The following is a 115,343-nucleotide window of genomic DNA, read 5'->3' as shown; positions in this document are numbered from 1 at the left end:
ATTAAAGCTGTTCGCCATCTTCACTATCGTGTTATCACAGAAACAGGCATGACAACAGCTGATGAAATGCTTTATCCTGAAAATCTTCCGCTTGTGGATGATTTGATTTCTTACATGGCGGTTGGTGCTCGTTCGGTTGAAGACCAGCAACACCGCTTTGTGGCAAGTGGGGCAGATTTTGCGACTGGTTTTAAAAATCCAACTTCTGGAAATCTCAATGTTATGTTTAATGGGATTTATGCTGCTCAAAACAAACAAAGCTTCCTTTTCCTAGGAAAAGAAGTGGAAACAACTGGTAACCCGCTTTCACATGCCATTCTTCGTGGAGCAATCAATGAGTATGGTAAGAATATTCCTAACTACTACTATGATAATTTGATGGATACCATTGCTCAGTATGAGAAAATGGGCTTGGAAAATCCCTTTATCATTGTGGATACCAATCATGACAATTCTGGTAAGCAACATATGGACCAAATTCGAATTGTCCGCCAGACCTTGATTAACCGTGATTGGAATGAAAAAATCAAGCAGTATGTTCGTGGCTTTATGATTGAGTCTTATCTAGAAGACGGTCGTCAAAACGAACCGGAAGTATTTGGCAAGTCTATAACAGACCCTTGCCTGGGCTGGGAAAATACGGAAGCCCTTGTCAGAGAAATCTACCAAACGCTAGGAGAATAAGATGGCATTTATTGAAAAAGGTCAAGAAATCGATATTGAAGCAATCAAGGCAGAAACCCAATTGTCTGCGGAAGCCTTGCGACTAAAGGAGCGCCGTGATAGAGAATTGGCAGACATCATTTCAGGAGAAGATGACCGGATCCTTTTGGTGATTGGTCCTTGCTCTTCTGATAATGAAGAGGCTGTCTTGGAATATGCCCGCCGTTTATCTACCTTGCAAAAGAAGGTGGCAGACAAGATTTTCATGGTTATGCGTGTTTATACAGCTAAACCTCGTACCAACGGAGACGGTTATAAAGGTTTGGTTCACCAACCAGATACTTCTAAGGCTCCAAGCCTGATTAACGGCTTGCAGGCTGTGCGCCAGTTGCACTACCGCGTGATTACAGAGACAGGTTTGACAACGGCAGATGAGATGCTTTATCCGTCAAATCTGGTCTTGGTAGATGATTTGGTCAGCTACCATGCTGTGGGGGCTCGTTCTGTGGAAGACCAAGAGCACCGTTTTGTGGCCTCAGGAATTGATGCACCAGTGGGGATGAAAAATCCAACTTCTGGAAACCTTGGGGTCATGTTTAACGGTATCTATGCAGCTCAGAACAAACAGACCTTCCTCTTTCATGGCCAAGAAGTTGAGACTTCAGGAAATCCCTTGGCCCACGTCATCCTTCGTGGCGCAGTTAATGAATATGGGAAAAATGAGCCTAACTTTTACTATGAAACCCTGCTAAATGCCATTGAACGCTATGAAACCATGGGACTTGAAAATCCCTTTATCCTCATTGATACCAACCATGATAACTCAGGCAAGCAATATATGGAACAGATTCGAATTGTTCGTCAGACCTTGCAAAATCGTGATTGGAATGAGAAGATTAAAAAGATAGTTCGAGGCTTTATGATTGAATCTTACCTAGCAGATGGTCGTCAAAACCAACCAGAGGTCTTTGGTTGTTCCATTACCGATCCTTGCCTAGGTTGGGAAAATACAGAGGCCTTGGTAGAAGAAATCTATGCTACCTTGACAAAATAAGTGAAAAGGATGGAGTTGGGGAATCTCAACTCCTTTTGATGAGAATGATAGTTGGACACGGAATTGACATAGAAGAATTAGCTTCGATAGAAAGCGCAGTTACACGACATGAAGGATTTGCCAAGCGCGTGCTGACAGCTAAGGAAATGGAGCGCTTCACCAGTCTTAAAGGGCGCAGGCAAATAGAATATTTAGCTGGTCGCTGGTCGGCTAAGGAGGCCTTTTCCAAGGCTATGGGAACGGGCATTGGCAAGCTCGGTTTTCAAGATTTGGAAGTCTTGAACAATGAACGCGGGGCGCCTTATTTTAGTCAGGCGCCATTTTCAGGAAAGATTTGGCTGTCTATCAGCCATACCGATCAGTTTGTGACAGCCAGTGTCATTTTGGAGGAAAATCATGAAAGCTAGTCCACATAGACCAACCAAAGCTCTGATTCATCTGGGAGCTATTCGACAAAATATTCAGCAGATGGGGGCTCATATCCCTCAAGGAACGCTCAAATTTGCAGTAGTCAAGGCTAATGCTTATGGACATGGAGCAGTCGCTGTTGCCAAGGCGATTCAAGATGATGTTGATGGTTTTTGCGTTTCCAATATTGATGAAGCTCTTGAACTCAGACAGGCTGGACTCAGCAAGCGAATCCTCATTTTAGGAGTTTCTGAAATCGAAGCTGTCGCTCTAGCTAAAGAATACGACATCACCTTGACTGTGGCTGGACTGGAGTGGATTCAAGCACTCTTAGATAAGGAAGCGGATCTAACTGGATTGACAGTTCACCTCAAGATTGATTCAGGAATGGGACGGATCGGTTTTCGAGAGGCTCGTGAGGCTGAGCAGGCTCAAGACTTGCTCCAACAACATGGTGCTTGTGTTGAAGGGATTTTTACCCACTTTGCTACTGCAGATGAAGAATCAGATGACTACTTTAATGCCCAGTTAGAACGGTTTAAAACTATTTTGGCTAGTATGAAGGAAGTGCCAGACTTGGTACATGCTAGCAATTCTGCAACGACTATTTGGCATGCAGAGACTATTTTTAACGCCGTTCGTATGGGAGACGCCATGTATGGCTTGAATCCTAGCGGAGAGGTCTTGGACTTGCCTTATGACCTGACTCCAGCCTTGACCTTGGAGTCTGCTCTGGTTCATGTCAAGACAGTTCCAGCTGGAGCTTGCATGGGCTATGGAGCGACCTATCAGGCAGATAGCGAGCAAGTCATTGCGACGGTACCAATCGGCTATGCGGATGGTTGGACGCGAGACATGCAGAATTTCTCTGTCTTGGTAGATGGACAAGCTTGCCCAATCGTAGGCAGGGTTTCGATGGACCAAATCACCATTCGATTGCCTAAGCTTTATCCCTTAGGAACAAAAGTCACCCTCATTGGTTCTAATGGGGGCAAGGAGATCACAGCTACTCAGGTAGCTGCCTACCGTGGGACTATTAACTACGAGGTGGTTTGTCTCCTCAGCGACCGCATTCCGAGAGAATATTATTAGAAAAGAAAGGAGTGGAGCATGAATCTACATCAACCCTTGCATGTCTTACCTGGTGTGGGACCAAAGTCAGCAGAAAAATACGCAAAACTAGGAATTGAAAACTTGCAAGACCTCTTGCTCTACTTTCCTTTCCGTTATGAAGACTTCAAAACCAAGCAAGTATTGGAACTAGAGGACGGGGAGAAGGCAGTCCTATCTGGTCAAGTCGTGACTCCTGCCAGTGTCCAGTATTATGGTTTTAAGCGTAATCGCCTGCGTTTTAGCCTCAAGCAGGGAGAAGTTGTTTTTGCGGTGAATTTCTTTAACCAGCCCTATCTAGCAGATAAGATAGAGTTGGGAGCAACCCTTGCTGTCTTTGGAAAATGGGACCGCGCCAAGGCTAGCCTGACAGGGATGAAGGTCCTGGCTCAGGTAGAGGATGATCTACAGCCTGTCTATCGTCTGGCTCAGGGAATTAGTCAGTCCAGTCTGGTCAAGGTCATCAAGACAGCCTTTGATCAGGGACTGGACCTCTTGATAGAAGAAAATCTTCCCCAGTCTTTACTAGACAAATACAAACTTATGTCCCGTTGTCAGGCCGTTCGTGCCATGCATTTTCCAAAGGATTTGGCGGAATACAAGCAGGCCCTTCGCCGTATCAAGTTTGAGGAACTCTTTTATTTCCAAATGCAGTTGCAGACGCTCAAGTCTGAAAATAGAGTTCAGGGAAGTGGTCTGGTTCTGAATTGGTCTAAGGAAAAAGTGACAGCAGTTAAAGAAAATCTACCTTTTTCCTTGACCCCAGCTCAAGAAAAGAGTTTGCAGGAAATTTTGACAGACATGAAGTCGGACCACCACATGAATCGTCTCTTGCAAGGGGATGTGGGGAGCGGAAAAACGGTGGTCGCTGGCTTGGCTATGTTTGCGGCAGTGACGGCTGGCTACCAATCAGCCCTCATGGTACCAACAGAAATCCTTGCAGAGCAACATTTTGAGAGTTTACAGAACCTTTTTCCAGACTTGAAACTGGCTCTTTTGACAGGTTCCTTGAAAGCTGCAGAAAAGAGAGAAGTCTTGGAGACTATTGCCAAGGGTGAGGCTGATTTGATTATCGGAACCCACGCTCTGATTCAGGATGGGGTAGATTATGCTCGTCTGGGCTTGATTATCATCGATGAGCAGCACCGATTTGGTGTAGGGCAAAGGCGTGTTCTGAGAGAAAAAGGCGACAATCCAGATGTACTCATGATGACAGCGACTCCCATACCACGAACCTTGGCCATCACAGCCTTTGGCGATATGGATGTTTCCATTATCGACCAGATACCAGCAGGTCGAAAACCCATTGTGACACGCTGGATCAAGCATGAGCAACTACCTCAGGTCTTGACTTGGTTAGAGGGGGAAATCCAAAAAGGTTCTCAAGCCTATGTCATCTCTCCCTTGATTGAAGAATCAGAAGCTCTGGATTTGAAAAATGCCATTGCCTTATCAGAGGAGTTGACGGCGCATTTTGCAGGAAAGGCAGAGGTGGCTCTTCTACATGGTAAAATGAAGAGTGATGAAAAAGACCAGATCATGCAGGATTTCAAAGAGCGAAAAACGGATATTCTGGTTTCAACGACGGTTATCGAGGTTGGAGTTAACGTTCCCAATGCGACCGTCATGATTATCATGGATGCCGATCGCTTCGGGCTCAGCCAGCTTCACCAGCTCAGAGGTCGTGTCGGTCGGGGGGACAAGCAGTCCTATGCTGTTCTCGTTGCTAATCCCAAGACTGATTCTGGAAAAGATCGCATGCGCATTATGACAGAAACCACCAATGGCTTTGTCCTTGCGGAGGAAGATTTGAAAATGCGTGGTTCAGGTGAAATTTTTGGAACCAGACAGTCAGGGCTTCCAGAGTTTCAAGTGGCTGATATTATCGAAGATTTTCCGATTTTAGAAGAAGCCAGAAAGGTTGCTAGCTACATTAGTTCGATAGAAGGTTGGCAAGAGGATCCAGAGTGGCGCATGATTGTCCATCATTTGGAAAAGAAAAAACATTTAGATTAAGCTTTCTCTAAGGAAATCTTAAGCTAGCTTTCAGGTTTGGCCCTTATACTAGAGTCATCAAAAAGAAACGAGGACTCTCACATGACAGTAACGATTAAAGTAAATTACCAAACCACTTTCCAAAAGAAAGAAGCAAAAAATTAAGATTGAACAGGAGAAAAAGAGCGGAAATGCTCTTTTTTCGTTTTTAAAAGCACAATTTATTGAATCTAAAATAGCACACTGCGGATTCTAAAAAATTTCTAGAAATTATAGTAGATTGAATCTGGAATAGTCCACAGAGTTTTCTAAAATATTGTTAGAAATTAGTTTAAATTCCGCAATCAATTTGTTCAGTTTTTATTTCATTGACTATAATTTGACTTTCCTAATTTCTTTGTTCATATCTTATTTCAATACACTATATCTTACTATTTCAGAGCCCACATCTAGCATAACTAAAAAAACAGATTCTTCCATCTATTACGGAAAAATCTGTCATTGATTAAATGATTTACAAAAACTCCAACCACGGCTTGCGAACCTTGTCTTTTCTGGTTTCTCTATATTTTTTAGTTCTTATTTATGATGCTCTTTTAATAGTTCTTCAAACTCAGCGACAGTCATACCCAACTGTTGACTGGCAACTTCAGAAGGCAAAAGACCTTGACGGACTAGATTTAGTAGCATAGACAAACTTCCTTCAACTTTTCCACGCTCCAGTCCCTGTTCAATCCCTTCTGCCCTAGCAGTTTCCAAGGCATAATCATGAGCCAATAATGCCTGTTCTTCACGCATACGTAGTTGACTAAACATTTTCCTGTCCTCCTCGGACCAGCTCTTGTAGTCCAGCAGTTGATCTGCCTGACTGATGGCTCGCTCGGGTTGTTGGGTAAAGGGTTTATTCCCGAAAAACTCCAACCACGGCTTGCGAACCTCGTCTTTGCTGGTTTCTCTGTATTTTTTGAGTTCCAAGAATGCCATCTTGACTAGATGGTGTTCCTGTCCATTGTTTGTGATAGTTAAGACTTCACCTGTCGTGTCCTCTCGCATACTAAAGCTATGAAAAGCTAAATCATCTGAGAAGTAATTACTATCCACAATTGCGATAGCGTATACTGGTGCGATGTGTTTGTAACTTTGATGAGTATTGCCTTCTTGTTGGCGAACTTTTTCAAGATTTTGATTGACCTGGCTACACAAATAAGCCCACAAGCGATTGATGAAAAAATTCTGATGATGAACTTGAATCTCAATAATTACTTGCGTTCCATTATCTAGCTCCGCCAAAACGTCTATACTGGTATAGAAATCCTGTGCTGAGTAAGGAACGGAAGGCAAGACGTGAATGTTACTTCCCTCCAAAATGGTCACATTTTTTGCTGGCAAGTCCAACATATCGCGTATAAATTGACAAGTGATTTCTGGATTGCTAAAGATTTTCTTAGCAACCAAATCATTGGTTGGGCTGATGCCCGGATGTCTGAGAATCATCCATTCCCTCCTTCTATTATACCATATTTTAAAATCTAATTTTGCTAGATTCGATGGTTCTATCTATTTATTCGGAAAAAAGAGGATAAATGAAATAGTAAATAAAAAATAAGAACAGCGGATAAGCAATAAATTTTAAGATTATCTGTCTTCTCCGCTTATCTGATAATAAATAAGGTTCGCAATATAGCCTTTTCTCTCTACCCCATTTGCAACAGTCTTTAGATAGGACATTCCAGTCTTATCCATAACATGACCTGAAGCTGGGTTGAGACTGGCATATCGTGCTTTGACTTTTTGAAAATCTGCTTGAGTAAAACAGAAGTCTAAGATAGCTTTTAAGGCCTCTGTCATAAGACCACGACTCCAATAGTTTTTTCCTAAAACATAGCCAATTTCACAACTGGAATCATCCTCATTCATCTCAATGATGCTGATATCTCCTATCACTTGCTCTGGGTTTTCTTTGAGGTAAATGGCTCATTTGTAATAGTTGGGATTGGCATAGGAAGCAACCCAATTACGAATCGAGTTTCGAGTGACCTCAACATCAGGATGGGGATTCCAAGTAACATAGGTCATATTCTCAGCAGACGAAGCCCAATTTTGAAACATGGCTTCCGCATCACTCTCCACAAATCTTCTCAAGATGAAACACTTTGTCTGTAATATTTGCGTACCTATTGCTTTCATGATGTTATCTCGCTTTCTGGTGTGTGATTCTCTATTCAATCTCCATTGAAACTATAGTATATCGAGATAAACTGTAGACAAATCAACTGGGGCATTCACATTAATTTCTAAAAATACTTTAGAAGTTAATTGGTACTATTCTAGATTCAATTTATTAGACTTTCAGTCAGTAGGTTTGAAGAAATAAAATCTAAATTCACTTTCTATATTATACTCAATGAAAATCAAAGAGCAAACTAGGAAACTAGCCGAAGGCTGTACTTGAGTACGACAAGGCGACGTTGACGTGGTTTGAATTTGATTTTCGAAGAGTATTATCCTTCTTTCTTGCATTGATTTCTCAGATATGCTACAGTGGTGGTAGCGATTACAAAACAAAAGGAGCATGTTATGAAAAATCCAGCTTTGTTAGAAGAGATTAAGACTTATCTAGGGAGGGATGAGGTTCCAGAAGATTTTGATGCTTTCTGGGATGAGGAAGTGAAAAAAGTTTCAACGCTTTCAGCCTACCACTTGGAGGAAAGAGATTTTCACATCCCTCAAGTCAAGTGCTATGAATTAACATTTGAAGGAACCAATGAAGCCAATGTCTATGCACGCGTCGTTCTTCCAAAAAGTGAGGATAAAGTTCCAATGATTTTCCATTTCCATGGTTATATGGGACGTGGCTGGGACTGGGCCGACATGCTGGCCTTTACCGTGGCTGGTTACGGTGTTGTTTCCATGGATGTACGGGGCCAGTCGGGCTATTCACAAGACGGTTTACGTTCTCCTTTAGGAAATACGGTTAAGGGACATATTATCCGTGGGGCTGTGGAAGGTCGGGATCATCTCTTTTATAAGGATGTTTACCTGGATATTTACCAGTTGGTCGAAATTGTTGCCAGTCTACCTCAGGTTGATGAGAAGAGTCTTTCTAGCTATGGTGCCTCGCAAGGAGGGGCTCTAGCCTTGGTTGCGGCGGCGCTCAATCCTCGAATTCAGAAAACAGTTGCCATCTATCCCTTCTTGTCAGACTTCAGACGAGTGCTTGAGATTGGGAATACTAGCGAGGCTTACGACGAACTTTTTCGTTATTTCAAGTTTCACGACCCCTTCCATGAAACTGAGGAGGAGATTATGGCGACCCTTGCCTATATCGATGTGAAAAATCTTGCCCATCGTATAAAGGGTGAAGTTAAGATGATTACAGGCTTGGACGACGATGTTTGTTATCCTATTACCCAGTTTGCGATTTACAACCGTCTGACCTGCGATAAGGCCTATCGCATCATGCCTGAGTATGCCCACGAAGCCATGAATGTCTTTGTCAATGACCAAGTCTACAATTGGCTCTGTGGCAGTGAGATTCCTTTTAAGTATGTGGAGTGATGAATGAGAGAGCCCAGGAGCTCTCTTTTTGTACAGAATCTAGTTAGCAAATATTCTAGTTCATATATCCTTTGAAATTCATACTCTTCGAAAATCTCTTCAAACCACGTCAGCTTTATCTGCAATCTCAAAACAGTGTCTTGAGTAGCCTGCGGCTAGCTTCCTAGTTTGCTCTTTGATTTTTATTGGGTATGAGTTTTTTTCTGGGCTGTGGTGTCAAACAATTCATTTTCTATTTAGTTGGGTATAAGCTATTTCAATACATTGGAAAGCGTCTGTGAAATATGTTATAATTTATAAGAAAATATACAGTTTCGCTACAAATGAACATTTATATATAAGTTTATGTATAAGATGGTTTTCTCATTAGGATGATATCTTGTAAAAACGATATTCCTGTAGATACAGTACTTAAATAGCATTTGTAAAGGAACAAAATAATCTATAGCTATTTTTATTGTAAGAATCAAAGTAGAGAGTGTTATGCTAATGGAAACTGTAATATTTTATTTTTTAGAATATACTTGGATAAATTAATTTTGAAAGTTAAAGTGAGGTAATGTATGTTTGTATGTTTAAAGGGTTTAGGGAAATTTCGTAAATCCAAAGCTTATGGTTTGGTTGGTTGTTTGACACTATCTGCAGTGATTGGATTAGCTGCACCAGACTTACCAGTTATTGGTGGTGGGATTGTTTATGCTGATGTCATTCAAGGCGGTAGTGATATTCACGATGTGGACGTTCATAGTAAATCTGCAGAAGGTGTTGCTATGACTTACACCACTTATGATAGCGGAACAAGTGGAAAACAAACGGCTTCTGGTAGTGGTGTCTTTGTAGCGCCAAATGTCATGGTGACAGTAGCTCATAATTACTATGATAAAAATCAAGAAGACAAGTCTGCGGTCTTACGTGGTGGAGAGTCTGCTCGTAGTTATGTTGTGATGAACTCAGAAACAGAGAAGAGTAACAAAGTACCCACATCAGGGGTATCCGAGTCTCTTGAAAAAGACTCTATTCACTTGTATAACGGTAAAGACTTTGGTAAAGACTATAGCAACGACTTAGCAGTAGTGGTAACTAAAAAGCCTGTAGAAGCTATGACAGGTGGTGAGGACTCTCCAAGAGAGTTGAGTGATAAAGAGGTTTCTACTGGTGATAAAATCACTATGGTCGGATATCCCAATGATTTTTCTACTCCAAATTTAAGTAAAGAAAATAAAGCTCGATTGAAAGACGGTAAGGCTTATTCAGTCTCAACAACTGTGAGCAGTATCAATAAAGATAATGGTGCAGTCACTTATCATTCCTCAGCTTTAGGAGGTTTTTCAGGTGCTCCTTTGTTTAATGATAAGGGAGAGGTAGTCGGTATCCACCAGCATGGAACCAATACTTCAAGTGCTCCTGAGAGTGAGCGTATTGGCGGTGGTACTATCTTTACGGAAAAGCACAGAGCTTGGATTCGTTCTATGATTGATAAATATGGTATAAAGGGTTGGTATATAGATGGTGCAAACCGTTACTACTATGATGAAAATCATATAGCTTTAAAAGATGTAGAGTCTGAGATTGATGGTGCTTTGTATAGTTTTGATGAAAAAGGTCGAGCTACTTTAGTAAAAGGTGAAGAAAAAGGTCGTGTTCTACTTCGAGTGGAAGATACTAAAGGAACTCGCTTGATTTCAGATAAGGTTATTCAGGAAGGTCCTGTTGGAAGTGGCTTGAATTTTCATTTAAGACAAAATCCAGATTTCAAACAGTTAATAGCAACTTCCCCAACAGCTAAAGTTGTATCCTATAACGGAGTGCCAATTAACAAACTAGCAAGTGATACAAGTTGGTCTGATGAATATATCAGTAAGTTAGCTTTAGGTAATACAATTATAAGAGCGGTAGTAGATTCAGTAACTCCTCCATCTACCTCTTCTTCGGATTTTGCAAGAACGGAAGTTGGTAAAGTCGATTTAAGTGGTAAATCGAACTTACCTGTGCCTAGTAAAGAGGTGTTACAAGCTCCGAATGGTTCAGAAAATTTCTATGCTACAACGCATATTCAAACGCCAGATGGATCGGGGTCAGGTACTTTAATTGCACCCAATTTGGTGTTAACAGTCGCTCATAATTTCTTAACAGTTAAAGGTTCTGAGGTAGTTACTAAATCTGGTCGCACCAATACAGTGTATAAAGCAACTTTACCGAATGGTAAGTCTGTGAATTTTTCAGATGATGATATTGTTTATTGGAACAAGAAAGACTCTGTATTTGGATTTAAAAATGACTTAGCTTTGGTTCGGTTAAAAGAAGCAGTAAAAGAAGTAACTCCTGTAGAGGTTGTAAAACAATCTTCAAAAGTTGTAGAGGGGGATTCAGTTTCGGTCTATGGTTTTCCAGATAACAAGCTAAGTCCAGTTTTAGATAGTAAAGTAGTAGGAATTACAGACTTCGGTTCTGGAATAGAGGGAATTAGCTATGGAGGTACGAAACCTGGAGCGTCTGGTGGTGGTCTTTATAATGATAAAGGTGCTTTAATTGGAGTTCACCAAAATGGTGTTGTAGGAAGTCGCAGTGGTGGTTTAGTCTTATCAAAAGAGCAACTGGATTGGGTTCGTTCTTATATTGAGGGTCAACCAAAAGATCCTGTCTATGTGGAAGATAAAGAAGTGGAACCTTCTAAGAAGGATTCGGATAAGGATTTAGCTGGGAAATTAGATCCAAAAAAAGATAGTGGAAAAGAAGATTCTGGTATTTTAGGTACATCTGGTGACTTTGCAGCTCCTACAGTAGATAAGCCAGACTTCACAGGCGGAGTGAATGGAAGCGAATCTCTTGTTACAGAAGTTCCAGAGTATAGCGGTGTTCTATCCACATTAGGAGACTTTCCATCTCCTACAGTAGCTAAGCCAGAGTTTAGAGGCGGGGTCAATGGAGCAGATGCTGAGGTTCATCACATTTCAGACTTCACAGGCGGAGTGAATGGAGGCGAATCTCTTGTTACAGAAGTTCCAGAGTATAGTGGTGTTATATCTACATTAGGTGATTCTCCAGCTCCTACCGTAGCTAAGCCAGAGTTTAGAGGCGGGGTTAATGGTGCGGTTGCTGAGATTCATCATCTTTCAGACTATACAGGTGGAGTTCCTTTCACTGAATCTCCTATACTAGAAATGCCAGAATATAAAGGTTCATTAGTAATATCAGAAGAATCGGCCCCAATAGTTGAAAAACAGAACTCCACAGGCTTAGTGAATGTGGTAGCAAGTCCTATGCATGATAACAATAGAGATAGTAAGAATGAAGCAACAATGAAACAAGTTATCACAAGAATTGCTAGTTCACAACGTATTTTCAAAAATGAAGCAGGAAGTGTGCAAATTCAAGCTTCAGAAGAAGTATTGGAAAATGTGATAGGTGTTCAAATTCAAGAAGTTCAAGTTAGTGATCTAAGTTCATTAAACTATAAAGCATTTGATATTCAATTGAAGGATACAGCTGCTAGAACTGTTCAGCCTAACGGAAAAGTCCTAGTTACTTTTGCTATGGATCAGTCTGTTGAGAATGTTTATGCTGTAGATCCAGAAGGAAAACTACACACTATTGAATTCGAACAAAAAGATGGAAAGATTATTTTTGAGACTAATAATCCTAGTATTTATGCGATGATTTTCCGACACTCCATTGACAATCCACCATTTAAAAATTCTACAGAAGATAACAAGGCTGAGGAACTTTCACTGTCGCCTAAATTGTTATCAACAAATGAAAACTCTGAATCTAATCGATTAGAGAATAAAGTAAGTAATAATGAGCAGTCAATGTTACCAAAAACAGGTGAGAATAAATCAATAACAACAGTTTTGCTTGGTTTTGTGGGAATGATCCTTGGAGTAATGATTTTCTATAAACAAAAAGACAGTTAACTTTGTCTTCAGTTGTTCTTTGAATTTTTATGTTCATATAAAATAAGCCAGTCTGGAATCTAATAAGATAGTTAGAATTCTGGACTGGTTTTATTGATATAGAAGTTTATAATAAGATTCGTAATTTTGAGTAATAGGTACGGATATTTATGTTATCTGAAACTACTTTCAGAAACAGCTGTTCTATAAAATACTTTTGAAACTGAAATCTATTCTATGACAAAGTATTGAAAGCGCTTAACAAATGGTATATAATGACCTCATAAGAACAAAGAAAAGGAGGAAAGAGGATGCCACAGATTACTAAAGAAGCCTTGATTGCACAAATCAAAGATGGAATCATCGTTTCTTGTCAGGCCCTTCCTCACGAACCGCTTTATACAGAAGCGGGAGGAGTCATTCCCTTGCTGGTCAAAGCGGCTGAGCAAGGTGGAGCAGTCGGTATCCGAGCAAACAGTGTTCGTGATATCAAGGAAATCAAGGAGGTTACAAAACTTCCGATTATCGGGATTATCAAACGAGATTATCCGCCACAAGAACCCTTCATCACAGCTACTATGAAAGAAGTTGATGAATTGGCAGAACTGGACATCGAGGTGATTGCTCTGGATTGTACCAAGCGTGAACGCTATGATGGTTTGGAGATCCAAGAGTTCATTCGTCAGGTTAAGGAAAAATATCCGAACCAGCTCTTGATGGCTGATACTAGTACTTTTGAAGAAGGACTAGCAGCTGTTGAAGCAGGAATCGACTTTGTCGGAACAACCTTGTCAGGATACACATCTTACAGTCCTAAAGTGGATGGTCCCGATTTTGAATTGATCAAAAAACTATGTGATGCTGGTGTAGATGTCATTGCAGAAGGGAAAATTCATACACCAGAACAAGCCAAACAAATCCTGGGATACGGAGTGCGAGGTATTGTTGTTGGTGGCGCTATTACTAGACCAAAAGAGATTACAGAACGATTCGTTGCTGGTCTAAAATAAGATGTAAGGGGGAATTTTATGTTTAAAGTTTTACAAAAAGTTGGAAAAGCTTTTATGTTACCTATAGCTATACTTCCTGCAGCAGGTCTACTTTTGGGGATTGGTGGTGCACTTTCAAACCCAACCACGATAGCAACTTATCCAATACTAGACAATAGTTTTTTTCAATCAATATTCCAAGTAATGAGCTCTGCAGGAGAGGTTGTATTCAGTAATTTATCACTACTTCTCTGTGTGGGATTATGTATTGGCTTAGCGAAACGAGATAAAGGAACCGCTGCGCTAGCAGGAGTAACTGGTTACTTAGTTATGACTGCAACGATTAAAGCTCTGGTAAAACTTTTTATGGCAGAAGGATCTGCAATTGATACTGGAGTTATTGGAGCATTAGTTGTCGGAATAGTTGCCGTATATTTGCACAATCGATATAACAATATTCAATTACCTTCCGCTTTAGGATTCTTTGGGGGTTCACGCTTCGTTCCTATTGTTACATCGTTCTCTTCTATCTTAATTGGCTTTGTCTTCTTTGTTATTTGGCCACCTTTTCAACAACTTCTTGTTTCTACAGGTGGATATATTTCTCAGGCGGGCCCAATTGGAACTTTTCTATATGGATTTTTAATGAGACTTTCTGGAGCAGTAGGCTTACATCATATGATTTACCCTATGTTTTGGTATACTGAACTTGGTGGTGTTGAAACTGTTGCAGGACAAACAGTGGTTGGAGCTCAAAAAATATTTTTTGCTCAATTAGCCGACCCGACTCATTCTGGATTATTTACAGAAGGAACAAGGTTTTTTGCAGGTCGTTTCTCAACAATGATGTTCGGTTTACCGGCTGCCTGTTTAGCGATGTACCATAGTGTTCCTAAAAATCGTCGTAAAAAATACGCGGGTCTGTTTTTTGGAGTTGCTTTAACATCTTTTATTACCGGTATTACAGAACCAATTGAATTTATGTTTCTATTTGTCAGTCCGGTTCTATATGTTGTACACGCATTCCTTGATGGTGTCAGCTTCTTTATTGCAGACATCTTAAATATTTCAATAGGAAACACATTCTCAGGAGGTGTAATCGATTTTACTTTATTTGGAATTTTGCAGGGGAACGCTAAAACGAATTGGGTTCTTCAGATTCCATTTGGACTTATTTGGAGTGTTCTGTATTATATTGTTTTTAGATGGTTCATTACTCAATTCAACGTTCTAACGCCAGGACGAGGAGAAGAAGTAGATTCTAAAGAAATTTCTGAATCCACAGATTCAACTTCAAATACTGCAGATCATTTAAAACAGGATAGCCTACAAATTATCAGAGCGTTGGGTGGATCAAATAATATAGAAGATGTAGATGCTTGTGTGACACGTTTACGTGTAGCTGTAAAAGAAGTTCATCAAGTTGATAAAGCACTTTTAAAACAAATTGGTGCAGTTGATGTCTTAGAAGTGAAGGGTGGTATTCAAGCAATATATGGAGCAAAAGCAATCTTATATAAAAATAGTATTAATGAAATTTTAGGTGTAGATGATTAATACTCAATGAAAATCAAAGAGCAAACTAGGAAGCTAGGCGCAGGCTATACTTGAGTACGCCAAGGCGAAGCTGGCATGGTTTGAAGAGATTTTCGAAGAGTATAAGTACTTACTGACTTAATAAAAAACAGAGGAGAGTGGTGGATGCATCGGATGAAATGAAAACGTATACAAATGCAATCTTACTCATTATCCAATATGGATACGCTTATTACATAGGAGAATACAGATGAAATTTAGAAAATTAGCTTGTACAGTACTTGCGGGTGCTGCGATTCTTGGTCTTGCTGCATGTGGAAATTCTGGCGGAAGTAAAGATGCTGGAAAATCTGGTGGAGATAGCGGAAAAACAGAAATCACTTGGTGGGCATTCCCAGTCTTCACACAAGAAAAAACTGGTGACGGTGTTGGAACATATGAAAAATCTATCATCGAAGCCTTTGAAAAAGCAAACCCAGATGTAAAAGTGAAATTGGAAACAATCGACTTTAAGTCAGGTCCAGAAAAGATCACTACAGCTATCGAAGCAGGTACAGCTCCAGACGTACTTTTTGACGCACCAGGACGTATCATCCAATATGGTAAAAATGGTAAATTGGCTGACTTGAATGACCTCTTCACAGATGACTTTGTTAAAGATGTCAACAATGAAAACATTGTAAAAGCAAGTAAAGCTGGAGACAAAGCTTATATGTATCCAATCAGTTCAGCACCATTCTACATGGCGATGAACAAGAAAATGTTGGAAGATGCTGGAGTTGCGAACCTTGTAAAAGAAGGTTGGACAACTGATGATTTTGAAAAAGTTTTGAAAGCGCTTAAAGACAAAGGCTACACACCAGGTTCATTGTTCAGTTCTGGTCAAGGGGGAGACCAAGGAACACGTGCCTTCATCTCAAACCTTTACGGCGGTTCTGTAACAGATAAAGATGTAACAAAATATACAACTGATGATCCTAAATTTGTCAAAGGTCTTGAAAAAGCAGCTGGCTGGATCAAAGACGGTTTGTTGAACAATGGTTCACAATTTGATGGTGGAGCAGATATCCAAAACTTTGCCAACGGTCAAACATCTTACACAATCCTTTGGGCACCAGCTCAAAACGGTATCCAAGCTAAACTCTTGGAAGCAAGTAAAGTAGAAGTGGTAGAAGTACCATTCCCATCAGATTCAGGTAAACCAGCTCTTGAATACCTTGTAAACGGATTTGCAGTATTCAACAACAAAGACGACAAGAAAGTTGCAGCATCTAAGAAATTCGTTCAATTCATCGCGGATGACAAAGAATGGGGTCCAAAAGACGTTGTTCGTACAGGTGCCTTCCCAGTTCGTACTTCATTTGGAAAACTTTATGAAGATAAACGTATGGAAACAATCAGTGGTTGGACTAAATACTACTCTCCATACTACAATACAATTGATGGTTTTGCAGAAATGAGAACTCTATGGTTCCCAATGTTGCAATCAGTTTCAAATGGCGATCAAAAACCAGCTGATGCATTGAAAGCATTTACTGAAAAAGCAAACGAAACTATCAAAAAAGCTACTAAACAATAAACCCTAAACTAGATTTTGTAGCCCCTTTTCCCTTTGCACGCTTGTGTAAGAAAAGGGGGCTTTTATTTAAAAGGTAAATCATCATTCTCTTAGGAGATTATCAATAAAAAGAAAAGGAAAGAGAGGTGCCTACAGTGAAAGTTAATAAAATTCGTATGAGAGAAACCGTTATTTCTTATGCTTTCCTAGCGCCAGTTTTATTCTTCTTTGTTGTCTTTGTTTTAGCACCAATGATTATGGGCTTCATCACAAGTTTCTTTAACTACTCTATGACTAGTTTCCAATTTGTGGGCTTAGATAACTATATCCGTATGTTTAAAGATCCTGTCTTCACAAAATCTCTGATTAATACAGTTATTTTGGTTATTGGATCAGTTCCTGTAGTTGTTCTCTTCTCGCTCTTTGTAGCGTCACAGACCTACCATCAAAATGCTATCGCTAGATCCTTCTATCGTTTCGTATTCTTCCTTCCAGTTGTTACAGGTAGTGTTGCCGTAACAGTTGTATGGAAATGGATCTATGATCCACTATCAGGTATCTTGAACTTTGTGCTTAAATCAAGTCATATCATTACTCAAAACATTTCATGGCTTGGTGATAAGCACTGGGCATTGATGGCGATTATGATTATCCTCTTGACAACTTCAGTTGGTCAACCGATTATCCTCTACATCGCTGCTATGGGTAATATTGACAATTCATTGGTTGAAGCTGCCCGCGTTGATGGTGCAACTGAGTTTCAAGTTTTCTGGAAGATTAAATGGCCAAGCCTTCTTCCAACAACTCTTTATATCGCAATCATCACAACAATTAACTCATTCCAATGTTTCGCCTTGATTCAGCTTTTGACATCTGGTGGTCCAAACTACTCTACAAGTACCTTGATGTACTACCTATACGAAAAAGCCTTCCAATTGACAGAGTATGGCTATGCCAACACAATTGGTGTCTTCTTGGCAGTTATGATTGCTATCGTAAGTTTTGTTCAATTTAAAGTACTCGGAAACGACGTAGAATACTAAAGAAAGGAGACAGCTATGCAATCTACAGAAAAAAAACCATTAACAGCCTTTACTGTTATTTCAACAATCATTTTGCTCTTGTTGACTGTGCTGTTCATCTTTCCATTCTACTGGATTTTGACAGGGGCATTCAAATCACAACCTGATACAATCGTTATTCCACCACAATGGTTCCCTAAAATGCCAACCATGGAAAACTTCCAACAACTCATGGTGCAAAACCCTGCTATGCAATGGATGTGGAACTCAGTATTTATCTCATTGGTAACTATGTTCTTAGTCTGTGCAACTTCATCTCTAGCAGGTTATGTATTGGCTAAAAAACGTTTCTATGGTCAACGTATCCTCTTTGCAATCTTTATTGCTGCCATGGCTCTTCCAAAACAAGTTGTCCTTGTACCATTGGTACGTATCGTCAACTTCATGGGAATCCACGATACTCTCTGGGCAGTTATCTTGCCTTTGATTGGATGGCCATTTGGGGTTTTCCTTATGAAACAATTTAGTGAAAATATTCCAACAGAATTGCTTGAATCAGCTAAAATCGATGGTTGTGGTGAGATTCGTACTTTCTGGAGTGTAGCCTTCCCAATTGTAAAACCAGGGTTTGCGGCTCTTGCAATCTTTACCTTCATCAATACTTGGAACGACTACTTTATGCAGTTGGTAATGTTGACTTCACGTAACAATTTGACTATTTCACTTGGGGTTGCGACCATGCAAGCCGAAATGGCAACCAACTATGGTTTAATCATGGCAGGGGCAGCTCTTGCTGCTGTGCCAATCGTAACAGTCTTCTTAGTCTTCCAAAAATCCTTCACACAGGGTATTACTATGGGAGCTGTTAAAGGATAAGAAACGATTTCTTTTACAGTATCAATTTGCTATTGCTAGCACTATCTAAAAGCCTCCGACAGTAAATGACACTGTTGGAGGTGTTAGTTTTAATCGCTTAATGACGATTTTTTAAAGGAGAAAATAATGATTTTTGACGATTTGAAAAATATTAGCTTCTATAAAGGGATTCATCCCAATCTTGACAAGGCAATTGATTATCTTTATGAACATCGTAAAGATTCATTCGAGTTAGGAAAATATGATATTGATGGTGACAAGGTCTTTCTAGTTGTTCAAGAAAATGTCCTAAATAAAGCTGAAAATGACCAGTTTGAACATCACAAGAACTATGCAGACTTGCATTTGTTGGTAGAAGGGCATGAATATTCGAGCTACGGTTCACGTATCAAAGATGAAGCAGTAGCATTTGACGAAACAAGTGATATTGGTTTTGTCCATTGTCATGAACATTACCCACTCTTGTTGGGTTATCACAATTTTGCAATTTTCTTCCCAGGTGAACCACATCAACCAAATGGCTATGCAGGTATGGAAGATCAAGTTCGCAAGTATTTGTTTAAAATTTTGATTGATTAGAATGATCAGCAGAGATAGCTGATGACTATCTTATACTCTTCGAAAATCAAATTCAAACCGCGTCAGCTTCGCCTTGCCGTACTTAAGTACAGCCTGCGGCTAGCTTCCTAGTTTGCTCTTTGATTTTCATTGAGTATTATTGAACACTTTTGAAAATTGAGTTTAAGAGTTGAATCCTATTGCTATCTAAATCGGAATGATTTAGATAGTGGTAGAAATGAAATGATAGGGGGAGTAAAAGATGTCACAAAAAGGAAGAAGTCTCATCAAGGCTGCATTTGATACAGATAATTTTCTAATGCGAATTAGTGAGAAGGTTTTAGATATTGTAACAGTCAATCTTCTCTTTGTAGTAACTTGTTTACCAGTCGTAACGATTGGAGTAGCCAAAATTAGTCTCTATCAGACGATGTTTGAAGTCAAGCAAAGTAGACGTGTTCCAGTTTTTAGAACCTATCTAAGAGTTTTCAGACAAAATCTGAAACTAGGTTTTCAGTTGGGGATGTTAGAATTAGGAATTGTATTTCTTACTCTTTCAGATCTCTATCTTTTCTGGGGTCAAACAGCTCTGCCCTTCCAATTGGTAAAAGCCATTTGTTTAGGGATTCTGATTTTCCTTACCATTGTGATGTTGGCTAGTTACCCGATTGCGGCGCGTTATGCCCTATCTTGGAAAGAAATTCTTCAAAAAGGACTGATGTTGGCTAGCTTTAATGCACCGTGGTTTATCTTGATGATTGTAATTATCTTTTTGATTTTGATGATTCTATATCTATCAGCCTTTACCCTTCTATTGGGAGGATCTGCTTTTATTCTCTTTGGTTTTGGACTTCTTGTTTTTTTACAAGTAGGGGTGATGGAAAAGCTATTTGCTAAGTATGAATAAGGATGGCAATCGTTTCTGAAACTACTTTCAAACGCTCCAAAAGCTATTCTATAAGAGAGAAACTAAAATCTAAGTGCCTACAAAATATTGAAAGCCTTTTCGGCAAAGTGTATACTAAAGAAGTAAAGAAAGAATCTGCTTTAGCAGAAAATAAAAATAACAGGAGAAAATCTATGTCAGATTTAAAAAAATACGAAGGTGTCATTCCAGCCTTCTACGCATGTTACGATGAACAAGGAGAAGTAAGTCCAGAGCGCACACGTGCCTTGGTTCAATACTTCATTGATAAAGGTGTTCAAGGTCTTTATGTCAATGGATCTTCTGGCGAATGTATCTACCAAAGCGTTGAAGATCGCAAGTTAATCTTGGAAGAAGTCATGGCAGTTGCCAAAGGTAAATTAACTATTATTGCCCATGTTGCTTGCAATAATACTAAAGATAGTATGGAATTAGCTCGCCATGCAGAAAGCTTGGGTGTAGATGCCATTGCAACGATTCCACCAATTTACTTCCGCTTGCCAGAATATTCAGTTGCCAAATACTGGAACGATATCAGTTCTGCAGCTCCAAATACAGACTATGTTATCTACAACATTCCTCAATTGGCAGGTGTTGCTCTGACTCCAAGTCTTTATACTGAAATGTTGAAGAATCCCCGTGTTATCGGTGTGAAGAACTCTTCTATGCCAGTTCAAGATATCCAAACTTTTGTGAGCCTTGGTGGAGAAGACCATATCGTCTTTAATGGTCCAGATGAGCAGTTCTTAGGTGGCCGTCTCATGGGTGCTAAGGCTGGTATCGGTGGTACATATGGTGCTATGCCAGAACTCTTCTTGAAACTTAATCAGTTGATTGCTGACAAAGACTTAGAAACAGCGCGTGAATTGCAGTATGCTATCAATGCTATCATTGGTAAACTCACTTCTGCACATGGAAATATGTATGGTGTGATTAAGGAAGTCTTGAAAATCAATGAAGGATTGAATATTGGATCTGTTCGTTCACCATTGACACCAGTAACCGAAGAAGATCGTCCAGTTGTAGAAGCAGCTGCAGCCTTGATTCGTGAAACCAAGGAGCGCTTCCTCTAATTCATAAGGAGGTATTTATGACACACTACGTTGCAATTGATATCGGTGGAACCAACATCAAATATGGTTTGATCGACCAAGAAGGCCAACTTGTTGAATCCCATGAAATGCCAACTGAGGCGCATAAAGGTGGCCCTCATATCTTACAAAAGACAAAAGATATCGTTGCCAGCTATCTAGAAAAAGGCCCAGTAGCAGGTGTTGCTATTTCTTCTGCAGGAATGGTGGATCCTGAAAAGGGTGAGATTTTCTATGCTGGCCCACAGATTCCAAATTATGCAGGAACCCAGTTCAAGAAGGAAATCGAGACGAGTTTTGCGATTCCTTGTGAAATTGAAAATGATGTCAACTGTGCAGGTCTGGCTGAGGCGGTATCTGGTTCAGGTAAGGGAGCGAGTGTTACTCTTTGCTTGACTATTGGAACAGGTATTGGTGGTTGCTTGATTATGGATGGGAAAGTCTTCCATGGTTTTAGTAATTCGGCCTGTGAAGTAGGTTATATGCATATGCAGGATGGAGCTTTTCAGGATCTCGCTTCTACCACAGCTTTAGTTGAGTATGTAGCAGCAGGTCATGGCGATCAAGTCGATCAGTGGAATGGTCGACGCATCTTTAAGGAAGCTACAGAAGGGAATAAGATCTGCATGGCTGGTATTGACCGTATGGTAGATTACCTTGGAAAAGGTCTGGCGAATATTTGCTACGTTGCCAATCCAGAAGTGGTTATTCTCGGCGGTGGTATCATGGGGCAAGAGGCAATCCTCAAGCCTAAAATTCGAAAAGCTTTGAAAGATGCTTTGGTACCAAGTCTGGCTGATGAGACGAGATTAGAATTTGCTCATCATCGAAATACAGCTGGTATGTTGGGAGCTTACTATCACTTTAAAACAAAACAATCCTAGTTTGGTTTAACCAAACTAGGATTTTCTGATCAAATTCCATTGACTTTCTTTATAATTGTGAGATAATAAAGAAAATATATAAAGGAATTATATAAAATGGCTATAGCGAATTCAAGTAAAATAGTAACCTTCCAAGCTAATAGAGAATTAGTAAATGATGCCATGGAAGTGTTAAAAGAAAAAAATCTCTCTCTTTCATCGGCACTTAGATTATTTTTAAAGAATGTTGCCGTAACAAATGAAGTAGATTTACTGAGTGAAGAGGAATTAGAGAAGGAGTATTTGTTTAGACAATTACAAGCAGAAGTTCAAGAAAGTTATGCCAAGATCGAGGCTGGAAATTACTTGACAGATGAGGATGTCGTGACACGCTATGGATTATAAAAAAATATAGGCTTTTGTATTCTCCTAGAGTGATTGATAGTCTGGATAAAATATATCAGTATATAGCGGAGGAAATCGGTTCTGTAGAGGTTGCTAGACGAAAAGTAGCCAATATTAGAAAAGATATTAATCGGCTAGAAATTTTCCCCCAAGCTGGATTTGATGCCGATGAAAAATTTGGTAAGAAATTAGACCCTCACTACCAAACGCGAGGATTGACCTTGAGTAAGGATTACATCGTATTATATACAATTGTTGAGGATACCGTCAGACTTGCTTATTTACTCCCTTCAAAAAGTGATTACATGAAATTATTCAAGACTAAGTCAAGATATGACTAATTCATAATCTTGAAGAGGTATGTTTGGTGATGAATAAAAATCCTAGTTTGGCTGAGCCAAACTAGGATTTTCTGACGCGTTTTTGTCTACGATAGCCGTTGAGTTTTTTATTTTCCCAGTAGCTATTAAAGATTTTTTCCTTGCTTTCGCGATTAATCTCCAAAAAGTAGGCATAAATCAAATCGATAAAGAAGAGCATAGGAAGTTGAGCGGATATTCGTTGGATATAGGAAGGCTGGCTGTGGGTAGCTACAAGAACAGTCTCTGTATAGGTCTGGATATCTTTACTGGGAACACTTGAAAAGAGTACAGTCTTTGCCCCCATCTCCTTGGCATCTAATAGACTATCTAAAATAGAAGGTGTTGTGCCAGAAAGTGAGAAACCAAGTACGAGACAATTTTCATCCATAATACTGGTTGTCCAGGCAAAGCCGTCTTGGTCAGTCAAGGCCTCGCAGACCACACCCAGACGCATGAAGCGCAATTTCATTTCACGGGCGACAAGGCCAGAACTGCCTGTTCCGAAGAAGTAGACACGCTCAGCATCTTCGATTAGTTGGGCGATTCGTTCTAGTTGGATTTCGTCAATCAAGTCTTGTGTTTGTTCCCTCATATTGCTATAGCTTCTGAGGACACGTTTGGTCAGTGGACTGTGTTTGTGAGAATAGGTGTCTTGTTTCTCTGCTTGGTGTTGGTATTGGAAAATGAATTCTCGGTAGCCAGTAAAGCCACACTTTTTAGCAAAGCGAGTTAGTGCAGCCTGAGAGATATGTAATTTTTGAGTGACTTGTTGAGAAGATAAATCATCTGTAATCGTTTCAGCTTGCAAAAAATAGCGAGCGATTTCTTGCTCAAGGTCTGTCATTTCTTCGAAGTGGGAATCAATGACAGTTGCGATATCTGGTTTGTCCATAGGGAAGGCTCCTTTAAATGAGTCGTATTGGAAAAAGGCTAGATTTTTGAACTTTTACATTTATTATAACATATAATATAGGGATGAATAAATAAAAACATATCTTGCTGTAAAAACGAAAAAAAGCTTCTTTCTTTTCCATAATTTTCTGCTCAAATTGTGGTACAATTAAGAGTAAGATTTTAAGTTAGAAATGAGACTGATTTGTATGAGAAAATTTAATAGCCATTCGATTCCGATACGGCTTAATTTATTGTTTTCAATCGTCATTTTACTCTTTATGACCATTATTGGTCGTTTGCTTTATATGCAGGTTTTGAACAAGGATTTTTACGAAAAAAAGCTAGCCTCAGCTAGTCAGACCAAGGTCACAACCAGTTCTGCCCGTGGGGAAATCTATGATGCTAGTGGAAAACCTTTGGTAGAAAATACGTTAAAGCAGGTTGTTTCCTTTACGCGTAGTAATAAAATGACGGCTAAAGATCTGAAAGAAATCGCTAGTCAGTTACTGGGATATGTGAGCATCAGTTCGCCAAATTTGACAGAACGTCAGTTGGCAGATTACTATTTAGCTGATCCTGAAATCTATAAAAAAACAGTGGAGGCTCTCCCAAGTGAGAAACGCTTGGATTCAGATGGCAATCGTTTATCCGAATCAGAACTGTATAACAATGCGGTCGATAGTGTTCAAGCGAGTCAACTAAACTATACAGAGGATGAAAAGAAAGAAATCTATCTTTTTAATCAGTTAAATGCGGTTGGAAACTTTGCGACAGGAACCATTGTGACAGATGCTCTGACAGATACCCAGATTGCTCTGATTGCCTCTGCTTCGAAACAATTACCTGGTGTCAGTATCTCAACTTCGTGGGATCGAAAAGTTCTAGAGACTTCCCTTTCTTCTATAGTAGGTAGTGTATCGAGTGAAAAAGCTGGTCTCCCAGCAGAAGAAGCAGATGCTTATCTTAAAAAAGGTTATTCTCTAAATGACCGTGTTGGGACCTCTTATCTAGAAAAGCAATACGAGGAAACCTTGCAAGGTAAACGCTCGGTGAAGGAAATTCATCTAGACAAGTACGGTAATATGGAAAGTGTCGAAAATATCGAAGATGGTACCAAAGGGAATAATATTAAACTGACCATTGATTTGGCCTTCCAAGATAGCGTGGATGCTTTGCTGAAAAGTTATTTCAATTCAGAGTTGGGGAATGGTGGAGCCAAGTATTCTGAGGGTGTCTATGCAGTCGCCCTTAACCCAAAAACAGGTGCTGTTTTGTCTATGTCAGGAATCAAACACGACCTGAAAACGGGAGAGTTGACGCCTGATTCCTTGGGAACGGTAACTAATGTCTTTGTTCCAGGTTCGGTTGTCAAGGCGGCGACCATCAGCTCTGGTTGGGAAAATGGAGTCTTGTCAGGAAACCAGATCTTGACGGACCAGTCTATTGTCTTCCAAGGTTCACCCCCTATCAATTCTTGGTATACTGCCTTTTCTGGGCCAATGCCGATTACGGCGGTTCAAGCTCTGGAGTATTCATCCAATACTTATATGGTCCAAACGGCTTTAGGAATTATGGGCTTAACTTATCAACCGAATATGGTTGCAGCAATTGGAAACTTAGAATCGGCTATGGGGAAATTACGCTCAACCTTTGGCGAATATGGCTTGGGGTCTGCAACAGGGATTGACCTACCAGATGAATCAACTGGCTTTATCCCTAAAGATTATGATCTTGCTAATTATATTACGAATTCATTCGGGCAGTTTGATAACTATACGCCAATGCAGTTGGCTCAGTATGTAGCAACTATTGCTAACAATGGAGTTCGTGTGGCTCCTCGTATTGTTGAAGGTATTTATGGCAATAATGATAAGGGAGGGTTGGGTGACTTGATTCAGCAACTGAAACCGACAGAGATGAACAAGGTCAATATTTCTGACTCCGATATGAGTATCTTACAACAAGGATTTTATCAGGTTGCCCATGGAACTAGTGGATTGACAACTGGTCGTGCCTTTTCAAATGGTGCCTTGGTATCCATTAGCGGAAAAACGGGTACAGCCGAAAGTTATGTGGCAGATGGTCAGCAAGCAACCAATACTAATGCGGTGGCCTATGCCCCATCTGATAATCCCCAAATCGCTGTTGCAGTGGTCTTTCCTCATAATACCAATCTAACAAATGGTGTAGGACCTTCCATTGCGCGTGACATTATCAATCTGTATCAAAAATACCATCCAATGAACTAGAAAGGAACATATGCTTTATCCAACACCTATTGCCAAGCTAATTGACAGTTATTCTAAGTTACCGGGTATCGGGATTAAGACGGCTACGCGTCTGGCCTTTTATACCATTGGCATGTCTGATGACGACGTCAATGAATTTGCAAAAAATCTCCTTTCTGCTAAGAGAGAATTGACCTACTGTTCCATTTGTGGACGTTTGACAGATGACGATCCCTGCTCCATCTGTACTGATCCAAGTCGTGACCAGACAACTATTTTGGTGCTAGAGGATAGTCGTGATGTGGCAGCCATGGAAAATATCCAAGAATACCATGGGCTCTATCATGTCCTGCATGGTCTCATTTCCCCCATGAATGGCATCAGTCCAGATGATATCAATCTAAAGAGTCTTATGACTCGTCTGATGGATAGTGAGGTTTCAGAAGTGATAGTGGCCACAAATGCTACGGCAGATGGGGAAGCGACGTCCATGTATCTTTCACGCTTGCTCAAGCCAGCTGGGATCAAGGTTACGCGCCTGGCACGAGGCCTTGCTGTGGGAGCAGATATCGAGTATGCGGACGAAGTGACCCTCTTACGGGCTATTGAAAATCGAACAGAGTTGTAAGTGTAGACAAATTTACGAACTCCATTCATTTATAAAAAATTAAGGAGGCTGAAAATCGTTCATATCGGCCTCTTTTTGTATAGTGTGATGAATAGGATCAGGTTCAAGTTTTAAAAAAACAAGCAAATATGATATACTAAAGAGCGAGTATTCTAGTAGAATTAGGACAAATAATATGAAACAAACGATTATTCTTTTATATGGTGGACGTAGTGCAGAGCGTGAAGTCTCTGTCCTTTCAGCTGAGAGTGTCATGCGTGCGGTTAACTACGACCGTTTCACAGTCAAGACTTTCTTCATCAGTCAGTCAGGTGACTTTATCAAAACGCAGGAATTTAGTCAGACTCCAGGTCAAGAGGACCGTCTCATGACCAATGCGACCATTGATTGGGATAAGAAAGTTGTACCAAGTGCCATCTACGAAGAAGGGGCAGTTGTCTTTCCAGTTCTTCACGGTCCGATGGGAGAAGATGGCTCTGTTCAAGGTTTCCTTGAAGTTTTGAAAATGCCTTATGTCGGCTGTAATATCTTGTCATCTAGTCTTGCCATGGATAAAATCACGACCAAGCGTGTTTTAGAATCTGCTGGTATTGCCCAAGTTCCTTATGTGGCTATCGTTGAAGGCGATGATGTGACTGCTAAAATCGCTGAAGTGGAAGAAAAATTGACTTATCCAGTCTTCACTAAGCCGTCAAACATGGGGTCTAGTGTCGGTATTTCTAAGTCTGAAAATCAAGAAGAACTTCGTCAGGCTTTGGAACTTGCCTTCCAATATGACAGCCGTGTCTTGGTAGAGCAAGGGGTAAATGCCCGTGAAATCGAGGTTGGTCTACTAGGCAACTACGATGTCAAAAGCACGCTACCAGGAGAAGTTGTCAAGGATGTTGCCTTTTATGACTACGATGCCAAGTATATTGATAACAAGATTACCATGGATATTCCTGCCAAAATCAGTGATGATGTGGTAGCTGTCATGCGTCAAAATGCAGAAACGGCCTTTCGTGCTATTGGTGGCCTCGGTCTCTCTCGTTGCGATTTCTTCTATACAGATAAGGGAGAGATTTTCCTAAATGAGCTCAATACCATGCCAGGTTTCACCCAGTGGTCAATGTATCCACTACTTTGGGACAATATGGGGATCACCTACCCAGATTTAATCGAGCGACTGGTTGACCTTGCCAAGGAAAGTTTTGACCAGCGCGAAGCGCATTTGCTATAAAATGAAAGAGAGGGTAGAAGCCAGAACCATCACTGTAAGATGATTAGAGTTCTCGGACTTCGACCCTTTTTAAAGGAGTAGAAATGAAATTAACAATCCATGAAGTGGCCCAAGTTGTAGGAGCTAAAAATGATATCAGCATCTTTGAGGACACTCAGTTAGAAAAAGCTGAGTTTGATAGTCGTTTGATTGCGACAGGAGATTTATTTGTGCCCCTCAAGGGTGCGCGTGATGGTCATGACTTTATCGAAAGAGCCTTTGAAAATGGTGCAGCAGTAACCTTGTCTGAGAAAGAGGTCGCAAATCATCCTTATATTCTAGTAGACGATGTTTTGACTGCCTTTCAACAACTAGCTGCCTATTATCTTGAAAAAACGGCTGTTGATGTCTTTGCAGTTACAGGTTCAAATGGCAAGACAACGACTAAGGATATGTTGGCGCACTTGCTTTCAACAACCTACAAAACCTACAAAACACAAGGAAACTACAATAACGAGATTGGCCTTCCTTACACAGTTCTCCATATGCCTGAGGGGACAGAAAAGTTGGTTTTGGAGATGGGGCAGGATCACTTGGGAGATATTCATCTCTTGTCAGAATTGGCTCATCCAAAAACAGCCATCGTGACCTTGGTTGGCGAAGCCCATTTGGCCTTTTTCAAAGACCGTTCGGAAATTGCCAAAGGAAAATTGCAAATTGCAGATGGCATGGCTTCGAATTCCTTGCTCTTGGCGCCAGCTGACCCTATTGTAGAGGACTACTTGCCAACTGATAAAAAGGTGGTCCGTTTTGGGCAAGGAGCAGAGTTGGAAATCACAGACTTGGTTGAGCGCAAGGATAGTCTGACATTTAAGGCTAATTTCTTGGAACAAGCCCTTGATTTGCCGGTAACTGGCAAGTACAATGCCACCAATGCTATGATTGCATCCTATGTTGCCCTGCAAGAAGGAGTTTCAGAGGAGCAAATCCGTTTGGCCTTCCAACATCTTGAATTGACGCGTAACCGTACCGAGTGGAAGAAAGCAGCCAATGGAGCAGACATCCTGTCAGATGTTTACAATGCCAATCCAACTGCTATGAAGCTGATCTTAGAGACTTTCTCTGCCATTCCAGCCAATGAAGGGGGCAAGAAAATCGCTGTCTTAGCAGATATGAAGGAATTAGGTGACCAGTCAGTCCAACTCCATAACCAGATGATTCTGAGCCTCTCGCCAGATGTACTGGATACCGTGATTTTCTATGGAGAAGATATCGCAGAATTGGCCCAATTGGCCAGTCAAATGTTCCCAATTGGCCACGTTTATTACTTCAAGAAAACAGAAGACCAAGACCAATTTGAAGGCCTAGTCAAGCAGGTCAAGGAAAGCCTTGGAGCCCATGACCAAATCTTGCTAAAAGGTTCTAACTCTATGAATCTAGCCAAGTTGGTAGAAAGTTTAGAAAATGAAAACAAGTGATTTTGTCAAACATTTACGTATTTCTAAATCCATTTTTGACAAATAGCATGGTATAATAATATGCAGGAAAATTTTGAATCATGAGGAAGACTAGATGAATTTATGGGATATTTTCTTTACTACCCAAGCAACAGAGCCACCCAAATTTGACATTTTTTGGTATGTTAGCCTATTTACGCTCTTAGCCTTAACTTTTTATACAGCCTATCGTTATCGTGAAAAGAAGTTTTACCAACGATTTTTCCAAATCTTGCAGGCCGTTCAGTTAATCCTACTTTATGTTTGGTATGGGGTCAACCATATGCCACTGTCAGAAAGCCTACCTTTTTACCATTGCCGTATGGCTATGTTTGTGGTGCTCTTGCTTCCTGGTCAGTCCAAATATAGGCAGTATTTTGCATTACTAGGAACATTTGGGACATTAGCAGCCTTTGTTTATCCAGTGCCAGATGCCTATCCTTTCCCCCATATTGCCATTTTGTCCTTTATCTTTGGGCACTTAGCTCTCTTGGGGAACTCTCTAGTTTATCTCTTGAGACAGTATAATGCGCGATTACTGGATGTGAAAGGAATTTTTCTTATGACCTTTGGACTAAATGCCTTGATTTTTGTGGTCAATTTGGTAACAGGTGGAGATTACGGATTCCTGACAAAACCACCATTGGTTGGAGACCATGGCTTAGTAGCTAATTATTTAATCGTTTCTCTGGCCTTGTCAGCGGCGATTACGTTGACAAAGAAAATTTTGGAACTATTTTTAGACCAAGAAGCAGAAAAAATGATTGCAAAGAAAGCTTAGAAATGAGCTTTCTTTTTTGTACAATAGACAGATTGTTGACAAAGTTTACAGTGAATGAATTTCTGAACAGAAAAACTAAAAAATTGGCTGGTAAATTTAGGAAAAAACTGAGCACGATGAGATTTTTTGTGTTATAATATTCTGTGAATAGCTATGCCTACGTTTAGCTATTGAATATTACGAAGTTAGAAACTTGGAAGATAGAGAGGATGCGATGTAATGGCTAGAGAAGGCTTTTTTACAGGTCTAGATATTGGAACAAGCTCTGTCAAGGTGCTTGTAGCCGAGCAGAGAAATGGTGAATTAAATGTAATTGGCGTGAGTAATGCCAAAAGTAAAGGTGTAAAGGATGGAATTATTGTTGATATTGATGCAGCAGCAACTGCTATCAAATCAGCTATTTCCCAAGCAGAAGAAAAGGCAGGTATTTCGATTAAGTCAGTGAATGTCGGCTTGCCTGGTAATCTTTTGCAAGTAGAACCAACTCAAGGGATGATTCCAGTAACATCTGATACCAAGGAAATTACGGATCAAGATGTTGAAAATGTTGTCAAATCAGCTTTGACAAAGAGTATGACACCTGACCGTGAAGTCATTACCTTTATTCCTGAAGAATTTATTGTGGATGGTTTCCAAGGGATTCGTGACCCACGTGGCATGATGGGGGTTCGCCTTGAAATGCGTGGTTTGCTTTATACAGGTCCTCGTACTATCTTGCACAATCTGCGTAAGACAGTTGAACGTACAGGTGTTCAGGTTGAAAATATCATTATTTCACCACTAGCAATGGTTCAATCAGTTTTGAACGAAGGTGAACGTGAATTTGGTGCTACAGTGATTGATATGGGGGCAGGTCAAACGACTGTCGCTACAATCCGTAACCAAGAACTCCAGTTTACCAATATTCTCCAAGAAGGCGGAGATTATGTAACTAAGGATATCTCTAAAGTCTTGAAGACATCACAGAAACTAGCCGAAGGTTTGAAATTAAACTATGGAGAGGCTTATCCTCCTCTCGCAAGTAAAGAAACATTCCAAGTCGAAGTGATCGGGGAAGTAGAACCTGTTGAAGTAACAGAAAATTACTTGTCAGAGATTATTTCTGCACGAATTAAGCATATTTTTGAACAAATCAAACAAGACTTAGACAGAAGACATTTATTGGATCTTCCTGGTGGCATTGTTTTGATTGGTGGAACCGCTATTTTACCGGGTATTGTGGAACTTGCTCAAGAAGTTTTTGGTGTTCGTGTCAAGCTTTATGTTCCAAACCAAGTTGGAATTCGTAATCCAGCCTTTGCGCATGTGATTAGTCTATCAGAATTCGCGGGACAATTGACAGAAGTACATCTCTTGGCTCAACGAGCAGTCAAGGGTGATGAAGGATTATTCCAACAACCGCTTAGTTTTGGTGGAATGATTCAGAAAACAGCTCAGTTTGTACAATCAACGCCTGTTCAACCAGCCCCTACCCCAGAAGTAGAGCCGGTGGCTCCCGCAGAACCAATAGCGGATTTCCAACAAGCTTCACAAAATAAACCGAAATTAGCAGATCGTTTCCGTGGCTTGATCGGAAGCATGTTTGACGAATAAAGAGGAAAAATAAATTATGACATTTTCATTTGATACAGCTGCTGCTCAAGGTGCAGTGATTAAAGTAATTGGTGTCGGTGGAGGTGGTGGCAATGCCATCAACCGTATGGTCGACGAAGGTGTTACAGGCGTAGAATTTATCGCAGCAAACACAGATGTACAAGCATTGAGTAGTACAAAAGCTGAGACTGTTATTCAGTTGGGACCTAAATTGACTCGTGGTTTGGGTGCAGGAGGTCAACCTGAGGTTGGTCGTAAAGCTGCTGAAGAAAGCGAAGAAACACTGACTGAAGCTATCAGTGGTGCAGATATGGTCTTCATCACTGCTGGTATGGGAGGAGGCTCTGGAACTGGAGCTGCTCCTGTAATTGCTCGTATCGCCAAAGATTTAGGTGCTCTTACAGTTGGTGTTGTAACACGTCCGTTTGGTTTTGAAGGAAGCAAACGTGGACAATTTGCTGTAGAAGGAATCAATCAACTGCGTGAGCATGTAGATACTCTATTGATTATCTCAAACAACAACTTGCTTGAAATTGTTGATAAGAAAACTCCACTTCTTGAAGCTCTTAGCGAGGCAGATAACGTTCTTCGTCAAGGTGTTCAAGGAATTACCGATTTGATTACCAATCCAGGATTGATTAACCTTGACTTTGCCGATGTGAAAACAGTTATGGCAAATAAAGGGAATGCTCTTATGGGTATTGGTATCGGTAGTGGAGAAGAACGTGTTGTTGAAGCAGCGCGTAAGGCAATTTACTCTCCACTTCTTGAAACAACAATTGATGGAGCAGAAGATGTGATTGTCAACGTAACTGGTGGTCTTGACTTAACCTTGATTGAGGCAGAAGAGGCTTCACAAATTGTGAACCAAGCAGCAGGACAAGGAGTAAACATCTGGCTCGGTACTTCAATTGATGAAAGTATGCGTGATGAAATTCGTGTAACAGTTGTTGCAACAGGTGTTCGTCAAGACCGCGTAGAAAAGGTTGTGGCTCCACAAGCTAGACCGACTACTAACTACCGTGAGACAGTAAAACCAGCTCATTCACATGGCTTTGATCGTCATTTTGATATGGCAGAAACAGCTGAATTGCCAAAACAAAATCCACGTCGCTCGGAACAAGCTCAAGGATCTGCTTTTGGTGATTGGGATTTACGCCGCGAGACAATTGTTCGTCCGACTGATTCAGTAGTGTCACCGGTAGAACGTTTTGAAATTCCAAATTCACAAGATGAAGATGAGTTGGATACACCTCCATTTTTCAAAAATCGTTAAGTAAATGAATGTAAAAGAAAATACAGAACGTGTTTTTCGAGAAGTCGCAGAAGCAAGTCTGAGTTCTCATCGCGAGAGTGGCTCAGTCTCTGTCATTGCAGTTACCAAGTATGTAGATGTACCGACAGCGGAAGCCTTGCTTCCGCTAGGGGTTCATCATATCGGTGAAAATCGTGTAGATAAGTTTTTAGAGAAATATCAAGCTTTAAAAGATCGAGATGTGACTTGGCATTTGATTGGTACCTTGCAAAGACGTAAGGTGAAAGATGTCATTCAATACGTTGATTATTTCCATGCATTGGATTCAGTAAAGCTAGCAGAGGAAATCCAAAAAAGAAGTGACCGAGTCATCAAGTGTTTCCTTCAAGTAAATATTTCTAAAGAAGAAAGTAAACACGGCTTTTCGAGAGAAGAATTATTGGAAGTCTTGCCGGAGTTAGCCAAACTAGATAAGATTGAATATGTTGGTTTAATGACGATGGCACCTTTTGAGGCTAGCAGTGAGCAGTTGAAAGAAATTTTCAAGGCGACCCAAGATTTACAAAAAGAAATCCAAGAAAAACAAATTCCAAATATCCCTATGACCGACTTAAGCATGGGAATGAGTCGTGATTATAAAGAAGCGATTCAATTCGGTTCCACCTTTGTTCGCATAGGTACAGCATTTTTTAAGTAGGAGAGAACCATGTCTTTAAAAGATAGATTCGATAGATTTATAGATTATTTTACGGAGGATGAGGATTTAAGTCTCCCTAATGAAAAACGAGATGAGCCCATTTTAACTCCAGTAAATTCTACACAGGAAAAGGCTCTCTCAACGAATCAAACACCAAGCACAAGTAGTACAAAAGAAAATAATATTACTAGACTGCATGCACGTCAACAAGAGTTAGCAAAGCAAAATCAGCATTCTACTGAAAAAGTAACAATTGATGTTCGTTATCCTAGAAAATATGAAGATGCGATAGAAATTGTTGATTTATTAGCAGGAAACGAAAGTATTTTGATTGATTTTCAATATATGACTGAAGTGCAAGCTCGTCGTTGTTTAGATTATCTGGATGGAGCTTGCCATGTTCTAGCTGGAAATTTGAAAAAGGTAGCTTCTACCATGTACCTGTTGACACCAGTGAATGTTATTGTAAATGTTGAAGATATTCGTTTACCAGATGAAGATCAACAGGGTGAGTTTGATTTTGATATGAGACGAAATAGAGTACGATGATGATTTTTTTAATTCGTATGATTTATAATGCAGTGGATATTTACTCCCTGATTTTGGTAGCCTTTGCTGTCATGTCTTGGTTTCCAGGTGCCTATGAATCAAGTTTGGGTCGTTGGATTGTAGCATTGGTAAAACCAGTGCTTGCTCCTTTGCAACGCCTGCCTTTACAGATAGCAGGTCTGGATTTATCTATTTGGGTTGCGATTGTTTTGATTCGATTTTTAGGAGAAAACCTAGTCCGTTTTCTGGCGATGATAGGATGAATAAAGGGATTTACCAGCATTTCTCCATAGAAGATCGTCCATTTCTTGATAAGGGAATGGAATGGATAAAAAAGGTAGAAGATAGCTATGCTCCTTTTTTAACTCCTTTTATCAATCCTCATCAGGAGAAGCTATTAAAGATTTTGGCCAAAACCTATGGTCTTGCTTGTAGCAGTAGTGGGGAATTCGTCTCAAGTGAGTATGTTCGAGTTTTATTATACCCAGATTATTTCCAGCCAGAGTTTTCAGATTTTGAAATGTCTCTCCAGGAAATTGTGTATTCCAATAAATTTGAACACTTAACGCATGCTAAGATTTTAGGGACAGTCATCAATCAATTAGGGATTGAACGGAAACTTTTTGGAGATATCCTAGTAGATGAAGAACGGGCGCAGATTATGATTAATCAGCAGTTTCTTCTTCTCTTTCAAGATGGATTAAAGAAAATTGGCCGTATACCCGTTTCGCTGGAGGAACGTCCTTTCACCGAGAAAATAGATAAGCTAGAACAGTATAGAGAGCTGGATTTATGCGTGTCTAGTTTTAGATTAGATGTTCTTTTATCAAATGTTTTAAAATTATCTAGAAATCAAGCAAACCAGTTGATTGAAAAGAAACTTGTCCAAGTAAATTATCATGTGGTAGACAAATCAGATTATACTGTTCAAGTTGGAGACTTGATTAGTGTGAGAAAATTTGGGCGCTTGAGATTGCTTCAAGATAAGGGACAAACAAAAAAAGAGAAGAAAAAAATAACCGTCCAGTTATTATTAAGTAAGTGAGGAAAAATATGCCAATTACATCGTTAGAAATCAAAGATAAAACCTTTAGCACACGTTTTAGAGGTTTTGATCCAGAAGAAGTAGATGAATTTTTAGATATTGTAGTTCGTGATTATGAAGATTTGGTTCGTTCTAATCATGATAAGGATTTACATATTAAAAATTTGGAAGAGCGTTTGTCTTACTTTGATGAGATGAAAGATTCGTTGAGCCAGTCTGTATTGATTGCCCAAGATACAGCTGAGAGAGTGAAACAAACAGCACACGATCGTTCAAATAATATTATTCATCAAGCTGAACAGGATGCACATCGATTATTGGAAGAAGCAAAATACAAGGCAAATGAAATTCTTCGTCAGGCAGCTGATAATGCTAAGAAAGTTGCTGTTGAAACCGAAGAATTGAAGAATAAGAGTCGTGTCTTCCACCAACGTCTTAAATCTACAATTGAGAGTCAGTTGGCTATTGTTGAATCTTCAGATTGGGAAGATATTCTTCGTCCAACAGCTACTTATCTTCAGACAAGTGATGAAGCCTTTAAAGAAGTGGTTAGCGAAGTACTTGGAGAACCGATTCCAGCTCCAATTGAGGAAGAACCAATTGATATGACACGTCAATTTTCTCAAGAAGAAATGACAGAGTTACAGGCTCGTATTGAGGCAGCCAATAAAGAATTGGCTGAATTTGAAGCTCAAGCTAAACAGGAAGTGGAAAATCCAACTCCTGTAGTGAGTCCTCAAATTGAAGAAGAGCCTGCTCATCCAGTTGGTCCAATGTACGAAGAACCAGAAGTAGCTCCAGTGCATCCGTCAGGTCCATCACCAGCTACAGAAACGTTTGATTCAGCACCAGGATTTGAAGCACCGCAAGAATCTGTTACAATTTTATAAGAAATATTCTGAGAACAATATCTTATCCTTATATTTCCAGCGAGCAGGAGATGGTGTGAGTCCTGTAATCCCTATTGATAAGATTATCCTCTCAAAAACTCAAGTCTGAAGCTAGTAAGATTTGACGTTCCCCACGTTACGGGATAAGAGGGAGAAAGACTAAATCTTTTTCCGAATAAAGGTGGTACCACGATTTTCGTCCTTTTTGGCAGTCGTGGTTTTTAATTTGTTATTATTTATAAAGGAGATACCATGAAACTCAAAGATACCCTTAATCTTGGGAAAACAGCTTTCCCAATGCGTGCAGGCCTTCCGACCAAAGAGCCAGTTTGGCAAAAGGAATGGGAAGATGCAAAACTTTATCAACGTCGTCAAGAATTGAACCAAGGAAAACCTCATTTCACCTTGCATGATGGCCCTCCATACGCAAACGGAAATATCCACGTTGGACATGCTATGAACAAGATTTCAAAAGATATCATTGTTCGTTCAAAATCTATGTCAGGATTTTATGCACCCTATATTCCAGGTTGGGATACTCACGGTCTGCCAATCGAGCAAGTTTTGGCAAAACAGGGTGTCAAACGTAAAGAAATGGACTTGGTTGAGTACTTGAAACTTTGCCGTGAATACGCTCTTTCACAAGTAGATAAACAACGTGAAGACTTCAAACGTTTGGGTGTTTCTGGTGACTGGGAAAATCCATATGTGACCTTGACTCCTGACTATGAAGCAGCCCAAATTCGTGTCTTCGGTGAGATGGCTAACAAGGGTTATATCTACCGTGGTGCCAAGCCAGTTTACTGGTCTTGGTCATCTGAGTCTGCCCTTGCTGAAGCAGAGATTGAATACCATGACTTGGTTTCAACTTCCCTTTACTATGCCAACAAGGTAAAAGATGGCAAAGGTGTCCTTGATACAGACACTTATATCGTTGTTTGGACAACGACTCCATTTACTATCACAGCTTCTCGTGGTTTGACTGTCGGAGCGGATATTGATTACGTCGTGGTTCAACCTGCAGGTGAAGCTCGTAAGTTTGTCGTTGCTGCAGAATTATTGAATAGCTTATCTGAGAAATTTGGTTGGGCTGATGTTCAAGTTTTGGCAACTTACCGTGGTCAAGAATTGAACCACATCGTAACAGAACACCCATGGGATACAGCTGTAGATGAACTCGTTATCCTTGGTGACCACGTTACAACTGACTCTGGTACAGGTATTGTCCATACAGCCCCTGGTTTTGGTGAGGACGACTACAATGTCGGTATTGCTAATGGTCTTGAAGTCGCAGTCACTGTTGACGAACGTGGTATCATGATGAAGAATGCTGGTCCTGAGTTTGAAGGTCAATTCTATGAAAAGGTAGTTCCAACTGTTATTGAAAAACTTGGTAACCTCCTTCTTGCCCAAGAAGAAATCTCTCACTCATATCCATTTGACTGGCGTACTAAGAAACCAATCATCTGGCGTGCAGTACCACAATGGTTTGCCTCAGTTTCTAAATTCCGCCAAGAAATCTTGGATGAAATTGAAAAAGTGAAATTCCACTCAGAATGGGGTAAAGTTCGTCTTTACAATATGATCCGTGACCGTGGCGACTGGGTTATCTCTCGTCAACGTGCTTGGGGTGTTCCGCTTCCAATTTTCTACGCTGAAGATGGTACAGCGATCATGACTGCTGAAACGATTGAACATGTGGCTCAACTATTTGAGGAACATGGTTCAAGCATTTGGTGGGAACGTGATGCCAAAGACCTCTTACCAGAAGGATTTACTCATCCAGGTTCACCAAATGGCGAATTCAAGAAAGAAACAGACATCATGGACGTTTGGTTTGACTCAGGTTCATCATGGAATGGAGTGGTAGTAAACCGTCCTGAGTTGACTTACCCAGCAGACCTTTACCTAGAAGGTTCTGACCAGTACCGTGGTTGGTTCAACTCATCACTCATCACATCTGTTGCCAACCATGGCGTAGCACCTTACAAACAAATCTTGTCACAAGGTTTTGCCCTTGACGGTAAAGGTGAGAAGATGTCTAAATCTCTTGGAAATACCATTGCTCCAAGTGATGTTGAAAAACAATTTGGTGCAGAAATCTTGCGTCTCTGGGTAACAAGCGTAGACTCAAGCAACGACGTGCGTATCTCTATGGATATCTTGAGCCAAGTTTCTGAAACTTACCGCAAGATCCGTAACACTCTTCGTTTCTTGATTGCCAATACATCTGACTTTAACCCAGCTGAGGATGCAGTAGCTTACGAAGAACTTCGTTCAGTTGATAAGTACATGACGATTCGCTTTAACCAGCTTGTCAAGACCATTCGTGATGCCTACGCAAACTTTGAATTCTTGACAATCTACAAGGCCTTGGTGAACTTTATCAACGTTGATTTATCAGCCTTTTACCTTGATTTTGCTAAAGATGTTGTTTACATCGAAGGTGCCAAATCATTGGAACGCCGTCAAATGCAGACTGTCTTCTATGACATTCTTGTGAAAATCACCAAACTCTTGACACCAATCCTTCCTCACACAGCAGAGGAAATCTGGTCATATCTTGAGTTTGAAGCTGAAGACTTCGTTCAATTGTCAGAATTGCCAGAAGCGGAAACTTTTGCTAATCAAGAAGAAGTCTTGGATACATGGGCAGCCTTCATGGACTTCCGTGGACAAGCTCAAAAAGCCTTGGAAGAAGCGCGTAATGCCAAAGTTATCGGGAAATCGCTTGAAGCACACTTGACAGTTTATCCAAATGAAGTTGTGAAAACTCTACTCGAAGCAGTAAACAGCAATGTAGCTCAACTTTTGATTGTGTCTGAATTGACCATCGCAGAAGGACCAGCTCCAGAAGCTGCCGTTAGCTTCGAAGATGTAGCCTTCACAGTTGAACGCGCTGCAGGCCAAGTATGTGACCGTTGCCGTCGCATTGACCCAACAACAGCAGAGCGTAGCTACCACGCAGTCATCTGTGACCACTGTGCAAGCATCGTAGAAGAAAACTTTGCGGAAGCAGTTGCAGAAGGATTTGAAGAGAAATAAGGTTGAAAAGTCTAGGGAAAACTCAATTTGAGAAGAAAAGACAACTAATTTTATAGTCTATTAAACGCATTGTATCAAGTTTTTGAATACGTGATACGATGCGTTTTTGATTTATTTTGAAAATTTGCGAGGTGTGACTTTTTATACTCAACAAGAATCAAAGAGAAACTTAGCAAGCTAACAGCAGTAAGATAAAATACGAATTTGATATTACGGATAAGATTGGTAAATTGTGTCACATTTTTACAATAATAAATTTGTATAGTTGCTTTTGATTTCTGAAAAGTATTATATTTTATTTCATATTATACAAATTTTTATTTTATAATATCAGAAAATACTTTTTTTTTTTAGCAAATATGATACAATTTTATTTGAAAAAAAATAAAAAGGAGATTTTATTATGAAATCAAAAACACTTGCTTTAATTAGTGGTATCGTCGGTCTTGTAGGAGGAATTTTACTTCTTATTGGTCCTTTTGTCTTGTTGGGAACAGCGGTAAATACAGCTGCTACAACTCTTAATGGAGGAGCTACTGCAGGGGCTGTTTCAGGTGTTGCTTTACTCTTGAATGCCTTGAAGATTGCAAATCTTGTTCTCGGTATCATTGCTATTGTTTACTATAAAGGAGATAATCGTGTAGGTGCAGCTCCGTCTGTCCTAATGATTGTTTCTGGTGGAGTTAGTCTCATTCCATTCTTAGGATGGGTTGGGGGGATTCTTGCTATTATTGGAGGATCTCTATTCCTTGCAACATTGAAGAAATTCAAATCAGAAGAATAAAAGGTATTTTAGCATGAAAAGAACAAAAAAGTTTATCGGTCTAGGAGTAATTCTATTATCTGTTTCTCTTCTCGCTGCATGTGGAGCACAAAATTCAAAGACTACTTCAACAAGTAATGATGAGAAGACAGTAGCAACATCTAATACCTCAAAAGAAACAATCACTTTTGATACACCGGTTGTAACAGACGATGCGATTGAATCAATGCGTACTTATGCAGATTATATAGATCTTTATAAAAAGATTTTTGATGATTATTTTACTAAAGCTGAGGAAAGTTTCAAAGGAACAGCTATGGAAAATAATGAGTCGTTTACCAAACTAAAAGAGTCAACTCAAAAATTATTCGATGCGCAGAAAAAAATATATGATTTGCTAGGGTCAACTGAGCTCAAGGAAGATGATAAATCAAAATTGTCTCAACAATTGAAAGATTTTAGAGACAATTTGCAAAAACAGTTGAAAACTTTGACATCGCAACTACAATAAGATAGAAATTTTTTGTAGTAACTGAGAATAATTGGTTAAATTACACCCCAAATGTTAGAAATTGGGGTGTTTTTTAAAGATTAAATAATGAAGATAGAATAGAAACAACCAAAAACAATGTGATTGCCAAACAGTCCTTTCCTTTTTGGTTTTGACTAGCTTTTTTGTGAAAAATTGTGTAAAATAGAATAGATAAACGAGGGGAAACCTCGGAAAATTTAAAGGAGAATCCATCTAATGGTAAAATTGGTTTTTGCTCGCCACGGTGAGTCTGAATGGAACAAAGCTAACCTTTTCACTGGTTGGGCTGATGTTGATTTGTCTGAAAAAGGTACACAACAAGCGATTGACGCTGGTAAATTGATCAAAGAAGCTGGTATCGAATTTGACCAAGCTTACACTTCAGTATTGAAACGTGCTATCAAAACAACTAACTTGGCTCTTGAAGCTTCTGACCAATTGTGGGTTCCAGTTGAAAAATCATGGCGCTTGAACGAACGTCACTACGGTGGTTTGACTGGTAAAAACAAAGCTGAAGCTGCTGAACAATTTGGTGATGAGCAAGTTCATATCTGGCGTCGTTCATACGATGTATTGCCTCCAAACATGGATCGTGATGATGAGCACTCAGCTCACACTGACCGTCGTTACGCTTCACTTGACGACTCAGTTATCCCAGATGCTGAAAACTTGAAAGTGACTTTGGAACGTGCCCTTCCATTCTGGGAAGATAAAATCGCTCCAGCTCTTAAAGATGGTAAAAACGTATTCGTAGGAGCTCACGGTAACTCAATCCGTGCCCTTGTAAAACACATCAAAGGTTTGTCAGATGACGAAATCATGGACGTGGAAATCCCTAACTTCCCACCATTGGTATTCGAATTCGACGAAAAATTGAACGTAGTTTCTGAATACTACCTTGGAAAATAAAAAATTGTAAGCCTAGAATTGATTTCTAGGCTTTTTATGTTAGTATGGTAGTATGATAAGGAATAAAAAACAAGATTATGTATTGGCCTATAAGCAACCAGCATCAAGAACATATAAGGGGTGGGAAGAAGAGGCTTTACCGATAGGCAATGGTTCTTTAGGTGCCAAAGTCTTTGGGCTTATAGGGGCTGAACGGATTCAATTTAATGAAAAAAGTCTCTGGTCTGGAGGTCCACTTCCTGATAGTTCAGATTATCAGGGTGGAAATCTTCAGGACCAGTATAGTTTTTTAGCTGAAATTCGGCAGGCTTTGGAAAAGAGAGATTACAATCGGGCTAAGGAATTGGCTGAGCAGCATTTGGTCGGGCCCCAAACGAGTCAATATGGGACCTATCTGTCCTTTGGAGATATTTTCATTGAGTTCAGCCAGCAAGGTAATTCTCTGTCTCAGGTGACGGATTACCAGAGACAGCTGAATATCAGTAAGGCGCTTGCGACGACTTCTTATACCTATAAGGGAACAAGATTTGAACGTGAATCCTTTGCGAGTTTTCCAGATGATCTCTTGATTCAGCACTTTACTAAGGAAGGGGCGGAAACTCTAGATTTTACTATAGAACTGTCGCTAAGTCGTGATTTGGCTTCTGATGGAAAGTATGAGCAGGAAAAATCTGATTACAAGGAGTGCCAGTTGGATATTACTGATTCTCATATCTTGATGAAGGGAAGAGTTAAGGATAATGATCTGCGGTTTGCTAGTTATCTAGCTTGGCAAACGGATGGAGATATTAGAGTTTGGTCAGATAAGGTTCAGATATCAGGAGCCAGTTATGCCAATCTCTTCTTGGCAGCTAAGACAGATTTTGCCCAAAATCCTGCTAGTAATTATCGCAAGAAACTAGATTTAGAGCGACAAGTAAAGGACTTGGTGGAGACAGCTAAAGAAAAGGGCTATGACCAATTGAAATCAAGGCATATTCAGGACTACCAAGCCTTATTTCAGCGTGTTCAATTGGATTTTGGGGCTGAAGTTGACGCATCCACTACAGATGATTTGTTAAAAAATTATAAGCCACAAGAGGGGAGGGCTTTGGAGGAGCTGTTCTTCCAGTATGGACGGTATTTATTGATTAGTTCTTCTAGAGATTGCTCAGATGCTCTACCAGCTAACTTACAGGGAGTCTGGAATGGGGTCGATAATCCTCCTTGGAATTCAGACTATCACCTGAATATCAATCTGCAGATGAATTATTGGCTAGCCTATGTTACTAATCTTCTAGAGACGGCCTTTCCGGTCATCAATTATATAGATGATTTGCGTGTCTATGGTCGTCTAGCGGCTGCAAGGTATGCAGGAATCGTCTCTCAGGAAGGGGAGGAGAATGGTTGGTTGGTTCATACTCAAGCGACTCCCTTTGGCTGGACGGCACCTGGTTGGGATTACTATTGGGGTTGGTCACCAGCTGCCAATGCGTGGATGATGCAAACTGTTTATGAGGCCTATACATTTTATAGGGACCAAGACTATCTCAGGGAGAAAATTTATCCCATGTTGAGGGAAACGGTTCGTTTTTGGAATGATTTTTTACATGAGGATCAGCAGGCGCAGCGTTGGGTGTCTTCTCCGTCTTATTCTCCAGAACATGGGCCGATTTCGATTGGCAATACCTATGACCAATCTCTGATTTGGCAGTTATTTCATGATTTTATCCAGGCTGCTCAAGAATTGGGGCTGGATGAGGCTTTGTTGACTGAGGTCAGGGAGAAATTTGACTTGCTTAATCCTCTACAAATCACTCAATCTGGTCGAATCAGGGAGTGGTATGAGGAGGAAGAGCAACATTTTCAAAATGAGAAAGTGGAGGCCCAGCATCGGCACGTTTCCCATCTAGTGGGACTTTATCCTGGCAATCTCTTTAGCTATAAGGGGCAGGAGTATCTTGAAGCCGCGCGTGCTAGTCTCAATGATCGTGGAGATGGTGGCACAGGCTGGTCCAAGGCTAATAAGATCAATCTTTGGGCGCGTCTAGGAGATGGCAATCGATCCCATAAATTATTAGCAGAGCAGTTAAAGTCATCCACCTTACAAAATCTTTGGTGTAGTCATCCTCCTTTTCAGATAGATGGTAATTTTGGTGCGACTAGTGGCATGGCGGAAATGTTACTCCAGTCTCATGCAGCTTATCTGGTACCTCTCGCTGCCCTATCTGATGCTTGGTCAACAGGTTTCGTTTCAGGCATAATGGCACGTGGACATTTTGAAGTTAGCATGAGTTGGGAGGATAAAAAACTCTTACAGATGACTATTTTATCAAGAAGTGGGGGAGATTTGCGAGTCTCTTATCCAGGTATTGAGAAGAGTGTGATTGAAATGAATCAAGAAAAAGCAAAAGTGAAATGCATAGAGAAAGATTGTATTTCGGTAGCAACAGCAGAAGGCGATCTGGTTCAATTTTATTTTTAAGAAGATGTTATACTCTTCTAAAATCTCTTCAAACCACGTCAGCGTCGCCTTACCGTATATATGTGACTGACTTTGTCAGTCTTATCTACAACCTCAAAGCGGTGCTTTGAGCAACCTGCGGCTAGCTTCCTAGTTTGCTCTTTGGTTTTCATTGAGTATTAGAAGGCAGTAATTTGATACTGCCTTTTAATAAGGATTTGAGAATGTAAGCAGTTTCCAACTAGTTGAAAAAGCGTTATAATGATAGTAAAGAGTGACTTAATTGTAAGAAAGAGAGAAGGACGATGGCTTATATTGAGATGAAACATTGTTACAAGCGTTATCAGGTTGGGGACACGGAGATTGTGGCCAATCGTGATGTGAATTTTGAGATTGAAAAGGGTGAATTGGTTATTATTCTAGGTGCGTCAGGTGCAGGCAAGTCAACGGTTCTTAATCTTCTTGGGGGAATGGATACCAATGATGAAGGGGAAATCTGGATTGATGGTGCCAATATTGCAGATTATAGTTCCCACCAGAGAACCAATTACCGCCGCAATGATGTTGGTTTTGTTTTTCAGTTTTACAATCTAGTTTCCAATCTAACCGCTAAGGAAAATGTGGAGTTGGCTTCAGAAATCGTGACAGATGCCTTGAATCCTGAAAAGGTCTTGACAGATGTAGGTCTGGCTCATCGTCTCAATAACTTTCCAGCTCAGCTTTCTGGAGGGGAGCAACAGCGAGTCTCAATTGCACGCGCGGTAGCTAAAAATCCTAAAATTCTCCTTTGTGACGAACCGACTGGAGCCTTGGATTATCAGACGGGTAAGCAGGTTTTGAAAATTCTCCAAGATATGTCCCGTCAAAAGGGAGCGACGGTGATTATCGTGACTCACAATGGAGCTTTGGCGCCCATTGCTGATCGCGTGATTCATATGCACGATGCCAGTGTCAAGGATGTGGTGATGAACCAGCATCCTCAGGATATCGACAGTTTGGAGTACTAGTATGATCAAGCGAAAAACCTATTGGAAGGACTTAATTCAGTCCTTCACAGGCTCCAAGGGACGTTTTTTATCTATCTTGACCTTGATGATGTTGGGCTCTCTAGCCCTAGTAGGTCTCAAAGTGACTAGCCCCAACATGGAGGCGACAGCTAATGCTTATTTAACAACTGCTCAAACCTTGGATTTGGCAGTTATGTCTAATTATGGTTTGGATCAAACAGATCAAGAAGAACTAGAACAGATAGAGGGAGCAGAGGTTGAGTTTGGCTATTTAACAGATGTGACTATGGAGAATGGGCAGGATGCCATTCGGCTGTACTCCAAACCAGAGCGAATTTCAAACTTTCAGCCAAGAGAGGGACGACTTCCTCAGTCAGACAAGGAAATCGCCTTGGCCACTCATTTGCAAGGCCAATACAGCGTGGGACAGGAGATTAGTTTTAAAGAAAAAGAAGAGGGGCATTCATCTTTAAAAGACCATACTTATACCATTACTGGTTTTGTGGATTCAACTGAAATCCTCTCTCAAAGAGATATGGGCTACGCAGGAAGTGGAAGTGGGACTCTGACAGCCTATGGGGTTATTTTACCTAGTCAGTTTGATCAGAAAGTCTACAATATAGCTCGTTTGAAATATCAAGATTTAGCAGGCTTAAATGCTTTTTCAGAAGCTTATGAAGAAAAATCCAAGCAACATCAGGAAGACCTTGAACAAGCTTTGTCAGATAATGGCAAGGCACGTCTGCAACTCTTGAAAAAAGAAGGCCAAGAGTCTTTAGACAAAGGCCAAGAAACCCTTGATAAGGCTGAGACTAATCTGCAGGAAGGCAAGCGCCGTTTAGCAGCTGCTCAAGCTCGTATACAGGCTCAAGAAAGTCAACTAGCCTTGCTTCCTCAGGCTCAAAGAGAGCAGGCCAGTGCTCAACTTACCCAAGCCAAGCAGGAATTGAGTAAGGAAGAGGACAAACTAAAGCAGGCTGAACAAAATCTCGCCCAAGAAAAGGAAAAATTAGAAAAACATCAGAAAGTTTTGGATGATTTGGCGGAGCCAAGGTATCAAGTCTATAATCGGCAAACCATGCCAGGTGGTCAAGGCTACCTCATGTACAGTAATGCTTCAGCCAGTATTCGGGCAGTGGGCAATATCTTTCCTGTAGTGCTTTATGCCGTAGCAGCTATGGTGACCTTTACAACCATGACTCGCTTTGTGGATGAAGAGCGAACACATGCAGGGATTTTTAAGGCCTTGGGCTATCGTATCAAGGATATTATCGCCAAGTTTCTCCTCTACGGTCTAGTAGCTGGGACTGTCGGAACAGCTCTAGGTAGTATACTTGGTCATTATTTACTAGCCAGTGTGATTTCAAGTGTCATTACAAAAGGCATGGTGGTGGGAGAAACCCAGATTCAGTTCTATTGGACCTATAGCTTACTGGCTCTTGTCTTGAGTTGGTTGGCGAGTGTGCTACCAGCCTACTTGGTAGCTCGTAGGGAACTTCATGACGAAGCAGCTCAGCTTTTACTGCCTAAACCTCCTGTTAAAGGGGCTAAAATCTTACTGGAGCGCATCGGTTTTATCTGGCGCCGTCTCAGTTTTACTCATAAGGTAACAGCCCGCAATATCTTCCGTTATAAGCAGCGGATGTTGATGACGATCTTTGGTGTGGCAGGTTCAGTCGCTCTGCTCTTTGCAGGTTTGGGCATCCAATCCTCTGTAGCAGGAGTTCCGTCTAGACAGTTTCAACAAATCCAACAGTATCAGATGATTGTCTCTGAAAATCCTAGTGCTACCAATCAGGACAAGGCAGAGCTAGAAGAAGTATTGAAAGGGAAGGATATCCAAGCCTACCAGAAAATTTATTCTAAGACGCTAGACAAGGATTTCAAAGGTAAGACTGGTCTTCAAACTATTACTCTTATGATGACAGATAAGGAAGATTTGACACCCTTTATCCATCTTCAACATCATCAGCAGGAACTGACATTAAAAGATGGCGTCGTTATTACAGCTAAACTTGCCCAGCTGGCAGGTGTCAAGGTTGGGCAGACTCTAGAAATTGAAGGTAAGGAACTAACGGTCGCTGCCATTACTGAGAATTACGTTGGTCACTTTATTTATATGAGTCAGGATAGCTATGAGCAAATTTATGGACAGCTACCCCAAGCCAACACTTATCTGGTCTCGCTAAGGGATACCAGTGCTCCTAGTATCGAAAGACAGGCCGGCTTACTTATGAATCAATCTGCGGTGTCCAGCGTTGTCCAAAATGCTTCAGCCATTCGACTCTTCGACTCCGTCGCCAGCTCACTCAATCAGACCATGACCATCTTGGTCATCGTATCGGTTCTATTGGCTATTGTTATCCTCTACAATTTGACCAATATCAACGTGGCTGAGAGAATCCGTGAACTCTCCACTATCAAGGTTCTCGGTTTTCATAACAATGAAGTCACTCTCTACATTTACCGTGAGACGATTTTGCTGTCCCTTGTGGGAATTGTACTTGGTCTGCTCTCAGGTTTTTATTTACACCAATTTTTGATTCAAATGATTTCTCCTGCGACTATTCTCTTTTATCCGCAGGTAGGCTGGGAGGTCTATGTAATCCCAGTGGCAGCAGTAAGCATCATTTTGACCCTGCTTGGTTTCTTTGTTAATCATCATCTGAGAAAGGTTGATATGCTTGAAGCACTGAAATCTGTAGAGTAATTTAGTTGTTTTTATCAGATCGAACTTGAATTTACTCGTAAACAAAAATCCTCCGTTTCAAAGAGTAGGGAACTCTTTGTGACAGAGGATTTTTTCTATAGGGATTTAGCGGCTGCAATTGCAGCTTCGAAGTTTGGTTCAGAGTTGATATTGTCCACGTATTCAACGTAGCGAATAGTATTGTCGGTATCGAGGACAAAGACTGCGCGTGCCAATAGGTGCCACTCATTGATTAAGAGAGCATAATCACGTCCAAAGGAATGGTCGAAATAGTCTGAGAGCATGATGGCATTTTCAATACCTTCAGCACCGCACCAACGTTTTTGGGCAAAAGGGAGGTCCATTGAAACAGTCAAGACAACTGTATTATCCAGTCCAGCCAGTTCTTCATTAAAACGACGCGTTTGAGTTGAGCAGATGCCTGTATCGATAGAAGGCACGACACTCAAGACTTTTTTCTTGCCATCAAAATCAGCCAGAGATTTTTTAGAAAGGTCTGTTGTAGTGAGTGAAAAATCAAGCGCCTTGTCGCCGACTTGTAGTTGTTTACCTGTAAAGCTCACAGGATTTCCGAGAAAAGTTACCATAGGATACTCCAATCTTTTTTCTTCCATTTTAGCTGAAACAGTCGGAATTTTCCAATGATTTGACCGGAAATATGGGCATAGAAAAAACGCCAGCTCATGAGAGAATGACGTTTTTCAGAGGCTTATACTCAATGAAAATCAAAGAGCAAACTAGGAAGCTAGCCACAGGCTGTACTTGAGTACGGCAAGGCGACGCTGACGTGGTTTGAATTTGATTTTCGAAGAGTATTATTTTGCCAATCCTTCAGCAATCTTATCAAGGTTGTATTTCATCATGTTGTAGTAGCTGTCGCCTTCTTTACCTTGTTCTGCGATAGAGTCAGTAAAGATTTGTGCGTAGATTGGGATGTTTGTGTCTTGTGAAACAGTCTTCATAGGACGGTCATCCACACTTGATTCTACAAAGAGTGAAGGAGTTTTTGTTTGGCGAAGTTTTTCAACCAAGGTCTTGATTTGGTCAGGAGTTCCTTCTTCTTCAGTGTTGATTTCCCAGATATAGGCACTTGGGACACCGTAGGCTTTAGAGAAGTATTTGAAGCATCCTTCGCTGGTTACGATGAGTTTTTTCTCAGCAGGGATGTTGTTAAATTTCTCCTTAGCTTCCTTGTCAAGTTTGTCTAGCTTATCAGTATATTCTTTGAGATTTTTTTCGTAGAATTCCTTGTTGCTAGGGTCTTTAGCACTCAATTGTTTTGCGATATTTTTAGCAAAGATCATACCATTTTCAAGGTTAAGCCAAGCGTGTGGGTCTTCTTTGCCTTTTTCGTTTTGACCTTCAAGGTAGATAACATCAACGCCTTCGCTGACTGCAAAGTAGTCTTTGTTTTCAGTTTTCTTGGCATTTTCTACCAATTTTGTAAACCAAGCATTGCCACCTGTTTCAAGGTTGATACCGTTATAGAAAATCAAATCAGCTTGAGATGTTTTCTTAACGTCTTCAGGAAGTGGTTCGTATTCGTGTGGGTCTTGACCAACAGGAACGATACTGTGAAGATCAATCTTGTCACCAGCAATATTTTTAGTAATATCAGCGATGATTGAGTTTGTAGCAACAACTTTTAGTTTTTGACCAGAAGCTGCATCTTTTTTTCCGCTAGCACATGCTACAAGAGCAATGACAGAAAGAAAGAGAACGAGTAATGTACCTAATTTTTTCATTAGATCCTCCAATTTATTGGGGTTTTGCCCCTTATTTTAACAAATGTTTATTTTTCAGTTTCAAATATCGTTGTTTTGGAGCGATAAAGAAGCTAATGAGAAAGAAACTAGCAGCTGTGAGCACGATACTAGAACCTGCCGCAACGTTAAAGCTATAGCCGATAAAGAGCCCCAAAACTGAAGCTATCGCTCCAAAGGTTGAGGAAAGGAAAATCATGCTTTTCAGGCTATTAGCATACAGATAAGCAGTTGCAGCTGGGGTAATCAGCATGGCTACAATCAGGATAGTTCCGACACTTTGCATGGCTGTCACAGACACGAGAGTCAGGAGTACCATGAGAAGGTAGTGATAGAAATTGACAGGCATTCCCATGGCTTTAGCCAAGAGTTCATCAAAGGAAGTTATCAAGAGTTGCTTGAAGAAAATCCAGATTAACAAGAGAATGACTGTCCCAACACCCATAGTAATAAACATATCCGTATCTTGGACGGCTAGGATATTACCAAAAAGGATATGGAAAAGGTCAGTTGAACTTTTAGCGACACTAATCAAGATGATACCGAGGGCTAAGAAAGAAGAAAAGGTAATGCCGATGGCGGTATCGCTTTTGATAATCGAGTTCCCCTTGATGTAGGTAATGATGATGGCAGCTAGCAATCCAAAGACAATGGCTCCGATAAAGAAGTCAACGCCCAAGATGAAGGAGAGAGCTACACCTGGCAAGACAGCATGTGAAATGGCATCTCCCATGAGTGACATCCCGCGTAGAATGATGAAACATCCTACAGCTCCAGCTACGACCCCGACGACAATGGCTGTTATCAAGGCATTTTGTAAGAAATGGAATTTTTGCAATCCATCGATAAATTCTGCAATCATAGGTCACCTCCATTGAAAAAGAGTCGATTACCGTAAGCTTCTTTGAGATTGGCTTCGGTAAAGGTTTCTTTGGTTGGACCAAAGGTAATCACTTCTCGATTGACAAGCAAGACTTGATCGAAGTAGTGGGGAACCTTGCTGAGATCGTGGTGGACGATGAGAACCGTCTTACCAGCTTTTTTCAAATCTCTCAGCGTATTCATGATGATTTCCTCACTGACAGAGTCAATCCCAACAAAGGGTTCATCCAAGAGGATATAATCGGCTTCCTGCACCAAACATCTGGCAATCAAGACCCGCTGGAATTGACCTCCAGACAGTTGACTGATTTGCCGTTCAGCGTAGTCAGCTAGGCCGACGATTTCAAGGGCTTCTTGAACTTTCTTCCAATGTTTAGCCTTTAAACTTCGAAAGAGAGGGATAGAGGGAAAGAGTCCTAGCGAGACGCATTCCTTGACCTTGATGGGAAAGTTGTAGTCGATATTGATTTTTTGTTCGACATAGGCAATTCGGTGTAAGGATTTTTTAACTTCCTTGTCATCGAGAAATGCCTGACCTTGATGTGGGATAATTCCCAGCATACCTTTTAGTAATGTTGATTTTCCAGCGCCGTTCGGACCAATGATTCCGGTAATCGTTGGTCCTTGGAGCACCAGTGAAATATCCTTAAGTGCCAACGTTTCTTTATAGGAGACACTGAGGTTTTCGATACGTATCATAAACTTGTATTCCTCCTAACTCTTAATATACCTTAAAAAAAAAATTAAGTCAAGTTAATTTTTGAAAAAATTAAAATAATAACTGAAAAACAATGGGAAACATCCGTTCATTTTTAATTGCATTCCCAGTTAATTTTTGTTAAGCTAAAAACAAGTACAAATGAAAGCGAGAACACGATGACACGTTATCAAGATGATTTTTATGATGCAATCAATGGAGAATGGCAACAGACAGCTGAAATCCCAGCAGATAAGTCTCAAACAGGAGGTTTTGTTGATTTAGATCAGGAAATTGAAGACCTGATGTTAGCGACAACAGACAAGTGGTTGGCAGGTGAAGAGGTTCCTGAGGATGCTATCTTGGCAAACTTTGTCAAATACCATCACCTAGTCCGTGATTTTGACAAGAGAGAAGCTGACGGTATCACACCTGTCTTACCACTCCTTAAAGAATTCCAAGAATTAGAGACTTTTGCGGATTTTACAGCTAAACTAGCAGAGTTTGAGCTTGCTGGTAAACCAAACTTCCTTCCTTTTGGTGTATCGCCAGACTTTATGGATGCTAGAATCAATGTTCTATGGGCTAGCGCTCCAAGCACGATCCTTCCAGATACGACCTACTATGCTGAAGACCATCCTCAGCGTGAAGAGCTTTTGACTCTTTGGAAAGAAAGCAGCGTAAATCTTCTCAAGGCTTATGATTTCTCTGATGAAGAAATTGAAGACTTGCTAGAAAAAAGACTAGAATTGGACCGTCGCGTTGCAGCAGTGGTGCTTTCTAATGAAGAAAGTTCAGAATATGCTAAACTCTACCATCCATATGCTTATGAAGATTTCAAGAAATTTGCGCCTGCCCTACCTTTGGATGACTTCTTCCAAGCCGTTCTTGGACAAGTACCAGACAAGGTTATCGTAGACGAGGAACGTTTTTGGCAAGCAGCAGAGCAATTCTATAGTGAAGAAGCTTGGCCTCTCCTCAAGGCAACCTTGATTTTGAGTGTTGTGAATCTCTCAACCAGCTATTTAACAGAAGAAATCCGTGTCTTGTCAGGTGCCTATAGCCGTGCGCTTTCAGGAGTTCCAGAAGCCAAAGACAAGGTCAAGGCAGCCTACCAGCTAGCACAAGGTCCTTTCAAACAAGCCTTGGGTCTCTGGTATGCCCATGAAAAATTCTCTCCAGAAGCCAAGGCAGACGTGGAGAAAAAAGTGGCAACCATGATCGATGTCTATAAGGAACGCTTGGCTAAAAATGACTGGCTGACTCCTGAAACTCGTGACAAGGCCATCGTCAAACTCAATGTTATCAAGCCTTATATCGGTTATCCAGAAGAATTGCCAGAACGCTACAAGGACAAGGTAGTGGATGAAAATGCTAGTCTTTTTGACAATGCTCTAGCCTTTGCGCGTGTGGAAATCAAGCACAGTTGGAGCAAGTGGAACCAACCTGTAGACTACAAGGAATGGGGTATGCCTGCTCATATGGTCAATGCCTACTACAATCCACAGAAGAACTTAATTGTCTTTCCAGCGGCCATTTTACAGGCACCTTTCTATGACTTGCATCAGTCATCTTCTGCTAACTACGGGGGTATTGGGGCGGTTATTGCCCATGAAATTTCTCACGCCTTTGATACCAATGGAGCTTCCTTTGATGAAAATGGTAGCCTCAAGGATTGGTGGACAGAGAGCGACTATGCTGCCTTCAAGGAGAAAACACAAAAAGTTATTGACCAATTTGATGGACAAGATTCTTATGGAGCAACCATCAACGGTAAATTGACTGTATCAGAAAACGTGGCTGACTTGGGAGGAATCGCTGCAGCGCTTGAAGCAGCTAAGAGAGAACCAGACTTCTCAGCAGAAGAGTTCTTCTACAACTTCGGTCGCATCTGGCGCATGAAAGGTCGTCCAGAATTTATGAAACTTTTGGCTAGCGTCGATGTGCACGCACCAGCCAAACTCCGTGTCAATGTGCAAGTACCAAACTTCGATGATTTCTTTACAACCTATGATGTCAAAGAAGGAGACGGTATGTGGCGTTCACCAGAAGAGCGCGTGATTATTTGGTAATACAAAGAAGCAAGTAAAACTCCTATAATTATACCTTCCCTATCTATGTACACCCCAAAAGTTAGATAGAACAATCTAGCTTTTAGGGTGTAGTTCATAGGGATTATGAAATTGAGGTCTTTTCTTATTTTAAAATTCATAGTAAAATATCCCTCTGTATCAAGATAACAGGAGGATTTTTATGTCTCAAAAGACTATCAACATAGGCTACGCCCGTGTATCTACTCATAAGCAAGACCTAGGATTGAAAGTGCAAATCGAAGCTCTAAAACATTGCGATAAACTTTTTATAGAAAAGGAATCTGGTGCAAATAACACTCGTCCTGAACTTACAAAAGCCTTAAAACTGGCTTCTGACTTTTCGAAAGATGGCAAGCAGGTTACTTTCACTATCTATAAGTTAGATAGACTGACTCGATCTATGTTTAAGCTGCTAGAACTTATTGAACTATTTAATGAATCTAATATCCACCTAGTCAGTTTGCATGAAAAACTAGAAACAGGCTCTCTTATTGGCAGATTACTTTGCATCATTTTAGGCTTTGTGGCAGAAAATGAGCTGGAAAATCTGAGGTTTCGCACAAAAGAGGGACTTCGAAAAGCTAAGGAAAATGGTGTTAGATTAGGAGCAAAACGGATTTCAAAAGAAAAGGAGGAGCGGATACTTAACAAATATCTACATTCAGATATAAGCATACGTAATATTGCAAAAACTGAACAAATTTCTACATCAACCCTATATAAAGTGTTAGAACGTAATGAAGTGGCGAACAATCGTCAAAAAAAACGGAAAATCATTGCTAAAAATAGGGAAAAATGGTAGAATGAAGCCGTAAATTTGTTTCGATTAACGACCGTTTGATAAAACAGTCAAAACAACAATATGAATATTTTAAAAAATGCGAGTTTAACAGTGTTTTTAACCTGTATTAGACTGGTATTTTTTGTGTATCGTTTAACGGTCGTTACGCGATACACTTAGTTCCCTATCTCTAAAGGAGGTAGCTAGCTTTTGGTAACAAAAAACTTAAAAATCATCAATATATGTAATAGTGTAATAGCTGTATTGTTCAGTTAATGGATAAACGTTCATTTAAGGCTTCTATCAAGGACATTAAATGTATAGATAATGAGTTGGCTCAAAATTTTGCTTTTGTGGTCTTGAAAGGAAGTTGCTTCTGTCATTTTATAAGCCTAAAAAGGCAATTTTATATTCCTGAGGAGGAAAAATTATGAATAAACTCACTAAACTAGGTATTGTTACCTTCTCTACTGTCACTCTTAGTGCTGCCGTGCCAACTTGGGTGCGTGCCGAGGAAAACGTTGCGCCGCAGCCAAATGCTGCCGCGAGACCAACTATTCAACCAACACTCACACCAAAACCCAATAATAACTGGGTTGATTACAGTATGCTCGACCCAATTGCTAAACCAAAACCAAAGCCAGGCAAAGAAATTTCGAAACCTGCTGAAAAGCCAGTAGAAGAGCCCGCGCCCGTCGAAAAACCTTCGACCGAGGGCAACATTCTTGCAAACGGAACAGATGAGGCTATCGCAGAGGAAAAGAAAAATGCTGAGATCGAGAAAAAATACAACGTCGATCCAACCAATCAGCTACCTGAGCCAGGCCTACCAATCATAACGCCTGAACCAGAACAACCTATAACAGATCCTGAAGAGATGAAGAAGATGGTGGCGGAAGATTTGGCGTACAAAGCTGGCGCAGTCATGTCTATGACTAAAGAAGAGAACAACAAGATTGTATCTGAAGCAAATCAAAAGCTTTACGCTCTTTCTGGAATAGATGCTGATAAACTTCTAAACACGCCAATTCCCGGAACAAATGGGCAAGGCTTTCCTACTTTAGCAGACTGGACTTATCGAGAATACGAAGTCCAAGCAGATTTCTTGGATGCTGATCGTGTCCAAAAATATGGATACACTACTGAATCCAGGATTGATAGTCCAGAACACGCAACAGTTAGATCATTACGGTTCGATACCGATAAAGATGATGCAGATGGAATACTAACAGCAAAAAAATTCTCCGACTATACTTTTAGCCACGTCGTAAAAGCAACCACAGATCATCCAGATATTGACCCAGATCCAAAAGTTGTCAGAGTTAGTTATGATGCAGCCTATGCTTTGCGTGGTTCTGGCTACAAAAATGGTAAAGGAGACAATCTTTTTCGCTACTATTTTATTTACACTAAAAATAAACCAGTAGAAGAAAAACTGAAAGATTCGCAACCAGCGGAAACTGAAAAAACTACTGAAATTTCGAAACCAGTGGAAACAGTTAAGCCAACTGAGCAGCCGAAACCAGTTGAGAACAAGCTGGTTGAAAATAAACTAGCTGAAACACCCGTTTCAACTCCAAAACCAACAGAAAATCCTCAACCAGAGGTTAAACCTGCAGAGCAACCACAGCCTACTAAACCAGTGGAACCATCTGAGAATCCTGTAAATAATGATAACCCAGAAGTTAAACCTGCTGAAAACGTTGGATTGCCAAAGATTCCTTATCGAAAAGACCAGCCAAAACGTTGGTTTAACGGAGCAGGTCGCCCTACTCTAACAGTAAACGACCTTGCTATTCCACTCCCTGCTGAAAATGTAGAAAAAACATCTTACGGTTGGTGGACAGCTGAACCAGACTTGCTTCATGCAGGCTCTCATATAAAAACAAGTACTTTCAGTTCGAATTTCAATGTACCGATGTTCGAAAACGGTAAAGAGATAAACTTTAAAGATGGATTTAAAGACATGGATAGTAGGTTTAGACCTGCTCTTGTTCGAGTAAAAGTTCCAGAGTTGGAAGGAACAAACTATGAAGCTTATACAATCTTCTATGAAGTTCCTAATAAAAATGGAAATCCAACTTACGGAACAAATCAAACTCTCCAAAGTGGTAATGTCGCTTTAACTTTCAAATCAAAAGAGAAGAAAGAAGATATCCAGGTTTATACATTAACCAAGGATAGAAAACTGGAAGAGCTTTACTATCCAAGATTCCCAAAAGAAGAAATAAATCGCTATGACGAGAAAACTAAAACTCATTCGTACTTTCTACCTGGTGAAACCTATCAAACTTACGTTTTCTTATTTAAGAACCCTGCTGAAAAACCAGCCGAGCAAGTGAAACCTGAAGTTAAGCCAAGCGAGCAGCCGAAACCAGTTGAGAACAAGCCGGTTGAAAATAAACCAGCTGAAACACCCGTTCCAGCTCCAAAACCAGCAGAAAACCCTCAACCAGAGGTTAAACCTGAAGAGCAACCACAACCAGCTAAGCCAGTGCAACCAGCAGAGAAGCCAAGTGAACAACCTAAGCCAGACAAGCAACCAAGTGTTCCTCCTGTTCCAGCTGATCAATCACAACCTGCTAAGCCAGAGAAACCAGCAGAGAAGCCAAGTGAAAAACCTGTAAATCCAGTTACACCAGTTGCTCCAATAACACCGACAACTCCCGTAACGCCTACGCTTAATCCAGCCATCCAAAACAATACTCGTGTTCTTTCGAACAAAGCTGGAAGCGTTCAAGTGCATGGTTCAGAAGCAACACTCAAAAATGTCAGCTATATCAAGGTAGAAGAAACCAAGTCGACTTCACTTGAATCAAAAGACTACAAGGCCTTCGACATTCATCTGTATGACGCGAATGGTAAAGCTATCCAGCCAAACGGCATGGTTCTAGTAAGTCTTTCTGCCGATAAGCCAGTTGAAAATGTCTATTATGTTGCTCCAGACGGTACTTTACAAGCATTGAAGTTCAAACAAGACACAGATAAGGTGACTTTTGAAACCAATCACTTTAGTATCTATGCTATAACTTTTAAAGTTGCCGCAAGCCGTGATAACGGAGGTAGTACAACTCCTGTTCCAGTTGTAAATAGTAGTAATACTCCAACAACCACAGAACAAAAAGGAAATGACGTAAATAGTACAAAAACTCAAGCTGAGCCGTTAGCAACTAAGACTGAAACTATTTCGAAACAAGTAGCTAAGACTTTGCCAAATACTGGAGAAAATAACTCAATTCTCGCCCCCCTATTTGGAATGTTAACTCTAACTGCTGGATTATTTAGCTTTCGTAAGAAGTCAGAATAACCCAAATTCATAGTTTATCTATCAATTATTTTAGACTGTGAAAAAATCAATTTGAGGAGATAATTTAGAAAATCTTTTCATGATAAAACGCATAATATCAAATTTTCTACATCTGATATTATGCGTTTTTATAATTCTACAATAGTATAAATATAGTGAGATGAAATAAAATCTGAACAAATCGATTGGAAAATTGAAAGTAATTTAGAAAAATGAATTAGAAGTCATGTTGTACTATTCCAATTTCAAACTGCTATAGTTTACTTAAATTGCGATATATATCATCATCTTGCTAGAAAAAAGGATTGAAAGTTTTTTCGTGAGCGATAGTAGTAGCTGGACCATGTCCTGGATAGACGTCGTAGTTTGGTAGGGTGAAGAGTTGGGTCTGGATACTATGGAGGAGTTGCTCTGTACTACCAGTCGGAAGATCCGTCCGTCCAATTGTTTCGCGGAACAGAGCATCTCCTGTCAAGACTAGGTGTGCATCAGGAAAGACGATAGAAACGCCACCGATAGAGTGACCTGGTGTTGGCAAGACAGTGAAACGAAATTCTTCCAGCTGATATTCCTCATGAAATACAAAGGTGTGTTCTGCAGGTTTTGCGACAACATCTGCCATATCATCATGACGAGGGAGCCCAGAGAGATTATCAACAGGAGTGTAGAGCCAGCTGGCTTCACTCTCTGCGATATAGACAGGAGGATTGCCAAAAGTCTCACGAACCAAGTCCAGACTCATGATATGGTCATAATGGGCATGGGTCAAGAGAATAGCGCAGATTGGTTTGTTGATATTCTCAATTGTCTGACGAATAGCTTCCCAATGGCTGCCAGGATCTACAAGGATGAGATATTGGTCTCCTTCTAAATAATAGGTATTTTCATAGGCAACAGGATTCACGGTTTTATGGATTTTCATGTTAGCTCCAATCTCAAAGAATGCACTAATACTCTTCGAAAATCAAATCCAAACCGCGTCAACGTCGCCTTGCCGTATATATGTTACTGACTTCATCAGTTCTATCTACAACCTCAAAGCGGTGCTTTGAGCAACCTGTGGCTAGTTTCCTAGTTTGCTCTTTGATTTTCATTGAGTATACATTAAGTATAGCACAGTTAGGGTGAATAGGTAAGTATTTAGAATGAACTTAAAAACCAGCATGACTAGATGAAGACAGGCTGGTTATCAATTTATCAATATTGGAGAGGTGTCAATTGCCCTTCATAGGTTGCATAAACTCCGTCATTAGCTTGTTTGATAGACGTGATGTTTAGAGTGCCACCGTAGTTGGCTTCTCGTTTATCGCTATATTCACTATAAGTTATCCTATTGGGCAGGTTCTGGTCGTTAGCATAGTATTGAACGACTGTTTTTTTATAGCTTTGCTGACTGAATAGGAACAGGCAGCTAACTCCTAACACTAGGAGAGCAAAGATAGAAATAGCAGTTTTTTTCATAGGTGTTCTCCTTATAAACTAAAGGATAAAAGAAAGTATTTTGAGGATTTTTAATTCCAAAATCCAGTCAAGGTACCAGTGTATGTGACACGAGTTCCATCGTTTATCTTTCTTATCTTCAATGGAATTGGGGAAGTCAGAAAGTCTTTCGGTTACAATATAGTTTCCGTTCTTCTATCTCTCCTTCTATCACCTAAGTTTAAAATCTAACTTCGTAATATATTATAGAGCAATAATTCAGAATTGTCAATCAATTCTGAATTATTTTTTTCTTATTCTGTTCCAATCTAGTTTTCATATTCTTAAAAAAGTGATAAAATGGTAGGAAGAATTGGAGAGTAGAAATGCCAAAAGAAGTGAATTTAACAGGCGAAGAAGTTGTCGCTTTAACAAAAGAATATTTAACAGAAGAGGATGTCCATTTTGTCCATAAGGCCTTGGTCTATGCGGTGGATTGCCATAGTGGTCAATACCGCAAATCAGGTGAGCCTTATATCATTCACCCTATCCAAGTGGCAGGTATTTTAGCCAAACTCAAGCTAGATGCTGTAACGGTAGCTTGTGGTTTCTTACATGATGTGGTAGAAGATACAGATGCGACCTTGGATGATTTGGAAAGAGAGTTTGGTCCTGATGTGCGCGTGATTGTCGATGGGGTTACCAAGCTCGGTAAGGTCAAGTACAAGTCTCACGAGGAGCAATTAGCTGAAAATCATCGTAAGATGCTCATGGCCATGTCTGAGGACATCCGTGTTATCTTGGTCAAACTGTCTGACCGCTTGCACAATATGCGGACGCTAAAACACCTTCGTAAAGACAAGCAGGAGCGTATTTCCAAAGAAACTATGGAAATCTATGCCCCGCTTGCCCATCGTTTGGGGATTTCCAGTGTCAAATGGGAATTGGAAGACCTGTCTTTCCGTTATCTCAATCCTACGGAGTTTTATAAGATTACCCATATGATGAAGGAAAAACGCAGAGAGCGTGAAGCCTTGGTGGATGAGGTAGTCACAAAATTAGAGGAATATACGACAGATCATCACTTGAGAGGGAAGATTTATGGTCGTCCCAAGCATATTTACTCTATTTTCCGCAAAATGCAGGATAAGAGAAAACGGTTTGAGGAAATCTATGACCTGATTGCTATTCGCTGTATTTTAGATACCCAAAGTGATGTTTATGCCATGTTGGGTTATGTGCATGAACTTTGGAAACCCATGCCTGGTCGTTTCAAAGACTATATCGCCAACCGAAAGGCCAATGGTTACCAGTCTATCCATACGACAGTTTATGGGCCAAAAGGGCCGATCGAATTCCAGATTCGAACTAAAGCCATGCACGAGGTGGCTGAGTACGGGGTTGCGGCTCACTGGGCTTATAAGAAAGGCATTAAGGGGCAAGTCAACAGCAAGGAATCAGCTATTGGGATGAACTGGATCAAGGAGATGATGGAGCTCCAAGACCAGGCTGATGATGCCAAGGAATTTGTGGACTCTGTCAAGGAAAACTATCTGGCTGAGGAGATTTACGTCTTTACTCCAGATGGGGCTGTCCGCTCTCTTCCAAAAGATTCAGGACCTATTGATTTTGCCTACGAAATTCATACTAAAGTAGGGGAAAAAGCAACTGGTGCCAAGGTCAATGGCCGTATGGTTCCACTGACAACCAAGCTCAAGACAGGGGATCAGGTTGAAATTGTCACCAATCCGAACTCCTTTGGACCAAGTCGTGACTGGCTCAATATGGTCAAGACCAGCAAGGCGCGTAACAAGATTCGTCAGTTCTTTAAAAACCAAGATAAGGAATTGTCTGTCAACAAGGGGCGTGAAATGTTGATGGCCCAGTTCCAAGAAAATGGCTATGTAGCCAATAAATTTATGGACAAGCGCCACATGGACCAAGTTCTGCAAAAGACTAGCTATAAAACAGAAGAATCCCTCTTTGCGGCCATTGGTTTTGGAGAAATCGGTGCGATTACCGTCTTTAACCGTCTGACTGAAAAAGAACGCCGTGAAGAAGAACGTGCCAAGGCCAAGGCGGAGGCAGAGGAACTTGTCAAAGGGGGCGAGGTAAAGGTTGAAAACAAAGAAACCCTCAAGGTCAAGCATGAGGGTGGAGTGGTCATTGAAGGTGCCTCAGGTCTCCTAGTGCGGATTGCCAAGTGTTGTAACCCCGTACCTGGTGACGATATTGTCGGCTACATTACCAAGGGTCGTGGTGTGGCTATTCACCGTGTGGACTGTATGAATCTGCGTGCACAAGAAAACTACGAGCAACGTCTCCTTGATGTGGAATGGGAAGACCAGTATTCAAACTCAAATAAGGAGTATATGGCTCATATCGATATCTATGGTCTCAACCGTACAGGACTATTGAACGATGTACTGCAAGTTCTTTCAAACACAACCAAGAATATCTCAACAGTCAACGCCCAACCAACCAAGGATATGAAATTTGCTAATATCCATGTATCCTTTGGAATTGCCAACCTCTCGACGCTAACCACGGTTGTGGACAAGATTAAGAGTGTGCCAGAAGTTTACTCTGTTAAACGGACCAATGGCTAATTGTCCTAGCTCTTACTAGAAAGGCTATTATGAAAATCATTATCCAACGGGTTAAAAAAGCCCAAGTGAGTATCGAAGGTCAGGTTCAGGGAAAAATCAATCAGGGACTCTTATTGCTGGTTGGTGTTGGACCAGAGGACCAAGAGGAAGATTTGGACTATGCTGTGAGAAAGCTTGTCAACATGCGGATTTTTTCAGACGCAGAAGGCAAGATGAATCTGTCTGTCAAAGATATTGAAGGAGAAATCCTCTCTATTTCTCAGTTTACCCTCTTTGCGGATACTAAGAAAGGCAATCGTCCAGCCTTTACAGGGGCAGCCAAGCCTGATATGGCATCAGACTTCTATGATGCTTTCAATCAAAAATTAGCGCAAGAAATACCCGTTCAGACAGGCATTTTTGGAGCGGATATGCAGGTTGAGCTGGTCAATGATGGGCCAGTTACCATTATCCTAGATACTAAAAATAGATAAGAAAGACCAAGCCCAGCCGGCTTGGTTTTTCTCATCTATCATAAAATACTCCAAAAAGAAATCGGTTCCTGATAGGCCTTAGGAAAATCTCTTTTCAGGCTTTGGCTTATGCGATAGGAAGGGATGAGATGTCCTAGGATGAGGAGAGTGCCCTGAAGGAAAAGTGGAATACCCCTTAAAAACAGCAAGGAGAGAATCATTAGACTATCCCATAGGAGGATTTGCAAGGAAAAACGCCAGAATCGCGGTCTAATCTGGGAATAGAGTTGACTAAAGTGGTCACAAAGCTGATTAGACAGATAGGTCAATAGCACAGGATGAAAGAAAATGAGCCAACCGCTATAAATTAAAATCCAATCCCAAGTGAGCCCCTCTTTAAATGTCAAAAATGCCAGCATGATTCCATCGATGATAAGGAGTTGAATGGTTTTGATGTAGATGATGTTTTTCATGATAAAACCTCCTTTTCACTAGAGACACTCCCACAAAGAGATGTGTTTATCGTAAAAGTCTGGATAGTTTTCTCTCAGGTGGCTAGCCGTTATATAATAAAAAGTAGAATGACAGGAAGTAAAGACTGGAGTAAGAGAGTAAAAATGTTGAGGGCCAGTGATGGCTAAAAAGACAAATAATAGTAGGTCGGCGGAGAGAATCTCTAAGTAGTAAAGGAGAATTTTTTTGTTCATCTGAAGATAAATCTCAGAGAAATGTTTTTTGAGTCGATTGACCAAGCGAAATAGCAGGAGTCCTTGAGCAAGGATGAAAATGAAGCAAAAAATCAGGCCTCTCTCCAAAGAAAGTTCGTATCGGGGTCTGAAAGTTACTAACAGTAGCAAATCGCTGACTACGATGGCTGCAAAATGGATTCTAAAGAGATTTTTCATAAGATGACCTCCCTCTTTTATCTAGCTTCATTCTACTCCAAAAGAATGGGAGTTACAAGTAAAATGATAAAAAATTTTAGTAAGGAGATTCTATTAGATTTCTTTATTTGAGTTTCCTTCTATTATTTTACTTCTTCATCATTCCATACAAATAAAGCTCCGATTGCATTGAGGATATAAAAGATGTATTTTCCGATATTGGCAAAGTTTCCTTGAATGCCAGCCTTTGTCAGCTGAACGAAATTGTAAATCAACCAAAAACCCCACTGAGTTGTTAGTTTCAATGCATTCAAAGCATTGGCAATGAGAGACAGTGCGAAGGCAATAGTTGTTACGTAGGCAAGGAGATTCATCTTGCCCCCATATCCGATATAGTTGGTCACAAAGGCAAAGAGGAAGGCGATGATTGAAATGATGATGGCCGCCACTTTTACCTGTTTTTGGCTCATTTGGTTGGGTCTGCCTTCTTGCGAAGCTTCCCATTTCTTAATAGCAAAGGTATAAATGAGGAAGGTGACGGGATAGGTGATAATAGCCGCCTTATTTCCAAGGATATAATCAATAGCACCGGACAAAATGGTATTAACAATACCAAAATAATTTCCCCATTTGCTTAATTTTCCCGTGAAACGAGTGGACAACATGGAAATCCCAACATTGGTTACGGAAATCAATCCAAAGGGAACAAGAGCTATCCATGGTCCCCAGTCTACAAATTTATCGAGGCGGGAGTTGAGGTAACCAGATGCAATCGCAATCCCAACGACCAAAGCAACTCCAAAGAGGTCAAACCATTTAGATGTCGCAAAAATTTTTAGTGATTTTTTCATAGGTTAAACTATCTTTCTTTTTTTTTTAACAAATATTCTACAACTAAATGAAAGCAAAATCAAATGATAAAAATAAAACCCTGAAAATCAAATTTTCAGGGTTGGTAGGGGACTTGAGAAATTAGTTGATTTTTTCGACATAGAGTTGTTTGGCAATGTCCATATTCACTTGTAAATCCTCGTCTTTACTAAGGATAGTGAAGGTGTTGCTGAAGCCATCAAACTGCTTGACTTGGAGCGAATCACCGATGTGAAGTGAGTGCTTGTCCAGATAACTGAGAATGTCAAAACTATCGTGCACCCGAGTCAGGCGATAGGAGCCAGCTTCCTTGATGTCAGCTAGTGGCAGGTTATTGATTTCAACTAGGAGTTCTCCCTTGGCAGGAATGGTTCCTCCGTGGGGGCAGGTTTTAGGGAAACCTAGCAATTTATCCAGTCTTTCCACGAACAGGTCAGATACAGTGTGTTCCAAGACCTCAGCTTCCTCATGAATCTGGTCACTCGTATAGTCTAAATGATGAACTAGAAAAACTTCAATCAAGCGGTGTTTACGATAGAGCTCAGAGACCAGTTTGAGTCCGAGATCAGTCAGTAGATAGCCACATTCCTTGTCCTTGAGGATGAGATTTTCACTTTTCATCCGTTTAATCATTTCAGTTACGGCAGGGGGAGAGACTTGCATGCGAGCCGCAATTTCCTTGTTGGTGATTTTATGCAGGTCTATGCCAATTTCGTAAATACACTTTAGATAATCTTCTTTATTCGGGGTCATTCGTTTCCTCTTGTCTAATATCTCTATCTAGTATATCAAAAAAAGCTAGATTTCTCTAGCTATGACTTTTTATGTTATACTTATTGCAAGAGAAAAAACGAGGAGATGGATATGACGAAAATAGCTCTTCTTTCAGATATTCATGGAAATACCACCGCCTTGGAGGCTGTTTTGGCAGATGCTCGGCAGCTAGGAGTGGATGAATACTGGCTTTTGGGAGATATTCTCATGCCAGGGACAGGGCGTAGAAGGATTTTGGACTTGTTGGTTCAACTACCGATTACGGCTAGAGTTTTGGGAAACTGGGAAGACAGTCTGTGGCATGGTGTCCGTAAGGAATTGGATAGTACTCGTCCCAGTCAACGCTATCTCTTGCGCCAGTGCCAGTATGTTTTAGAGGAAATTTCCCTAGAAGAAATCGAACTGCTCCACAATCAACCCCTCCAGCTTCATCGTCAGTTTGGGGATTTGACGGTGGGAATTAGCCATCATCTGCCTGATAAGAACTGGGGGCGTGAGTTGATTCATACTGGGTCGCAAGAGGATTTTGACCGCTTGGTGACCAATCCGCCTTGTGATATTGCTGTTTATGGTCATATTCACCAGCAGTTGCTTCGTTACGGGACTGGTGGGCAATTGATTGTCAATCCGGGTTCAATTGGCCAGCCTTTCTTTCTAGATGCCCAGTTGCGGAAGGACTTGCGAGCCCAGTATATGATTTTAGAGTTTGATGACAAGGGCTTGGTAGATATGGACTTCCGACGGGTAGACTACGATGTGGCAGCTGAATTGCAGCTAGCTAAAGACCTCAAACTTCCCTATTTTGAGGTTTACTATGAAAGTCTGGTCAATGGTATCCACCATACTCATCATCAGGAATTTCTGAGAGAATTAGCCCAGAAAGAGGGTTATGATAGGGAATTAGATGCTTGGTTGAAAAGTGGTAACGATTGACATTACAACTAAAAAAGGTATAATAAAAGAAAAAGAAGAGTAGAGGCAGGCTAGCCTCGTAAAAAGGAGAAGAGGATGCAAATTCCGAGTAGATTTACCATTGCGACTCATATGCTGATAATTATTGCCCTCGAGGGGAAGGAAAGCAAGGTGACCAGTGATTTTTTAGCTGCTAGTGTCGGGGTCAATCCTGTCATTATCAGAAAGACCTTGTCTCAGTTGAAGAAGGCAGAGCTGATTTCAGTAGCGCGTGGAACAGGTGGGACAGAGATTGTTAAGGATCTCAAGGACATTAGTCTTTTAGATGTTTATCAAGCGGTTGAGTGTCTTGGTAAGACAGGTCAACTCTTTAGTTTCCATGACAATCCAAATCCAAATTGCCCAGTTGGAGCTCATATTCATGATGTTTTGGATCAAAAATTGGAGAGAATTCAGCTGGCTATGGAGGCTGAACTTGGTCAGACCAGTCTAGAACAAGTCGTGGCTGATGCGGAGAGTCAAATGAAGGATTAGAGGGAGAGATGCCCTCTTTTTTCCTTCGGATAATTATGATAAAATGTAGTTATTAAAGGAGGAAGAAATGTATCTCGTTATAGGAATTATATTAGCCTTTATAGTGTCATTTTGGAAAGATAACAGAAGTTTGTGGAATCCAGTATTATTTTTATTATCCCTCATTTCAAGTTATTTTTATCTAGGCTACCTTTTTTATCAAAATGGGTATGAGAAGATTCATTTCGCTTTTTTTATATTTCCCTTTATTTTACTTCCGATACTGATTTTTCTAAGTGGCATCTTTTTAATCTATAATGGGGTCATTTTGTTGAAGCGAGAGGGACGTTCAAAGGCCAATTATCTCTCCATGCTCCTTGGAATAGTCATTTTGGTATTTTTTGCTTTGATGTTATTTCGCTTTGGAGATAGAGACGCTTTATTTGCCACCAATCACTTTCTAAACATTTTATTTGTATTCATTTTCTACTCTTATTTTATTTTTGGCTTTGCTTTTACGGGTTTTATGCTGTACTCTATCTTGTATCTCTTTATTCCTAAGAAGAAGCATTATGATTTTATTATCATTCACGGTGCTGGTTTATTAGGCGGAGAAAAGGTAACACCTTTGCTAAAGAGGAGAATTGATAAGGCGGTAGAAGCTTACCACAAGTCTAAGAATTCTAACATAAAAATTATTGCCAGTGGTGGTCAAGGAGGAGATGAAAAGATTTCTGAAGCGCAGGCCATTACAAACTATCTGCTTACGGAGACAGATGTTCCCCAAGATGCGATTATTCTGGAGGATCAATCAAGGACTACCTACGAGAACCTTCTCTTTTCTAAGGAACTTGGCGAGAAACTGGTAGCCAAACCTCAATTCCTCTTTGTAACAAATGATTATCATGTCTTTAGAACAAGTACCTATGCTCGTAAGTTAAAAATGAAGGGAGATGGCCTCGGATGTAGGACGGCAGGCTACTACATACCATCTGCTTTTATTCGGGAGTACGTAGCGCTCTGTGTCAAGATGAAATGGCTTTTCCTTGCTTTTTATGTCCTGCTATCAGTCCTCATTTTGATAGCCTATAAAGGGGTTATTTGGTAGTTAGATTTTATTTAAAAAGACTTAGAATGCACATGAAAGTATGTATTCTAGGTCTTTTGTTTTATATACATTTGATTTTTGAAAGGTACTATCTATTCTTCCATGCTTGGTAACGGGTATCAATCAATAATTGAGTGAGGCGTCCCATGGTTTCTCTTTCTTCTGGAGTGAGGGATTGAGCTTGGACGAAGAGATGACGAATGTGTTCAAGCGCCTTTAAGGAAGACAGGTCATTGATGGAGCTAATCCCAGCATCTAGAATGGTGCCAAAGAAGAGGTCGAAGTAGAGCTGGAGTTCTTCGTCAGGGACTGTGGCAACCCACTCCTTGAAGGTTGTGTCGACTTGTTGGCTATCACTGTTGGTCTTATCCAGTTGGACGAAGCGCTTGTCCTCAATCTGCCAACTAAAGGTATCGTGCTGGGCGATACCACCCAAGGCAGTACTGTGCACGATGATTTGGTGGTTAGGGATTTCCATCATCATACCGATAATGGAGCCTTGTGGAATGAAGACCTTGGTTTTATCCATTATCCTTTGATAGCCCTCGGTTTGTGTCAGTTCTTTGTGGAGACCAGGCGCATCAAAGGTATAAACTGCTGTGATTTGATCCTGCAAGCTTTGCTCAATTTGGCTAGCACCATAGATGGCTAGATTTCCTCCCTTGGAATGCCCAGTCAGAATGACCTTTTGCTTAGGATGTTGGGCAAAAAAGTTCTTTAAATAGCGGAGGGCATGCTTTTGAGCAGGAATTTCCTTCATATAGGTCAGGTGGAAATCTTCCTTCCAGCCAATGATGCTGTCATCAGTCCCACGAAAGACAATCAGATAGGTGTCGAGAGTGAGGCGGTAGGTCATAGCCGCAAATTGCTTTTGCAGCTCAGGGTCGATGTCGTTGATAAAATGGGAGAGTTTGCAATTTTTGAAGCGCTTGTGTTGAGCTAGTTCATCTAATAGCTGGAGGCGATTTTTGCTGGTCAACATGTTTGGCTCCCTTGGAACCTGAGGTGCCAGGTCTAAAAGTCGCTGAGGAGCTGTGGAGACCAGATTATCAAATGAGAGATAGGTGATTTCTGTTAAGGCTAAAACATCTAATTCATTCAAAGGAAGGTCGTAATAAGAATCGTGTGCGACATCTTTCAGATAATCAAAAATATTGGTCATAAGAGCTCCTTTCTTTTTATTTATCTTATCACAAACACATAGAATTTACTAGTTGGTTTGTACGATCTCTCTACATACTGACCTATAATGGTATGATTCAGACACATAGAAGACAGTTTGCTTTTATTTCAAACCTCTAAACATACTTGTTTGTATCTGTTTGGCGTCAATCCCATTCTCTTTTAAGAAATTTTTCATCTCATTTATATCATCAGGTTGGCCGGTCAAGAGATAAATAGCTTGGTTGCCGTATTTCTCAACCGCATTTTTTAGAAATGCTTGGCTTTGAGAAAAGGTTTCGCTAGTTTTATAAGTCAGATTCGGATTGTTCTGACTAAGTTCTCTTAACTCATTATCAAAAATTCTTACTCCTTTGTCTAAATGATTAAGAATTATGGAGCGCTTACCAGCCCACTCTTTCACAACTGGACGTAGAGTAGAAATACCGACATCAGAGGCAAAACAAATCAGTGCTTGGTCATTGTCTTTAACAGATAAAGATGACTCCAGCCAACTCATCTCAATTTTACTACCAGCTGGTAAATGTGTTAAGGTTTCCTTAAACACGCTACCACTATTATGGGTTACAATAAGAATTTCATCCTCATCAGGAGTGGAAGCAAGGGTTAGCCATCGACTAGTCTGTTCCTCCTTTACTGGATTTTTGTCTGGATCAAACGAGCTGTCAGGAAGCTTAAACTGAGCATAGGAGCCAGCTTTCCATATTTGATTTTTTGGTTTTGTGATGTGAACTAAATACAAATCTCCGCTGGGATTTTCAATGGATTTTATCGATAAAGTTTGACTTCGTCCAAGATAGGTAATGATTCCCCAAGATATAAAGCCAAGCACTCCAAGTGTAGTTAGAATAATTATGAACATTTTTTTCCCTCGTTTCATTTTTAAGCTCCTATAGTGTAATAATTTTTATGAATGAATAATATTTTTCTTCATTCAAGAATTTTCAAAAAATAAAGAAAAGATTTCTTTATTTCAGGATTCCTTTAATGAAGTTGGTTGCTAGTATTTCTACAGTTTTGCTAATATCTGGAAAATCATTTTCTGTGATATGCATATCCATGTAGTAAAATAGGTTGTAAACTTGTAAAATATTTTGAATTTTTTCTGGAGAATAACCTTCAGTCTGCAAACGATGAGTAAAGGTTTTCACGAGAAATTGATGAAATGGATTCGTGACTTTCCCTTCTTCTGAGGAATAGTAGCTATGCAACTCATCTGCTATGGCAGGATTGTACCATTCTGCAAGGATTTTATTGGAAGAAACGAGTGCTCTGGATTGAGCAAAGAGTTGACTAATAAGATCAATCATATCAATTTCCCAATCCAGTTCTTCAATCATAGTTTGGCGAACACGGTTGTTTTCATCAATATAGATATCTAAAAAAATAGCCTCTTTACTTTCGTAATAGTTATAAAAAGATCCGACTGCCATATGAGCTTGTCTAGCAATTTCTGAAATTCCTGTCGCCTTGTATCCTTTTTTTGAAAAAACTTCATAAGCTGCGGATTTCAAAGCCTGTTTTTTGTCCAATTTGATTCACCTCTTTTCTGAATGAATATTAAATATTGTTCATTCATATCTTAACAAATCTTTTTCAGATTGTCAATTTGAAAGCTAGAACTTTTTACGGATACCACTTGATAAGGAGCTTTTCAATGTTAGAAGAGTATAGAGTGTCGTTTTAACTACACTCAAGGTTTGGAAGAATAGATATAAATTTTGGTTAAGGGGATGTATAAAAGAACTGAAATGAGGGTTGAAAAAATTAAAAATAAATGGGTAGTGCTGGCACTATGTCTGAAAATAAGGTATGATATCAATGGGGTTATTCACTATCTGTCTTTGAGCTGTTGTGACAAGGAAATGTCAAAAAAGTATTAGATACTAAGCCCTCTATTTATACTAAAGGATTTAAGACTCCTAAAATTAGCAAAGGAGAATCAGATGCACAAGATTTTATTAGTAGAAGATGATCAGGTCATTCGTCAACAGGTCGGGAAAATGCTCTCTGAATGGGGATTTGAAGTGGTTCTGGTAGAAGACTTTATGGAAGTTTTGAGTCTTTTTGTCCAGTCGGAGCCTCATCTGGTCCTCATGGATATTGGTTTGCCCTTGTTTAATGGCTATCACTGGTGTCAGGAAATTCGCAAGATTTCCAAGGTGCCTATCATGTTTCTGTCTTCGAGAGACCAGGCTATGGATATTGTCATGGCAATTAATATGGGGGCGGATGACTTTGTGACCAAGCCTTTTGACCAGCAGGTTCTTTTAGCCAAGGTTCAGGGCTTGCTACGCCGTTCCTATGAGTTTGGGCGTGACGAGAGTTTACTGGAATACGCCGGTGTGATCCTTAATACCAAATCCATGGATTTACATTATCAAGGCCAAGTCTTGAATTTGACCAAGAACGAATTCCAGATTTTACGAGTTTTGTTTGAGCATGCGGGCAATATTGTAGCGCGTGACGACCTCATGCGGGAACTTTGGAATAGTGACTTTTTCATTGATGACAATACCCTATCTGTCAATGTGGCTCGTTTGCGTAAAAAGTTGGAAGAGCAGGGTTTGGTAGGATTTATCGAGACCAAGAAAGGGATAGGGTACGGACTGAAGCATGCTTGATTGGAAACAATTTTTTCTAGCCTATCTGCGCTCCCGTAGTCGTCTGTTTGTCTATCTACTTTCTTTGACGTTTCTGGTCTTACTCTTTCAGTTTTTATTTGCCAGTTTAGGAATTTACTTTCTCTATTTTTTCCTCTTGTGTTGCTTTGTAACCATTTTATTTTTTGCTTGGGACATATTGGTAGAAATGCAGGTATATCGTCAGGAACTTCTCTATGGGGAGAGGGAAGCTCAGTCTCCTTTGGAAAGAGCCTTGGCTGAAAAATTAGAAGCGCGTGAGATGGAACTTTATCAGCAGAGGTCAGATTCAGAAAGAAAACTGACGGATTTGCTGGATTACTACACCTTGTGGGTCCATCAGATAAAGACCCCCATTGCAGCCAGTCAACTCTTAGTTGCAGAAGTGGTCGACCGCCAACTGAAGCAGCAATTAGAACAGGAAATTTTCAAGATTGACTCCTATACCAATCTAGTCTTACAGTACCTGCGTTTAGAAAGTTTTCATGATGATTTGGTCTTAAAGCAGGTTCAAATCGAGGACTTGGTTAAGGAAATAATTCGTAAATATGCTCTTTTCTTTATTCAAAAAGGCCTAAATGTCAATCTACATGACCTTGATAAAGAAATCGTGACGGATAAAAAGTGGCTGCTAGTGGTTATTGAGCAAATCATCTCAAACAGTCTCAAGTACACCAAGGAAGGTGGTCTGGAGATTTATATGGAGGGGCAAGAGCTTTGTATCAAGGATACGGGAATCGGGATAAAAAACAGTGATGTCCTCCGAGTCTTTGAACGTGGTTTCTCAGGATACAATGGCCGTTTGACCCAACAGTCCTCTGGCCTTGGCCTCTACCTCTCTAAGAAAATTTCTGAAGAACTGGGTCACCAGATTCGTATTGAGTCTGAGGTTGGAAAAGGAACGATAGTGCGGATTCAGTTTACTCAAGTGAACTTAGTCCTTGAGTGAGAAGAGACAATGAGTTTTTACCCAATCTCTTTTTGCTATATTTCAGGATATTTGAAGACTGTTTTTTACAAAACCAATAATAGAATTTTTAATACGGAATATAGTATAAATACTGGTTCAAAGTGAAGTTTTGTATGCTTTATACTTTTGTTGAGTATAAAATCTATAAACTAAGGGTGAATTACAAAAATTAATTTGAGATGAAGTGAATTGTAGACTTGGGAAATGTCTCCTATTCGATTTCAGAATGAATTGTTGATACAGGATTAAAAGAACTGCAGCTTTCTTTTTATTTTGAATGAGATAGGTGTATATAGATTTGTGTAACTGGTGTAGAACTGTTTCCAAGAATTTATTGAATGTATCGAATACACACATTCTATTGATTTTGAACCAGTTTTTAATTTCTAAATGTTATAATAGTTTTATCAAGTAAAAGGAGACTGCCATGATTGGAGACAATATAAAATTCTTACGAAAATCACATAATCTGATATAACCAGAATTTTCACGGATTGTGGGTGTGTCACGAAATAGCCTAAATCGTTAGAAAAACTGAAAAAGCTTACTTTCAATAGAAGTGTTGGAAATATTCATTTTACATCTATCAAAGAAACATGGGATAGACCTATATTTTACAAAATAGCAAATTATATTTTGAATGATAGTAAAAACTGCAGAACTTGTGTGATTTACAATTATTGCACTCAATGTCTGAGTATCGCACTATCTGAAATAAGGAATAGTAGAGATTGTTCTGAGATATGTAAAAAAACGCATTAGCAAGGAGTATCGTATATGCTACCATATCTTAAAACTATTAGATGGTATCTCTTCTTTAATTTTCTTTTTGGTGTAGTATCGAATATCTGCACAGCTTTGTTACCGTATTTCACGCAGGCATTAATCAAAGGGGATTATCAAGTAGCTCTATATGGTTACTCTATGTCAGTGGCAGGCTATTTGAGTTGTAACTATATCCAAATGATACTTGATTGGAAGCAGGGGACTATCTTTTCGACTACTTTGAAAAATGAGTGGTTTCGTTCACTTCTGGGACTCAGTCACCACGATTTCAAGCAGAAAACAGTAGCAGAGTATATTTCCTATCAATCTAATGACCTAGATTCGTTGGAAAAGGATTACCTTCCTCCATTGATGAGTTTTATCAAACAAATTTTACGTATCATCATTTACGCTTTCATTATTAGCAGAACAATTAATCCTATTGTATCACTGATTTTAATCTTTTCCACTGGAATTAGTATTCAAATTCCTAAAATCGTTGGGAAGTTGACCGCTAATCGTAGACAGGTTTACTTGAAAAAACAAGGAGATTACTATCGAACTTTGGAGGATTTGCTTATGGGACATCATTTGGTAAATAAACTAACTATGTCGCATTTTTTGAATCAACAAAAGAGTTCTCTAAAGAATTTGCAGGATAAGTATTTTAAGTATGGTTTGACAAAAATTACAGGCATCTTATTGACAGGTGTTTCTTTTGAATTCATTAGTCTTGTTCTGTTTATTTATTTAGCCTACTCTCTATCTCACCAGCAACTCGGTATTCCTGAGGTGGTGGCGAGTTTCGGATATATTAATGCTTTTTCTGAACCAATACAGGAAATCCTTTATGATTTACAAATGTTAGAGTCCGTAAAGCCTGTAATCAAGAGTTTTCAAAACATTGTTGGGAGACCCGTTTCAGTTCAAGCACCTCAACATTCTTTTGATACGATTACTTTGAAAAACATTTCCAAACAACTGGGAGAATCAAAATTGATAATTACTTCCGCTACGATTCAAAAAGGGGATAAAATTGCGCTTATTGGTAAGAATGGGTCTGGAAAAAGTAGTCTTCTCAATATTTTAAATGGAACAGATGAAGATTTTGAAGGACAAATTGTGCTAGATGGGCTTGTTTTGGACCATCTTTGGGGAAGATTCGGTATGATTCTGCAACAAGAACATACATTTATTTCAAGTTATGAAAATAATGTAACGCTATTCAATAGTTTCAATGAAAAATTCAGAGAAGAAGATTTTGAAAAAATTCCACCACAATCCCTGTCAGGTGGTCAGCAACAACGAATGTATTTAAATCGTGAGAAAAATCGTAAAAATCCATTGCTTATCCTAGACGAACCTTTCTCTGCCTTGGATACTAATCAGTTTAAAATGGAATTGGAAAGAGTTCTGGAACTACCAAGTGCCGTCATTGTTACTTTACATCGCCAAAACGAATTATTAAGTAAGTTTGACCAAGTTTGGGAAATTAAGAATGGAGAACTTGTAATTTTGAAATAGCTAAATTATAAAGAATAAAACGCATAGTATCAAGGTTCTTCTGATATCGTTTTTCTTCTTCGGATAAGGATACAAAAATTTCTTCCTTTCTCTATCTTTTAAATTAATTGATTTCTTCAGAGAAAGACTGTAAAATTTTTGATATAATGTTAAGAAGGGACTGATTCAAGACAGTCATATCTGGTCTTTCTTCCAGTCATTTTTCAAACAATATCAGTTGATAATCAGCTTAAATCAGATCTATCAGTTTGTCTATCTTTCTCTGATGGAGATCATGTCCTATCTTCACTTTGATTATTGGAAAAAACGGCTCGGTCAGGAGCTAGTATGAATAAGGAGAACAAATGAGACGTTTAAAAATGTTATGGCATATTATACAGGTTACGGGTTTTACTCGGTTTGCTCTGAGTTTTGTGACCTTTGTTTTTGGGTCAGGAGGCGTGCTTTTCCTAGTTGAACCTGCTATCACAAATTACGGAGACGGTCTTTGGTATGCTTTTGTGACTTCGACGACTGTCGGCTACGGGGATCTCCTAGCTGTGACCTTGATTGGAAGGATTACCAGTGTCTTCTTGACGATTTATGGGCTCATATTTTTTGGCTGTTTATCAGCTGTTATTATTAATTATTATACCGATTTAAATAAGGAAAGAGGAGAGGACAAATGACTGCCAATTATTCAACACGGGAATACCGTGAGAAATTATACGATGACCTTCATGTTCGATTAAGAGATACAGTGATTTTGATGTGTGCGATTTTTATTGCCTCTATCGGCCTAAATATGAATTCAACAGCTGTCATTATTGGAGCCATGCTGATTTCCCCTCTTATGACACCGATTGTTGGACTGGGGTTCGGTTTAGCTATTTTTGATACGCGTTTAATCAAGCAATCTCTAGAGGTTTTATTTACTCAAGTATTGGTTAGCTTGCTTGTCTCGGCTCTGTATTTCTGGATTTCTCCCTTATCTTATGAAAGTAGCGAATTGATTGCACGAACCTCTCCAACCATTTGGGATGTTCTTATTGCTATTGCTGGTGGGATAGCAGGTGTAATTGGGTCAAGGAAAAAAGAAGCAAACAATATCGTGCCAGGAGTAGCCATTGCAACAGCTCTGATGCCACCTATCTGTACTGCAGGATATGGTTTAGCTAATGGAAATGTACGATTTTTATTTGGAGCTCTTTATCTTTTCTTGATCAACTGTGTCTTTATCATGCTAATCAACATTGTTGGAACAAGAATTATGATGAGAAAATCTCCCTTAAGTTCATTTAAAGAGCTAAATATTAAAATGAGAATTGGATTGATATCCTTGATTGTATTATTGATTCTTCCAGCCAGCTATTCAGCAGTCACTCTGACGATAGACCAAGCGCGAAAAGAAGGAATCAAGCAGTTTGTAGGAAAAGAGTTTGCCAATCATACGGTCATTAATCAAGTCTACAAGTCAAGGGACAATGAATTGGTCTTGACGGTTGTTGGAGATCCGATTTCAGAAGAAGAATTAGAAACGCTCCACCAAAAACAAGCCTCATACGGTATTCAATCTGTTCAATTGAAAGTCAATCAAGTTCATAATTCGACAAAACTAGACAGTGATTCGACCAAGGAATTTTATGAAACCATTAACAAGTATATCGATCAAAAACTCTCTGAAAAGGATTCACAAAAAGATCTCGTAAAAGAAAATGAAGCAGACAAGGATTGAGGATATTGACCTTATCTAACTCATGAAAGCAAATCTTGTGTGGTGGTTTGGTCAATCACTACTAGCTCGGATTAAATAATACTCTTCGAAAATCAAATTCAAACCACGTCAGCGTCGCCTTACCGTACTCAAGTACAGCTTGCGGCTAGCTTCCTAGTTTGCTTTTTGATTTTCATTGAGTAAAAATATAAAAAGCAACAGCTGAAATAGTTGTTGCTTTTTAGGTATCTAGGATTTTATCCCAGGTTTTATCTCTTATTTCTCAACGCGTGATTTGTTGGCGATATCAGCAAGGATAGCTTGAACAAAGTCATCAACTGAGACAGTTTGTGTTTCTTTTTGGCCATAACGACGAACGTTGACTGTTCCGTCTTCCATTTCCTTGTCTCCAACAATCAATTGGTAAGGAATCTTGCTTGTTTGTGAAGCACGGATCTTGAACTGCATTTTTTCATTGCGCTCATCTACATCTGCACGGACACCACGGTCACGGAGTTTCTTAGCCACTTCCCAAGCGTAGTCCACGTGTTTTTCGTTAGATACTGGGATGAGGGTTACTTGGTGTGGCGCAAGCCATGTTGGGAAGGCACCCTTGTAGTTCTCAATCAAGATAGCTGTGAAGCGTTCCATAGTTGAGATAACTCCACGGTGGATCATAACTGGACGGTGCTCTTCGCCATCAGCTCCGATGTATTTAAGGTCGAAGCGTTCTGGAAGCAAGAAGTCAAGTTGGATAGTAGAAAGAGTTTCTTCTTTTCCAAGGGCTGTCTTAACTTGAATATCCAATTTTGGTCCGTAGAAGGCTGCTTCACCTTCGGCTTCAAAGTAGTCCACGCCCATTTCATCAAGAGCTGCACGAAGCATAGTTTGGGCATTTTCCCACATCTCATCGTTATCAAAGTACTTATGAGTATCTTGAGGGTCACGAAGAGAGAGGCGGAAGCGGTATTCAGTCAAGTTGAAATCTTCATAAACATCGATAATCAACTGAAGGGCACGCTGGAATTCTTCTTGGATTTGTTCTGGAGTCACAAAGAGGTGACCGTCGTTAAGAGACATTTCACGTACACGTTGAAGACCAGTAAGGGAACCAGATTTTTCGTAGCGGTGCATCATACCGATTTCAGCGATACGGATTGGCAACTCACGGTAAGAGTGAACATGATGTTTGAAGACTTGGATGTGGTGTGGGCAGTTCATTGGACGAAGGACAAATTCTTCCCCGTCACCCATGTCCATAGTTGGGAACATGTCTTCTTGGTAATGATCCCAGTGACCAGAAGTCTTGTAAAGCTCAACTGAAGCAAGTGGTGGAGTGTAAACGTGTTGGTAGCCAGAAGCCAACTCTTTGTCTACGATGTAGCGTTCCAACTCACGACGAATAGTCGCACCATTTGGCAACCAGAATGGAAGTCCTTGACCAACCTCTTGGGAAATCATGAAGAGGTCAAGCTCTTTACCAAGTTTACGGTGGTCACGTTCCTTGGCTTCTTCACGCATTTGAAGGTAGTTTTTCAAGTCTTTTTTGTCAAACCAAGCTGTACCATAGATACGTTGCATCATAGCGTTATCACTATTTCCACGCCAGTAAGCACCTGCTACATGGAGAAGGTGGAAGATTTGGATACGACCTGTTGAAGGGACGTGAGGGCCACGGCAAAGGTCTACATATTCACCCTGACGATAGATAGTCAAACCGCCTTCGTCTTCTGAGTGTTCTTCAATCAATTCCAACTTGTAAGGGTCATTTTTGAAGATTTCACGTGCCTCGTCTTTAGTAACTTCTTCACGGATTGATGGGAAGTTTTCTTTGACGATTTTTTGCATTTCTTCTTCGATACGAGGAAGGTCTTCGTTAGAGATTTGACCAGCTGTGTTGTCAGTATCGTAGTAGAAACCATCTTCGATGGCTGGACCAACTCCCAAGTGAATGTCTGGGAACAGACGACGAGCTGCTTGGGCGAACAAGTGAGCAGCTGAGTGACGCAAGATTGGAAGGGCATCTTCGTGATCAGGTGTCACGATTTCGATACTTCCATCTTCAGTGATAGCACGAGTAGTGTCGATGAGTTTGCCGTTGAATTTACCAGCCAAGGCCTTTTTAGCTAGGGAATTGCTGATAGATTGGGCAATTTCAAAAGTTGTAACGCCAGATTCGAATTCACGAACAGCGCCATCTGGGAAAGTAATGTTAATCATGATGTTCTCCTTACTTATATTATTGACGAATGTGTTAACCCTATTCTGAAAACAGGGACAGAGGATTGTGAAAGCCAGAAAAACAAAAAGCGACATCCTCGAAAGGACGTCGCAACGTGGTTCCACCTTCATTTATGTACCTCAAAAGAGAGGGACACCTCTGATTGGCTCTAACGTGGCCACCGTTTTATGTTTTCATAAAAACTCAAGAGTAGTATCAGTTTAGGCTTTCTATGCGTTCTCAGCAACCACGCACTCTCTAGTAGAAAGGGACTAAGTGACTTGTCTCTATGGATTATTATAGCATGATTGTGAGATTTTTCAAGGATTTTGTGAAAGTTTTTTGTTTTTCATCTTTTGTAGAATATGCTTGATACCAATACCGGAAGCCATGCCCACCAGAGCCAAGGTTTCATAGATTAGCAAGTAAATTAGTATAAACTCACCAAAAGTTATGATAGTAAAGCAAAAGAGCAGTCCGTTACCAATTAACCACCAAAGTGAGAAACGGAAACGGTAGCTATAAAGTAGCGATACAATCAAGATTACCAGAGGTGTAAAGAAGAGAATATTATTTACGTAGAGACTCTTGAGAAAAAGGGGGTCAGAAACAACTAGCAAGAACAACTCATAAAGTGGCCAATAAAAGAAAAATATGACCAGATAGTAGGGGAGATGGGAATAGAATCTAGGCATGATAATCACCTCGTTTTAAAAACAGATAACTTAGATCTCTTGCTATGATTATTATAGCATGTTTAAAACAAGAAAGTAAATCTGTTGACAAAGAAGTTAGTTATTGGTAGAATAGGGATTGTCGTAAAGACAAATAACTTCTTCTTGGTTGCAGGCATGCCAACCTGTCACTCGGATGAAGCCAAATAAAAAGGAGAAACATCATGGCAATCTCAAAAGAGAAAAAAAATGAAATCATTGCACAATATGCACGTCACGAAGGTGATACAGGTTCAGTAGAGGTTCAAGTTGCTGTCCTTACTTGGGAAATTAACCACCTTAACGAACACATCAAACAACACAAAAAAGACCACGCTACTTACCGTGGATTGATGAAAAAAATCGGTCGCCGTCGTAACTTGCTTGCATACTTGCGTAAAAACGACGTTAACCGTTACCGTGAGTTGATCAACTCTCTAGGACTTCGTCGCTAATCTTGCGTCTAAACCGTTTCTATACTTCGTTGGCTTCGGCTCGATGTACCATTAGTACAATCTTCGCCTCGTCGCCTAGTCTATAAACGGTTTATCCAGCAAGACTGGAGCTCTCTGATTTTCAGAGGGCTTTTTACGTTGTCACCTTACCTCGATATACTCAAGTATTATCTTCGGTTACGGTTCCTAGCACTGTAAGGTAAAATAAACCAGATCTTCTCCCTTCGGGGAGATTTTTTTTTGTTTCACTGAACGTTTCGTACGATCTTCGCCTCGTCGCTAGTCTATAAACGGTTTATCCAGCAAGAATCATGATGCTAAGGGCGTAAGAAATCCGTATGAAAATAGGGAAAGGACACCGTGTTCGATGAACACAAGGAGTTCCATCTTTTTCATTAGGATTTTAGCCTGAGCTCAAATCAGCTCTCTGACTTCAGAGGGCTTTTTTATTGAGGTTTTATCGGTCACAATTTTGGAGACTACAAAAAACTTAAATGGCATCAGCTAATTACACCATAAAGGTGCGCAGCTACTCGGAGAGCCCACACTTTACGAAGTAAAGTATAGTATGTTATACTTTACATGGAAGTAGTCACCGAATTCCAGTTAGAAATTACTTTGTAACTACGTTTTGAGGAGGAGTAAAATGCTTTCCTATGTTCGAAATTACCCACTAGCGATAGCTAAATTAATGTGTCTGTGCTCTCCTAAAATCTGCTGATTTATTACTGACTAATATAGGAGGGTTTTTTATGGGACAGACAATCATATCTGCTATTGGTGTTTATATTTCCACCAGTATCGATTATTTAATTATTTTATTTATTTTATTTGCACAGCTATCACAGAATAAACAAAAATGGCATATTTATGCGGGGCAATATCTAGGCACAGGCTTACTTGTAGGGGCGAGTTTAGTTGCTGCTTATGTCGTTAATTTCGTGCCTGAAGAATGGATGGTTGGATTGCTTGGTTTAATCCCTATCTATTTAGGGATTCGCTTTGCAATTGTTGGAGAAGGTGAGGAAGAAGAGGAAGAAATTATTGAAAGATTAGAACAAAGCAAGGCAAATCAACTGTTTTGGACAGTTACATTGCTGACAATTGCATCTGGCGGAGATAATTTAGGTATTTATATACCTTATTTTGCTTCGTTAGATTGGTCACAGACCCTCGTGGCGTTGCTTGTGTTTGTAATCGGCATAATTATCTTATGCGAGATTAGTCGGGTGTTATCCTCTATTCCCTTAATATTCGAGACAATTGAAAAATACGAGCGAATCATTGTGCCCTTAGTATTCATTCTACTTGGACTATATATCATGTATGAAAATGGCACGATAGAGACTTTTCTGATCGTGTAGATTTTTTTGTTTCACTAGGATTTTAGCCCGGGCTCAAATCAGCTCTCTGATTTTCAGAGGGCTTTTTACGTTGGCACCTTACCTCGATATATTCAAGTATAATCTTCGGTTACGGTTGCTAGCACAATAAAACCAACTATATTCATTTGTTCTCATCTTGTTCCATTGTTGAAAATATGGTATACTTTTCATGAGAATTTTCTAAATTTTTAAGATTCTATCAAAGGAGGTTTGCATGCTTTCCAAATTTTCTGGAAGCCGACAAGACCAGCAATTTGTGTTACTTTTAGTTATTTTGCTAGCTATTTTAGGGATTTCTCTCTTTCTAGCAGTTTCAATGGGATCTGTTGCGATTGATCTAGGAGATACCTATCGGATTATTTTGAGCAGGTTGGGATTTCCTCTTGAGATAGGAGAGGTTTCCAAGTCTACTCTTGCCATTGTATGGAACATGAGATTTCCCCGAGTATTGTTAGGTCTGATAGTAGGAGCAGGTCTTTCTATGTGTGGTAGCGTGATGCAGTCTACAGTGAACAACCCCATCGCAGAGCCTTATGTCTTAGGAATATCTGCGGGTGCAACTCTAGGGGCAACCTTGAGCATCATTCTTGGTTTAAAAGTGATGATTAGTCTTGGAGCTTTTCTTGGAGCTATTTTGGCAACCATTGCTGTCCTCATCATTGCCTCTATGCAGGGAAGGATGACGACTGCTAGTCTGATTTTATCAGGAACGGTGGTCAACGCTCTCTTTCTGGCTTTTTCAAACTTTATTATCTCAGTTGGCGCTAATGCGGATAGTGTGATGACCATTAAGTTTTGGACCATGGGCTCGCTTGCAGGGACTACCTGGTCTGACTTATTCTTGCCAACTATGGTAGTAGGAATAGCCTTTCTATTTTTCTCTACTCAGTATCGTGTTTTCAATGCGATGATGATGGGAGATGAGGCTGCTTTAACTTTGGGGATTCCCTTACACTTTTATTGGTATCTTTATGTGACCATGGTGGCTGTGCTAACAGCAGTATTAGTGGCAACCTGTGGGATTATTGGATTTGTCGGTCTGATTACTCCACATTTAGCTCGAGGGTTAGTAGGAACGAATTACAAGAGGCTTTTTCCTGTTGCAACCTTGCTGGGTGCTCTCTTTGTCATCTGGGCAGATGTACTCTCTCGTATCATCATTAAAAATGCTGAGTTGCCTATTGGTATTTTCACAGCCTTAGTAGGTGCTCCCTTCTTTATCTACATTGTTGGAGGTAGGCGAAGGGAGGTGAGGGTCTGATATGGACTTGATTTGTCAAGATGTCCATTTTGGACTAGGAGAGAAAAAAATCCTCAAAGGAGTCTCTCTTAAGGTTGAAGGGAATCAATTTCACACGATATTAGGGCCAAATGGAAGTGGAAAAACCAGCCTGCTTAAACTCCTCTATCGTCAGGAAAAGGCGGACAAAGGCTTGATAAGCCTAGATGGAAAGCCTCTGGAACAATGGAGGCTCAAAGAAACAGCCAAGCAAATGGCAGTTGTGACCCAGTTTAATCAATTGCAGTTTGATTGTACAGTTGAGGAAATCGTCTTGCTGGGAAGAACTCCCCACCTCTCTTTTCTACAAAAGGAAAGGGAAAGGGATTATGCGCTCGTTCAAGATGCCCTCGTTAAGGTGGATATGCTCGAGAAGAAAACTCGTCTCTATTCGTCCCTGTCAGGAGGAGAGAAACAGCGAGTCTTGTTAGCTCGCGCCTTGGCGCAAGAACCGACTCTCTTGCTCCTAGACGAGCCAACCAACCATCTGGATATCAAGTATCAGCTAGACTTGTTAGCCATTGTAAAGGAACTCAAGATCAATGTTCTAGCTGTCCTGCATGATATTCAACTTGCTTGTCGCTATTCGGATTATCTCTATCTGATGAAAGAGGGAGAAATCCTTTACCAAGGGACTCCAAAGGAGACCATCACCCCGGAGTCATTGCAAACTGTATACGGAGTTCAAAGTCAGGTTACTTGGACCGAGGACCAGCAAGCCATGATTCACTATTTATAAGAATGAAAAGGAAAACAAGATGAAAAAAACACTCAGTATTTTACTCATAACAGTAGCTACTCTAACCATGGCAGCTTGTGGTAATACTACTACAGAAAAAACTACCACACAGTCTAGCACAGAGACAAGTCAAAAGGTTAAAGCAGAGACGACTTATCCGTTAACGGTTAAGACCTATGATGCTAAAGGAAATGAAGTCGAACAAGTCTTTGACAAGGCACCTGAAAAAGTTATCACCAACAATCTTTCAACCACTGAAATCTTATTGGAGTTGGGGTTGAAGGATAAAATTGTTGGCATGCTCAATCCAGACAATGCTGTGACGGACAAATACAAGGACGCGATTGCGACTATTCCTCAAATTGGGGATAAAAAAACAGTCTCACAAGAGACAGTCCTTTCTTATGAGCCAGACGCTGTGATGGGTCGAAACATGATGTTTTCTGAAAAATCCTTGGGGACAGTTAGCACTTGGAATGAAAACAAAATCCCAGTTTATACGCAAAAAGCTTCTCTCTCAACAATTCAGCAAGATTTGGGGAATATCGTAGAAGATGTCAAAAATCTTGGAATGATTTTTAATGTGCAGGACAAGTCCAATGAATACGCAGCCCAATTACAAACTAAAATTGACGCTGTTAAGAAAGCAAACACAGTAAGTCAAGGTGAAAAGAAAAAGGCTTTGATTATGGTTGCTTATAATGATGAAACCTTCGGTGCCTACAAGTCTGCTTTGCAAGAAAGTTTGCTGAACCAACTTGGTTATACAAACGTTGCTACGGGGACATCAGGCTTGACCTTGGAAAATCTCGTGTCAATGGATCCTGAATTGATTATCTATGTAACCAGCGATCGCAATAAAAAATTGGATGAAAAAGCAGTAGAGTTGATGAAGGCAAATGCTGTTTTGGAAAGCGTTCCTGCTATTAAGAATCAAAAAATCATGACCATCTCTTACGATGAGTTGATGGATTATGGTCCAGCAGTGATTGATTCCCTTGAGAAAATCAATGACTTTATCAATAAATAATGAGTTTGATTGGGAAGGAATTCAAGTCAAAATCAGCCTTCCTTCTAACTACGATCCCAATCAAACCTATCCGGCTATTTTATTGAATGATGGAAACTTGGATTTCCTATCGTCCCTTTCCGAATCTGCGATTTTAGTGGGCTTGACCTCTAAAAATCGCCTAGATGACTACACTCCCTGGGCGACATCGGCTCTGAGAGATGGAGCTCCAGATTTTGGAGGTCAGGCCAAGGTCTATCATGATCATTTGTTTGGAGGTTTTTTGGACAAGTTGCAGTCGCTTTATCGCCTGGACGAAACTCGCCTTGCTTATGGAGGTTATTCACTAGGTGGTTTGGCGGCAGTCTACAGTCTTTTCGGCTTTGACAAGATTTCCTGTGTCTTTTCCATCTGCGGTTCCTTTTGGTATCCTGATTTTGTGACTTACTGCAAGGCAGAGACAGTGAAAAATCTAGACTGTTTGCTGTATTTACAGAACGGTCAAACAGAAGGAACCTATCATACTAATCGCTTGGCTCAAGCACCAGTCTATGCTGAGCAGATTCATATCAGTCTTCAGAAATGCTATCCGAACGGCCAGTTTGTCTTTGATCCTTATGGACACCATGAACAAGTAGCTGAGCGATTTCTAGCTTTTTCCAGTTGGTTGGCCCAAAAATGGAAAATCGAATAAAAGATTTATCCCTTGGCAAAAGCCAAGGGATTGTTGTATTTGTTTAACCAAGGTTTTCTCTCTTTTTATCTGGATTCCATACGAAGCTTGCGATAAAGCTAAAGATGATGGTTAGGATAGCGAGGATAATCGCAAGGATAAGGGCAGGGATACGGATAAACCACCAGAGTGGGTTTGGTTTTTTATCATTGTGCCATTGTTTCGTTTCTTCGTCCAAACGTTGAAATTCTACTTGGATGCGATTGGCGACTGTTTCAATGCCTTCATCATTCATTTTCTTGATATCTGAGATATCGATTGGATTTCCAAAGTTCATATCGACACGCTCACGGCTAACCAAGCCTTTCAAGGTCATAGGACCTGTGTAGGTAACCGGCATAATACGGACCTTGGCCATTTTGGCAATCAGGGCAACTCCACCCTTGACATCGTTTGAGTGACGGCTCCCACTTGGAAACATGATGAGAGAGCGATCACTTTTTTTGAGAACATTGATAGGGTATTTGATGGCTGAGGCGCTAGGATTTTCCCGGTCGATAGGAAAGGCACCACACATACGAATCCACCAACCAAAGATACGGTTAGTAAAGAGTTCTTTTTTGGCCATAAAGATAAACTGTTTTGGCTTGGTTGCAAAGGCCATGTAAACAGGATCCCACCAAGTGCGGTGAGGCGCAACCAAAATATAATTTTCATCTTGATTAGGAATTTTATCAGTATTATGATAGTGGGCATTGCCATTGATGGACCATAGGAGCAAGACAACCAATCCACGTAAATAAGTATAAAACATGCGATCTCCTTCGATTATTTTCTTGTTATTATTATACCTTATCAAAGGAGGGCTGGCAAACTTTTTCCATTTGTAATAAGTATATTTAGGATGAGATTAGTATTCTATCATAAAAAATGATATGATAGAATTTATGGATAAAAATAAGATTATGGGATTAACCCAAAGAGAAGTCAAGGAAAGACAGGCTAAGGGCTTGGTCAATGATTTTACTGCATCGGCCAGTACTAGCACTTGGCAAATCGTTAAACGAAATGTCTTTACCCTTTTTAACGCTTTGAACTTTGCCATTGCTTTGTCCCTTGCCTTTGTGCATGCTTGGAGTAATTTGGTCTTTTTTGCCGTTATCTGCTTTAACGCTTTTTCTGGGATTGTGACCGAGCTGCGGGCTAAACACATGGTGGACAAGCTCAATCTCATGACCAAGGAAAAGGTCAAGACTATTCGTGATGGTCAGGAAGTTGCTCTTAATCCGGAAGAATTGGTGCTAGGAGATATCATTCGTCTGTCTGCAGGAGAGCAGATTCCCAGTGATGCCTTGGTTTTGGAAGGCTTTGCGGAAGTCAATGAAGCCATGTTGACGGGGGAAAGTGATTTGGTGCAAAAGGAAGTTGATACCTTGCTTTTGTCAGGAAGTTTCCTAGCTAGTGGGTCAGTTTTAGCTCAAGTTCACCATGTCGGTGCAGACAACTATGCTGCCAAGCTCATGCTGGAAGCCAAGACCGTGAAACCAATCAACTCTCGTATCATGAAATCGCTGGACAAGTTGGCTGGTTTTACTGGGAAAATTATCATTCCTTTTGGTCTAGCTCTCTTGCTAGAAGCCTTGATTTTAAAAGGCCTGCCTCTCAAGTCATCCGTTGTAAACTCGTCGACAGCCCTTCTAGGAATGTTGCCCAAAGGAATCGCCCTTTTGACCATTACTTCGCTCTTGACAGCGGTGATTAAGTTGGGCTTGAAAAAGGTCTTGGTGCAGGAGATGTACTCTGTTGAGACCTTGGCGCGCGTGGATATGCTCTGTCTGGACAAGACGGGCACCATCACCCAAGGAAAGATGCAGGTGGAGGCTGTTCTTCCACTGACGGAAACTTACGGTGAAGAGGCTATTGCCAGCATCCTGACAAGCTATATGGCCCATAGTGAGGATAAGAATCCAACTGCCCAAGCTATTCGCCAGCGATTCCAAGGCCAAGTAGCCTATCCTATGCTCTCTAATCTTCCCTTCTCCAGCGACCGCAAGTGGGGAGCTATGGAATTGGAAGGTTTGGGGACAGTTTTCTTAGGGGCGCCTGAGATGTTGCTGGACTCAGAAGTCCCTGAAGCCAGAGAGGCCTTGGAGAGAGGTTCACGTGTCTTGGTCTTAGCTCTCAGTCAGGAGAAATTAGACCATCACAAACCACAAAAACCATCTGATATTCAGGCTCTAGCCTTGCTGGAAATCTTGGACCCTATTCGAGAAGGAGCAGCTGAGACGCTGGACTATCTCCGTTCTCAGGAAGTGGGCCTCAAGATTATCTCTGGTGACAATCCAGTTACGGTGTCCAGTATTGCCCAGAAGGCTGGTTTTGCGGACTACTACAGCTATGTAGATTGCTCGAAAATTACGGATGAGGAATTGATTGCTATGGCGGAGGAGACTGCGATTTTCGGACGTGTTTCCCCTCATCAAAAGAAACTCATCATCCAAACGCTGAAAAAAGCGGGTCATACAACGGCTATGACAGGGGATGGAGTTAATGATATCCTGGCCCTTCGTGAGGCGGATTGTTCTATCGTGATGGCTGAGGGAGATCCTGCGACTCGTCAGATTGCTAATCTGGTTCTTTTGAACTCTGACTTTAATGATGTTCCTGAGATTCTATTTGAAGGTCGTCGCGTGGTCAATAACATTGCTCATATCGCTCCGATTTTCTTGATAAAGACCATCTATTCCTTCCTGTTAGCAGTCATCTGTATTGCCAGTGCTTTACTAGGTCGGTCTGAGTGGATTTTGATTTTCCCCTTCATTCCAATCCAGATTACCATGATTGACCAGTTCGTGGAAGGTTTCCCACCATTCGTTCTGACTTTTGAACGAAATATCAAACCTGTTGAGCCAAACTTCCTCAGAAAATCTATGCTTCGTGCCCTACCAAGTGCACTCATGGTCGTCTTCAGCGTCCTGTTTGTAAAAATATTTGGAAGTAGCCAAGGTTGGTCTGAGTTAGAAATCTCAACCCTCCTCTATTATCTACTTGGATCTATTGGTTTCTTATCCGTATTTAGAGCCTGCATACCATTCACCCTCTGGCGTGTCCTCTTGATTGTCTGGTCAGTAGGAGGCTTCCTAGCCACAGCTCTCTTCCCAAGAATCCAAAAACTGCTTGAAATTTCGACATTAACAGGACAAACATTGCCTGTCTATGGTGTCATGATGTTGGTCTTTACCGTGATTTTCATCCTGACTAGTCGCTATCAAGCCAGAAAATAAAGAAAGACTGCAATCTGTGGATTGTGGTCTTTTTTGGGTGCAAGATAGCTAGCTGAAATGTGGTATAATAAGAGGGAATAGAGTTTGGAAAGTGAGAGAAGATGATTTCAAAGAGATTAGAATTAGTGGCTTCCTTTGTGCCACAGGGAGCCATTTTACTAGATGTGGGAAGTGACCATGCTTATCTGCCTATCGAGTTGGTCGAAAGAGGCCAAATCAAAAGTGCCATTGCGGGTGAGGTGGTGGAAGGCCCCTATCAGTCTGCGGTCAAAAATGTTGAGGCGCACGGTCTAAAAGAGAAAATCCAAGTCCGTTTAGCAAATGGCTTGGCAGCCTTTGAAGAGGCAGATCAGGTATCTGTCATCACCATTGCTGGCATGGGAGGTCGTTTGATTGCTAGGATTTTAGAAGAAGGCTTGGACAAGCTAGCTAATGTAGAGCGTTTAATCCTCCAACCCAATAATCGTGAAGATGATTTGCGTATCTGGCTACAAGAGAACGGATTTCAGATTGTAGCTGAAAGCATCTTAGAAGAAGCTGGCAAGTTTTACGAGATTTTGGTAGTGGAAGCAGGACAAATGAAGTTATCAGCCAGTGATGTCCGCTTTGGTCCTTTTTTGTTTAAAGAGGTCAGTCCAGTCTTTGTCCAAAAATGGCAAAAAGAAGCTGTTAAACTAGAGTTTGCCCTCGGACAAATCCCAGAAAAAAATTTGGAGGAACGTCAAGTTCTAGTAGATAAAATTCAAGCCATCAAGGAGATGCTCCATGTTAGCAAGTGAAGTAATTAACGCATATGAAGCCTTTTGCCCTCAGGAATTTTCAATGGAGGGAGACAGTCGTGGTCTGCAAATTGGCACTTTAGACAAGGATATCCAAAGGGTCATGGTGGCTCTGGATATCCGTGAAGAAACGGTGGCTGAAGCCATTGAAAAGGGTGTGGACTTGATTATTGTCAAGCACGCGCCGATTTTCCGTCCTATCAAGGATTTGGTCGCCAGCCGTCCACAAAATCAGATTTACATTGATCTCATCAAGCATGACATTGCAGTTTATGTCAGCCATACCAATATTGACATCGTTGAAAATGGTCTCAATGATTGGTTTTGCCAGATGCTAGGAATCGAGGAGACAACTTATCTTCAGGAGACGGGTCCTGAACGTGGAATTGGACGTATTGGGAATGTTCAGCCTCAGACTTTTGGGGAATTGGCCCAGAATGTCAAGCAAGTCTTTGGTTTAGATAGTCTTCGATTGGTGCATTATCAAGAGACTGATTTACAGAAGCCTATTTCAAGAGTGGCCATCTGTGGTGGCAGCGGGCAGTCTTTCTATAAGGATGCTTTGGCAAAGGGGGCAGATGTTTATATCACTGGTGATATTTACTACCACACTGCCCAGGATATGCTGTCTGATGGGTTACTGGCATTGGACCCAGGTCACTATATTGAAGTGCTTTTTGTGGAAAAAATTGCAGCACTCCTTAGTCAATGGAAAGAGGAAAAAGGCTGGACAATCGATATTGTACCTAGTCAAGCATCGACCAATCCTTTCCACCATATCTAGTTAGAAAGTGAAAACAATGAAAAAAGTTGCCATTATCGGAGCAGGGATTGTAGGTGCAACAGCTGCCTACTACCTCTCTAAAGAAAGTGACCTAGAAGTAACCGTCTTTGACCATGGACAAGGTCAGGCTACCAAGGCCGCAGCAGGAATTATCAGCCCTTGGTTTTCCAAACGCCGCAATAAGGCCTGGTACAAAATGGCGCGCTTGGGGGCTGACTTTTATGTGGATTTGTTGGCTGATTTAGAAAAGTCAGGACAAGAAATCGACTTTTATCAGCGTTCGGGGGTTTTTCTCTTGAAAAAGGATGAATCCAAGCTAGAAGAACTCTATCAACTAGCCCTCCAGCGTAGAGAAGAATCTCCCTTGATAGGGCAATTAGCTATTCTGGACCAAGCATCAGCTAACGAATTATTCCCTGGCTTGCAGGGATTTGACCACCTGCTCTACGCTTCTGGTGGAGCGAGAGTAGATGGCCAACTTTTAGTGACTCGTTTGCTAGAAGCCAGTCAGGTCAAGCTGGTCAAAGAAAAAGTAACTCTGACACCTTTAGCATCAGGTTACCAGATTGACGAAGAGGTGTTTGATCAGGTTATTTTGGCGACGGGAGTTTGGTTGGGGGATATGTTAGAACCCTTGGGTTATGCTGTGGATGTACGTCCTCAAAAAGGACAACTCCGAGATTATCAACTTGCCCAAGACATGGAAGCTTACCCTGTTGTTATGCCAGAAGGGGAGTGGGATTTGATTCCTTTTGCAGGTGGGAAATTGTCCTTAGGTGCTACTCATGAAAATGACATGGGGTTTGATTTGACGGTAGATGAAACCTTACTCCAACAAATGGAGGAGGCAGCCTTGCCTCACTATCCTAGTTTAGTAGAAGCTACCAGAGCTGGTGAGCGTGTGGGAATCCGTGCCTACACTAGTGATTTCTCACCTTTCTTTGGGCAGGTGCCAGAATTGTCAGGTGTCTATGCAGCCAGTGGACTAGGTTCATCAGGTCTCACAACGGGCCCTATCATTGGTTACCACCTAGCTCAACTGGTCCAAAGTAGGGAAATGACCTTAGACCCAGCAAACTACCCAATTGAAAACTATGTCAAACGACTAAAAATCGAATAAATATTTTACTGAAATTTTAGCTTAGCTTCTAGGATGGCAAATGACATTCCCTATCAAAAATGGTAAAATAAGAAAAAATAATCCGAGAATCGAGGAAAACAGATGCAAGAAAAGATTTTGGTAACGGGTGGAGCAGGTTTTATCGGAACCCACACTGTTATTGAGTTAATCCAAGCAGGTCATCAGGTTGTTGTGGTGGATAACCTTGTGAATAGTAACAGAAAAAGTTTAGAAGTTGTTGAGAGAATTACAGGAGTTGAAGTTCCGTTCTATGAGGCAGATATCCGTGATACCGATACCCTCAGAGATATTTTCAAGCAAGAAGAACCAACTGGTGTCATTCACTTTGCTGGTTTAAAGGCTGTTGGCGAATCAACACGTATCCCTCTTGCCTACTATGACAACAATATCGCTGGAACTGTTAGTCTTTTGAAGGTCATGGAAGAAAACAACTGTAAAAACATCATTTTCAGTTCTTCTGCGACAGTTTACGGAGATCCTCATACAGTGCCAATCTTGGAAGATTTCCCACTTTCAGTGACCAATCCATACGGTCGTACCAAACTTATGCTAGAGGAAATTTTGACAGATATCTACAAGGCAGACTCAGAATGGAATGTGGTCTTACTTCGTTACTTTAACCCAATAGGAGCCCATGAGAGTGGTGATTTGGGAGAAAATCCAAACGGTATTCCAAACAACCTCTTGCCGTATGTGACTCAAGTAGCTGTTGGAAAATTAGAGCAAGTACAAGTCTTCGGAGACGATTACGATACAGAAGATGGAACAGGTGTTCGTGACTATATCCACGTTGTTGACTTGGCTAAAGGTCACGTTGCAGCTCTGAAAAAAATCCAAAAAGGCTCAGGTCTAAACGTTTATAATCTTGGAACAGGTAAAGGCTACTCAGTTCTTGAAATCATCCAAAATATGGAAAAAGCAGTGGGACGTCCAATTCCTTATCGTATCGTAGACCGTCGCCCAGGGGACATCGCAGCCTGCTATTCAGATCCTGCAAAAGCCAAAGCAGAACTCGGCTGGGAAGCAGAACTCGGCATCACCCAAATGTGCGAAGACGCATGGCGTTGGCAAAGCAAGCATCCAAATGGATTTGAAGACTAAGATGGTGATGTCAATCATTGTCCCCTGTTTAAACGAAGAGGAAGTACTTCCTCTTTTTTATCAGGCTCTGGAAGCTTTACTTCCAGATTTGGAAACAGAAATCGAGTATGTCTTTGTCGACGATGGATCAAGTGATGGGACTTTGGAACTCTTAAAGACCTATCGGGAGCAAAATTCGGCAGTGCATTATCTTTCTTTCTCACGAAATTTTGGCAAAGAAGCAGCTCTGTATGCAGGCTTACAATATGCGATAGGAGATCTGGTGGTGGTAATGGATGCAGACCTCCAGGATCCTCCTAGTATGTTGCTTGAGATGAAAAACTTACTAGACCAAAATGCAGATTTGGACTGCGTAGGAACACGGAGAACCAGTCGGGAGGGAGAACCCTTCTTTCGTAGTTTCTGTGCTAATCTCTTTTACCGCCTTATGCAAAAAATCAGTCCAGTAGCCTTGCCCTCAGGTGTCCGTGATTTTCGCATGATGAGACGGTCTGTGGTCGATGCCATTTTAGCTTTGACCGAGTCCAATCGTTTTTCTAAGGGACTCTTCGCATGGGTCGGTTTCAAAACCTACTATTTGGACTATCCAAATGTCGAAAGGCAGGCTGGCAAGACCAGTTGGAGTTTTAGGCAACTCTTTTTCTACTCCATTGAAGGGATTGTTAATTTTTCAGATTTTCCCTTGATTATAGCCTTTGCGGCTGGTCTACTATCTTGTTTTATTTCTCTGCTTATGACCTTTTTTGTTGTGGTTCGGACCCTCATTTTGGGCAATCCGACATCAGGTTGGACCTCTCTGATGGCTGTTATTCTCTTTCTTGGGGGAATCCAACTCTTGACAATTGGGATTCTGGGCAAGTACATCAGTAAGATTTATCTAGAGACTAAAAAAAGACCACTTTATCTTATCAAAGAAAAAAGCGACCTTCCTGATTTTACAGAAAAAAATAAAGTGAAAAGACTATAATTTTACATGGAAATGTGCTAAACTGGAGGGAGTGGATTATCGCCATTGATTTAGGCTTCCTGGTTTCCAATCAGGGCGCGAGTTGGGCAATTTTTAACAGCCTCTAAGACATCCTGACTAGGAGAAATTTCTTTTTCCAGTTGGTCAGGGTCATCGTAAAAACGCACGATTCCATTATCGTGGTAATCAAATAAATCAGAATAAGTTTGGCAAAGCCCACAGGCGATACATCGTTCAGGTATAAGTGTGATTTTCATATTTATATTGTAATAAGAAAAGTAAAAAAAAACAAGGAGTAAGGTATGGCAAAAGAACCGTGGCAAGAAGATATTTATGAAAATCAAGAAGAAACAAGAGCAGGCCGTCGTTCGCGATCACAGGGTGGTGGAGTTATAGCGAATCGTATCTTGACTATTTTAGCAAGTATTTTCTTTGTGATTGTAGTCGTGATGATTATTGTTCTCATCTATCTTTCATCAGGTGGGAGTAATCGCACGGCAGCCTTGAAAGATTTTCACGATTCTGATGCAAATGTAGTACAGATTTCATCTTCTAGTAGTTCAGAGCAGGCATCTTCTAGTTCGGAGGAAAAGGTAGAAGAGTCATCTAGTAGTTCAGAACATCCAACTGATCCAGAAGGGACGACAAAAGTCTTAGCTGGAGAAGGAGAAGCAGCCATTGCCGCTCGCGCTGGGATTTCGATTGCGCAGTTAGAGGCTTTGAATCCTGGGCACATGGCTACAGGATCTTGGTTTGCTAATCCAGGTGATGTTGTTAAAATCAAATAGGAGTTGATATGAAAACAATTCAAATTGCTATTGACGGCCCTGCTTCAAGTGGTAAGAGTACGGTCGCAAAGATTATTGCTAAAGACTTTGGATACACCTACCTAGATACAGGTGCTATGTATCGTGCTGCGACTTATATGGCTCTTAAGAACCAATTAGGAGTTGAACAAGTCGAAGCACTTTTAGCCTTGTTGGACCAGCATCCAATCAGTTTTGGGCGCTCAGAAACTGGAGAACAGCTTGTCTTTGTAGGAGATGTGGATATTACCCATCCTATCCGTGAAAATGAAGTGACCAATCATGTTTCTGCCATTGCGGCAATTCCTGAAGTACGTGAGAAACTAGTTTCTCTCCAACAAGAAATCGCCCAGCAAGGTGGTATTGTCATGGATGGTCGCGATATTGGAACGGTTGTATTGCCACAAGCAGAATTAAAAATTTTCCTAGTGGCTTCAGTCGATGAGAGAGCAGAGCGCCGTTACAAGGAAAATATTGCCAAGGGAATTGAAACAGACCTTGAAACCCTAAAAGAGGAAATTGCTGCGCGTGACTACAAGGATAGTCATCGTGAGACTTCACCTCTCAAACAAGCAGAGGATGCTGTCTACCTTGATACAACTGGTTTGAACATTCAAGAAGTAGTTGCAAAAATCAAAGCAGAAGCTGAAAAAAGAATGTAAATGTGGAAAAGCCGATAGATTGATATCGGTTTTTTCTAAATTTGTCAAAATGCTGATTTTAGGGTATAATAGTTGCTGTTCGAGAAATTTTGATTTTCAAAGAATAGTGAATGATGATAAGGAGAAACCATGAATAACTTACCAAATTGCCCAAAATGTAACTCAGAGTATGTCTACGAAGACGGTGCCCTACTGGTTTGCCCAGAGTGTGCTCATGAGTGGAATCCTGCTGAAGTTGCAGAAGTAGAAGAGGGCATTGTCGCTATCGATGCCAACGGAAATAAATTGGCTGATGGTGATACAGTAACCCTCATCAAGGACTTGAAAGTAAAAGGTGCGCCAAAAGATTTGAAACAAGGGACGCGCGTGAAGAATATCCGCATCGTAGAAGGCGACCACAATATCGACTGTAAAATTGATGGCTTTGGTGCCATGAAACTCAAATCAGAGTTTGTGAAGAAAATTTAAGCATGTCAAAACACTATAAACTTGTATTTTATAGCCGTATCTTCTTGTTTCTAGCGGCTTTTACGGGAGTTTATCTTGAAATCGCCAAGCATGGTGGATTTGGGATGCTGCTCTATTATACGGTTCTGTCCAACCTCTTAGTCGCGATTTTTACGCTCTATCTCCTAAAGGTTATGAGCCGTTTAGGTGAAAACTGGCAAAGATCAAGTCTCTTGCGCTTAAAAGGTGGGGTCACCATGAGTATCATGATTACCTGTGTGATTTACCATTTCCTCTTAGCGCCCATTGCGACTAATTTCTATACTCTAGAAAATTTCCTTTGCCACTATATCGTTCCCCTTTGGTTTTTAGCAGATACCCTCTTTTTTGACAAACAGGGTCAATATAAGATTTGGGATCCAGTTGTGTGGACGATTTTACCCTTGCTGTATATGATTTTTGCTCTTTTTAATGGCTTGGTATTGAGACTTGATGTTCCTAATTCTAAGGTCAGTCCCTTCCCTTACTTCTTTTTGAATGTAAACAAGGGTTGGGATGTCGTGTTCAAGTGGTGTCTGATTATTTTTGTTGCCTATATGGTGGCAGGATTTATCTTCTACTTTATCAAGCAAATCAAGAGAAAGTCATCCTAAGATACAAGGGATTCATTTTCGAGTTTAAGAAGGAGTCTATACACTAAAGAGGCTTCTTCTTTTCTTGCTTGTTTGATGACTATCAAAAAAGTAGAAGATTAAGAGAAATATAGAAAGAGATTTCATGAAACAATTTTTAGAACGGGCCAGTATTTTGGCTCTCTCCCTCGTTTTGATTACGTCCTTTTCCATCTCGAGTGCCCTGCCAGCTATGTTTGACTATTATCAAGGTTATCCTAAGGAACAAATTGAGCTCTTGGCGAGCTTGCCATCCTTTGGAATCATGATGATGTTACTACTAAATGGTTTCTTAGAAAAGATATTTCCTGAGCGCTTACAGATTAGTTTGGGATTGCTGATTTTATCACTGAGTGGAACAGCACCATTTTGGTATCAAGCCTATCCCTTTGTCTTTGGAACACGGATTCTTTTCGGTTTGGGTGTTGGGATGATTAATGCCAAGGCCATTTCCATTATCAGTGAACGCTATCAAGGAAAAACGCGAATTCAGATGTTAGGGTTACGCGGTTCTGCAGAGGTCGTTGGGGCCTCTCTCATCACCTTGGCAGTCGGCCAGTTATTGGTCTTTGGTTGGACAGCTACCTTCTTAGCCTATAGTGCTGGATTTTTGGTGCTGATCCTTTATCTGTTCTTTGTCCCTTATGGAAAATCAAAGAAAGAAGTTAAGAAAAAAGCGAAGGAAGCAAGTCGTTTAACTCGAGAAATGAAAGGCTTGATTTTTATCCTAGCTATTGAAGCAGCGGTTGTAGTTTGTACCAATACGGCTATTACTATCCGTATTCCAAGTTTGATGGTGGAAAGAGGACTTGGGGATGCCCAGTTATCTAGTTTTGTTCTTAGTGTCATGCAGTTAATCGGGATTGTGGCTGGGGTGAGTTTTTCTTTCTTGATTTCTATCTTTAAAGAAAAGCTGCTTCTATGGTCGGGTATTACCTTTGGCTTAGGGCAAATCGTGATTGCCCTGTCTCCATCCTTGTGGGTAGTAGTAGCAGGAAGTATTCTTGCTGGTTTTGCCTACAGTGTGGCCTTGACGACAGTCTTTCAACTTGTCTCTGAACGAATTCCAGCTAAACTCCTCAATCAAGCAACTTCCTTTGCTGTATTAGGCTGTAGTTTTGGAGCCTTTACGACCCCATTTGTTCTAGGTGCAATCGGCTTACTAACACAAAATGGGATGTTGGTCTTTGCTATCTTAGGATTTTGGTTGATTGCAATCTCTATCTTTGTCATGTACCTACTTCAAAAGAGAGCTTAGGATTGGTTTCCTAAGTTTTTCTTTTGAGATTTTTGTACCCATACAATTTTAAATTTTGTACCTTGTCTACAGACTAATTTCTTGATAGAATAAAAATTATGACAAGATACAAAGCAACTATTTCCTATGATGGTTACGCCTTCGCTGGTTTTCAGCGCCAGCCTCATGCGCGTAGCGTTCAGGAGGAAATTGAAAAAACCTTGACTAGATTGAATAAGGGGCAAGCTATTACTGTTCACGGTGCTGGTAGGACAGATAGTGGGGTTCATGCCCTGGGACAGGTGATTCATTTTGACTTGCCCTATCAGATGGATGAGGAGAAGCTCCGTTTTGCTCTGGACACCCAGTCCCCTGAAGATATTGATGTGATTTCGATTGAGCTTGTGGCAGATGATTTTCATTGCCGTTATGCCAAACATAGCAAGACCTATGAGTTTATCGTAGATAGGGGCCGTCCTAAAAATCCTATGCGACGTCACTATGCCACTCACTTTCCTTATCCGCTTGATGTGGAACGGATGCAGGAGGCTGTCAAAAAGCTAGAGGGGACCCATGATTTTACCGGTTTTACAGCCTCTGGGACTAGTGTAGAAGATAAGGTTCGCACCATTACAGAAGCTAGTTTAACAGTCGATGAGACAGGTCAGTTTTTGATTTTTACCTTTTCAGGAAATGGTTTCTTGTATAAGCAGATTCGTAATATGGTGGGGACACTGCTCAAAATCGGAAATAATCGAATGCCAGTAGAGCAGATTGACCTGATCTTGGAGAAAAAGGACAGGCAACTTGCAGGTCCCACTGCAGCACCAAATGGTTTATATTTAAAGGAGATTCGTTATGAAGAATAATCGTATTTTAGCACTTTCAGGAAATGATATTTTTAGTGGTGGTGGTTTGTCCGCTGATTTGGCTACCTATACCTTGAACGGCTTGCATGGCTTTGTAGCAGTGACTTGTTTGACAGCCTTGACAGAAAAAGGATTTGAAGTCTTTCCAACTGACGATACCATTTTTCAACATGAATTAGATAGCTTGCGTGATGTGGAATTTGCAGGTATTAAGATTGGTCTTCTACCAACTGTCAGTGTAGCTGAGAAGGCATTGGACTTTATCAAACAACGCCCAGGAGTGCCTGTGGTTCTGGACCCTGTCTTGGTCTGCAAGGAAACACACGACGTAGCAGTTAGTGAACTCTGCCAAGAGTTGATTCGCTTTTTCCCTCATGTCAGTGTGATTACGCCTAATCTTCCTGAAGCAGAATTACTAGCAGATCAAGAGATTAAAACCCTTGAAGATATGAAAACTGCAGCACAGAAATTGCATGACTTAGGAGCGCCAGCAGTCATTATCAAGGGAGGCAATCGTCTTAGTCAGGACAAGGCTGTAGATGTCTTTTATGATGGACAGACCTTTACAGTGTTGGAAAATCCTGTTATCCAAGGGCAAAATGCTGGCGCAGGTTGTACTTTTGCCTCAAGCATTGCCAGTCACTTGGTTAAAGGTGATGAACTTTTACCAGCAGTAGAAAGCTCTAAGGCTTTCGTTTATCGTGCTATTGCACAAGCAGATCAGTATGGAGTAAGACAATATGAAGCAAACCAAAACAACTAAAATCGCCCTTGTATCCCTATTAACCGCCCTCTCTGTGGTTCTAGGTTATTTCTTAAAAATTCCAACACCGACAGGCATTCTAACTCTTTTAGATGCGGGTGTCTTCTTCGCGGCCTTCTACTTTGGTAGTCGTGAAGGGGCTGTAGTCGGAGGACTAGCAGGTTTCTTGATTGACCTCTTATCAGGCTATCCTCAGTGGATGTTATTTAGCTTGGTCAATCATGGCTTGCAGGGATTTTTCGCAGGATTTAAAGGAAAAACTCAGTGGTTAGGCCTTATCTTAGCAACGATTGCCATGGTAGGGGGTTACGCCTTGGGTTCTACTTTGATGAATGGCTGGGCATCAGCCCTACCAGAAATTCTACCAAATTTCATGCAAAATATAGTAGGGATGATTGTAGGATTTATTATTAGTCAAAGTATCAAGAAGATTAAGTAATGAGGCTGAGTCAAAAGTCTTTCAAATAAGAAAAACGCATAGTATCAGGTGTTGAAAACCTTGATACTATGCGTTTTATTGTGGGAAGATTTTATACTCTTCGAAAATATCTTCAAACCGCGTCAGCGTCGCCTTACCGTATATATGTGACTGACTTCGTCAGTCTTATCTACAACCTCAAAACAGTGTTTTGAGCAACCTGCGGCTAGCTTCCTAGTTTGCTCTTTGATTTTCATTGAGTATTAGATGAATTTTAATCAAAATAAAGCAAGTCTTTGCTGGTGCTTGTAAAGAGGTCGAAGCCATCCTTGGTAACAACACCGCAGTCTTCAATACGAACACCGACTTTACCAGGGATATAGATACCTGGTTCAACAGAGAAGCACATGCCTTCTTCGATGACCATGTCGTTTCCTTCCATGATAGATGGGAATTCGTGGACATCCATACCGATACCGTGACCAAGACGGTGGTTGAAGTACTCGCCGTAACCAGCTTTTCCGATGACCTCACGGGCAGCACGGTCCACTTCATGGGCAGTCACACCTGGTTTGATAAAGTCAAGAGCAGCTTGTTGGGCTTCAAGAGTCAAGTTATAAATGTCTTTCTTGAATTGGTCAGGTTTGCCGACTGCGACTGTACGAGTCATATCTGACGCATAGCCGTTGACTAGAACACCAAGGTCAAAGAGTAGAAGAGCATCATTTTCAACCTTATTAGCTGCTGGAATACCGTGTGGATTTGCAGCATTATCACCTGTCAAGACCATGGTGTCAAAGCTCATTTCATAGCCTTCACGTTTCATAGCAAAGTCAATTTGAGCGATAATATCTGTCTCTGTCTTATCAAGAGAAATATTATCAAAACCAACCTTAACAGCCTTGTCCGCATAGAGACCTGCAACCATCATTTTTTGCACTTCATCAGCTGATTTGATGAGGCGCATGCGTTGGATACGAGGAGTGAGGTTTTCAAATTCAGCAGTTTCAAAGACTATTTTCAAGCCATGATATTTGGTCAAGATGAGATTGTCAAACTCAACAGCGACACGTTTGAAATCAAGCTGTGGAAGAGCATGTTTCATTTTTTGCCATGGATTTTCAGAATCCACATAGCCCACAACTGGGAAGGAAACAGTGCTAGTAGCACGCTCAACTTCAAGGGCTGGGACAAAGAGGAGGGGTTCTTGATCCGCTAGGACAAAAAGGAACATTTGACGTTCATGGGGATCACTGTAAAAGCCAGTGAGGTAATTGATTGTGACGGGGTCAGATACGACAGCGACGTCTAGTTTTTCTGATTCAAGATATGTTACGATTTGTTGTAATTTAGACATATGCTACCTTCTTTCTACCCCTCTATTTTGGCAAAAAATGAGAGAAAATGCAAGGGAGAAGGGCAAAATAACAGACAAAAAGAACTCCGACAAGATAACAGAGTTCTTTGATATAATTTCCTTTTGTTTAAGAAAAGTCAGCCTTGCTTTTGACGTCGCTGTATTCTTCAGCGATTTCTTGGCTGAGAATGTCCTCATAAGCAGGGAGTTGAATGTCCTGACCATATTTCTTCTTGAGGGCGGTAGTGACTAGGCGATAAGCCAGATTGGCATTACGAGAGAGGATAGGTCCGTGGAAGTAGGAACCAAAGACATTCTTGTAATGAACCCCTTCGCCGACTTTTTCTTCGTTGTTTCCATTTCCATAGACAACCTGTCCCAGCGGTTTTTGGTCATCTGAGAGGAAGGTACGGCCCTGATGATTTTCAAAACCATAGTAGGTTTCATCGAAATCTTCATTGTGAATCTTGATGTCACCGATAAAACGGTTATTAGTCTGGTTGAGGGTGTAGTGGCCCATAACCCCTAGCCCTTCGATGCGTTTGCCTGAAGCTTCAATATAATATTGCCCCAATAGTTGGAAACCACCACAGATAGCCAGAACCACACCGTCGTTTTGGATGTAGTTGTCAATGCTCTTTTTTTTAGCAGGTAGGTCGTCTGCAATGATACTTTGTTCAAAGTCTTGACCGCCACCGAAAAAGGCAATGTCGTAGTGATTTTCATCAAAGTTATCATGGAGAGAAACGATGTCAACCGTCACATGGGCTCCCAGTTTTTCAGCCACATACTTGAGCATGAGGATGTTTCCATTGTCCCCGTAGGTATTCATGAGATTTCCGTAGAGGTGGGCAATGTTGAGCTGATAGGGGTAATTGCCATCTTTTGAGGAAAGTGAAGTATAAACCATTAGTTCATCTCCTTTCTAACAATCTGACGACTAGCCAGCAGTTCGCGGAATTCAAGCATAGCAGTATAGGTAGCCAGAATATAAGCATGCTTGCAGTCTTGGTTCTCAATTGTCTTAAGAACTTGCTCCAGACTACTTGTTTCAGTGATTTTATCAGCTGGATAACCTGTCACTCGGAGACGACGTGCAATTTCAGAATGGCGAACACCGCCAGCGTTGATTTCAGGAATGTCCATGTCAGTGATTTGTTCAAAATCAGCATCCCAGATCCAGCTGGTATCAATTCCATCTGCATAGTTGGCATTTAGGAGAACAGATAGACTAAATGGATAAGGTGCTAGTTTAATCATTTCGATAGCTTGGGTTGCACCGACTGGATTTTTAATTAAGACGAGGGTGCATTCCTTGTCACCGATATGGAAGGTTTCCTGGCGTCCAAAGACTGCACGGCTCTTATCAAATCCCTGCTTGATGAGTTGTGAATCTGCACCAAGGAAACGGGCGATGGCAACCGCAGCTAGGGCGTTGTAGATATTGTAGAGACCACCGATTTGAATACCGTATTCTTGGCCGTCTATGACAAAGCGAGAGCGATTGTTGGTCAACTCAACTAGTTCTGTCAAGCGATAGTTGAGATCAGGACGTTTACATCCACAACCTTCACAGATATAGGCACCCAAGTTTGCATAGGTATTATGTTCATATTTGAGGATGCCTTGGCAGTCAGGACAGAGAATCCCTTCGGTATTATAGTGAGCCAGTTGAGCTGGACCTTTCTCCAAGTCAAAACCAAAATACTCTACAGGATTTGGAATAGCTGGCTTGTAGAAAAGAGGACTGTCACCATTTAGGAGAACAGTAGCCGTAGGTACCTTACGAATAGCATCCAAAATCATCTTGTAAGTTGTGTAAATCTCACCATAGCGGTCCATCTGGTCACGGAAGATATTAGTGATAACAAATAAGCTTGGCTGGATATAGTCACAGATACGAGATAGACTGGCTTCGTCGATTTCTAGAACGGCAATATTTTTCCCAGTTTTAGAAGATTTGGCTGTTAAGAAGGTTGTCGCAATCCCTGTAATCATGTTGGCACCGCTTGGGTTAGTAAGAACCTGACCATAAACCTCTTTTAAAATGCCGACAGTGAGGGCAGTTGTCAGGGTTTTTCCGTTGGTTCCAGTGACCACGACAATCTCGTAGTTCTTAGCTAGGTTTTGTAAAATATCTTTATCAAATTGAAGGGCGACTTTTCCTGGAAGCGTACTTCCACGGCCAAGACGGCTTAAAATGAAGTGGGAAGAACGCCCAGCAAGAAGGCCCAAAGTAGTTTTTAATTTCATGTTTCTATTATATCATAAAAGAGGGAAAAGACAGATTTGATACTCAATGAAAATCAAAGAGCAAACTAGGAAGCTAGCCGCAGGCTGTACTTGAGTACGGCAAGGTGAAGCTGACGTGGTTTGAATTTGATTTTCGAAGAGTATGAGATTTCGCAGAAATGAAAACAGCCCTCTGAGGGCTGTTCAATACGATTGAATCTTAACTTAAATCGCAAACAAGTCATTCAAGTTCTCAGCCAAGGTTGGGTGAGTGAAGATTTGTTTTGTGAAGTAAGTGTAAGGAATCTTGTTGTCCATAGCAACAGTGATGATGTTGATGATTTCTTGAGAACCTTCTGAGAAGATGCTTGCTCCAAGAATTTCTTTTGTTTCAGTATTAACCACAGCTTTGAAAGCTCCACGAAGGTCTCCGTTTACGTGACCACGAGGCATTGCTGCAACTGGAATTTCCTTCACAGCGTATGGAAGTTTCAAATCAGCTGCTTGGCTTTCAGTCAAACCAACTTGTGAAAGTGCAGGTGTGATAAACATGGTGTTTGGTACATTGAGACGGTCTTCAAGTGTGTAGCTGCCATCTCCAGCAAGGTAGCTGTAAACAACACGGAAGTCATCAAGTGAAATGTAAGTAAATTGAAGGCCACCGTTGACATCTCCAACTGCAAAGACACCAGGAACGTTTGTTTGACAATGTTTGTCTACTTTAATAGCGCCACGTTCAGTTAGTTCAATATCTGTATTTTCAAGTTGAAGTGGTTCTACATTTGGTTTGCGTCCAGTTGCGTAAAGAAGGGCGTCGAAACGGTAAGTTTCATTTTCAGTTACGACAAGCACTTGGTCACCGTCATTTTTAATTTCAGTAGTACGGATATTTTGAAGCAATTCAATACCGTCTTCTTCCATGTATTGTTTAGCAAGAGCTGCGATGGAAGGTTCTGCACGAGGAAGGAAAGTATCCAAGGCATCTAGAACTGTGACCTTGCTTCCAAGTTTGTTGTAAAGGCCAGCAAATTCAAGACCGATATTTCCACCACCAAGGACTCCAAGGTTTTCAGGCAATTTGTCCAAGTTTTGGATACCTGTTGAGTCAAAGACGTTTTTGCTTGTAGCAAGTCCAGGGATTGGCAAGACGTTTGAAACAGCACCAGTGTTGATGACGATTGTTTCAGCAGTCAGTTCTTTCTTTTCATCACCAGCTTGGATTTCGATGACTTTATTTGAAAGGAAGTGAGCTTCCGCATCAAAGATATCTACGCCTGTACCAGCAACAGTCGCATAGTTTTTACCGTTAAGGCGACCAGTGATAGTGTTTTTGGTAGCAATGACTTCTTCAAAAGACATGTCTTTCTCAGCAGCAACTAGCAAAGTTTTAGTTGGGATACAACCGATGTTGATACAAGTTCCACCGTACATAGCTTTGCTACGTTCAACGAGAGCAACTTTTTTGCCAGCTGAAGCCAATTTACCTGCTAGTGTTTTACCAGCTTTACCAAATCCGATAACGATTAAATCATAAGTTAACATTTAGAGTTCCTCCTATTCGAATTTCATTCTAGCACAAGAAAAAAACTTTTGCACAATTCTGCTACGCTTTAAAAAAGTTTATGAAATAGTGGAAATTATAGCCTTACTTTCTCAGAAAAATCGTTTACATGATATTATCGATGGATTGGGCTATCTTTTGCTCTGGTCTTGTGTTATACTAGATAGGTTGCAAAGAAAACAGTACTTTTCTTTTGTGGAAAAGAAGCAACACGATTTTATATCCAGTATATGAAAATACGTCATAAAAAGAAAAGTATAAACTAAGCCCTATAGGGTGGCTTCGCACCACCTTTAGAAAGAAGAAGAACGTGAAATTTAATGAATTAAACTTGTCTGCTGATTTGCTAGCAGAGATTGAAAAAGCTGGTTTTGTAGAAGCCAGTCCTATCCAAGAACAAACTATTCCCTTGGCCCTTGAAGGCAAGGATGTTATCGGTCAAGCTCAGACTGGTACAGGAAAAACTGCAGCCTTTGGATTGCCTACTCTTGAAAAAATTCGTACAGAAGAAGCGACTATTCAAGCCTTGGTCATCGCTCCAACTCGTGAACTCGCTGTCCAAAGTCAAGAAGAACTCTTCCGCTTTGGTCGCAGTAAGGGAGTCAAGGTTCGCTCAGTATATGGTGGATCAAGCATTGAAAAACAAATTAAGGCTCTTAAATCTGGTGCCCATATCGTGGTGGGAACACCTGGTCGCCTTTTGGACTTGATTAAACGCAAGGCCTTGAAATTACAAGATATTGAAACTCTTATCCTTGACGAAGCAGATGAAATGCTCAATATGGGCTTCCTTGAAGACATCGAAGCGATCATTTCTCGTGTCCCTGAAAACCGTCAAACCCTACTCTTCTCAGCAACTATGCCAGATGCTATCAAACGTATCGGTGTTCAGTTTATGAAGGAACCTGAGCATGTGAAGATTGCTGCCAAGGAATTGACAACAGAATTGGTTGACCAATACTATATCCGAGTTAAAGAACAAGAAAAATTTGATACCATGACCCGTCTCATGGACGTGGAACAACCTGAGCTTGCTATCGTATTTGGTCGTACTAAACGCCGTGTAGATGAATTGACTCGTGGTCTTAAAATCCGTGGCTTCCGTGCAGAAGGAATTCATGGCGACCTAGACCAAAACAAACGTCTTCGTGTCCTTCGTGACTTTAAAAATGGGAATCTTGATGTTTTGGTTGCGACAGACGTTGCAGCGCGTGGGTTGGATATTTCAGGTGTGACCCATGTCTATAACTACGATATTCCACAAGATCCTGAAAGTTACGTTCACCGTATCGGTCGTACAGGTCGTGCTGGTAAGTCAGGTCAGTCTATTACTTTCGTTTCACCAAATGAAATGGGCTACCTCCAAATCATTGAAAACTTGACTAAGAAACGCATGAAAGGTCTCAAACCTGCAAGCGCAGAAGAAGCCTTCCAAGCAAAAAAACACGTAGCTCTCAAGAAAATTGAACGTGATTTTGCAGATGAGACTATCCGTGCCAACTTTGAGAAATTTGGCAAGGATGCTCGCAAGCTAGCAGCCGAATTTACTCCAGAAGAATTGGCAATGTATATTTTGAGTCTGACAGTCCAAGACCCAGATAGCCTTCCAGAAGTGGAGATTGCGCGTGAAAAACCACTGCCATTTAAACCATCAGGTAATGGCTTCGGTGGTAAAGCTAAGGGAGGTCGTGGAGGCCGTCGTGGGGACGACCGTCGAGACCGTGATCGCCGTGGCAATGGTCGTCGTGATGATTTCAAAAAAGGAAGTCGTGGCAATGATCGTTTTGATAAGGAAAAACGTTACCGTAAGGATAATAAAAAACCACGCAATACTTCAAGTGAAAAGCAAACAGGCTTTGTTATTCGTAACAAGGGCGATAAATAAGAAAAAGCGGTTCAAAATGAATCGCTTTTTTATATAAGGAGACCGAATGGAAAAGAAAGATAAATAAAATACATATATTATCTTATTGTAATGTTATAATACACAAACATAGGGAGCTTGTCAATAGAAAAGAAGCAATTTAATTAAAAATATTCTTGTTTTTTCAAATTGCAATTAAATAAGCAATTTTCAGATAATAATTGAAAATTTAAGCTGTTTATGTTATAATGATAGCGATTAAATTCGAGGTGAAAAATGGCACATTTATTAGAAAAAACTAGAAAAATTACTTCTATCCTGAAGCGCTCAGAGGAGCAGTTGCAGGAAGAACTTCCATACAATGCGATTACTCGTCAATTGGCAGATATTATTGACTGTAACGCCTGTATCGTCAATAGCAAGGGACGTCTCCTTGGTTATTTCATGCGTTACAAAACCAATACAGATCGTGTAGAGCAGTTCTTCCAAACTAAGATTTTCCCAGATGACTACATTCAAGGTGCGAACATGATCTACGATACAGAAGCCAATCTGACAGTTGATCATGATTTAAGTATTTTCCCTGTGGAAAGTCGTTCCGACTTTCCAGATGGTTTGACGACTATTGCACCGATTCATGTATCAGGGATTCGCCTTGGTTCTTTGATTATTTGGCGCAATGATAAGAAATTCGAAGATGAGGACTTGATTCTTGTTGAGATTGCCAGTACCGTTGTTGGGATTCAGCTTCTTAACTTCCAACGTGAAGAAGATGAGAAAAATATCCGTCGCCGTACTGCTGTTACCATGGCGGTTAATACCCTTTCTTACTCTGAACTCCGTGCTGTTTCAGCAATTTTAGGGGAATTAAATGGAAATGAAGGGCAGTTGACTGCGTCAGTGATTGCAGACCGTATCGGGATTACCCGTTCTGTGATTGTCAATGCCCTTCGTAAACTTGAGTCTGCGGGGATTATTGAAAGTCGCTCACTTGGAATGAAGGGAACCTATCTTAAGGTCTTGATTTCAGATATTTTTGAAGAAGTGAAGAAAAGAGATTACTAATGACTAAGGCTTTAATTTCGATTGATTATACAGAAGATTTTGTTGCTGATAGTGGGAAGCTGACAGCAGGCGCCCCAGCTCAAGCAATTTCAGATGCCATTAGCAAGGTGACTCGGTTAGCTTTTGAACGCGGAGATTACATCTTTTTTACCATTGATGCTCACGAAGAAAACGATTGTTTTCATCCAGAAAGCAAGCTGTTTCCTCCTCACAATTTGATTGGAACTAGTGGGCGGAATTTATACGGAGATTTGGGGACCTTTTATCAAGAACATGGTTCAGACAGTCGTGTCTTTTGGATGGATAAACGCCATTACTCAGCTTTTTCAGGGACTGACCTGGATATCCGCTTGAGAGAGCGGAGAGTGTCTACCGTTATCTTAACAGGTGTCTTGACGGATATCTGTGTCCTACATACAGCTATAGATGCCTATAATCTAGGATATGACATCGAGATTGTTAAACCAGCTGTTGCTTCCATCTGGCCTGAAAATCACCAATTTGCCCTAGGTCATTTCAAAAATACACTTGGAGCTAAGTTGGTAGATGAAAATCTAAATGAAATTTCAGAGTAATTTGGTTGATGAAATGAAAAAATTTGAAAAAAAGTGTTGACAAGAATCCCAAAAGTTGATATACTAGTAAAGTAATCGACGCGGGGATGGCGGAATTGGCAGACGCGCAGGACTAAGGATCCTGTGACCGCTTTAGGTCGTGAGGGTTCAAGTCCCTCTCTCCGCATAGGATAAGAGTTAGCTTAGGCTAGCTCTTTTGTTTTCATCTAATTCAAGTAGAGCAAAAAAATTTTTGCTCTTTTTTTGCATTTCATAAACATTTCATATTTGGATTTTATAATAGTCTTACAAATATGGAGGTGACAAATGAATCCAATCCAAAGAGCTTGGGCTTATGTCAGCAGAAAACGACTGAGAAGTTTTATTTTATTTCTAATTTTATTGGTCCTATTGGCTGGAATTTCAGCCTGTTTGACTCTGATGAAGTCCAACAAAACAGTTGAAACCAATCTTTACAAATCACTCAACACATCTTTTTCGATTAAGAAGATAGAAAATGGTCAGACTTTCAAGCTGTCGGACCTAGTATCTGTAAGCAAGATTAAGGGACTGGAAAATGTCTCTCCTGAACTCGAGACGGTCGCAAAATTAAAAGACAAGGAAGCGGTGAGTGGCGAGCAGAGCGTGGAGCGTGATGATTTATCAGCTGCAGACAAAAACTTGGTTAGTTTAACAGCTCTTGAGGATTCATCTAAGGATGTGATCTTTACCAGCTCGGCTTTCAATCTAAAAGAAGGGCGACACCTTCAAAAAGGGGATTCCAAGAAAATCTTGATCCACGAAGAGTTGGCCAAGAAGAACGGTCTTACGCTTCATGATAAGATTAGCTTGGATGCTGGACAGTCAGAATCTGGCAAAGGACAAACAGTAGAGTTTGAGATTGTCGGCATCTTTTCTGGTAAAAAACAGGAGAAATTCACAGGCTTATCTTCCGACTTCAGTGAAAACCAAGTCTTTACAGACTATGAAAGTAGCCAAATCCTTTTGGAAAATGGTGAACCTCAAGTCAGTTCAGCTCGCTTCTATGTAGAAAATCCTAAGGAAATGGATGGACTTATGAAGCAGGTGGAAAACTTAGTCTTGGAAAGTCAAGGCTACCAAGTCGAGAAGGAAAGCAAGGCTTTTGAACAAATCAAAGACTCAGTTGCTACCTTCCAAACCTTCCTGACCATCTTCCTTTATGGGATGTTGATAGCTGGAGCTGGAGCCTTAATTTTGGTCTTGTCTCTTTGGTTGAGAGAAAGGGTTTACGAAGTGGGAATCCTTCTGGCACTTGGAAAAGGCAAGAGCTCGATCTTCCTACAGTTCTGTTTAGAGGTAGTTTTGGTATCTCTTGGTGCTTTGCTTCCAGCATTTATTGCAGGAAATACAATCACATCTTACCTACTCCAAACCCTACTAGCAAGTGGAGATCAGGCAGCTCTACAAGATACACTAGCCAAAGCAAGCAGTTTATCAACCTACATCCTATCTTTTGCAGAATCCTATGTTTTTCTAGTTCTGCTTAGTTGCTTATCTGTAGCCCTTTGTTTCCTATTTTTATTTAGAAAATCGCCTAAGGAAATTTTATCATCTATTAGTTAATACTCTTCGAAAATCTCTTTAAACCGTGTCAGCTTCGCCTTGCCGTACTCAAGTACAGCCTGCGGCTAGCTTCCTAGTTTAATCTTTGACTTTCATTGAGTATAATAAGAAGGAGAAATCATGACTTTATTACAATTGCAAGATGTTACCTACCGTTATAAGAACACTGCTGAGGCAGTTTTATATCAGATCAATTATAATTTTGAACCCGGGAAATTTTACAGTATCATTGGTGAGTCAGGAGCAGGAAAATCTACTCTCTTGTCCCTACTTGCTGGTCTAGATAGTCCTGTTGAAGGTTCTATCCTTTTCCAAGGAGAGGACATTCGTAAGAAGGGGGATTCCTACCATCGTATGCACCATATTTCCCTGGTCTTTCAAAATTATAACTTGATAGATTATCTTTCTCCACTGGAAAATATCCGCTTGGTCAACAAAAAGGCAAGTAAGGATACACTTCTTGAGCTTGGTTTGGATGAAAGTCAGATCAAGCGGAATGTTCTCCAGTTATCAGGTGGTCAACAACAACGTGTTGCCATTGCTCGCAGTTTGGTCTCAGAAGCTCCAGTTATTCTAGCAGATGAGCCAACAGGAAATCTAGACCCTAAAACTGCTGGAGATATTGTCGAACTGCTCAAATCACTTGCCCAGAAAACAGGTAAATGTGTCATCGTCGTAACTCACAGCAAAGAAGTGGCACAAGCGTCAGATATTACACTTGAGTTGAAGGACAAGAAACTGACTGAAACTCGTAATACTAGTAAATAATTTGAGCTTGTTTTGATAGAATTATAAAACAAAATCTAGAAAGGGAACCTATGTTACACAACGCATTTGCCTATGTTACAAGGAAGTTTTTCAAATCGATTGTCATCTTCCTGATTATTCTCCTCATGGCGAGCTTGAGTTTGGTCGGCTTGTCGATCAAGGGAGCTACTGCCAAGGCTTCTCAGGAGACCTTTAAAAATATCACCAATAGCTTCTCCATGCAAATCAATCGTCGCGTTAATCAAGGGACGCCACGTGGTGCTGGGAATATCAAGGGTGAAGATATCAAAAAAATCACCGAAAACAAGGCCATCGAGTCTTATGTTAAACGCATCAACGCTATAGGAGATTTGACTGGATATGAACTCATCGAAACGCCAGATACCAAGAAAAATCTGACACCTGACCGTGCTAAACATTTTGGAAGTAGCTTGATGATTACAGGTGTCAATGACTCCTCTAAAGAAGACAAGTTTGTCTCTGGTTCTTATAAATTGGTTGAAGGAGAGCACTTAACAAACGACGACAAGGACAAGATCCTCCTGCACAAGGACTTGGCAGTCAAACACGGCTGGAAAGTAGGGGATAAGGTCAAACTAGACTCTAATATCTACGATGCAGACAATGAAAAAGGTGCCAAGGAAACAGTTGAAGTGACAATCAAGGGACTCTTTGATGGTCACAATAAGTCGGCAGTAACCTACTCACAAGAACTCTACGAAAATACAGCTATCACAGACATTCACACTGCTGCAAAGCTTTATGGATACACAGAAGACACAGCTATTTATGGGGACGCAACCTTCTTTGTAACAGCGGACAAGAACTTGGATGATGTTATGAAAGAGTTGAATGACATCAGTGGTATCAACTGGAAGAGCTATACTTTAGTTAAGAGCTCCTCTAACTACCCAGCTCTTGAGCAATCCATCTCTGGTATGTACAAGATGGCCAATCTCCTCTTCTGGGGCAGCTTGAGTTTCTCAGTTCTTCTCCTTGCCCTCTTGCTCAGCCTTTGGATCAATGCCCGTCGCAAGGAAGTGGGTATTCTCCTCTCTATTGGTCTCAAGCAGGCAAGTATCTTGGGTCAATTCATCACTGAATCCATCTTGATTGCCATCCCTGCTCTCGTTTCTGCTTACTTCCTAGCCAACTACACATCTCGTGCGATTGGAAATACTGTTCTTGCCAATGTCACTTCAGGTGTTGCCAAACAGGCTAGCAAGGCGGCTCAAGCTTCTAACCTTGGTGGTGGTGCAGAAGTAGATGGCTTTAGCAAGACCTTGTCGAGCCTAGATATTTCCATTCAGACATCAGACTTTATCATCGTCTTTGTCCTTGCTTTAGTTCTAGTCGTTCTCGTTATGGCGCTTGCTTCAAGCAATCTCCTTAGAAAACAACCAAAAGAGCTTTTGCTGGATAGCGAATAAGTTTGAAAAAATTAGTCTAAAATAGAGACTGCATCTTGTTTTTATATTCCAGAATGGTGGATAGAGAATGATTATTTAACAATTCAAAATAGAGCCGAAAGCAGTGGTGAAAATCATTGCTTTTAGTTGCTTTCTTTGTACTTTAGTCTTAAATATGATATACTAAGGTTATGGAATTTATTAGAAAGGAATTTCACATTTTATATATGGAATTGTGCATAAAAATCTATAGAAATTTTATCTTGAAAATAGATAGATAAATCTGTAGAAGCCTATCCATATTGCAAACATAGGCTAGTAGACTTAGGTAGGGTCTACTTTGGAAAATATAGAATAGTGAGGAAAAATAAACATTATGAGACAAACAAATGTTAGAGGGACATTATCCCTACGTGGCTTTAGAAAATTGAGAACTGGTGCAATTGTTGCAACAGGTGTGATTTTATTGGGGCTGGGCTTTTTAGCTCCAACTGTTTCCGCTAACGAACAAGATGGTGTTTGGGTAGCTAGAACAGTTGCAGAAGTAAAAGCTGATATTCAAAATATAGACAATTTATCACACTACACAATTAAATGGGGAGATACACTAAGTGCTATTAGTGGAGCAACGGGGCTATCTGTTGATAGTTTGGTTGAGATAAATCGTATTGCAAATAGAGATTTGATTTTTGCTAATAATAAATTGTATTTTAGCGAAGAAGCTTTTCTAAAAGATGGAAATACAGAAGTCAAAAGACAGCGAGTGTCGATTGATAATTCTGGTAGCTGTCAAAGTTATGAAGTTGAAACAAAGACAAATACTGTAACTGGAGAGCAAACTACTACAGTTAAACAAACGACACCAGTAGTTGTGGAAACACCAGCAGTATCGCCAGCACTGAAAGCAGAAACACCAGTCACAGTTGCGCCAAAATCAGACGAGTCAGCGACACCAGCGTTGAAAACTGAAGAACCATCAGCGCCAGCACCGAAAACAGACGAGCCAGCGACCCCAGCGCCGAAAGCAGACGAGCCAGCGGCATCAGCACCGAAAGCAGATGAGCCAGCGACACCGGCACCGAAAGCAGATGAGTCAGCGACCCCAGCGCCGAAAGCAGACGAGCCAGCGGCATCAGCACCGAAAGCAGATGAGCCAGCGACCCCAGCGCCAAAAGCAGAAGAACCAGTATCTCCAGCGCCAAAAGCAGAAGAACCAGCGACTCCAGCACCGAAAGCAGAGGAACCAACGACATCCGCACCGAAAGCAGAGGAACCAACGACATCCGCACCGAAAGCAGAAGAACCATCGACACCTGCACCAAAAGTGGAAGAACCAGTGACACCTGCGCCAAAAGAAGAGACTCCAGCAACTCCAGCGCCGAAAGCAGAGCCAGCAACTCCAACACCGAAAGTGGAAGAGCCAGCGACTCCAGCGCCGAAAGAAGAGACTCCAGCAACTCCAACACCGAAAGCAGAAGAGCCAGTGACTCCAGCGCCGAAAGCAGAAGAGCCAGTGACTCCAACACCGAAAGTGGAAGAGCCAGCGACTCCAGCGCCGAAAGAAGAGACTCCAGCAACTCCAGCACCGAAAGCAGAAGAGCCAGTAACTCCATCGCAACCGGCGGAAGGAACACCAGCAGGTTCAGGAGTGACAGAAACCCCAGTGCCAGCGCAACCGGCGGAATACCAACCAGCAGCGCCAGGAACAACAGAAACCCCAGTGCCAGCGCAACCGGTGGAAGACCAACCAGCAGCGCCAGGAGCGACAGAACAACCAACTCCATCGAAACCGGCGGAAGGAACACCAGCAGGTTCAGGAGCAACAGAAACCCCAGCGCCAGCGCAACCGGCGGAAGACCAACCAGCAGGTTCAGGAGCAACAGAAACCCCAGCGCCATCGAAACCAACTGAAGACCAACCAGCAGCGCCAGGAGCAACAGAAACCCCAGTGCCAGCGCAACCGGTGGAAGACCAACCAGCAGCGCCAGGAGCAACAGAAACCCCAGCGCCAGCGCAACCGGCTGAAGACCAACCAGCAGGTTCAGGAGCAACAGAAACCCCAGTGCCAGCGCAACCGGTGGAAGACCAACCAGCAGCGCCAGGAGCAACAGAAACCCCAGCGCCAGCGCAACCGGCTGAAGACCAACCAGCAGGTTCAGGAGCAACAGAAACCCCAGCGCCAGCGCAACCGGCGGACGACCAACCAGCAGGTTCAGGAGCAACAGAAACCCCAGCGCCAGCGCAACCGGCGGACGACCAACCAGCAGGTTCAGGAGCAACAGAAACCCCAGCGCCAGCGCAACCGGCGGACGACCAACCAGCAGCGCCAGGAGCAACAGAAACCCCAGTGCCAACGCAACCGGTGGAAGACCAACCAGCAGCGCCAGGAGCGACAAAAACCCCAGTGCCAACGCAACCGGTGGAAGACCAACCAGCAGCGCCAGGAGCGACAGAACAACCAACTCCATCGAAACCGGCGGAAGAAACACCAGCAGGTTCAGGAGTGACAGAAACACCAACTCCAGCGCAACCGGCGGAAGGAATACCAGCAGGTTCAGGAGCAACAGAAACCCCAGCGCCATCGAAACCAACTGAAGACCAACCAGCAGCGCCAGGAGCGACAGAACAACCAACTCCAGCGCAACCGGCGGAAGGAATACCAGCAGGTTCAGGAGCAACAGAAACCCCAGTGCCAACGAAACCGGCTGAAGAAACACCATCAGGTTCAGGAGCAACAGAAACCCCAGCGCCAGCGCAACCGGTGGAAGACCAACCAGCAGCGCCAGGAGCAACAGAAACCCCAGCGCCAGCGCAACCGGCTGAAGACCAACCAGCAGGTTCAGGAGCAACAGAAACCCCAGCGCCAGCGCAACCGGCGGACGACCAACCAGCAGCGCCAGGAGCGACAGAACAACCAACTCCATCGAAACCGGCTGAAGAAACACCAGCAGGTTCAGGAGTGACAGAAACACCAACTCCAGCGCAACCGGCGGAAGGAATACCAGCAGGTTCAGGAGCAACAGAAACCCCAGCGCCATCGAAACCAACTGAAGACCAACCAGCAGCGCCAGGAGCGACAGAACAACCAACTCCAGCGCAACCGGCGGAAGGAATACCAGCAGGTTCAGGAGCAACAGAAACCCCAGTGCCAACGAAACCGGCTGAAGAAACACCATCAGGTTCAGGAGCAACAGAAACCCCAGCGCCAGCGCAACCGGCGGACGACCAACCATCAGGTTCAGGAGCAACAGAAACCCCAGTGCCAACGCAACCGGTGGAAGACCAACCAGCAGCGCCAGGAGCGACAGAACAACCAACTCCATCGAAACCGGCTGAAGAAACACCAGCAGGTTCAGGAGTGACAGAAACACCAACTCCATCGAAACCGGCGGAAGGAATACCAGCAGGTTCAGGAGCAACAGAAACCCCAGCGCCAGCGCAACCGGCGGACGACCAACCAGCAGCGCCAGGAGCAACAGAAACCCCAGCGCCATCGAAACCAACTGAAGACCAACCAGCAGCGCCAGGAACAACAGAACAACCAACTCCAGCGCAACCAGCGGAAAACCAACCAGCAGGTTCAGGCACAACAGAAGACACTCCAGCGGATTCAAATAATCAGAACAATCCAACTGAACCAAAAGATGATGTTGAAAAAGGTCTAGAGGAAAATGACTCCGAGTTAGAGTCACGTAAAAATATTAAATTAGAAGAAATTGAGTCGAGTAGTCTATCATCTAGTGAAAAAGAAGCTGCTAAATTAAATGTAGAAGAATATACAAAAAAAGCTAAAGAAGCAATGAAACAAGCAAAAACTACGGAAGATCAAGCGGCTGTAGTGGACAATTATTCAGATGACTTAGCTAAGATTAATACTCCTGGAGTTGACCAAGGTAAACCAGATTACACAAATTCAGGATTATCTGGAAACGGACCAGCAGGAACACATATTGGAGATAACAATGTTATTGGGTATGGAAATAGTACACCAGAAAATACAGCTTTTAGAAATGCACCAGTGTATCAACCACGTGTAACACGTCGTGCAAGAAGTGTAGATGAACCTCAAAATAAAGTTTCTATTTATTATAATTTTGATGGTATGAAAGATATTCCTGGATTCTTTGATGATTTAGGTGGTAAAAATGAAGTTGACATACCAAAAGATGTCTCTGGTGATGCTTTGAAATCTATTTTAAAAGCAAGAATAGATAAGAAGAAAGCAGAACTTGAAAGAAAAGGATACAAGGTTGCTGATGAATATTTTGTAGGTATTGATCAAGCAGACGCAACTCATTATGACTACGTAGTAACTTTCACTAAAGAGAAAACAGGAACTACAGGTTTCAGAATTGCACCAGAAGTTCAAGTAAGAGCTAAAAAAGTTGTGAAAAGAGATTTATCAAATAAAACTAAACAAATAAATATCTACTATAATTTAACAGCCCTTAAAGATATAGCTGGAGCATTAGGAAATGTGAGAGAGAATAATCTTTTAACTTTACCAGGTGATGCAACTAAAGAAGACATTAAAAAGGCTGTTGAAGAAAAAACAAAAGCCCAAATTGAGAAACTGAAAACACAAGGCTTTACAGTTACGTCAAAAACAGATTTAGATAAAATCGTTGAGGGTGGAGATAGCTATGATTATGTTATAGAATTCACAAAAGAAGCCAAAACGCAACCGGTAGGAACTTCAGGTTTCAGAATGGCTCCAGCAGTTCAACCACGCGCTAGCAGAAATCGTAGAAGTCTAGAACAGCCAGCTCCTCAAAAGGTCAAAGTAAATGTATTTTATAACTTTGATAAAATGAAAGATATTGCAGGTTTCCTAGGAGATATCGATGGAACTTCTCTTGAAATCGCGGAAGGTTCAACAAATGAACAAGTGAAAGCAGTGGCAAAGAGCCAAGTTGAAGCTAAGAAAGAAGAGTTGAGAAAACGTGGCTACACTTTCAAAGAGGACTATGTCTATCAAGCTAATGGGAAAGATTATAACTACGTTGTAACATTTTCAAAAGCAAGCAAATAACCTTCATTCCACAGGGAGTGAAATGTGAGCAGAGAGAGCGATAGCTCTCTTTGTTTTATCTAGTGGCAGTTGCTTAAAGACAAAAGGCCAGCAAGAGACTATAATAGAAAATAGAGTAGGTATT

At 41.0% G+C, this 115,343-nt stretch carries 100 protein-coding genes, 1 tRNA gene and 1 pseudogene (1 of these 102 cut by a window edge); 78 read left to right on the top strand and 24 right to left on the bottom strand.

The window, feature by feature from the left end; all coding sequences use genetic code 11:
• The 5 genes in view from ACAM22_RS07180 to recG are tightly spaced (at most 44 nt apart) and all read left to right on the top strand, a layout consistent with a single transcriptional unit that may run on beyond the window.
• On the top strand, positions 1-684 hold the 3' portion of the coding sequence (locus tag ACAM22_RS07180; RefSeq protein ID WP_369606604.1) for a 3-deoxy-7-phosphoheptulonate synthase. Its footprint begins 348 nt before the window's first position; 684 of the gene's 1,032 nt are visible here — the last part of the coding sequence; its start codon lies beyond the left edge, outside the window; the stop codon is at positions 682-684.
• Position 685: 1 nt separating this feature from the next.
• Entirely contained in the window at positions 686-1,717 is a 1,032-nt protein-coding gene (locus tag ACAM22_RS07175) for a 3-deoxy-7-phosphoheptulonate synthase (protein WP_369606603.1), read from the top strand.
• Positions 1,718-1,761: 44 nt separating this feature from the next.
• Entirely contained in the window at positions 1,762-2,124 is a 363-nt protein-coding gene (acpS, locus tag ACAM22_RS07170) for a holo-ACP synthase (protein ID WP_000635005.1), read from the top strand.
• Positions 2,114-3,217, top strand: a complete 1,104-nt coding sequence (gene alr, locus ACAM22_RS07165) for an alanine racemase (RefSeq protein ID WP_265472093.1) — start codon at positions 2,114-2,116, stop codon at positions 3,215-3,217. Before acpS ends, alr begins: the two co-directional genes overlap by 11 nt.
• An 18-nt stretch (positions 3,218-3,235) precedes the next feature.
• Positions 3,236-5,251, top strand: a complete 2,016-nt coding sequence (gene recG, locus ACAM22_RS07160) for an ATP-dependent DNA helicase RecG (RefSeq protein WP_265472094.1) — start codon at positions 3,236-3,238, stop codon at positions 5,249-5,251.
• A 558-nt stretch (positions 5,252-5,809) separates the two neighbouring features.
• Here the strand turns inward: recG and ACAM22_RS07155 are convergent.
• Positions 5,810-6,724 carry an Rpn family recombination-promoting nuclease/putative transposase gene (locus tag ACAM22_RS07155; RefSeq protein ID WP_265472095.1) on the bottom strand — a complete coding sequence of 305 codons (915 nt, stop codon included), beginning with the start codon at positions 6,722-6,724 and terminating at the stop codon, positions 5,810-5,812.
• A gap of 141 nt (positions 6,725-6,865) precedes the next feature.
• Positions 6,866-7,417, bottom strand: a pseudogene (locus ACAM22_RS07150) (GNAT family N-acetyltransferase).
• A gap of 390 nt (positions 7,418-7,807) precedes the next feature.
• Between ACAM22_RS07150 and ACAM22_RS07145 the strand changes: the two are divergent.
• The 13 genes from ACAM22_RS07145 (at position 7,808) to ACAM22_RS07085 (ending at position 22,845) form a co-directional block, all read left to right on the top strand.
• On the top strand, positions 7,808-8,788 hold the full coding sequence (locus tag ACAM22_RS07145; RefSeq protein WP_369606602.1) for an acetylxylan esterase: 981 nt from the start codon (positions 7,808-7,810) through the stop codon (positions 8,786-8,788).
• Between the two features lie 563 nt (positions 8,789-9,351).
• Complete coding sequence (locus ACAM22_RS07140) at positions 9,352-12,702, top strand: SIALI-17 repeat-containing surface protein (protein ID WP_369606601.1); 3,351 nt, start codon at positions 9,352-9,354, stop codon at positions 12,700-12,702.
• 290 nt (positions 12,703-12,992) lie between these two features.
• Positions 12,993-13,691, top strand: a complete 699-nt coding sequence (locus ACAM22_RS07135; RefSeq protein ID WP_001135675.1) for an N-acetylmannosamine-6-phosphate 2-epimerase — start codon at positions 12,993-12,995, stop codon at positions 13,689-13,691.
• 18 nt (positions 13,692-13,709) lie between these two features.
• Positions 13,710-15,227, top strand: coding sequence for a PTS transporter subunit EIIC (locus tag ACAM22_RS07130; protein WP_369606600.1), 1,518 nt, complete (start codon positions 13,710-13,712; stop codon positions 15,225-15,227).
• A gap of 229 nt (positions 15,228-15,456) precedes the next feature.
• Positions 15,457-16,785, top strand: a complete 1,329-nt coding sequence (locus tag ACAM22_RS07125) for an ABC transporter substrate-binding protein (protein ID WP_369606599.1) — start codon at positions 15,457-15,459, stop codon at positions 16,783-16,785.
• 155 nt (positions 16,786-16,940) lie between these two features.
• Positions 16,941-17,807 (top strand): carbohydrate ABC transporter permease, encoded by an 867-nt coding sequence (locus tag ACAM22_RS07120; protein WP_162492370.1) that lies wholly within the window; start codon positions 16,941-16,943, stop codon positions 17,805-17,807.
• A gap of 15 nt (positions 17,808-17,822) precedes the next feature.
• Positions 17,823-18,662 (top strand): carbohydrate ABC transporter permease, encoded by an 840-nt coding sequence (locus ACAM22_RS07115; protein ID WP_001192009.1) that lies wholly within the window; start codon positions 17,823-17,825, stop codon positions 18,660-18,662.
• 126 nt (positions 18,663-18,788) lie between these two features.
• A complete protein-coding gene (locus ACAM22_RS07110; RefSeq protein WP_061087699.1) occupies positions 18,789-19,241 on the top strand; it encodes a YhcH/YjgK/YiaL family protein in 453 nt (150 codons plus the stop codon).
• A gap of 241 nt (positions 19,242-19,482) precedes the next feature.
• A complete protein-coding gene (locus ACAM22_RS07105) occupies positions 19,483-20,127 on the top strand; it encodes a YesL family protein (RefSeq protein WP_369606598.1) in 645 nt (214 codons plus the stop codon).
• Positions 20,128-20,300: 173 nt separating this feature from the next.
• Complete coding sequence (locus ACAM22_RS07100; protein WP_001281525.1) at positions 20,301-21,218, top strand: dihydrodipicolinate synthase family protein; 918 nt, start codon at positions 20,301-20,303, stop codon at positions 21,216-21,218.
• A 17-nt stretch (positions 21,219-21,235) separates the two neighbouring features.
• Entirely contained in the window at positions 21,236-22,120 is an 885-nt protein-coding gene (locus ACAM22_RS07095; RefSeq protein ID WP_369606597.1) for an ROK family protein, read from the top strand.
• A 96-nt stretch (positions 22,121-22,216) separates the two neighbouring features.
• Positions 22,217-22,504 (top strand): hypothetical protein, encoded by a 288-nt coding sequence (locus ACAM22_RS07090; RefSeq protein ID WP_000951986.1) that lies wholly within the window; start codon positions 22,217-22,219, stop codon positions 22,502-22,504.
• Positions 22,498-22,845 (top strand): type II toxin-antitoxin system RelE/ParE family toxin, encoded by a 348-nt coding sequence (locus ACAM22_RS07085; protein WP_261043635.1) that lies wholly within the window; start codon positions 22,498-22,500, stop codon positions 22,843-22,845. The genes ACAM22_RS07090 and ACAM22_RS07085 overlap by 7 nt, the downstream gene beginning before the upstream one ends.
• A 61-nt stretch (positions 22,846-22,906) precedes the next feature.
• Here the strand turns inward: ACAM22_RS07085 and ACAM22_RS07080 are convergent, their stop codons facing one another.
• Positions 22,907-23,758, bottom strand: coding sequence for a MurR/RpiR family transcriptional regulator (locus ACAM22_RS07080; RefSeq protein WP_261029667.1), 852 nt, complete (start codon positions 23,756-23,758; stop codon positions 22,907-22,909).
• A gap of 193 nt (positions 23,759-23,951) precedes the next feature.
• Here ACAM22_RS07080 and pbp2b point away from each other — a divergent pair, with 193 nt between their 5' ends.
• The 19 genes from pbp2b to ACAM22_RS06985 all read left to right on the top strand — a co-directional run bounded on the left by pbp2b (position 23,952) and on the right by ACAM22_RS06985 (position 47,529).
• Entirely contained in the window at positions 23,952-26,009 is a 2,058-nt protein-coding gene (pbp2b, locus tag ACAM22_RS07075) for a penicillin-binding protein PBP2B (protein ID WP_369606596.1), read from the top strand.
• Positions 26,010-26,019: 10 nt separating this feature from the next.
• Positions 26,020-26,616 (top strand): recombination mediator RecR, encoded by a 597-nt coding sequence (recR, locus tag ACAM22_RS07070; protein WP_000966748.1) that lies wholly within the window; start codon positions 26,020-26,022, stop codon positions 26,614-26,616.
• Positions 26,617-26,791: 175 nt separating this feature from the next.
• Positions 26,792-27,835, top strand: coding sequence for a D-alanine--D-alanine ligase (locus ACAM22_RS07065; protein WP_369606595.1), 1,044 nt, complete (start codon positions 26,792-26,794; stop codon positions 27,833-27,835).
• An 83-nt stretch (positions 27,836-27,918) separates the two neighbouring features.
• Positions 27,919-29,292, top strand: a complete 1,374-nt coding sequence (murF, locus tag ACAM22_RS07060) for a UDP-N-acetylmuramoyl-tripeptide--D-alanyl-D-alanine ligase (protein WP_369606594.1) — start codon at positions 27,919-27,921, stop codon at positions 29,290-29,292.
• 94 nt (positions 29,293-29,386) lie between these two features.
• Positions 29,387-30,091 (top strand): TIGR02206 family membrane protein, encoded by a 705-nt coding sequence (locus ACAM22_RS07055; protein WP_369606593.1) that lies wholly within the window; start codon positions 29,387-29,389, stop codon positions 30,089-30,091.
• Between the two features lie 219 nt (positions 30,092-30,310).
• Positions 30,311-31,684, top strand: coding sequence for a cell division protein FtsA (gene ftsA / locus ACAM22_RS07050; RefSeq protein WP_369606592.1), 1,374 nt, complete (start codon positions 30,311-30,313; stop codon positions 31,682-31,684).
• Positions 31,685-31,700: 16 nt separating this feature from the next.
• Positions 31,701-32,960: a cell division protein FtsZ gene (gene ftsZ, locus ACAM22_RS07045; RefSeq protein ID WP_016398629.1), complete on the top strand. Its 1,260-nt coding sequence runs from the start codon at positions 31,701-31,703 to the stop codon at positions 32,958-32,960.
• A 4-nt stretch (positions 32,961-32,964) separates the two neighbouring features.
• Positions 32,965-33,636 (top strand): YggS family pyridoxal phosphate-dependent enzyme, encoded by a 672-nt coding sequence (locus ACAM22_RS07040; protein WP_369606591.1) that lies wholly within the window; start codon positions 32,965-32,967, stop codon positions 33,634-33,636.
• A gap of 9 nt (positions 33,637-33,645) precedes the next feature.
• On the top strand, positions 33,646-34,185 hold the full coding sequence (locus tag ACAM22_RS07035; protein WP_000053379.1) for a cell division protein SepF: 540 nt from the start codon (positions 33,646-33,648) through the stop codon (positions 34,183-34,185).
• Positions 34,185-34,448 carry a YggT family protein gene (locus ACAM22_RS07030; protein ID WP_261013211.1) on the top strand — a complete coding sequence of 88 codons (264 nt, stop codon included), beginning with the start codon at positions 34,185-34,187 and terminating at the stop codon, positions 34,446-34,448. Before ACAM22_RS07035 ends, ACAM22_RS07030 begins: the two co-directional genes overlap by 1 nt.
• A complete protein-coding gene (locus ACAM22_RS07025) occupies positions 34,445-35,230 on the top strand; it encodes an RNA-binding protein (RefSeq protein WP_261039877.1) in 786 nt (261 codons plus the stop codon). The genes ACAM22_RS07030 and ACAM22_RS07025 overlap by 4 nt, the downstream gene beginning before the upstream one ends.
• 8 nt (positions 35,231-35,238) lie before the next feature.
• Complete coding sequence (locus ACAM22_RS07020) at positions 35,239-36,120, top strand: DivIVA domain-containing protein (protein WP_369606590.1); 882 nt, start codon at positions 35,239-35,241, stop codon at positions 36,118-36,120.
• Between the two features lie 252 nt (positions 36,121-36,372).
• Entirely contained in the window at positions 36,373-39,165 is a 2,793-nt protein-coding gene (ileS, locus tag ACAM22_RS07015; protein ID WP_369606589.1) for an isoleucine--tRNA ligase, read from the top strand.
• 403 nt (positions 39,166-39,568) lie between these two features.
• Positions 39,569-39,949, top strand: a complete 381-nt coding sequence (locus ACAM22_RS07010) for a hypothetical protein (protein ID WP_000837844.1) — start codon at positions 39,569-39,571, stop codon at positions 39,947-39,949.
• Positions 39,950-39,962: 13 nt separating this feature from the next.
• Positions 39,963-40,439 (top strand): hypothetical protein, encoded by a 477-nt coding sequence (locus ACAM22_RS07005; protein ID WP_265471956.1) that lies wholly within the window; start codon positions 39,963-39,965, stop codon positions 40,437-40,439.
• Positions 40,440-40,676: 237 nt separating this feature from the next.
• Positions 40,677-41,369: a phosphoglycerate mutase gene (locus ACAM22_RS07000; protein ID WP_000240129.1), complete on the top strand. Its 693-nt coding sequence runs from the start codon at positions 40,677-40,679 to the stop codon at positions 41,367-41,369.
• A 52-nt stretch (positions 41,370-41,421) separates the two neighbouring features.
• Complete coding sequence (locus tag ACAM22_RS06995; protein ID WP_369606588.1) at positions 41,422-43,833, top strand: glycoside hydrolase N-terminal domain-containing protein; 2,412 nt, start codon at positions 41,422-41,424, stop codon at positions 43,831-43,833.
• Positions 43,834-44,117: 284 nt separating this feature from the next.
• A complete protein-coding gene (locus ACAM22_RS06990) occupies positions 44,118-44,819 on the top strand; it encodes an ABC transporter ATP-binding protein (RefSeq protein WP_369606587.1) in 702 nt (233 codons plus the stop codon).
• A 1-nt stretch (position 44,820) separates the two neighbouring features.
• Entirely contained in the window at positions 44,821-47,529 is a 2,709-nt protein-coding gene (locus ACAM22_RS06985) for an FtsX-like permease family protein (protein ID WP_369606586.1), read from the top strand.
• Positions 47,530-47,624: 95 nt separating this feature from the next.
• Here ACAM22_RS06985 and tpx read toward each other — a convergent pair whose 3' ends face one another.
• The 4 genes from tpx to ACAM22_RS06965 all read right to left on the bottom strand — a co-directional run bounded on the left by tpx (position 47,625) and on the right by ACAM22_RS06965 (position 50,873).
• Entirely contained in the window at positions 47,625-48,116 is a 492-nt protein-coding gene (gene tpx / locus ACAM22_RS06980; RefSeq protein ID WP_369606585.1) for a thiol peroxidase, read from the bottom strand.
• Between the two features lie 228 nt (positions 48,117-48,344).
• Positions 48,345-49,274 (bottom strand): metal ABC transporter substrate-binding lipoprotein/adhesin PsaA, encoded by a 930-nt coding sequence (psaA, locus tag ACAM22_RS06975; protein ID WP_000733076.1) that lies wholly within the window; start codon positions 49,272-49,274, stop codon positions 48,345-48,347.
• 31 nt (positions 49,275-49,305) lie between these two features.
• On the bottom strand, positions 49,306-50,154 hold the full coding sequence (locus ACAM22_RS06970) for a metal ABC transporter permease subunit (protein WP_369606584.1): 849 nt from the start codon (positions 50,152-50,154) through the stop codon (positions 49,306-49,308).
• Positions 50,151-50,873 carry a metal ABC transporter ATP-binding protein gene (locus ACAM22_RS06965; RefSeq protein ID WP_369606583.1) on the bottom strand — a complete coding sequence of 241 codons (723 nt, stop codon included), beginning with the start codon at positions 50,871-50,873 and terminating at the stop codon, positions 50,151-50,153. The genes ACAM22_RS06970 and ACAM22_RS06965 overlap by 4 nt, the downstream gene beginning before the upstream one ends.
• Before the next feature lie 177 nt (positions 50,874-51,050).
• Here ACAM22_RS06965 and pepO point away from each other — a divergent pair, with 177 nt between their 5' ends.
• From pepO to ACAM22_RS06950, 3 genes are all read left to right on the top strand, one after another.
• Positions 51,051-52,943, top strand: coding sequence for an endopeptidase PepO (pepO, locus tag ACAM22_RS06960; RefSeq protein ID WP_369606582.1), 1,893 nt, complete (start codon positions 51,051-51,053; stop codon positions 52,941-52,943).
• Positions 52,944-53,124: 181 nt separating this feature from the next.
• The gene (locus ACAM22_RS06955) at positions 53,125-53,766 is read left to right on the top strand and encodes a recombinase family protein (RefSeq protein ID WP_369606581.1); all 642 of its coding nucleotides are present in this window, start codon (positions 53,125-53,127) and stop codon (positions 53,764-53,766) included.
• Between the two features lie 409 nt (positions 53,767-54,175).
• Positions 54,176-57,052 (top strand): LPXTG cell wall anchor domain-containing protein, encoded by a 2,877-nt coding sequence (locus tag ACAM22_RS06950; RefSeq protein ID WP_369606580.1) that lies wholly within the window; start codon positions 54,176-54,178, stop codon positions 57,050-57,052.
• Positions 57,053-57,344: 292 nt separating this feature from the next.
• On the opposite strand, the gene ACAM22_RS06945 is transcribed toward ACAM22_RS06950, so the two are convergent.
• Positions 57,345-57,974 (bottom strand): MBL fold metallo-hydrolase, encoded by a 630-nt coding sequence (locus ACAM22_RS06945; RefSeq protein ID WP_369606579.1) that lies wholly within the window; start codon positions 57,972-57,974, stop codon positions 57,345-57,347.
• Between the two features lie 275 nt (positions 57,975-58,249).
• On the bottom strand, positions 58,250-58,513 hold the full coding sequence (locus ACAM22_RS06940; protein ID WP_000750447.1) for a hypothetical protein: 264 nt from the start codon (positions 58,511-58,513) through the stop codon (positions 58,250-58,252).
• A gap of 344 nt (positions 58,514-58,857) precedes the next feature.
• On the opposite strand from ACAM22_RS06940, the gene ACAM22_RS06935 reads away from it, so the two are divergent.
• Both ACAM22_RS06935 and dtd read left to right on the top strand, forming a co-directional pair.
• Complete coding sequence (locus tag ACAM22_RS06935) at positions 58,858-61,080, top strand: bifunctional (p)ppGpp synthetase/guanosine-3',5'-bis(diphosphate) 3'-pyrophosphohydrolase (protein WP_261063306.1); 2,223 nt, start codon at positions 58,858-58,860, stop codon at positions 61,078-61,080.
• Positions 61,081-61,109: 29 nt separating this feature from the next.
• The gene (gene dtd, locus ACAM22_RS06930; RefSeq protein WP_295528030.1) at positions 61,110-61,553 is read left to right on the top strand and encodes a D-aminoacyl-tRNA deacylase; all 444 of its coding nucleotides are present in this window, start codon (positions 61,110-61,112) and stop codon (positions 61,551-61,553) included.
• A 38-nt stretch (positions 61,554-61,591) separates the two neighbouring features.
• Here dtd and ACAM22_RS06925 read toward each other — a convergent pair whose 3' ends face one another.
• From ACAM22_RS06925 to ACAM22_RS06910, 4 genes are all read right to left on the bottom strand, one after another.
• On the bottom strand, positions 61,592-62,005 hold the full coding sequence (locus ACAM22_RS06925) for a hypothetical protein (RefSeq protein WP_369606578.1): 414 nt from the start codon (positions 62,003-62,005) through the stop codon (positions 61,592-61,594).
• A gap of 18 nt (positions 62,006-62,023) precedes the next feature.
• Complete coding sequence (locus ACAM22_RS06920; protein WP_369606577.1) at positions 62,024-62,437, bottom strand: hypothetical protein; 414 nt, start codon at positions 62,435-62,437, stop codon at positions 62,024-62,026.
• Positions 62,438-62,559: 122 nt separating this feature from the next.
• Entirely contained in the window at positions 62,560-63,267 is a 708-nt protein-coding gene (locus tag ACAM22_RS06915; protein ID WP_369606576.1) for a nicotinamide mononucleotide transporter, read from the bottom strand.
• Between the two features lie 121 nt (positions 63,268-63,388).
• A complete protein-coding gene (locus tag ACAM22_RS06910; RefSeq protein ID WP_000188510.1) occupies positions 63,389-64,039 on the bottom strand; it encodes a metal-dependent transcriptional regulator in 651 nt (216 codons plus the stop codon).
• A gap of 111 nt (positions 64,040-64,150) precedes the next feature.
• Between ACAM22_RS06910 and ACAM22_RS06905 the strand changes: the two genes are divergently transcribed.
• The 3 genes from ACAM22_RS06905 to ACAM22_RS06895 all read left to right on the top strand — a co-directional run bounded on the left by ACAM22_RS06905 (position 64,151) and on the right by ACAM22_RS06895 (position 66,593).
• Positions 64,151-64,993, top strand: coding sequence for a metallophosphoesterase (locus tag ACAM22_RS06905; RefSeq protein ID WP_000160960.1), 843 nt, complete (start codon positions 64,151-64,153; stop codon positions 64,991-64,993).
• A 75-nt stretch (positions 64,994-65,068) separates the two neighbouring features.
• Positions 65,069-65,506 carry an Rrf2 family transcriptional regulator gene (locus ACAM22_RS06900; RefSeq protein ID WP_001166787.1) on the top strand — a complete coding sequence of 146 codons (438 nt, stop codon included), beginning with the start codon at positions 65,069-65,071 and terminating at the stop codon, positions 65,504-65,506.
• 67 nt (positions 65,507-65,573) lie between these two features.
• Positions 65,574-66,593 (top strand): YdcF family protein, encoded by a 1,020-nt coding sequence (locus ACAM22_RS06895; protein WP_369606575.1) that lies wholly within the window; start codon positions 65,574-65,576, stop codon positions 66,591-66,593.
• Between the two features lie 88 nt (positions 66,594-66,681).
• Here ACAM22_RS06895 and ACAM22_RS06890 read toward each other — a convergent pair whose 3' ends face one another.
• The 3 genes from ACAM22_RS06890 to ACAM22_RS06880 all read right to left on the bottom strand — a co-directional run bounded on the left by ACAM22_RS06890 (position 66,682) and on the right by ACAM22_RS06880 (position 69,313).
• Positions 66,682-67,755, bottom strand: a complete 1,074-nt coding sequence (locus ACAM22_RS06890) for a DUF2974 domain-containing protein (RefSeq protein WP_369606574.1) — start codon at positions 67,753-67,755, stop codon at positions 66,682-66,684.
• Between the two features lie 123 nt (positions 67,756-67,878).
• The gene (locus ACAM22_RS06885; RefSeq protein WP_369606573.1) at positions 67,879-68,655 is read right to left on the bottom strand and encodes a ferredoxin reductase; all 777 of its coding nucleotides are present in this window, start codon (positions 68,653-68,655) and stop codon (positions 67,879-67,881) included.
• Between the two features lie 88 nt (positions 68,656-68,743).
• Positions 68,744-69,313, bottom strand: a complete 570-nt coding sequence (locus tag ACAM22_RS06880) for a TetR/AcrR family transcriptional regulator (protein ID WP_369607020.1) — start codon at positions 69,311-69,313, stop codon at positions 68,744-68,746.
• Positions 69,314-69,721: 408 nt separating this feature from the next.
• Here ACAM22_RS06880 and ACAM22_RS06875 point away from each other — a divergent pair, with 408 nt between their 5' ends.
• From ACAM22_RS06875 to ACAM22_RS06855, 5 genes are all read left to right on the top strand, one after another.
• Positions 69,722-70,399, top strand: coding sequence for a response regulator transcription factor (locus ACAM22_RS06875; protein WP_000548991.1), 678 nt, complete (start codon positions 69,722-69,724; stop codon positions 70,397-70,399).
• On the top strand, positions 70,392-71,366 hold the full coding sequence (locus ACAM22_RS06870; RefSeq protein WP_369606572.1) for a sensor histidine kinase: 975 nt from the start codon (positions 70,392-70,394) through the stop codon (positions 71,364-71,366). Before ACAM22_RS06875 ends, ACAM22_RS06870 begins: the two co-directional genes overlap by 8 nt.
• A 798-nt stretch (positions 71,367-72,164) precedes the next feature.
• Positions 72,165-73,676: an ATP-binding cassette domain-containing protein gene (locus ACAM22_RS06865; protein ID WP_369606571.1), complete on the top strand. Its 1,512-nt coding sequence runs from the start codon at positions 72,165-72,167 to the stop codon at positions 73,674-73,676.
• A gap of 344 nt (positions 73,677-74,020) precedes the next feature.
• Positions 74,021-74,344 (top strand): potassium channel family protein, encoded by a 324-nt coding sequence (locus ACAM22_RS06860; RefSeq protein WP_001253404.1) that lies wholly within the window; start codon positions 74,021-74,023, stop codon positions 74,342-74,344.
• Positions 74,341-75,390 carry a DUF389 domain-containing protein gene (locus ACAM22_RS06855; protein WP_261074505.1) on the top strand — a complete coding sequence of 350 codons (1,050 nt, stop codon included), beginning with the start codon at positions 74,341-74,343 and terminating at the stop codon, positions 75,388-75,390. Before ACAM22_RS06860 ends, ACAM22_RS06855 begins: the two co-directional genes overlap by 4 nt.
• Positions 75,391-75,645: 255 nt before the next feature.
• Here the strand turns inward: ACAM22_RS06855 and thrS are convergent, their stop codons facing one another.
• Both thrS and ACAM22_RS06845 read right to left on the bottom strand, forming a co-directional pair.
• Positions 75,646-77,589 (bottom strand): threonine--tRNA ligase, encoded by a 1,944-nt coding sequence (thrS, locus tag ACAM22_RS06850; RefSeq protein ID WP_023945494.1) that lies wholly within the window; start codon positions 77,587-77,589, stop codon positions 75,646-75,648.
• A 321-nt stretch (positions 77,590-77,910) separates the two neighbouring features.
• Positions 77,911-78,285: a hypothetical protein gene (locus ACAM22_RS06845; RefSeq protein WP_369606570.1), complete on the bottom strand. Its 375-nt coding sequence runs from the start codon at positions 78,283-78,285 to the stop codon at positions 77,911-77,913.
• 203 nt (positions 78,286-78,488) lie between these two features.
• Between ACAM22_RS06845 and rpsO the strand changes: the two genes are divergently transcribed.
• The 6 genes from rpsO to ACAM22_RS06815 all read left to right on the top strand — a co-directional run bounded on the left by rpsO (position 78,489) and on the right by ACAM22_RS06815 (position 83,864).
• Positions 78,489-78,758, top strand: coding sequence for a 30S ribosomal protein S15 (gene rpsO, locus ACAM22_RS06840; protein ID WP_001018251.1), 270 nt, complete (start codon positions 78,489-78,491; stop codon positions 78,756-78,758).
• Between the two features lie 752 nt (positions 78,759-79,510).
• Positions 79,511-80,122, top strand: coding sequence for a CadD family cadmium resistance transporter (locus tag ACAM22_RS06835; protein WP_000531716.1), 612 nt, complete (start codon positions 79,511-79,513; stop codon positions 80,120-80,122).
• Positions 80,123-80,357: 235 nt separating this feature from the next.
• Positions 80,358-81,404: a FecCD family ABC transporter permease gene (locus ACAM22_RS06830; protein ID WP_369606569.1), complete on the top strand. Its 1,047-nt coding sequence runs from the start codon at positions 80,358-80,360 to the stop codon at positions 81,402-81,404.
• A 1-nt stretch (position 81,405) separates the two neighbouring features.
• Complete coding sequence (locus ACAM22_RS06825) at positions 81,406-82,161, top strand: ABC transporter ATP-binding protein (RefSeq protein ID WP_369606568.1); 756 nt, start codon at positions 81,406-81,408, stop codon at positions 82,159-82,161.
• Between the two features lie 19 nt (positions 82,162-82,180).
• The gene (locus ACAM22_RS06820; RefSeq protein ID WP_369606567.1) at positions 82,181-83,191 is read left to right on the top strand and encodes an ABC transporter substrate-binding protein; all 1,011 of its coding nucleotides are present in this window, start codon (positions 82,181-82,183) and stop codon (positions 83,189-83,191) included.
• Positions 83,172-83,864: an alpha/beta hydrolase-fold protein gene (locus ACAM22_RS06815; protein ID WP_369606566.1), complete on the top strand. Its 693-nt coding sequence runs from the start codon at positions 83,172-83,174 to the stop codon at positions 83,862-83,864. Before ACAM22_RS06820 ends, ACAM22_RS06815 begins: the two co-directional genes overlap by 20 nt.
• A gap of 43 nt (positions 83,865-83,907) precedes the next feature.
• On the opposite strand, the gene ACAM22_RS06810 is transcribed toward ACAM22_RS06815, so the two are convergent.
• Positions 83,908-84,657 (bottom strand): lysophospholipid acyltransferase family protein, encoded by a 750-nt coding sequence (locus tag ACAM22_RS06810; RefSeq protein WP_369606565.1) that lies wholly within the window; start codon positions 84,655-84,657, stop codon positions 83,908-83,910.
• A gap of 133 nt (positions 84,658-84,790) precedes the next feature.
• On the opposite strand from ACAM22_RS06810, the gene ACAM22_RS06805 reads away from it, so the two are divergent.
• From ACAM22_RS06805 to ACAM22_RS06780, 6 genes are all read left to right on the top strand, one after another.
• A complete protein-coding gene (locus ACAM22_RS06805; RefSeq protein WP_369606564.1) occupies positions 84,791-87,127 on the top strand; it encodes a cation-translocating P-type ATPase in 2,337 nt (778 codons plus the stop codon).
• A 101-nt stretch (positions 87,128-87,228) separates the two neighbouring features.
• Positions 87,229-87,906, top strand: a complete 678-nt coding sequence (locus ACAM22_RS06800; RefSeq protein WP_369606563.1) for a tRNA (adenine(22)-N(1))-methyltransferase TrmK — start codon at positions 87,229-87,231, stop codon at positions 87,904-87,906.
• Positions 87,893-88,690, top strand: a complete 798-nt coding sequence (locus tag ACAM22_RS06795; protein ID WP_369606562.1) for a Nif3-like dinuclear metal center hexameric protein — start codon at positions 87,893-87,895, stop codon at positions 88,688-88,690. Before ACAM22_RS06800 ends, ACAM22_RS06795 begins: the two co-directional genes overlap by 14 nt.
• A 16-nt stretch (positions 88,691-88,706) precedes the next feature.
• Positions 88,707-89,810, top strand: coding sequence for an NAD(P)/FAD-dependent oxidoreductase (locus ACAM22_RS06790; RefSeq protein WP_369606561.1), 1,104 nt, complete (start codon positions 88,707-88,709; stop codon positions 89,808-89,810).
• A gap of 102 nt (positions 89,811-89,912) precedes the next feature.
• Positions 89,913-90,932 carry a UDP-glucose 4-epimerase GalE gene (galE, locus tag ACAM22_RS06785; RefSeq protein ID WP_024057477.1) on the top strand — a complete coding sequence of 340 codons (1,020 nt, stop codon included), beginning with the start codon at positions 89,913-89,915 and terminating at the stop codon, positions 90,930-90,932.
• A gap of 1 nt (position 90,933) precedes the next feature.
• Positions 90,934-91,899, top strand: coding sequence for a glycosyltransferase family 2 protein (locus tag ACAM22_RS06780; protein WP_369606560.1), 966 nt, complete (start codon positions 90,934-90,936; stop codon positions 91,897-91,899).
• 50 nt (positions 91,900-91,949) lie between these two features.
• On the opposite strand, the gene ACAM22_RS06775 is transcribed toward ACAM22_RS06780, so the two are convergent.
• Positions 91,950-92,156: a ferredoxin gene (locus ACAM22_RS06775; protein WP_000705155.1), complete on the bottom strand. Its 207-nt coding sequence runs from the start codon at positions 92,154-92,156 to the stop codon at positions 91,950-91,952.
• Between the two features lie 45 nt (positions 92,157-92,201).
• On the opposite strand from ACAM22_RS06775, the gene ACAM22_RS06770 reads away from it, so the two are divergent.
• The 8 genes from ACAM22_RS06770 (at position 92,202) to ACAM22_RS06735 (ending at position 97,793) form a co-directional block, all read left to right on the top strand.
• Positions 92,202-92,687, top strand: a complete 486-nt coding sequence (locus ACAM22_RS06770; protein ID WP_261050896.1) for an SAG1386/EF1546 family surface-associated protein — start codon at positions 92,202-92,204, stop codon at positions 92,685-92,687.
• A gap of 8 nt (positions 92,688-92,695) precedes the next feature.
• Positions 92,696-93,367: a (d)CMP kinase gene (gene cmk / locus ACAM22_RS06765; protein ID WP_261050902.1), complete on the top strand. Its 672-nt coding sequence runs from the start codon at positions 92,696-92,698 to the stop codon at positions 93,365-93,367.
• A 129-nt stretch (positions 93,368-93,496) separates the two neighbouring features.
• Complete coding sequence (locus tag ACAM22_RS06760; protein WP_141230732.1) at positions 93,497-93,835, top strand: zinc ribbon domain-containing protein YjdM; 339 nt, start codon at positions 93,497-93,499, stop codon at positions 93,833-93,835.
• Between the two features lie 2 nt (positions 93,836-93,837).
• Positions 93,838-94,467 (top strand): Pr6Pr family membrane protein, encoded by a 630-nt coding sequence (locus ACAM22_RS06755; RefSeq protein WP_261055016.1) that lies wholly within the window; start codon positions 93,838-93,840, stop codon positions 94,465-94,467.
• Positions 94,468-94,591: 124 nt separating this feature from the next.
• On the top strand, positions 94,592-95,743 hold the full coding sequence (locus ACAM22_RS06750) for an MFS transporter (RefSeq protein WP_369606559.1): 1,152 nt from the start codon (positions 94,592-94,594) through the stop codon (positions 95,741-95,743).
• A gap of 98 nt (positions 95,744-95,841) precedes the next feature.
• A complete protein-coding gene (truA, locus tag ACAM22_RS06745) occupies positions 95,842-96,591 on the top strand; it encodes a tRNA pseudouridine(38-40) synthase TruA (protein WP_369606558.1) in 750 nt (249 codons plus the stop codon).
• On the top strand, positions 96,581-97,354 hold the full coding sequence (locus ACAM22_RS06740; RefSeq protein ID WP_369606557.1) for a bifunctional hydroxymethylpyrimidine kinase/phosphomethylpyrimidine kinase: 774 nt from the start codon (positions 96,581-96,583) through the stop codon (positions 97,352-97,354). Before truA ends, ACAM22_RS06740 begins: the two co-directional genes overlap by 11 nt.
• Positions 97,332-97,793 carry an ECF transporter S component gene (locus tag ACAM22_RS06735; RefSeq protein WP_369606556.1) on the top strand — a complete coding sequence of 154 codons (462 nt, stop codon included), beginning with the start codon at positions 97,332-97,334 and terminating at the stop codon, positions 97,791-97,793. The genes ACAM22_RS06740 and ACAM22_RS06735 overlap by 23 nt, the downstream gene beginning before the upstream one ends.
• Before the next feature lie 253 nt (positions 97,794-98,046).
• Here the strand turns inward: ACAM22_RS06735 and ACAM22_RS06730 are convergent, their stop codons facing one another.
• The 4 genes from ACAM22_RS06730 to ACAM22_RS06715 form a co-directional block, all read right to left on the bottom strand.
• Positions 98,047-99,129: a M24 family metallopeptidase gene (locus ACAM22_RS06730; protein ID WP_369606555.1), complete on the bottom strand. Its 1,083-nt coding sequence runs from the start codon at positions 99,127-99,129 to the stop codon at positions 98,047-98,049.
• 127 nt (positions 99,130-99,256) lie between these two features.
• A complete protein-coding gene (gene gatD, locus ACAM22_RS06725; RefSeq protein WP_333503263.1) occupies positions 99,257-100,039 on the bottom strand; it encodes a lipid II isoglutaminyl synthase subunit GatD in 783 nt (260 codons plus the stop codon).
• Positions 100,039-101,382, bottom strand: coding sequence for a lipid II isoglutaminyl synthase subunit MurT (gene murT / locus ACAM22_RS06720; protein WP_369606554.1), 1,344 nt, complete (start codon positions 101,380-101,382; stop codon positions 100,039-100,041). Before murT ends, gatD begins: the two co-directional genes overlap by 1 nt.
• 204 nt (positions 101,383-101,586) lie before the next feature.
• A complete protein-coding gene (locus ACAM22_RS06715) occupies positions 101,587-102,903 on the bottom strand; it encodes an FAD-containing oxidoreductase (protein WP_261054004.1) in 1,317 nt (438 codons plus the stop codon).
• 329 nt (positions 102,904-103,232) lie between these two features.
• Here ACAM22_RS06715 and ACAM22_RS06710 point away from each other — a divergent pair, with 329 nt between their 5' ends.
• The 8 genes from ACAM22_RS06710 to ACAM22_RS06675 all read left to right on the top strand — a co-directional run bounded on the left by ACAM22_RS06710 (position 103,233) and on the right by ACAM22_RS06675 (position 115,219).
• Positions 103,233-104,807: a DEAD/DEAH box helicase gene (locus ACAM22_RS06710; RefSeq protein ID WP_033688371.1), complete on the top strand. Its 1,575-nt coding sequence runs from the start codon at positions 103,233-103,235 to the stop codon at positions 104,805-104,807.
• A gap of 255 nt (positions 104,808-105,062) precedes the next feature.
• A complete protein-coding gene (codY, locus tag ACAM22_RS06705; RefSeq protein WP_000940740.1) occupies positions 105,063-105,851 on the top strand; it encodes a GTP-sensing pleiotropic transcriptional regulator CodY in 789 nt (262 codons plus the stop codon).
• Positions 105,851-106,426 carry a cysteine hydrolase family protein gene (locus ACAM22_RS06700; RefSeq protein WP_070526965.1) on the top strand — a complete coding sequence of 192 codons (576 nt, stop codon included), beginning with the start codon at positions 105,851-105,853 and terminating at the stop codon, positions 106,424-106,426. Before codY ends, ACAM22_RS06700 begins: the two co-directional genes overlap by 1 nt.
• Before the next feature lie 80 nt (positions 106,427-106,506).
• Positions 106,507-106,592, top strand: a tRNA-Leu gene (locus ACAM22_RS06695).
• 140 nt (positions 106,593-106,732) lie between these two features.
• Positions 106,733-108,010, top strand: a complete 1,278-nt coding sequence (locus tag ACAM22_RS06690) for an ABC transporter permease (protein WP_369606553.1) — start codon at positions 106,733-106,735, stop codon at positions 108,008-108,010.
• A 120-nt stretch (positions 108,011-108,130) separates the two neighbouring features.
• On the top strand, positions 108,131-108,778 hold the full coding sequence (gene vex2 / locus ACAM22_RS06685) for an ABC transporter ATP-binding subunit Vex2 (protein WP_369606552.1): 648 nt from the start codon (positions 108,131-108,133) through the stop codon (positions 108,776-108,778).
• Positions 108,779-108,828: 50 nt separating this feature from the next.
• Positions 108,829-110,208, top strand: coding sequence for an ABC transporter permease subunit Vex3 (gene vex3 / locus ACAM22_RS06680; RefSeq protein ID WP_369606551.1), 1,380 nt, complete (start codon positions 108,829-108,831; stop codon positions 110,206-110,208).
• A gap of 355 nt (positions 110,209-110,563) precedes the next feature.
• Positions 110,564-115,219 carry a LysM peptidoglycan-binding domain-containing protein gene (locus ACAM22_RS06675; RefSeq protein ID WP_369606550.1) on the top strand — a complete coding sequence of 1,552 codons (4,656 nt, stop codon included), beginning with the start codon at positions 110,564-110,566 and terminating at the stop codon, positions 115,217-115,219.
• Positions 115,220-115,343: the final 124 nt, after the last annotated feature.

This window comes from Streptococcus sp. SN-1 (assembly GCF_041154385.1).
GTDB classification, from domain to species: Bacteria; Bacillota; Bacilli; order Lactobacillales; family Streptococcaceae; genus Streptococcus; species Streptococcus mitis_CT.
Note: the sequence above shows the minus strand (reverse complement) of the source record. Positions and strands in the feature narration are given on the sequence as shown.

Excerpts from the sequence above, each read along its gene's own strand:
- recR (WP_000966748.1), top strand. The coding sequence starts at position 26,020 with ATGCTTTATCCAACACCTATTGCCAAGCTAATTGACAGTTATTCTAAG.
- ACAM22_RS06805 (WP_369606564.1), top strand. The coding sequence starts at position 84,791 with ATGGATAAAAATAAGATTATGGGATTAACCCAAAGAGAAGTCAAGGAA.
- ACAM22_RS06810 (WP_369606565.1), bottom strand. The coding sequence starts at position 84,657 with ATGTTTTATACTTATTTACGTGGATTGGTTGTCTTGCTCCTATGGTCC.
- ACAM22_RS06700 (WP_070526965.1), top strand. The coding sequence starts at position 105,851 with ATGACTAAGGCTTTAATTTCGATTGATTATACAGAAGATTTTGTTGCT.
- ACAM22_RS07035 (WP_000053379.1), top strand. The coding sequence starts at position 33,646 with ATGTCTTTAAAAGATAGATTCGATAGATTTATAGATTATTTTACGGAG.
- acpS (WP_000635005.1), top strand. The coding sequence starts at position 1,762 with ATGATAGTTGGACACGGAATTGACATAGAAGAATTAGCTTCGATAGAA.
- ACAM22_RS06675 (WP_369606550.1), top strand. The coding sequence starts at position 110,564 with ATGAGACAAACAAATGTTAGAGGGACATTATCCCTACGTGGCTTTAGA.
- ACAM22_RS07025 (WP_261039877.1), top strand. The coding sequence starts at position 34,445 with ATGAATAAAGGGATTTACCAGCATTTCTCCATAGAAGATCGTCCATTT.
- ACAM22_RS06870 (WP_369606572.1), top strand. The coding sequence starts at position 70,392 with ATGCTTGATTGGAAACAATTTTTTCTAGCCTATCTGCGCTCCCGTAGT.
- ACAM22_RS07080 (WP_261029667.1), bottom strand. The coding sequence starts at position 23,758 with ATGGACAAACCAGATATCGCAACTGTCATTGATTCCCACTTCGAAGAA.
- ACAM22_RS06820 (WP_369606567.1), top strand. The coding sequence starts at position 82,181 with ATGAAAAAAACACTCAGTATTTTACTCATAACAGTAGCTACTCTAACC.
- psaA (WP_000733076.1), bottom strand. The coding sequence starts at position 49,274 with ATGAAAAAATTAGGTACATTACTCGTTCTCTTTCTTTCTGTCATTGCT.
- ACAM22_RS07065 (WP_369606595.1), top strand. The coding sequence starts at position 26,792 with ATGAAACAAACGATTATTCTTTTATATGGTGGACGTAGTGCAGAGCGT.
- ACAM22_RS06730 (WP_369606555.1), bottom strand. The coding sequence starts at position 99,129 with ATGTCTAAATTACAACAAATCGTAACATATCTTGAATCAGAAAAACTA.
- ACAM22_RS06780 (WP_369606560.1), top strand. The coding sequence starts at position 90,934 with ATGGTGATGTCAATCATTGTCCCCTGTTTAAACGAAGAGGAAGTACTT.
- ACAM22_RS07090 (WP_000951986.1), top strand. The coding sequence starts at position 22,217 with ATGGCTATAGCGAATTCAAGTAAAATAGTAACCTTCCAAGCTAATAGA.
- recG (WP_265472094.1), top strand. The coding sequence starts at position 3,236 with ATGAATCTACATCAACCCTTGCATGTCTTACCTGGTGTGGGACCAAAG.
- ftsA (WP_369606592.1), top strand. The coding sequence starts at position 30,311 with ATGGCTAGAGAAGGCTTTTTTACAGGTCTAGATATTGGAACAAGCTCT.
- thrS (WP_023945494.1), bottom strand. The coding sequence starts at position 77,589 with ATGATTAACATTACTTTCCCAGATGGCGCTGTTCGTGAATTCGAATCT.
- ACAM22_RS06915 (WP_369606576.1), bottom strand. The coding sequence starts at position 63,267 with ATGAAAAAATCACTAAAAATTTTTGCGACATCTAAATGGTTTGACCTC.
- galE (WP_024057477.1), top strand. The coding sequence starts at position 89,913 with ATGCAAGAAAAGATTTTGGTAACGGGTGGAGCAGGTTTTATCGGAACC.
- cmk (WP_261050902.1), top strand. The coding sequence starts at position 92,696 with ATGAAAACAATTCAAATTGCTATTGACGGCCCTGCTTCAAGTGGTAAG.
- ACAM22_RS06920 (WP_369606577.1), bottom strand. The coding sequence starts at position 62,437 with ATGAAAAATCTCTTTAGAATCCATTTTGCAGCCATCGTAGTCAGCGAT.
- ACAM22_RS06865 (WP_369606571.1), top strand. The coding sequence starts at position 72,165 with ATGCTACCATATCTTAAAACTATTAGATGGTATCTCTTCTTTAATTTT.
- pbp2b (WP_369606596.1), top strand. The coding sequence starts at position 23,952 with ATGAGACTGATTTGTATGAGAAAATTTAATAGCCATTCGATTCCGATA.
- ACAM22_RS06760 (WP_141230732.1), top strand. The coding sequence starts at position 93,497 with ATGAATAACTTACCAAATTGCCCAAAATGTAACTCAGAGTATGTCTAC.
- codY (WP_000940740.1), top strand. The coding sequence starts at position 105,063 with ATGGCACATTTATTAGAAAAAACTAGAAAAATTACTTCTATCCTGAAG.
- ACAM22_RS07000 (WP_000240129.1), top strand. The coding sequence starts at position 40,677 with ATGGTAAAATTGGTTTTTGCTCGCCACGGTGAGTCTGAATGGAACAAA.
- ACAM22_RS06775 (WP_000705155.1), bottom strand. The coding sequence starts at position 92,156 with ATGAAAATCACACTTATACCTGAACGATGTATCGCCTGTGGGCTTTGC.
- ACAM22_RS06715 (WP_261054004.1), bottom strand. The coding sequence starts at position 102,903 with ATGTTAACTTATGATTTAATCGTTATCGGATTTGGTAAAGCTGGTAAA.
- ACAM22_RS06815 (WP_369606566.1), top strand. The coding sequence starts at position 83,172 with ATGACTTTATCAATAAATAATGAGTTTGATTGGGAAGGAATTCAAGTC.
- ACAM22_RS07105 (WP_369606598.1), top strand. The coding sequence starts at position 19,483 with ATGTCACAAAAAGGAAGAAGTCTCATCAAGGCTGCATTTGATACAGAT.
- ACAM22_RS07055 (WP_369606593.1), top strand. The coding sequence starts at position 29,387 with ATGAATTTATGGGATATTTTCTTTACTACCCAAGCAACAGAGCCACCC.
- ACAM22_RS06835 (WP_000531716.1), top strand. The coding sequence starts at position 79,511 with ATGGGACAGACAATCATATCTGCTATTGGTGTTTATATTTCCACCAGT.
- ACAM22_RS07100 (WP_001281525.1), top strand. The coding sequence starts at position 20,301 with ATGTCAGATTTAAAAAAATACGAAGGTGTCATTCCAGCCTTCTACGCA.
- ACAM22_RS06965 (WP_369606583.1), bottom strand. The coding sequence starts at position 50,873 with ATGATACGTATCGAAAACCTCAGTGTCTCCTATAAAGAAACGTTGGCA.
- ACAM22_RS06950 (WP_369606580.1), top strand. The coding sequence starts at position 54,176 with ATGAATAAACTCACTAAACTAGGTATTGTTACCTTCTCTACTGTCACT.
- murT (WP_369606554.1), bottom strand. The coding sequence starts at position 101,382 with ATGAAATTAAAAACTACTTTGGGCCTTCTTGCTGGGCGTTCTTCCCAC.
- ACAM22_RS06770 (WP_261050896.1), top strand. The coding sequence starts at position 92,202 with ATGGCAAAAGAACCGTGGCAAGAAGATATTTATGAAAATCAAGAAGAA.
- ACAM22_RS06900 (WP_001166787.1), top strand. The coding sequence starts at position 65,069 with ATGCAAATTCCGAGTAGATTTACCATTGCGACTCATATGCTGATAATT.
- ACAM22_RS06875 (WP_000548991.1), top strand. The coding sequence starts at position 69,722 with ATGCACAAGATTTTATTAGTAGAAGATGATCAGGTCATTCGTCAACAG.
- ACAM22_RS07040 (WP_369606591.1), top strand. The coding sequence starts at position 32,965 with ATGAATGTAAAAGAAAATACAGAACGTGTTTTTCGAGAAGTCGCAGAA.
- ACAM22_RS06800 (WP_369606563.1), top strand. The coding sequence starts at position 87,229 with ATGATTTCAAAGAGATTAGAATTAGTGGCTTCCTTTGTGCCACAGGGA.
- ACAM22_RS07145 (WP_369606602.1), top strand. The coding sequence starts at position 7,808 with ATGAAAAATCCAGCTTTGTTAGAAGAGATTAAGACTTATCTAGGGAGG.
- ACAM22_RS07125 (WP_369606599.1), top strand. The coding sequence starts at position 15,457 with ATGAAATTTAGAAAATTAGCTTGTACAGTACTTGCGGGTGCTGCGATT.
- ACAM22_RS06690 (WP_369606553.1), top strand. The coding sequence starts at position 106,733 with ATGAATCCAATCCAAAGAGCTTGGGCTTATGTCAGCAGAAAACGACTG.
- ACAM22_RS06740 (WP_369606557.1), top strand. The coding sequence starts at position 96,581 with ATGAAGAATAATCGTATTTTAGCACTTTCAGGAAATGATATTTTTAGT.
- gatD (WP_333503263.1), bottom strand. The coding sequence starts at position 100,039 with ATGGTTTATACTTCACTTTCCTCAAAAGATGGCAATTACCCCTATCAG.
- ACAM22_RS06895 (WP_369606575.1), top strand. The coding sequence starts at position 65,574 with ATGTATCTCGTTATAGGAATTATATTAGCCTTTATAGTGTCATTTTGG.
- ACAM22_RS06945 (WP_369606579.1), bottom strand. The coding sequence starts at position 57,974 with ATGAAAATCCATAAAACCGTGAATCCTGTTGCCTATGAAAATACCTAT.
- ACAM22_RS07010 (WP_000837844.1), top strand. The coding sequence starts at position 39,569 with ATGAAATCAAAAACACTTGCTTTAATTAGTGGTATCGTCGGTCTTGTA.
- ACAM22_RS06970 (WP_369606584.1), bottom strand. The coding sequence starts at position 50,154 with ATGATTGCAGAATTTATCGATGGATTGCAAAAATTCCATTTCTTACAA.
- ACAM22_RS07115 (WP_001192009.1), top strand. The coding sequence starts at position 17,823 with ATGCAATCTACAGAAAAAAAACCATTAACAGCCTTTACTGTTATTTCA.
- ACAM22_RS06855 (WP_261074505.1), top strand. The coding sequence starts at position 74,341 with ATGACTGCCAATTATTCAACACGGGAATACCGTGAGAAATTATACGAT.
- ACAM22_RS06905 (WP_000160960.1), top strand. The coding sequence starts at position 64,151 with ATGACGAAAATAGCTCTTCTTTCAGATATTCATGGAAATACCACCGCC.
- ACAM22_RS06990 (WP_369606587.1), top strand. The coding sequence starts at position 44,118 with ATGGCTTATATTGAGATGAAACATTGTTACAAGCGTTATCAGGTTGGG.
- rpsO (WP_001018251.1), top strand. The coding sequence starts at position 78,489 with ATGGCAATCTCAAAAGAGAAAAAAAATGAAATCATTGCACAATATGCA.
- alr (WP_265472093.1), top strand. The coding sequence starts at position 2,114 with ATGAAAGCTAGTCCACATAGACCAACCAAAGCTCTGATTCATCTGGGA.
- ACAM22_RS07175 (WP_369606603.1), top strand. The coding sequence starts at position 686 with ATGGCATTTATTGAAAAAGGTCAAGAAATCGATATTGAAGCAATCAAG.
- ACAM22_RS06830 (WP_369606569.1), top strand. The coding sequence starts at position 80,358 with ATGCTTTCCAAATTTTCTGGAAGCCGACAAGACCAGCAATTTGTGTTA.
- ACAM22_RS06750 (WP_369606559.1), top strand. The coding sequence starts at position 94,592 with ATGAAACAATTTTTAGAACGGGCCAGTATTTTGGCTCTCTCCCTCGTT.
- pepO (WP_369606582.1), top strand. The coding sequence starts at position 51,051 with ATGACACGTTATCAAGATGATTTTTATGATGCAATCAATGGAGAATGG.
- ACAM22_RS06940 (WP_000750447.1), bottom strand. The coding sequence starts at position 58,513 with ATGAAAAAAACTGCTATTTCTATCTTTGCTCTCCTAGTGTTAGGAGTT.
- ftsZ (WP_016398629.1), top strand. The coding sequence starts at position 31,701 with ATGACATTTTCATTTGATACAGCTGCTGCTCAAGGTGCAGTGATTAAA.
- ACAM22_RS07140 (WP_369606601.1), top strand. The coding sequence starts at position 9,352 with ATGTTTGTATGTTTAAAGGGTTTAGGGAAATTTCGTAAATCCAAAGCT.
- ACAM22_RS06845 (WP_369606570.1), bottom strand. The coding sequence starts at position 78,285 with ATGCCTAGATTCTATTCCCATCTCCCCTACTATCTGGTCATATTTTTC.
- ACAM22_RS07130 (WP_369606600.1), top strand. The coding sequence starts at position 13,710 with ATGTTTAAAGTTTTACAAAAAGTTGGAAAAGCTTTTATGTTACCTATA.
- murF (WP_369606594.1), top strand. The coding sequence starts at position 27,919 with ATGAAATTAACAATCCATGAAGTGGCCCAAGTTGTAGGAGCTAAAAAT.
- tpx (WP_369606585.1), bottom strand. The coding sequence starts at position 48,116 with ATGGTAACTTTTCTCGGAAATCCTGTGAGCTTTACAGGTAAACAACTA.
- ACAM22_RS06925 (WP_369606578.1), bottom strand. The coding sequence starts at position 62,005 with ATGAAAAACATCATCTACATCAAAACCATTCAACTCCTTATCATCGAT.
- ACAM22_RS07155 (WP_265472095.1), bottom strand. The coding sequence starts at position 6,724 with ATGATTCTCAGACATCCGGGCATCAGCCCAACCAATGATTTGGTTGCT.
- ACAM22_RS06795 (WP_369606562.1), top strand. The coding sequence starts at position 87,893 with ATGTTAGCAAGTGAAGTAATTAACGCATATGAAGCCTTTTGCCCTCAG.
- ACAM22_RS06890 (WP_369606574.1), bottom strand. The coding sequence starts at position 67,755 with ATGACCAATATTTTTGATTATCTGAAAGATGTCGCACACGATTCTTAT.
- ACAM22_RS06985 (WP_369606586.1), top strand. The coding sequence starts at position 44,821 with ATGATCAAGCGAAAAACCTATTGGAAGGACTTAATTCAGTCCTTCACA.
- ACAM22_RS06735 (WP_369606556.1), top strand. The coding sequence starts at position 97,332 with ATGAAGCAAACCAAAACAACTAAAATCGCCCTTGTATCCCTATTAACC.
- ileS (WP_369606589.1), top strand. The coding sequence starts at position 36,373 with ATGAAACTCAAAGATACCCTTAATCTTGGGAAAACAGCTTTCCCAATG.
- ACAM22_RS06885 (WP_369606573.1), bottom strand. The coding sequence starts at position 68,655 with ATGAAACGAGGGAAAAAAATGTTCATAATTATTCTAACTACACTTGGA.
- ACAM22_RS06935 (WP_261063306.1), top strand. The coding sequence starts at position 58,858 with ATGCCAAAAGAAGTGAATTTAACAGGCGAAGAAGTTGTCGCTTTAACA.
- ACAM22_RS07095 (WP_369606597.1), top strand. The coding sequence starts at position 21,236 with ATGACACACTACGTTGCAATTGATATCGGTGGAACCAACATCAAATAT.
- dtd (WP_295528030.1), top strand. The coding sequence starts at position 61,110 with ATGAAAATCATTATCCAACGGGTTAAAAAAGCCCAAGTGAGTATCGAA.
- ACAM22_RS07135 (WP_001135675.1), top strand. The coding sequence starts at position 12,993 with ATGCCACAGATTACTAAAGAAGCCTTGATTGCACAAATCAAAGATGGA.
- ACAM22_RS07120 (WP_162492370.1), top strand. The coding sequence starts at position 16,941 with ATGAGAGAAACCGTTATTTCTTATGCTTTCCTAGCGCCAGTTTTATTC.
- ACAM22_RS06755 (WP_261055016.1), top strand. The coding sequence starts at position 93,838 with ATGTCAAAACACTATAAACTTGTATTTTATAGCCGTATCTTCTTGTTT.
- vex2 (WP_369606552.1), top strand. The coding sequence starts at position 108,131 with ATGACTTTATTACAATTGCAAGATGTTACCTACCGTTATAAGAACACT.
- ACAM22_RS06860 (WP_001253404.1), top strand. The coding sequence starts at position 74,021 with ATGAGACGTTTAAAAATGTTATGGCATATTATACAGGTTACGGGTTTT.
- ACAM22_RS07030 (WP_261013211.1), top strand. The coding sequence starts at position 34,185 with ATGATTTTTTTAATTCGTATGATTTATAATGCAGTGGATATTTACTCC.
- ACAM22_RS06825 (WP_369606568.1), top strand. The coding sequence starts at position 81,406 with ATGGACTTGATTTGTCAAGATGTCCATTTTGGACTAGGAGAGAAAAAA.
- truA (WP_369606558.1), top strand. The coding sequence starts at position 95,842 with ATGACAAGATACAAAGCAACTATTTCCTATGATGGTTACGCCTTCGCT.
- ACAM22_RS07005 (WP_265471956.1), top strand. The coding sequence starts at position 39,963 with ATGAAAAGAACAAAAAAGTTTATCGGTCTAGGAGTAATTCTATTATCT.
- ACAM22_RS07020 (WP_369606590.1), top strand. The coding sequence starts at position 35,239 with ATGCCAATTACATCGTTAGAAATCAAAGATAAAACCTTTAGCACACGT.
- ACAM22_RS06995 (WP_369606588.1), top strand. The coding sequence starts at position 41,422 with ATGATAAGGAATAAAAAACAAGATTATGTATTGGCCTATAAGCAACCA.
- ACAM22_RS06910 (WP_000188510.1), bottom strand. The coding sequence starts at position 64,039 with ATGACCCCGAATAAAGAAGATTATCTAAAGTGTATTTACGAAATTGGC.
- ACAM22_RS06790 (WP_369606561.1), top strand. The coding sequence starts at position 88,707 with ATGAAAAAAGTTGCCATTATCGGAGCAGGGATTGTAGGTGCAACAGCT.
- ACAM22_RS06955 (WP_369606581.1), top strand. The coding sequence starts at position 53,125 with ATGTCTCAAAAGACTATCAACATAGGCTACGCCCGTGTATCTACTCAT.
- ACAM22_RS07110 (WP_061087699.1), top strand. The coding sequence starts at position 18,789 with ATGATTTTTGACGATTTGAAAAATATTAGCTTCTATAAAGGGATTCAT.
- vex3 (WP_369606551.1), top strand. The coding sequence starts at position 108,829 with ATGTTACACAACGCATTTGCCTATGTTACAAGGAAGTTTTTCAAATCG.